Here is a 112786-nt window from a genome sequence, read left to right on the forward strand (position 1 = left end):
AGGTGCTGCGCGGCGGGCGCCCTGCCCAGGAGAGTGGGCCGCCCACCCAGGAGGGTGGGACCCCTCCCGGCCGGGTGGGCCTCACACTACGGGCAAGCACCGACAGTCGACGGCGCGCTCACACACCGGCACACTGGCACCTACACACCGGCTCACCTACACCGGCTCACCTACACCGGCTCACCTACACCGGCTCACCTACACCGGCTCACCTACACACAGGCACACAGGCGCACCGGCACTCTGAGGGAACCGACGGCATCTCGGCGAGGAGACGGACATGATCTCGACCGCACACCTGCTGGCGTTCGTCGTCAGCTCGTTCATCCTCATCGCCATTCCTGGGCCGAGCGTGCTGTTCACCGTCGGCCGGGCGCTGGTGCTGGGCCGTCGCGGCGGCCTCGCGTCGGCGGCCGGCAACTCCGTCGGCGCGTTCCTGCAGGCGCTGGCCGTGGCGTTCGGCCTCGGCGCGATCGTCGAGCGGTCCATCGTCGTCTTCACCGTCATCAAGTTCGTCGGCGCCGCGTACCTCGTGTACCTCGGCGTGCAGGCCATCCGGCACCGTCGTTCCTTCGCCGACACCGCGGCCGGGGCGGTCCGGCTCACCAGCGCGCGCCGTGCCGCGCGCGAGGCGTTCGTCGTCGGGCTGACGAACCCCAAGGTCATCGTGTTCTTCGCGGCCGTCCTCCCGCAGTTCGTCGACCCCGCCGGCGCGGCCGCGAGCGTGCAGATGCTGCTGTTCGGCGCGGTGTTCACGGTCATGGCGTTCCTCATGGACAGCTGCTGGGCCATCGGCGCCGGCTCGGCGCGCGACTGGTTCGCGCGGTCGCCGGGCCGGCTGGGCCACTTCAGCGCCGTCGGCGGCGTCGCGATGATCGGGCTGGGCGCACGGGTCGCCGTCACCGGCCGGCACGACTAGCGCCTGGCGCGACCCGCTCGACCCGCGTCCACCCCTTCCAGCCGCGCTCCTCCAGCAACGTGAGCAGTCGCCGGGCGTTCGGCGAGGTCTCGAGGAACGCCGTGTCCATCAGCTCGACGAAGCGGTCGTCGATGCCGTCGTCGTCGCCCGCCTCGCCGGCCTCCTCGGCACGGATCATCAGGCGCTCCAGGACGTCGATGACCTCGACGGCCCGGGGATCGTCGTCCGGCCAGTCGAGCGCCCCGCTGATGAGGCCGTAGAGCTTCACCATGTCGGGGTCGTCGAGGTCCTCGTGTTTCTTCGCGATGATGGCGTCGATCAGGTCCGGCATCTGGGCGGCGACCAGGATCCAGGCGTCGCGCTCCAGCTCGATGTACTGCTCGTCGACGCCGAGATCGCGCACGCGGTCGAGGTAGCCGACGACGCTCTGCGGGAGCGCCAGGTGGTCCCCGGCGGCGAGCCGGGCGAGCCGCTTGCGGGTGCCCTGCAGCCGCCGGATCTCCGCGCGCAGTTCCTTGTCGATCTCCTCGACGCCGTCGGCGAACTCGTCCGGGCCGGCGTCGAGGAGCTGCTGCACCCGGGCCAGCGGCACGCCGGCCGCGGCCAGGGTGTGGATGCGGATCAGCCGGACGACCGCCGCGGCGTCGTAGACCCGGTAGCCGGAGCGGTCGCGCCCGGGCTCGGGCAGCAGCCCGATGCGGTGGTAGTGACGTGACAGGCTGGTTCTCGGCGAACCACTCGACCGGGGTGGGCATCGTGTCGGTGGGCACGAATGCCGAGCTGAGGAACGGCAGGAAGATCAGCGGGTACGAGAACGCGCTCGCCCCCTCGATCGACGACGCCGTCAGGCCGGGGATGACGGCGATCCACGTCAGCGCCAGCGTGAACAGCAGCAGGATGCCGGCGACGCCGAGCCAGGCCGCCACCCCGGCGCTGGACCGGAAGCCCATGAGCAGCGCGACGCCCACGACGATGACCAGCGAGATGAGGTTCGCGACCAGCGAGGTCAGCACGTGTGCCCACAGCACGCCGGAGCGGGCGATCGGCATCGACTGGAAGCGCTCGAAGATGCCGCCCTTCATATCCGTGAACAGCCGGAAAGCCGTGTAGGAGATGCCGGAGGCGACGGTGATGAGCAGGATGCCGGGCAGCAGGTACGTCACGTAGGAGTCGGTGCCGGTCTCGATCGCGCCGCCGAACACGTAGACGAACAGCAGCATCATCGCGATCGGCATGATCGCGGTGGTGATGATGGTGTCGAGGCTGCGGGTGACGTGGCGCAGGGTCCGTCCGGTGAGGACGGCGGTGTCGGCGAAGAAGTACGTGCTCATGCTGGCTCCTCGTGCTTCGTGCCGATGATCGCGAGGAAGATCTCCTCCAGCGTTGGCTGCTTCTCGACGTACTCGGCCTTGGCGGGCGGCAGCAGCTTCTTGAGCTCGTCGAGCGTGCCGTCGGCGATGATGCGGCCCTGGTGGAGGATCGCGATGCGGTCGGCGAGGCGTTCGGCCTCGTCCAGGTACTGCGTGGTCAGCAGCACCGTCGTGCCGCGCCCGGCCAGCTCCTCGACCGTCTGCCACACCTCGAGTCGTGCCTCGGGGTCCAGCCCGGTGGTGGGCTCGTCCAGGAAGATCACCGGTGGGTTCCCGATGAGGCTCATCGCGATGTCCAGCCGGCGGCGCATGCCACCGGAGTAGGTGGCGGCCTTCCGCCCGCCCGCCTCGGTCAGCGAGAAGCGCTCGAGCAGGCCGTCGGCGATGCCGCCGGGGTCGTCGAGGTGCCGCAGCCGGGCGACGAGCACGAGGTTCTCGCGGCCGGTGAGGATCTCGTCGACGGCGGCGAACTGCCCGGTGAGGCTGAACGACTCGCGCACCTTGGCCGGTTCGGCGGCGACGTCGGCGCCGTTGACGGACGCCGTCCCCGCGTCGGCCTTCAGGAGCGTCGCGAGGATCCGCACGACCGTCGTCTTGCCCGCTCCGTTGGAGCCGAGCAGGGCGACGATGCTGCCCCGCGCGACGTCGAAGTCGACGCCGCGCAGCACGTCGAGCTCTCCGTACGACTTGCGCAGACCGCGCACGTGAATGATGGTCTCGGTCTCCATGGGCGCCAGGATGGAGGGTTGACCCTGCGTCAAGGTCAAGCCGGCGGGCCCGCCGGCGTCCGGGTACGGTCGGAGGATGCTGGTCCGCCGGCCCCACGCCGCGCTCGCGCCGTTCGTCGAGCACCTCTGGTACCTCGACGAGCCGCTGCCGCCCGGCCGCGACCGCACCCTGCCCACCGGCGCCGCGCAACTCGTCGTCAACCTCGCCGCCGACCGCCTGAACTGGTACGAGGGCCCCGGCCTCGCCGTCCGTCGCGGCGTCGGCGGCGCCGGCCTGTGCGCCCCGCTGGCCCGGCCCGTCGGCGTCGACACCGCCGACCAGGCCAGCACCGCGGGCGTCGTGTTCCGTCCCGGCGGCGTCGTGGCCTTCGGCGACGTTCCGGCGGCGGCGCTGACCGACCCCGTCACGCCGCTGGCCGACCTGTGGGGTGCTGACGGCGCCAGCGTGCGCGAGCGGGTGCTCGCCGCCCGCACCCCGGAGCGGCGGCTGGACGTGCTGGAGCGGGTGCTGCTGGCGCGGCTGCGGTCGGCCGGCGGCTCCGGCCCCGACGGCGCCCTCGCCTACGCCGTCGCGGCGCTCGACCGCGGCGCTCCCGTGCACGCCGTCGCCGCCCGGGTCGACGCGTCCGCGTCCACCCTGCAACGCCGCTTCCGCGCCGCCGTCGGGCTGTCGCCGAAGCAGTTCGGCCGGGTCAGGCGGCTGCAGCGGGTGCTGCGGGCCGCCACCGCCCCCGGCGTCGACTGGGCGGAGGTCGCGGCCCGGCACGGCTACTTCGACCAGGCGCACCTCATCAACGACTTCCGCGCCCTCACCGGCCTCACCCCCGCCCGCTACGTCCCGCGTTCCGCCGCCGAGCACAACCACGTCCCGCTGAGTTGATCTTGAACGCGTGGGGTGGTAGCTTGGTCGTATGTTCGAGAATACGCTACTAGCTGCTGCGTCGCCGGGTGATTCTCCGGCGAGGGGACCGCTGGTGGTGTGGTGTCCGGACTCGCTCGACTGGGTGCGGGTGGAGCCGGACGTGCTGCTCGGCGACGCCATCGAGCCGGGGTTCCTGGAGCGGTCGGCTCGTGTGCTGCCCGTCGATGCGGAGCGCACGCCGACGGGTCCTGAGCTGGCCGCAGTTCTCGCGGCTTTCGACGCCGGTTCGGCCGATGCCGGCAATCTCGTCGAGGCGGCCGCCGGGTGGGCGCGGCTGGCGGCTTGGGCGGCCGCCGAGGAGGCCCGCGTGCTCAGCGAGCTGGCCTCGCGTCCCGAGCTGCAGTCCGCAGGTCCCGCTTGCCGATCGGTCAATCCCGTCACCATCACGGCTGTCGAGGTGGCAGCGCGGTGCCAGCGCACGGTCAAGCAGGCCGAGAACCTCGTCGGCCACGCCGTCCAGTTGGTCGAGGACTTCCCCGACACCCACGCAGCGCTCTCCGCGGGGTCGATCGACCTGCGTCGGGCGCGCGTGATCACCGACGAACTGGGCGGTCAGGATCCCGCCGTGCGGACGCGGGTCGAGGCCGACGTTCTCCCCGAGGCGCGGGTCATCGACACGGTGGCGCTGCGCAAGCTGATCAAGCGGCGTCTCCACCAGCTGGCGCCGGTCGAGACCGCGGAGCGTCAGCGCATCGCTCGCGACTGCCGCTATGTCGCGGTCACCCCGGCGTCGGACGGGATGGCGTTCCTCGAGGCGCTGCTGCCGGCAGAGGACGCGATAGCGCTGAACACGGTGGTGAAGGCGGACGCTGCCGACGCCAAGCGTGCCGACGCCGCGGCGGGCCTGCCGGCCCGCTCGATCGATCAGCGGCGCGCGGATGCGCTGGCGGAGCTCGCCTGGGCCGCCCTGGCCGACGACGATCCCGCCAACGCGCGGGCTCATCCGGCGGCTGTGAGGTCGGCCGCGCACTGCGCTGGTGCGACGGGCGCGGCGGCTGGTCAGGTCCCCGCTCTGTCGCCCGGGCACACGACTGCTACTGCTCGCCCGGTTCCGGCCGTCCCGTCCGGCGCTGCATGCGGGCCCGGCGGCCCGGCCTCCGTCGTGGCGCGCGGGCACACCTCCGGCGGCCCCGGGCCGAGACGGCGGCGGTCCGTCACCGTGCACGTCACCGTTCCGTTCCCGACCGCGGTCGGGCTCAGTGACGAGCCGGCTGAGCTGGAGGGTTACGGGCCCATCCCTGCCCACGTCGCCCGCACCCTCGCCGCCGCGGGCGTGTGGACCTGGCTGCGTGCCGACCCCAAGACCGGGCAGCTTCTCGACCTCGGCCGCAGGAGGTACCGCCCGACCGCGGCGCTGGCGGCGTTCGTCACCGCCCGCGATCGGACGTGCCGCATGCCCGGCTGCCATCAGCCGGCCCGCGCCGCCGACATCGACCACATCATCCCGTTCGCCGCCGGCGGCCCCACCAGCCCCGCGAACCTGCATTCGCTGTGCGAGGCCCATCACCTGATCAAACATCGCGGCCGCTGGGGCGCCGAACGACAACCCAGCGGTACGACTCGGTGGACCAGTCCCACCGGGCATCGATATCTGAAGCGCCCGGACTGACCGATTTCTCCAAGCGCGCCGCCGCGGCACGCGCCACGATGGGGTCATGAGCGACTTCACCGTGACACCGAAGCTCGTCGTCGACGGGGCGGACGCCGCGATCGACTTCTACCGCCGCGCGCTCGGCGCCGAGCCCGGCGTGCGCTACGCCGGGCCCGGCGGCCGAGTGGTGTACGCCGAGTTCCGGCTGGGCGGCGGCACGCTGTCGATCAAGGACGCCGACGAGCACGACCCCGCCGCCGGCGCACTCTTCACGCTGGAGGTGGCCGACCCCGACGCCGTGGGGGCCGCCCTGGAGCAGGCCGGCGCGACCGTCGTCTTCCCGATCGGCGACCAGCCGTACGGCATGCGCCAGGGCCGGCTGCGCGACCCGTTCGGCATCCAGTGGATCGTCTCGCGGCAGACCGAGGACCTCGACGCGGACGAGGTGCAGCGGCGGCTCGACGGCGATCCGGACTGAGCCGGGTTCAGCCGCCCTTGGTGTACGCCGCCTGCCAGCGGTTCTCGCGACGGTCCAGCGAGAACGTCACGCGTTCTCCGAGGCCGACGAATTCCGCGGTGGTGGCGTTGGCGTCGTGGTGGCGCTGGTCGTAGGCGGACCGGACGTAGCTCGGGTACTCCGCCGGGATACGGCGGTCGAAGTCGGGCAGCTTCTCGATGACATCGGCCCAGATGTCCGGGCCGGTGTACGCGGCGAGCAGGCCGAGGATCGCCTCGGCCCGCTCGTGCGCGACGAGGTCCTCGATGACCGGCCTCAGCTGCGCCGTCAGCCGGGCGGCGTGCTCGCGGTCGGACAGCGCCTGGCCGCCGGCGGCGGGCCGCCAGGAGTCGAGCCGCTGCGAGCTGTAGAGACGCTCGCCCTCGACCACGCCGCCGCGCGGGCCGCGGACCATCAGCACGCCGTCACCGGCGTAGACGAGTGCGACGTGGGGATAGCCGTCCCGCAACTGCCGCACCAGCTCCTCGGTCACGACAGGGACGTCCATGTCCGGATCCTAGGCCAGATCGAGCGAGGCGCGGACCGCCCGTCTGTCGTGGACCGGTGCGAGCGCGCCGGTCACCAGCTCCGCCAGCAGGTCGATCCCGTCCGCCGACAGGATCGACTCCAGGTGGAACTGCACCGACGCGAACCCGGCGCCCCGCAGCGCGAACACCTCGCCGGTCTCCGGGTGCGCGGCGACCTCGACGCCGGGCGGCTCGGCGCCGTCGACCAGCCGGGCCGCGTAGGTGTTGTAGAAGCCGACCCGGGTCTCGCGGCCGAACAGCGGCACCAGCCGCTGCGTGCCCTGGTACGGCTGCGGCAGCGGCCCCAGCGGCAGGCCGAACAGCCCGGCCAGCACCTGGTGGCTCAGGCAGACGGCGAGCAGCGGGCGGTCCGCGTCCAGCCGGGCCCGGACGACGTCGTGCAGCCGGGCGATGCGCGGGTCGTCGACGTCGCGCGGGTCGCCCGGGCCGGGACCGGCCAGCAGCAGGTCATACGCGGCGCCGTCGGCCGGGTCGACGCCGGACCAGCGGCGCACCTCCGCCCGCATGCCCAGCCGGCGCAGCAGGTGCGCCAGCATCGCCGTCCACCGGTCCTCGGCGTCGACGATCAGCACCGACCGCCCGGCCAGCGCCGGCCGCTCGCCCTGGCCCTGCGGCCGCAGCCAGAACGGCGCCAGGGTGCGGTTGCGCGCGGTCAGCGCGGCGGCGACCTCCGGGTCGGCGGCGAACGACGACGGCGACGGTGACGGCGCGGCCGGGGGCGCCGGAAGGGGCAGCACGCCCAGCGCCGTCAGCACGCCGGCCGCCTTCGCGTGCGTCTCGGCCACCTCGTGACCGGCGACGGAGTGCCGCACCAGCGTCGCGCCGACCGGCACCCGCACGGAACCGTCCGGCGCCAGCTGAGCGGTCCGGATCAGGATCGGCGCATCGACGGACAACCCGTCGTCGCCGCTCTCGATCAGCGCCGCCACGCCCGCGTAGTACCCCCGCCCACCCACCTCATAGCGGGTGATGACCCGGGCCGCGTTCTCCAGCGGCGACCCCGTGACCGTCGGCGCGAACATCGTCTCGCGCAGCACGTCGCGCACGTCCAGCCGCGTCGTGCCCTCGAGCAGGTACTCGGTGTGCACGAGGTGGCTCATCTCCTTGAGGAACGGCCCGAGCACCCGTCCGCCGTCCTGGCAGACGGCGCTCATCATCTTCAGTTCCTCGTCGACGACCATGAACAGTTCCTCGGTCTCCTTCGGGTCGGCGAGGAACCGCAGCAGGTCGCCGGTGGTCGCGCCGCCGGCCGGGACCCGGTAGGTGCCGCTGATCGGGTTCATCACGACGGTGCCGGAGTCGACGCTGACGTGGCGCTCCGGCGTCGCGCCGACCATCGTCACGTCGCCGGCGTGCACGGCGAACGTCCAGTAGGCGCCCGGTTCACCGGTGAGCAGCCGGCCGAACAGCCGCAGCGCCGCGTGCGGTACGGACCCGGTCAGCCGGGCCAGGTAGTCGCGCCGGATGACGAAGTTCGCCCCGGCGCCGCGGCCGATCTCGTCGCGGATGACCCGGCCGACGATGTCGGCGTACTCGTCGTCGGCGACGTCGAAGCCGCCGGGTGTCACGTCGACGTCGCCGGCCAGCGCCGCGACCACGTCGGCCCGGTCCAGCGAGACCCGCGACCGCACCCGCAGGCAGCGCAGCGGCGCGCCGTCGTCGTGGCACTCGAACCCGCGCTCGGTCAGCTGGCGGTACGGGATCAGCGCCAGCGTTGCCGCGTGGCCGCCGGCCCCGGGCAGCGGGATGTCCGCCAGCCGGTCGACGTCGACGACATCACCGAGCAGTAGCTCGACGCCGGGCCGGCCGGCCCGGGCGAGCAGCGCGAACGGCGGGGGAGCGGGGTCGTCGAGGAGGTCCTGCAGCATGGGTGTTCCTTCCGGTCGAGCCTCGACCGGGGCGGAACGGGCCGCAAACGACGGCGACCGCCTCGGTGGAGGCGGTCGCTTGCGTGGGGTACGCGAAGGGGGAGGGCCGCCTAGGAGGCGGGCCACCACTGGCCGAGCACGGTCGCGTACATGCGCCAGACCCTAGCATCACGGCGGCGGGGGCGGCGGCTGTTCGGGCACCGGCCGGGCGCCGTTGGTGTCGGCGGTGGCCGGCGGGACGGCGGGGGTGCCCGGCGCCGCCTGGCCGCTCGCGTTCTCCAGGAAGCGCAGCAGCTCGACCGGGAACGGCAGGACGACCGTGGAGTTCTTCTCCGCGGCGACCTCGACGATGGTCTGCAGCAGCCGCAGCTGCAGCGCGGCCGGGGTCTCGGCCATCGTGGACGCGGCCGAGGCGAGCTTGTGCGACGCCTGGAGCTCGCCGTCGGCGGTGATGATCCGCGACCGCCGCTCCCGCTCCGCCTCGGCCTGTCGTGACATCGAGCGCTTCATCGTCTCCGGCAGCGCGACGTCCTTGATCTCGACCCGGTCGATCTCGATGCCCCAGCCGACGGCCGGGCTGTCGATCATCAGCGCGAGGCCCTGGTTCAGCGACTCGCGGTTGGACAGCAGGTCGTCGAGCTCGCTCTTGCCGATGATCGAGCGCAGCGACGTCTGTGCCACCTGCGACACGGCGAACTCGTAGTCCTGCACCTCGACGACGGCCTCGACCGGGTCGTGCACCCGGAAGTAGACGACGGCGTCGACGCGCACCGTGACGTTGTCGCGGGTGATGCCGTCCTGCGCGGGGATCGGCAGCGTGATGATCTGCACGTTGACCTTGCGCATCTGGTCGACGAACGGGGCGATCCACGCGAACCCGGGCTCGCGCGGCGGCCCGTGCACCTTGCCGAACCGGAACACGACGCCACGCTCGAACTGACGGACGATGCGGGCGCTCGCGGCGTACCCGATGAGGGCGATGATCACCATGATGGTGAGGAGAGCGAATAGCGCACCCATGCTGACCTCCTCGTCAGCGGCCCTTCACTCTCGAGCGTACGCCCGCCGGTCAGCGCTGAGCGAACCCGGGGAACCTCGGGTTCACGCTTGCTGGCGGGCGCGAACGGTGACACGGTCCGGGCTGGTCGCCATGGTCGCCGACGGTGCGGTGCGGGGCCAGGTCCAGGCGTACCGCACGATGAGGGCGAGAAGGATCAATTCCAGTGCGATGCCAAGGCCGTAGAAGTACAGCCAGGACTCGCCCACCGCGTTGAATGCCGTGACGGGGACGTAGAGCGAGGCCACGACGAGGTTCGTGATGCGGTTCGCCCGGGCGGGCAGCGTCATCGACAGCACGACCATGAGGATCGGGATGGCCATGAGGGTCAGCGCCGTGGTCGAAAAGGTCTGGGAGAGGTCGAACTCGAAGACCTTGCCGTCGAGGATGTCTTCGATGACGCCGGGCGTGAAGAAGTTGAGAATGTCCACGTAGGCGTACAGGAACATGAAGCTCGTCCACGTTGCGGCGAGCTTGGCTCTCACCGGGATCGGCTGGTCTTCCAGTGTGGCGGTGGTGGGCTGACGTGTTCTCATCATGGGCTCCGTTGTCGTGGTGAGGATCGGTAGGTCCACGATCGCTGCGCCCGGCGGCGGGCGCCTCGGCCCGGAGGCTGGGGTTCGCCTGGCCGATGGCATGGTCTGTCTCTCGTTCTTTCGGCGGGTACGCCGAGGCGCGCCGATCCCTAGTCTGGAGTCGTGGTCACCGTCCGGCGCTCCATCTGGCAGGAGCCGCGGCCTGCTGACGCTCCACCCGTCGGTCGGCTCGACCGGCTGCTGGTGGGCGTGTTCGCGGCCGCCGCCTTGGTCGAGGGCATCGCTCGGCCGGGCTTGGCCTGGCGACCCCTTGTGACGGTGCTCGCCGTGGCGCTGATGCCGGCCCTGCTCTGGCGGCGGGTTCGCCCCCTGATGGCCGCCCTGGTCGGGTGGGGCGTCGCCGGGCTGCTTTCGGTCCTCCAGCTGACTGCGCACGCCGGGGATCTCGGCCTCTACTCCATGATGGCCGTCCTGGTCCTGCTCTACTCCCTGGTGCGGTGGGGCTCGGGACGGGAGATGGTCTTGGGGACGGCGTTCGTGGCGGTCGTCGTCGCGCTGGGGATGTTCGTCTCCTCCGCGGGCTGGGCCGACGTCTTCGGCGGGAGCGTCCTCTTGCTGTTGTTCGTCGCCCTCGCGGCGGTGTTCCGCTACCGCGCGGACCTCTGGCATCGCCAACAGCGCGAGATCCGCAATCAGGAGCGGGTGGGGCTGGCTCGCGAGCTGCACGACACCGTGGCCCACCACGTCTCGGCCATCGCGGTGCAGGCGCAGGCCGGTCGCGTGGTTGCCGGCATCGAGCCTGAGAAGGCTGCCGAGGTCCTGGCCGCGATCGAGTCTGAAGCGTCGCGAACCCTGGCGGAGATGAGATCCATGGTGCGGATGCTGCGTGAGGAGGAAGCCGTCGCCTACTCACCGCAGCTGGGTGTCGCGGACCTGCCTGCGCTGGCGCGCGCCGACGCGACGCCCACCGTCGAGGTCTCGCTGGACGGTTCGCTGACCCGGCTGGCGCGACCCGTGGATGCCGCGCTCTATCGGCTCGCGCAGGAGTCGCTGACCAACGCCGTACGGCACGCCCGGAGCGCGACTCGCGTCGGGATCGACGTACGCCGGGAGGGCGACGCCGTCAGGCTGCGTGTCAGCGACGATGGACAGACCGAGCCGGGGCCGGCCCCGGAGCCTGGGTTCGGCCTCCTGGGCATGGCCGAACGCGCCCAGCTCCTCGGCGGATCGCTCTCCGCGGGGCCGAGGCCCGAGGGTGGCTGGGTGGTCGAGGCCGTGCTGCCGGTGGAGGCGCTGGCATGAGCATCCGTGTTGTCGTAGCCGACGACCAGGACTTGGTCCGGACCGGGCTGGTGATGATCCTCGGCGCGCAACCCGACCTCGAGGTCGTGGGGGAGGCAGCAGGCGGGCTCGCAGCGCTCGACCTGGCGACCCGGCTGCGTCCCGATGTCCTCCTCGTCGACATCCGGATGCCCGGGCTCGACGGCGTCGAGGTGACGCGACGCCTGGCCGGTCCAGACGTGACGGACCCGACGGCGGTCGTCGTGATCACCACCTTCGACCTCGATGAGTACGTCCTCGGCGCCCTACGCGCCGGCGCCCGCGGCTTCCTGCTCAAAGACGCCGGGCCGGAGCTCCTCGTGCAGGCCATCCACGCGGCGGCCAACGGGGACGCGCTGATCGCCCCCAACGTCACCCGCCGGCTGCTGGCGACCTTCGCCGACCAGGCGCCGGTGGTACCGGTCCAGCCCATCGACCCGCTCACCGAGCGCGAGGAGGAGGTGCTCGCGCTGGTGGCACGGGGCCGGACCAACGCCGAGATCGCCACCGAGCTCTTCGTCGGCCTCAGCACGGTCAAGACCCACGTCGCATCGTTGATGACCAAGCTCGGCGCCCGCAACCGCGTCGAGATCGCCATGTGGGCACACGACACCAGACGCGTGAGAGCCGATTAGCGGGTCCAGATCGCAGCGTCGGATCTTCGCCGAGGAGTCGATGGATCACAGCGCAGGGGCGCATCGACACAGCCGGGCAGTGATGGTGGATCTGGACTGGGCCCGGAAGCGATCTGGTCCGTCAGCGCTGAGCGAACCAGACGAAAATCGGTTGTGAGTGAGTCCTCACTCACTTAGCATCGTCCCGTGGCCACCGAGACGCGCCGGGCTCGCGCAACGCCCATGTCGCCCGATCAGCGACGTGAGGCGATCATCGAGGCCACCCTGCCGCTGGTCTACGAGCACGGCTTCGCCGTCAGCACGCGGCAGATCGCCGAGGCGGCCGGCATCGCCGAGGGCACCATCTTCCGGGTCTTCGACGACAAGGACACCCTGCTCAAACAGGTCCTCGAGGCGGCCCTCGACCCCAGCGACACCGAGCGGCGGCTGCGGGCCATCGGCACCGACCTGCCGCTGGAGCACCGGCTGCTGCTCGCGGCCGACATCCTGCACGAGCGGCTGACCAGCGTCTTCCAGCTCATGGCCGCCGTCGGCTTCAGCCGGCCGCCGGGCGACGACGGCCGGACGCAGCCACCGCGGCACGCCGGCATGATGGCCGTCATCGCCGCGCTGGTCGAGCCCGACCGGCACCGGCTGCGGGTCTCGCCGGTCGAGGTGGCCAGGCGGTTGCGCATCCTCGCCTTCGCCGGCTTCCACCCGCTCATCAACGACCACGAGCCGATGTCCCCGGCCGAGGTCGTCGACCTGCTGCTGCACGGCGTCTGCCTCGACGCGGGCGACCCGTCGCCCTGACCCTCCGACCCGGGCACACGACGCACACGTCACATCCGACCACTCCAGTTCGGAGCCGTTCCATGCTCATCACCCTGTTGCGGACGTACCTGCGCCCGTACCGCCGCTGGCTCGCCGCCGTCGTCGTGCTGCAGTTCATCGGCACGCTGGCCTCGCTGTACCTGCCCAGCCTCAACGCCGACATCATCGACAACGGCATCGCCCGCGGCGACACCGGCTACATCGTCCGCACCGGCGGGTGGATGCTGGCGGCGACGCTGCTGCAGATCACCTGCACGATCGGCGCGGTGTACTTCGGCGCGAAGACGGCCATGGCGTTCGGCCGCGACGTCCGGGCCGCGATCTTCCACCGGGTCGGCGAGTTCTCCGCCCGCGAGGTGGGCCGGTTCGGCGCGCCGTCGCTGATCACCCGCAACACCAACGACGTCCAGCAGGTCCAGATGCTGGTGCTGATGTCGTGCACGCTGCTGGTCACGGCGCCGATCATGGCCACCGGCGGTGTCATCATGGCGCTGCGCGAGGACGTCGGGCTGGCCTGGCTGCTGCTGGTCTGCGTCCCGGCGCTGATCCTCGGCATCGCGCTGATCGTGCGCCGCATGGTGCCCGGCTTCCGGCTCATGCAGGAGCGCATCGACGGCGTCAACCGGGTCATGCGCGAGCAGATCACCGGCATCCGCGTGGTCCGGGCGTTCGTCCGCGAGCGCTGGGAGCAGAGCCGGTTCGCCGTCGCCAACACCGCGCTCACCGACACCGCGCTCTACGTCGGCCGGCTGATGGCGCTGATGTTCCCGTGGGTCATGCTGATCTTCAACGTGTCCAGCGTGGCGGTGCTGTGGTTCGGCGCCGGCCGGGTCGACGACGGGCAGATGCAGATCGGCTCGCTGACGGCGTTCCTGACCTACCTCATCCAGATCCTGATGTCGGTCATGATGGCGACGTTCATGCTGGTCATGCTGCCGCGGGCGACGGTGTGCGCGGAGCGCATCGGCGAGGTGCTCGACACCGAGTCGTCGGTGGTGCCGCCGGCCGACCCGGTGACGACCCTGCCGCGGCGGGTGTCGTTGGAACTGCGCGACGCCGAGTTCGCGTACCCGGGCGCCGAGTCGCCGGTGCTGCGCGACGTCACGTTCATCGTCGAGCCGGGCACGACGACCGCCGTCGTCGGCAGCACCGGCTCCGGCAAGACCACGCTGGTCAGCCTGGTGCCGCGGCTGATCGACGTCACCGCCGGGCAGGTCCTGGCCGGCGGCGTCGACGTCCGCCGGCTCGACCCCGAGGCGCTGCGCGAGCGCATCGGGCTGGTGCCGCAGAAGGCGTACCTGTTCTCCGGGACGGTCGCCAGCAACCTGCGCTACGGCAACCCCGACGCCACCGACGACGAGCTGTGGGAGGCGCTGCGCATCGCACAGGCCGCCGACTTCGTCGAGGAGATGCCGGAGGGGCTGGACGCGCCGATCGCGCAGGGCGGCACCAACGTGTCCGGCGGGCAGCGGCAGCGGCTGGCGATCGCCCGCGCGCTGGTCCGCCGGCCCGACATCTACCTGTTCGACGACTCGTTCTCGGCGCTCGACCTCGCCACCGACGCCCGGCTGCGGGCGGCGCTGCGCCCGCACACCACGGACGCCGCGGTGGTCATCGTCGCGCAACGGATCTCCACCATCATCGACGCCGACCAGATCGTCGTGCTCGACGACGGCGCCGTCGTCGGGCTCGGCACGCACGCCGAGCTGATCGAGACCTGCCCGACCTACGCCGAGATCGTCGAGTCCCAGCTGAGCGCGGAGGAGGCCGCATGAGCGCGTCCAGGTCCACGACGACGGCCGCGCCCGCACGGCCGGCGGGTGGCCGTCCCGGCGGCGGCCCGCCCGGCATGGCCGCGATGGCCGGCCCGCCGCAGAAGGCGCTGAACTTCGGCCCGTCGGCGAAGCGGCTGATCGGCCGGCTGGCGCCGGAGCGGGCCGGCGTCGCGCTGGTGATCGTGCTGGCCGTGATCAGCGTCGCGCTCAACGCGATCGGCCCGCGGCTGCTCGGGCACGGCACCGACCTCATCTTCCAGGGCGTCATCGGCCGGCAGCTGCCCGCCGATGTCAGCAAGGAGCAGGCGGTCGAGGGCCTGCGCGCCGGCGGCCAGGACACCTTCGCCGACATGCTCGCGCACATGGACGTCGTGCCCGGCCAGGGTGTCGACTTCGACGCGCTGCGGACGGTGCTGCTCGGCGTGCTGGCGCTTTACGTGGGCGCGTCGCTGTTCATGTGGCTGCAGGCGTACCTGCTCAACACCATCGTGCAGCGGACGGTGTTCCGGCTGCGCTCCGACGTCGAGGACAAGATCCACCGGCTGCCGCTGAAGTACTTCGACGCCAACGCCCGCGGCGACGTGCTCAGCCGCGTCACCAACGACATCGACAACGTGTCGCAGAGCCTGCAGCAGACCATGAGCCAGCTGCTGAACTCGCTGCTCACCGTCATCGGCGTGCTGGTGATGATGTTCTGGATCTCGCCGCTGCTGGCGCTGATCGCGCTGGCGACGATCCCGCTGTCGCTGCTCGTGACGGCGCTGGTCGCGAAGCGGTCGCAGAAGCAGTTCGTCGCGCAGTGGGCGCACACCGGCGCGCTGAACGGGCAGATCGAGGAGGCCTACACCGGCCACGCGCTGGTCAAGGTGTTCGGCCGGCAGCGCGAGGTGGAGCAGTCGTTCGCCGGCAAGAACGAGGAGCTGTTCCAGGCCAGCTTCGGCGCCCAGTTCGTGTCCGGGCTGATCATGCCGGCGATGTTCTTCCTCGGGAACCTCAACTACGTCGCCATCGCCGTCGTCGGCGGCCTGCGGGTCGCGTCCGGGTCGATGAGCCTCGGCGAGGTGCAGGCGTTCGTCCAGTACACCCGCCAGTTCACCCAGCCGCTCACCCAGCTGGCGTCGATGGCGAACCTGCTGCAGTCCGGCGTCGCGTCGGCCGAGCGGGTGTTCGAGCTGCTGGACGAGCCCGAGCAGGTGCCCGACCCGGCCGCGCCGGCGACGCTGGGCGGCCCGGCCCGCGGGCGGGTCGAGTTCGAGCACGTCACGTTCAGCTACGACCCCGACCAGCCGCTGATCGAGGACCTCTCGCTGGTGGCCGAGCCGGGCCGCACGGTGGCGATCGTGGGACCGACCGGCGCGGGCAAGACCACGCTGGTCAACCTGATCATGCGGTTCTACGAGCTGCAGGGCGGGCGCATCACCATCGACGGCCGCGACATCGCCGACCTCAGCCGCGACGAGCTGCGCTCCAACATCGGCATGGTGCTGCAGGACACCTGGCTGTTCGGCGGCACCATCCGCGAGAACCTCGCCTACGGCGACCCGTCGGCGCCGGAGGAGCGCATCCGCGCCGCGGCCGAGGCCACCTACGTCGACCGGTTCGTGCACTCGCTGCCCGACGGCTACGACACCGTCATCGACGAGGAGGGCGACAACATCAGCGCCGGTGAGAAGCAGCTGCTCACCATCGCGCGGGCGTTCCTCGCCGACCCGTCCATCCTCATCCTCGACGAGGCGACGTCGTCGGTCGACACCCGCACCGAGGTGCTCGTCCAGCACGCCATGGCGGCGCTGCGCAGCGACCGCACCAGCTTCGTCATCGCCCACCGCCTCTCCACCATCCGCGACGCCGACCTCATCCTCGTCATGCGTGACGGCGCCATCGTCGAGCAGGGCTCGCACACCGAGCTGCTGGAGCGGCGCGGAGCATACTTCGACCTGTACAACAGCCAGTTCGCGCTGCCCGCCGTCGACGAGTAGGGGGACACCGTGGCGAAGAAGGACGAGCGGCTTCCGAAGAAGATCTACGAGAAGGAGCTGTTCCGGCTGCAGGCGCAGCTGGTGACGTTGCAGGAGTGGGTCCGCCAGGAGGGCGCCCGCGTCGTCGTGGTCTTCGAGGGGCGCGACGCGGCCGGTAAGGGCAGCACCATCAAGCGGGTCACGCAGTACCTCAACCCCCGCATCGCCCGCATCGCCGCCCTGCCGGCGCCGACGGAGCGGCAGCGCGGCCAGTGGTACTTCCAGCGCTACGTCGAGCACCTGCCGGCCGCCGGTGAGATCGTCCTGTTCGACCGCAGCTGGTACAACCGCGCCGGCGTCGAGCGGGTCATGGGCTTCTGCACGAAGGAGGAGTACCAGCGCTTCCTCAGCCAGGCCCCGACGTTCGAGCGGATGCTGGTCGAGGACGGCATCCTGCTGCGCAAGTACTGGTTCTCGGTGAGCGACGCGGAGCAGGAACGCCGGTTCCGGTCGCGGCTGGAGGACCCGATGCGCCGGTGGAAGCTGTCGCCGATGGACCTCGAGTCGATCAGCCGCTGGGAGGACTACTCGCGCGCCAAGGACGACATGTTCGTGCACACGGACATCCCCGAAGCGCCGTGGTACGTGGTCGAGAGCGAGGACAAGCGGTCGGCGCGCATCAACATGATCGCGCACCTGCTCTCGACCATCCCGTACCACGAGGTGCAGCGCCGGCCCCTGGAGCTGCCGCCGCGGCCGGCCGCCAAGGGGTACGAGCGGCCGCCGCGCGAGCTGCAGACCTACGTGCCCGACCACGCGGCCTCGCTCAGCTGAGCTCCGGCAGCTCGACGCCGTGGTCGAGCAGCGCCTGGGCGCAGCCGGCCCAGTCGCCGGCGATGCCCGGTTCCTCGTTGTTCCGCGACGCCCAGGCGAGGGTGCCGACGACGGTGTCGCCGAAGCCGTGCACGACGGCGGGGTCGGCGCCGTGTTCGAGCAGGAAGCGCGCCAGCGCCGCGTCGCCGCGGAAGACCGCGTGGTTCAGGGCGGTGGCGTTCCAGTCGCCGCCGGGGTGGTCGATCGGCCAGCCGGCCTCCACGAGGAGCCGGACGGCGTCGGCGGCGCCCTCGCCGGCGAGGTCGGGCAGCAGCCGCCGCCGGCCGTCGTCGAGGGTGTCGACGAGTCCGGGATGCGCGGCGAGCAGGTTCCGGGCAGCGGCGCCGTCCCCGCTGGCGCAGGCGGTGATCAGGTCGTCGAGGGGCGTGCCGTCGGCGTCGTCGGCCGGCAGCAGCGCCGCCGCCTCCGTCAGCCCGAACCGCAGCGCCAGCCGGTGCGCGCCGACCCCGTCCGGCGTGACGGCGCGCGGGTCGGCCCCGGCGTCGAGCAGCAGCCGCACGTAATGCGTCGAGCAGCGCCGCCGCAGCGCGAACAGCAGCGGCGTCCCCCACGACGGCGACGGCTCGTCAGCGTCGCCGCCGTGCTCGAGCAGCAGCCGCAGCACCCCGGCGTCGTCGTGGTCGGCGGCGGCGTACATGGCGTTCGTGCCGGTGACGGTCGCGCCGGCGGCCAGCAGCAGCCGGGCGCACTCGCGGTCGCCGAGTGAGTGGTACAGCGACTCGCCGTCGTCCGGGTCGGCGCCGGCGTCGAGCAGCAGCGTGGTCAGCTCGTGGTCGTGGGTGACGCCCGCCGCGCCGTACAGCGCCGTCACCGGGTGCTGCCCGCCCGCGGGGACGACCGCCTGGTTCGGGTCGGCGCCCGCGGCCAGCAGCGCGCGGGAACAGGCGCGGAGGCCGCCGGCGAATTCCGGCAGCCGCACCAGCGACGAGTGCGCGACGGCGAGCAGCGGCGGCAGGCGCAGCGTTCCGCCGGACCGGTGCACCCAGCCCGGATCCGCGGCGATCGCCGCCTCGACGGCCGCGATGTCGCCGGTCGCGGTGGCGATGCCGCCGGCAGCGGCCGCGGTGCCGGCACCCTCGCGGACGGCGCGTAGCAGGCGGGCTGCCTCGACCGGCCGGGCGGCGTGCGTGCCGCCGATGGTGTCGCCCGCGTACACCAGCCGCAGCCAGTGCTCGGCCGTCACCCCACGGACCTCCTCGACGTGGCGCCGCAGGGCGGCCCAGGACGCGAAGCCGTACTCGCGGGCGACGCAGGACTGCGCGTCGCGCAGCCGTGGCGCGGTGGTGTGCGGCCCCGTGGCGTGCGGCAGGGTGGCGCGGAACCGGGCGGCGGCCGCCGGATCACCGTCGTGGTAGCCGCGCAGCAGCTCTTTGGCCTGCTTCTTCAGGTGGCCGAGGTCGGGTCGGGCGGGTAGCTCGGGCATCGAGTCCTCCGTGCGCGAGAGCGCCGATGGTCCGCACACTCGGCTGCACAAAGGCTCGGACGTCGACCTGTGCTGACGGAGTGGGTTCGACCCTGCCCGCGGACCCGGACGCGGCTCCGGCCGCGCTGGCAAGCAGTCTACGCGCCCGGTGCGGCCTTGCCAGATCGGCAACGAATCTTGCCGTCCGGGCGCGGCAGGCGCATCCTGGCAGTATGACTAATGAGAACCGTTACGACGTAGTGGTGGTCGGCGGCGGGCCGGCCGGGCTGAGCGGCGCGTTGACGCTCGCGCGTGCGCGGCGGTCGGTGCTGGTCGTCGACGCCGGTGAGCCGCGCAACGCGCCGGCCGGCGGCGTCCACAACTACCTGGGCCGCGAGGGCGCCGCGCCGGGCGAGCTGTACCGCATCGGCCGGTCCGAGATCGCCGGCTACGGCGGCAAGTTCGTCGATGGCGCGGCGGCCGAGGTGACCGGCACGGCCGGCGACTTCACCGTCCGCCTCGACAGCGGCGCGACGGTGCGGGCGCGGCGGATCCTGCTGGCCACCGGCGGCGTCGACGAACTGCCGGACGTGCCCGGCGTGCGCGAGCGGTGGGGGCGCGACGTGCTGCACTGCCCGTACTGCCACGGCTGGGAGGTGCGCGACCGCGCGATCGGCGTCCTGGCGACGTCGGCGGCGTCGGTGCACCACGCGCAGCTGTTCCGGCAGTGGTCCGCCGACGTCACCCTGTTCACGCACACCGCGCCGGCCCTGGACGACGCGCAGCTGGCCGACCTCGCCGGGCGCGGCGTGCGGGTGGTCGAGGGGACGGTCGCGGCGCTGCGGATCGAGTCCGACGAGCTGACCGGCGTCGAGCTCGACAGCGGCCTGGTCGTCCCCGCCGACGCCGTCGTCGTCGCGCCGAAGCCGGTCGCGCGGGTCGGGATGGTCGCGGGCCTCGGCCTGACCGCCGTCGAGCAGGAGCGCGGCGGCATCATCGCGGGCACCTCCCTCACCGTCGACCCGATGGGCGGCACCTCGGTGCCCGGTGTCTGGGCGGCCGGCAATGTTGCCGATGTGTTCGCCACAGTGATCAAGTCCGCATCGGCCGGTGTCGACGCGGCCGCCATGATCAACATGGATCTCGTCAATGCTGGGATCTACTCGCCGGCCGCCGTGGCCGCCGCAGCGAGCTGAGGCAGGTAGTCGTCGAGCATCCACGGGATCGACAGCACCGTCGGCGCGGAGCTGGCGGTCACGTAGTCCTCGCCGGCGATCGGGGCGAACGCGCCCGCCGCGACGGCCGGGAGCTGCGCGTACGCCGGGTTCGCCGCGAACGCGTCGGCCGCCGACTGGTCGTTGAACCAGCCGATGAACACGTCGGCCTCGATGTCGCCCGCCAGCTCCGGCGACACGTAGTAGTACACGCCGTCACCCTCCGCGTGCTCGTCGACGTACGGGGTGAGGGTCATGCCGAGGTCGGTGAGCAGCCGCACCCGCACGTCGTCGGACGTGTAGAGGGCGAGCTGCGCGCCGTCCTCGGCGCCGTAGGCGAAGGTGGTGCCGGCCAGCTCCGGGAACTCGTCGGTGCGGGTGGCGAGGTACTCCTCGGTCTCGGCGACCAGTTCGTCGGCCTGCGCGGACCGTCCCAGCGCCGCGCCGATGATCGTCGTCTGGTCCTGCCAGGACGTGCTCCACGGCGCGTCCGGGTAGGCGACCGTGGGTGCGATGGCGCTGAGGGTGTCGTACTCCTCCTGCGTGAGCCCCGAGTACACGGCGACGATGACGTCGGGCTGCTGCTCGGCGATCGCCTCGTACGGGATCTCCTCGCCGGAGGCGTTCGGCAGCAGCTCCGGCAGCTCGGCATCGCCGAGGTTCTCGCGCACCCAGGGCAGCACGCCCTCGTCGTCGCCGCCGTAGTCGAAGAACGGCATCGCCACCGGGACCACCCCGAGTGCCAGCACCGCGTCCTGGTTCGACGGCCCCCACGTCACCACCCGCTCCGGCGCCTCCTCGAGCGTGGCGGAGCCGAGCGCGTGCTCGATGGTGACGGGGAACTCGCCCCTGCCGGCGGCGTTGGTCTCGTCGCCGCTCCGGCCGTCGTCGCCGCCCGAGCGGTCGTCGTCGGAGCCGCAGCCGACGAGGGCGGCGCCGAGCAGCAGAGCGAGCAGGAACGTCGGAAGGCGTCGAGAAGTCACCCGGCTAAGTTAGCTCAGGCAAACCTAACTTCGCATCTTCGGGCCCGCCGGCCGTCCCGTCCGAGGGCAGCGTTCACCGGCCCCGAACCGGCGAGGCCGGGGCCGGTGCTCGTCGGCTCAGGCAGTGACCGTGCCCGTGAGCCGGCAGGCGTCGGCCCAGCGGGCGGGGTCGGCGGTGCCGCGCGGCTCGACCAGCCGGGCGCAGTCGGTGATGGTCAGCTCGAGCAGGTGGTGCAGCATGGCGTCGGGGTCGGTGACGCAGGCGTTGGCGACGCCCTCGACGGCGCAGCGGACGGCCGTGGGCGCCGCGTAGCGCTGGAACCCCTTCATGGTGGTCTGCTCGCCCTCGGCGAAGTCGTACGCCCACCGGGCAGCGACCGGGACCTTGGCCAGCGCGTCGCGGCTGCGCTCGGTGAGCGTGCCGGCCGGCCGGTGGTCGAGGTCGTCGAGGATGCGCTCGGCCGACAGCAGCGCGACCGCCAGCACCCGCTGACGTTCCGCCGACGCCACCGGCAGGGCCGTCTGGGCGACCCGGAGCGTGATGTGGACGTCCATGCGCGGGTCGTCGGAGTCGACCCCGATGACCATGGGGACCAGCGGGGCCAGTTGCGGCCGGCGCTCGTCGGAGATGGCGTCGTTCACCAGCCGGGCGACCGCGGCCAGCAGCGGATGCGTGCAGGACGGGTGGTCGCTCCATCGCTCGCCGGCGAGGTAGGACGCGAATTCCATGAAGCACGCGCCCTTGCGTGCGTTGCGGTGTTTGCCCTTCGAGAGCACCGGCAGCATGCCTGGTGCGTCGTTGTGGAGACCGGACATGGATGCACCCCGAGAGTCTTCGGCGGGTTGTGTGCTCACCATCTTGCTCCTGTTCACGCCTGGATTCCACTGCTTTGCGCCGTGCTTTTCGGCCGGCGGGCGGGCGCGTCAGGAGGTGCGCCGGGCCTCCTCGGCGACGAGCGAGGCGGCCGTCGCGAGCCGCTCGCGTTCGGTCGTCGTCAGTTGCGGATCGGCGCCGCGGCGGGCCGTCGCCGCCGCGAGGTGATCGAGCGGCCCGCCGCCGGCGGCGGCCAGGAACGGTCCGATCAGTGCCGCCGCGACGGGCGCGAGGGCGGCGTCCGTACCCACGCTGACCTGGGCCAGGATCAGCGCCGAGTACACGACGTCGAGGTCGGCGGGGCCGTCGGTGGCGTTGCGCCAGTCGATCAGCACCGGCCCTTCCGGCGTCAGGACCACGTTGCCGGGGTGCAGGTCGAGGTGGACGACGGTGCCGGCGGCCGGGCCGGCGGGGCGTGCGTGACCGGACGGCGGGAGGGCGTGCAGGCGGTGGTGCAGCCCGGCCAGGATCGTGGCGGCGTCGGCGGCCGTGCGGTCGCCGTCGAGAAGGGCCTGGAGCAGCGTCGGGCCGGCGAGATGATCGAGGACGAGGTCCGGACCAGTGGCCTCGTGGACGGCCGGCGCGGGGAAGCCGTGGGCGCGGACGTGCGTCATGACGGCCGCCTCGGACGCCGCGGACGCGCCGTCGCGGTAACGGCGCAGCACCCGGCCGCCGTCGATCGCGTAGACGTCGGCGGTGCGGCCGGCGCCCACCAGCGCCAGGCCCGTCACGTCCGTCATGGCTCAGTAGCCGCGGACGTGGTCGATGCGGACGACGGCCGCGGCCGAGTACTGGTGCGAGAAGGCCTCGGCGCTGCCGCTGACGCGGGCCATGTCGGGCCCGTACTTGGCGGCGTACTCGGGCGACTCGTGCGCCGGCGGGACGTCGTCGCGGAACTCCGCCCGCCCGGTGAGCACGATGACGTCGTCGCCACTGGCGTCGCTGTTCAGGTGCAGCGCGACTTGCGGCCGCTCGTCCAGCCAGTCGAGCCGCCTGGCGTGCCGGTCGTTGTAGATGACGACGTCGTCGCCGACGCGGGCGAACCACACCGGGTTCGGCTGCGGGGTTCCGCTGGGCGCGACCACCGTGAGCCAGATGACGCGGTCGTCGCGCAGGCGGTCGTGCACGCGCCGGCCGAACGCGGTGTCGATCGCGGGGAACGGGCGGGCGTCGGTCATGGATCCGAGGGTAGGCGGGTGCGCTGACCGGTGCGGGCCGCCCGCCGCGGGGAGTGGCCGGCGGGGCGGGCGTGGCCGGTGTGGCGAGCCGGTGGCGGTGGCCGGCGTGGTGGGCGTGGTCGGTGTGGCGAGCCGGTGGCGGTGGCCGGCGTGGTGGGCGTGGTCGGTGTGGCGAGCCGGTGGCGATGGCCGGTGGGCTGGCGGGGCGGTGGGGCTGGCGTGGTCGGTGTGGCGTGCCGGTGGTGGTGGCCGGGTGGGCGGGCGTGGTTGGTGTGGCGTGCCGGTGGTGGTGGCCGGGTGGGCGGGCGTGGTTGGTGTGCCGGTGCCGGTGCCGGTGCCGGTGCCGGTGCCGGTGGTGGTGGCCGGGTGGGCGGGCGTGGTTGGTGTGGCGTGCCGGTGGCGGTGGCCGGGTGGGCGGGCGTGGTCGGTGTGGCGAGCCGGTGGCTGTGGCCGGAAGGCGGGCGTGGTGGTGGGGCTGGGCCGGTCGGCGCGGCTGGGCGCACAATGGCGGCATGGCGACGGCGGAGTTCGAGGCGCTCCTCATCGACGACGACGGCCCGGGCTGCGGCTTCGCGCTGCCGTTCGACCCGAAGGCGGCGTACGGCAAGGCGCGGGCGCCGGTCCTGGTGTCCGTCAACGGCACGCCGCCCTTCCGCACGACGGTCGCCGTGTACGGGGGCGCCGGCTGGATCGGCCTGCGCAAGGCCCAACGCGCCGACCTCGGCGTCGACGTGGGCGACACCGTGCACGTGGCGATCGAGCCGGACGACCAGCCGCGCGTCGTCGACGTGCCGCGGGAGCTGAGCGCGGCGCTCGCCGCCGACCCCGCGGCGCTGCGTGCCTACGAGTCGATGTCGTTCTCGCACCGCAAGCGCTACGCCGACTGGATCGCCGAGGGCCGCAAGCAGCAGACCCGCGACGAACGTGCGGCCAAGGCGGTCCGCATGATCACCGACGGCGACCGCACGCCTTGAGCCGGCGCGCCCAGGGCACGACACGGCGACCGGACGCCCGGGGCTCGGCCGGGTGACGGCGCACGGGCAGCCTCCGGCATCCGGCGGTGCGGCCGACGCGGTGGCGTGGTGGGGGTGCGTGGGTGGGTTGTGGCCTCCCGGGGGTGTGGTCGGGGTCCGGTGGGAGGTTGGCGTGTGGGCGTGCGGCCGCTGGGTGGTGTGACCGACGCGGTGGCGTGGTGGGGGTGCGTGGGTGGGTTGTGGCCTCCCGGGGGTGTGGTCGGGGTCCGGTGGGAGATTGGCGTGTGGGCGTGCGGCCGCTGGGTGGTGTGACCGACGCGGTGGCGTGGCGGCGACGCCCGTGGGTGGGCTGGGGCATCCGACTCGTGCGCGTGACCGGGCGCCGTGGCCGACGCGGCGGCGTGGTGGCGGTGTGTGGGTGGGCTGCGGCCTCCGGCGGGCGGTGGTGGCGCGCGTGGTGGGCTGCGGCATCCGACGCGTGCGCGAGGCCGGGCGCGTTGGGCGGCGCGCGGGCGGCCTCCGGCAGCGGCGTCGGGGCGGGGGTGGGGGTGCATCAGGGCGCCTCCTTCCCGGAATCGGCGGCGGCGCCGGCGATGAGGTAGGCCTGCGGCCGCTTCTCGTCCTGCCGCGGTGCCCGGACCAGGCGCGCGTCGACGGTGAAGGAGGCGGCGGTGAGGAGGGCGGCGATGTGGTCGGGCGGGAGCCGATAGGCATCGACGTCGACGGGGTGGCCGTAGGCGTGGTCGACCCGGACGCGTTCGTCGCCCACCTGGAAGGCGAGCAGCAGGTGCCCGCCGGGGCGGAGGACGCGGCGGAACTCGGCGAAGACGCCGGGAAGCAGCTCGGGCGGCGTGTGGATGATGGAGTACCACGCGACCAGGCCGGCGAGGCCGCCGTCGGGGAGGTCGAGGGCGATCATGGAGCCGACGGTGAACGCGATGCCGGGGTGGGCCGCCCGGGCGACGTCGATCATGGCGGGGGAGAGATCGATGCCGGCGATGTCGAGACCGCGGTCGCGCAGGTAGCCCGTGATGCGCCCCGGCCCACACCCCACCTCCACGACCGGCCCGGCCGCCACGACCGGCTCAGCGCCGGCCCCGGCACCCACCAGCGACGCGAACGCGTCGAGCATCGCGCGGTCGAACGGCTCGGTGGCGAGATGGCCGCGCAGCGTCTCGGCATACGACGCGGCGACGGTGTCGTAGGCGGCGCGCGTGGCGGTGACGAAGTCGGGTTCGATCATGGCCGGGACGGTACCGGCCGGGTCCGACAGCGTCGGACGGGGCGGCAGAAGGCAGGCGTCAACGAAGGTTGACAACCAAAGGCTGTCAGCTTATGTTGACAGCATGACCGGATCGGAAGCACGAGAGGCGGTCGACGCCGCGGCGGGGGCCGTCGACCCGGACCCGAGGGTCGGGTTGCGGGCGGTCGCGGCGCTGCGCCGGCTGGTGGAGCGGCTCGAGGCGCTGCAGGTCCAGAGCGCCCGCCGCCAGGGCTGGTCCTGGGAGGAGATCGGCGCCGCCCTCGGCGTCAGCAGGCAGGCCGTGCACAAGAAGCACACGAGGAGGTAGCGATGTTCGAGCGGTTCACCCTGGGGGCCCGGCACGCCGTGATCGGGGCGCAGGAGGAGGCCCGCGAGCTGCGGCACGGCTGGATCGGCACCGAGCACGTCCTGCTGGCGCTGCTGGCCACGCCCGACGCGCCGGGGGTGGCGACGTTGACGCGGCTGGGGGTGACGGCGGAGCGCGGCCGCGCCGCGGTGGTGGCGGTCGGCGGCGGGGGAGCGCCGCTGGGCGACGAGGACACCGAGGCGCTGAAGACGTTCGGCATCGACCTCGACGAGGTGCGCCGGCGGGCCGAGGAGGCGTTCGGCGAGGGCGCCCTGGACGAGCCGCTGGAGTCCGGCCGCGGCAAGCGGTTCGGCGTCTTCCGCCGCGGCAAGCAGGCCGACGGCCGCCTGGGCCACATCCCGTTCGCGCCGCGGGCGAAGAAGGCGCTGGAGCTGTCGCTGCGCGAGGCCATCGCCCGCAAGGACGGCTCCATCGGGACGCAGCACATCCTGCTCGGCCTGCTGCGCAGCGACGACCAGCAGACGCTGGCGGTGTTCGAGCGGCTCGGCCTCCGGCCGCGCGCCGTCCGCGAGCAGGTCCTCGCCGACCTGCGCGCGGCCGCCTAGGGAGTGTCTGACGGATCATGGGAGCCAGGTGAGTAGCGCGGCGAGGTGGAGTGCACCAAGGTAGTTGCGGGCGTGCTTGTCGTAGCGACTGGCCAGGCCGCGCCAGTGTTTGAGCTGGCAGAAGCCGCGTTCGACGACGTTGCGTCGCCGGTAGAGGGTCTTGTCGAACCCGACCGGGCGCCCGCCGGCTGAGCCGCGGCGGCGTCGGTTGGCCTGCTGATCGGCCGGTTCTGGAATGGTGTGGGCGATGTTGCGGCGACGGAGCAGTTCCCGGTTCGCGCGCGAGCTGTAGCCCTTGTCGGCCAGCACGTAGTCCGGCCGGGTGCGTGGCCGCCCGCCTGCGGGCCTGGCCACCCGTAATCCGGCCATGAGCTGCGGGAACTGGGTGGTGTCGTTGACGTTGCCCGCCGTCAGGTGCAGCACCAGCGGCCGGCCCCGCCCGTCGACGAGTGCATGGATCTTGGTGGTCAGCCCGCCCCGGGACCGGCCGATCGCATGATCGGCCGGCTCGGCCACCACCGCGGCGACGGGGTGATCGCCACGCGAACACCTGTCATTCGGTCCTGCCCCCCGCGTCCGGCGCCGGTGCGGGCCCGGACACGGTCGCGGCGTTGCCACCCACACGCCGAGCCGACGCCCCGTGCTGGTGCACCCGCACCAGCGAGGAGTCCACCGCGACCAGCCAATCCAACTCGCCCCGAGCATCAGCATCGGCCTGCGCCGCGGCCAGCAACCGCGCCCACGTGCCATCCGAACTCCACCGATTGAGCCGCTCATACGCGGTCTGCCACGGCCCGAACCGCCCCTGCGGGATCTCCCGCCACGCTGCCCCGGTCCGGAACTTCCACGCGATCGCCTCGATCACCTGCCGGTGATCACGCCACCGCCCACCCCGCCGAGGCGTCCGGTCCGGCAGCCGCGGCTCCAACCACGACCACGCCTCATCCGACAACACCCGCCGCTCAACCACACCCAGCATCTTGGACCGAACAAAGACCAAGATCCGTCAGACACTCCCTAGGCGGGAACGAGCCGGAAGACGGGGTGCCGGCCGGCCTCGGCGGCGAACGCTGCCGGCGGGTCGGCCGGGCGGGCGTCGAAGTACGGACGGGTGACCGGCTCTGCCCGCGCGTACGCCTTCAGCACCGCGCCGGCCTCGTCGGGCCCGCACTCGACCAGCGAGTACGCGCCGTGCCAGCGGCCGCGGCGCAGCGACACCTCGCCGGCCGCGCGGGCGTTGAGCACCCAGTCGACCGCACCGTACGGCGCGACGAGGTAGCGCCGTCCGTCGTGCTCCATGACGCGCACCGGCGTGCTGCGCGGCCGTCCCGACGTGCGCCCGCGCACGGTGAGCAGGGCGTACGGCGGCACCAGCCCGGCTTTCAGCGCCGGCCCGAACAGTGCGTTGCCGAGCCGGCGGGGCAGCGTCGTCCGATACGTCTTCGCCATCGGTCCATCATCGCGGCGGAACGGAGCCGAGCCAACGCTGCAGCAGCGCGGTCAGCGCGACCGGCGCGTCGAGCTGGACGAGGTGCCCGGCGCCCTCGATCAGCTCCAGCCGGGCGCCGGGGACGAGGCCGGCCAGCCGGTGCGCGCGGTCGACGGGGATCCAGGTGTCGGCGGTGCCCCACGCGACCAGCGTCGGCACGGCGATCGTCGGGTACAGCGGCTCGATCTCGTCGGTGTGCGCCTGGTCGGCGGCCGCGATCTGCCGGTAGAACGCCCGCTGCCCCTCGGCGCCCAGCCACGGCGTCGTGAGCATCGACGACTGGGACTCCGTCAGAGCTCCGGCCGCCGCGCCCGCGACGTACGCGCGCAGCAGCGCCTCGTGCATCGCCGCCGGCAGCGCCTCGAAGACGGACGGATGCGAACCGACCAGCCGGTAGAACGGCGACCCCCACGGCGCCAGCGCGACGACGTCGATCAGGGCGAGCGACGCGACGGGCGCGCCGTGCAGCAGGTGCGCCCGCAGGCCGGCCGCGCCGCCGATGTCGTGCGTCACCAGGTGCGGCGGCGGGCCGCCCCAGAGCCGCAGCAGGTCGGCCAGCAGCTCGCCCTGGACCGCCAGCGAGACGTCGTGACCGTCGTCCTTCGACGAGCGCCCGTACCCGGGCATGTCCCACAGATGAACCGTGTACTGGCTGCTCAGCGCGTCGGCGTACGGCTCCCAGAGCGCCGACGACCACGGCGTGCCGTGGCAGAGGACGAGCGGGGGACCCGAACCGCGCCGGCTCCAGTGGACCCGGCGGCCCCGCCAGGGGTACTCATGCGTCTCCATTCCGGACGAGTCTAGGATCGTGGTCGTACCGTTCGGCCGGGGTGCCCCGCGTGGGCTGAGATCACACCCGCCGAACCTGATCCGGGTCATGCCGGCGCAGGGAGACCGACGGAGGAGCTGACGCGACTCATGACACCCACGATCCTCACCGTGGCTGGATCCGACCCGTCCGGCGGTGCGGGCATCCAGGCCGACCTCAAGACGTTCTCGGCGCTCGGGGCGTACGGCGGGGCCGTCCTCACGGCGCTGACGGCGCAGAACACCCGCGGCGTCACCGGCGTGCTCCCGGTGCCGGCGAGCTTCGTCACCGAGCAACTGGACGCGCTCTTCGCCGACCTCGACGTCGCCGCGGTGAAGGTCGGCATGCTGGGCGGCGCCGACGTCGTCGAGGCGGTGGCCGACGCGGCCCGCCGCCACGGCATCCGGCACCTCGTCGTCGACCCGGTGATGGTCGCGACGTCGGGCGACCGGCTGGTCGACGACGCGACGGTCGAGGCCATCCGCGACCGCCTGCTGCCGCTGGCCTGCGTCGTCACGCCGAACCTGCCCGAGGCCGCGGCGCTGCTCGGGCTACCCGCCGTCGCGCCCGAGGAGGCGGCCGACGCGGCCGCCGAGCTGCACGCGAAGGGGCCGGCGGCGCTGGTCAAGGGCGGGCACGCGGCCGGACCGGACGCCGTCGACGTGCTGGCCGACGACGACGGCCTGCTGGAGCTGCGCGAGCGCCGGGTCGAGACGGCCAACACGCACGGCACCGGCTGCACGCTGTCGTCGGCGATCGCCGCCGGCCTGGGGCACGGGCGGCCGCTGCGTGACGCCGTCCGCGACGCGAAGACCTACCTCACCGAGGCGCTGCGCGCCGCCGACCAACTGCACGTCGGCACCGGTCACGGACCGGTGCACCACTTCCACGCCTGGTGGACTCCGGAAGGGACCCCCGCATGAGCTTCTCCGCCGACGCCTGGGCCGCCGCCGCGCCCTGGTACGACGCCATCCGCGCGCACCCGTTCGTCACCGGCCTGGCCGACGGGACGCTGGAGCGCAAGACGTTCCTGCGCTACATCGCCGACGACGCGCACTACCTGTCCCGCTACGCCCGGGCGCTGGCGACCACCGCGGCGCGCTGGCCGGAGCCCGAGCAGGCCGCCGTCATCGCCCGGTTCGCCGCCGGCGCCGTCGACGCGGAGCGGCAGCTGCACGAGGCCCTGTTCGCGGAGGCCGGGGCGTCGCTCGACGACGCCGTCGGCGCGGTGGAGCCGACGCCGACCTGCCTCGCCTACGTCCACACCCTGCAGGCCGACGCCACCATGGCGCCCGCCGGGGTGGCGCTGGCCGGGCTGCTGCCGTGCTTCCGCGTCTACACCGAGGTCGGCCGCGAGCTGGTGACGGTGCTGTCGGCGGAAGGGGGCGACGCGCACCCGTACGAGGCGTGGCTGCGCACCTACGGCGACCCCGCGTTCGAGGCCGACACCAGGCGGGCCGAGTCGTTCGCCGACGAGCAGGCCGAGCGGCATCCGGGCACCGTCGCGGCCATGCACGACGCGTACGCGCGGGCGACCCGGTTCGAGTGGATGTTCTGGGACGCCGCCTGGCGTGGGGAGACGTGGCCGGATCCCGCGTAATCTGGACGAAACGAACCGGCCACCTTACGACAGCCGGGTGCGCTCTGGGTTTACGTGGCGTTACACTCGGTCGCACCCGGGCCCAGTGTCGCGCTCGTCACACCACGCCCGACACACCCGGAGGTCTAGTCCACCGTGACCAAGCCCGTCGTACTCATCGCCGAAGAGCTCTCGCCCGCCACCGTCGACGCGCTCGGGCCTGACTTCGAGATCCGCAAGGTCGACGGCGCCGACCGCGCGGCCCTGCTGCCGGCCATCGTCGACGTCGACGCCATCCTGGTCCGCTCGGCCACCAAGGTCGACGCCGAGGCCATCGCCGCGGCGAAGAAGCTCAAGGTCATCGCCCGTGCGGGCGTCGGCCTCGACAACGTCGACGTGAAGGCCGCCACGCAGGCCGGCGTCATGGTCGTCAACGCGCCCACCTCCAACATCACCAGCGCCGCCGAGCTGGCCATCGGCCTGCTGCTGGCCACCGCCCGCAACATCGCCCCGGCCGACAAGGCGCTCAAGGGCGGCGAGTGGAAGCGCAGCAAGTACTCCGGCGTCGAGCTGTACGAGAAGACGGTCGGCATCGTGGGCCTCGGCCGCATCGGCGTCCTCGTCGCGCAGCGGCTGTCGTCGTTCGGCATGAACGTCATCGCGTACGACCCCTACGTGCCGGCCGCGCGGGCCGCGCAGATGGGCGTGCGCAGCGTGTCGCTCGACCAGCTGCTCGAGGAGAGCGACTTCATCACCGTCCACCTGCCGAAGACGCCCGAGACCGTCGGCCTCATCGGCGAGCAGGCGCTGCGCAAGGTGAAGCCCACGGTGCGGGTCATCAACGCCGCGCGCGGCGGCATCGTCGACGAGCACGCGCTCGCCCTGGCGCTCAAGGAGGGCAGGGTCGCCGGCGCCGGCATCGACGTGTTCGCGTCCGAGCCGACCACCGAGTCGCCGCTGTTCGACTTCGAGTCGGTCGTCGTCACGCCGCACCTCGGCGCGTCCACCGACGAGGCGCAGGAGAAGGCGGGCGTGTCGGTGGCGAAGTCCGTCCGGCTGGCCCTCGCCGGCGAGCTGGTGCCCGACGCCGTCAACGTCAAGGGCGGCGCCATCGCCGAGGACGTCCGGCCCGGCATCCCGCTGGCCGAGAAGCTCGGCCGCATCTTCACCGCGCTGGCCGCCGGCGTCGCGACGCAGCTCGACGTCGAGGTCCGCGGCGAGATCACCGCGCACGACGTGAAGATCCTCGAGCTGGCCGCGCTGAAGGGGGTCTTCGCCGACGTCGTCGAGGACCCTGTCTCCTACGTCAACGCGCCGCTCATCGCCGCCGACCGCGGGGTCGAGGTCCGGCTGGTCACCGACGAGGAGTCGGCCGACTACCGCAACCTCGTCACGCTGCGCGGCGTGCTCGCCGACGGCCGCACGGTGTCGGTGTCGGGCACGCTGTCCGGGCCGAAGCACGTCGAGAAGATCGTCGAGGTGCTGGGCTACGACATCGAGGTGGTGCCGGCCGAGCACATGGCGTTCCTGCGCTACACCGACCGCCCCGGCATCGTCGGCACCGTCGGCCGCGTGCTCGGCGAGGCCGACGTCAACATCGCCGGCATGCAGGTCAGCCGCACCGGAAAGGGCGGCCAGGCGCTCGTCGCCATGACCGTCGACCAGGCCGTTCCCGGCCAGGTGCTCGACGACATCGTCGCCGCCATCGGCGCCGAGTGGGGCCGCACCGTCGACCTCGACGGCTGACACCCGCCAGACCTACCGGACTCCCGTCGCGCCCGCGGTGGCGCGGCGGGAGTTCGCGCGTGTGGGTCTCGAATCCTGAGATAGGCCGCCATTCCGCGAGACGAACTGCGAGGCGCTCCATATGCTAGGACGACCGAGTACATCAGTGGAGAGCGCCATGACCGAAGAACAGCAGCAGGCTCTGGAGGCCCGGCACGCGTTGCAGGAGGCCATCGACCGTCGCGACAACGGCGGCGAGTACGGCCGGAGTGAGCTCTCCATCACCAGCCGCTGACCAGCACCGACGCGGCCCGCGTCCGAATCGCGGGACGCAGGTGCCATCATGTGGACGACGGTCGTACGGTGTGGCTCATGTCGCGCAGTCTCAACCTGGCAGTCATCCCGGGTGACGGGATCGGTACCGAGGTCGTCACCGAGGGCCTGAAGGTGCTCGACGCCGTGCTGGCGGGCACCGACGTCAAGGTCGGCGCCACCACCTACGATCTGGGCGCCAAGCGCTGGCACGCCACCGGCGAGACGCTGCCCGACACCGTGCTCGAGGAACTGCGCGGGCACGACGCCATCCTGCTCGGCGCCGTGGGCGACCCGGACGTGCCGAGCGGGGTGCTGGAGCGCGGGCTGCTGCTCCGGCTGCGCTTCGAGCTCGACCACTACGTGAACCTGCGACCGTCCCGGCTGTTCCCGGGCGTCGCCACCCCCCTGAGCGACCCCGGCGACGTCGACTTCGTCGTCGTCCGCGAGGGGACCGAGGGGCCGTACGTCGGCAACGGCGGCGCGCTGCGCGTCGGCACCCCGCAGGAGGTCGCCAACGAGGTCAGCGTCAACACCGCGTTCGGCGTCGAGCGGGTCGTGCGCGACGCGTTCGCCCGCGCCCAGGCCCGTCCGCGCCGGAAGCTCACCTACGTGCACAAGCACAACGTGCTGGTGCACGCCGGGCACCTGTGGCGGCGCACGGTCGAGCGGGTCGGCCAGGAGTACCCCGACGTCGCCGTCGACTACCTGCACGTCGACGCGGCCACGATCTTCTTCGTCACCGACCCCGGCCGGTTCGACGTCATCGTCACCGACAACCTGTTCGGCGACATCCTCACCGACCTCGCGGCCGCCATCACCGGCGGCATCGGCCTCGCGGCCAGCGGCAACGTCAACCCCGACCGCACCGCGCCGTCGATGTTCGAGCCGGTGCACGGCTCCGCGCCCGACATCGCCGGCCAGGGCGTCGCCGACCCCACGGCCACCGTGCTGTCGGTGAGCCTGCTGCTCGACCACCTCGGGCTGTCCGAGCAGGCCGCCCGCATCGTCGACGCCGTCGCGGCCGACCTGAGCGAGCGGGGGACGGCGGCGCGCCGCACGGCCGAGATCGGCGACGCGCTCGCCGCCCGCGTCACGGCCTGACGCCGCCCGTGGCGTAGAGCGCCTCGACACTGCCGGACGGGTAGGACTTCGCGCTGCGCAGCGTGAGGTCCTGGCGCCCGGCCAGGTCGGCGAACATCGAGCTGCCGCGGCCGAGGAGCACCGGGCTGATCTTGAGCCAGTACTCGTCGACGAGGCCGGCCGCGGCCAGCGCGCGCAGGGTCTTGACGCCGCCGAACGCCACGATCGCCGCGCCGGAGACGTCCTTGAGCCGGCGGACCCGGTCGGCGCCGTCGCCCGCGGCAAGCCGCGAGTTCGGCCAGACGCTGACGTCGAAGCCCTCGTCGGTCGACAGCACGACCTTCGGGGTCGCGTTCAGCCAGGCGGCCATGGGGCTGTCGACCTTGGTCCAGTACGCCTCCATGTCGAGGAAGGTCTGGCGGCCGACGACGATGGTGTCGGCGGCCGAGCGGAACCGCCCGGCCAGGTCGTTCTCGAGCTCGGGGTCGTCGGCGATGAAGTCGAGCGAGGCGAGGTCGTCGTACGGTCCCGCCATGTAGCCGTCGACGGTGACGTTGCACGACACGATCAGGGAACGCATGGGTGTCTCCTCGGGATGGTGACTCGGCTCCAGCGTGCTACAGCAGGAGCAGGAGCTGAACGGCCAATAGGACGTCGATCACGCCGCACCACTCGGCGAACGAGCGCGCGACCACCGCGTCGCGCGCGAGGTGGACGAAGTCCCACACGCCGTGCAGGAACCAGCCGGCCGCCACCACGACGACGCCGAGGCCCGGGTGCGTGGCGAGCAGCGCCAGCCCGGCGATCGTCAGCGCGCCGAAGCCGGCCAGGCCGAACGCCTGCACGCGGAAGCAGCCGTCCCGGCGCAGCCGGCCGTCGGCCACGCCCCAGGCCAGCACGGCGAGCGCCAGCGTCGACAACACGACGGCGGGCGAGACGAGGTCGAGGGTGCGCGCGACCACGACGACCGCGACGGCCGAGACGACCACCGGCCAGGTCGCCCGGCGCCGTCCCAGCTTGGCGACGGTCAGGTAGGCGAGCGGCAGCATCATCAGGGCGTCGCCGAGGCTGCCGGCGAGCACGCCGGCGGCCGGCGCGCCGCCGAGGAAGCCCGGGATCGAGATGGCGACGGCGAGCGCCGTGGGCCACCGCGCCGCGACGCGCCGCAGCGCGCCGGTCTCCGGTGTGATCAGGTCGGTGTCCATGCGGCCACCCTGCCGCGACGGCCGCGCAAGGCGGCCGTGCAGATGTCACCGGTTGACGGTGCGGATCGCTCGGCACCAGCGGCCCGCCGAGATCCCGCCATGACGACGCGTTCTCGATCTTGACACCCCCTTGTCACAGCCACTTATATGTGACATGGCACAAATCGGAACCTCCGGACATGGGAGACAGACGTGGTCAGAGCCCGCAGGTTGCTCGCCGTCCCCGCCGCGCTCGCGCTGACCGCGACCGCCGCGGTCGCCACCAGCGCGGGGGCCGGCGCCGACGAGCCAGGCATCGTGGTCGAGAACGGCGTGACCCAGCCGGTCTTCGGTTATGACGACGCGATCCGCGAGCGCGTCTTCATCACCTCGCCGTACGACTCGGACGCGAACGGCGAGCTCGACGTCATCGCGATCGACATCATGCGCCCGGCCGCCAGTGAGCAGGGGCTGGACGTCCCGGTGATCATGGACCCGAGCCCGTACTACTCGACGCTCGGCCGCGGCAACGAGTCGGAGCTGAAGGTCGACCTCGACGGCGACGGGCTGCTGGATCGCTGGCCGCTGTTCTACGACAACTACTTCGTGCCGCGCGGCTACGCCGTGGTGCTCATGGACATGATCGGCACGAACAACTCGACCGGCTGCCCCACCGTGCACGACGACTCGGACAACCTGTCGCCGAAGGTGGTCATCGACTGGCTGAACGGCCGCATCCCCGGCGTCGACAAGGACGGCAACGCCGTCGTCGCCGACTGGCACAACGGGAAGACGGGCCTCATCGGCAAGTCCTACGACGGCACGCTGGCGAACGGCACCGCGGTGTCGGGCGTCGAAGGGCTGACGACGATCGTGCCGATCAGCGCGATCTCCAGCTACTACGACTACACCCGCAGCAACGGCGTCGTGCAGCGCGGCAACAACTACCTCGCCAGTCTCGCCAACACGGTGACGAACCCGGACCGCCGCGACCACTGCCGCCCGGTCCGCGACTTCCTGTCGGCCAACGACGGCGACGAGACCGGCGACTACACGCCGTTCTGGCACGTCCGCGACTACAACCGCGACGTCGACAAGGTGAAGGCCAGCGTGTTCGTCGTGCACGGCCTGAACGACGAGAACGTCCGCCCCGACCACTTCAGCAAGTGGTGGTACGGCCTCGCCGAGAACGACGTGCCGCGCAAGCTCTGGCTGACCCAGACCGGCCACATCGACCCGTTCGACTTCCGCCGCGAGGCGTGGGTCGACGAGATCCACAAGTGGTTCGACTTCTGGCTGTACGACGTCGAGAACGGGATCATGGACGAGCCGATCGTCGACATCGAGCGCGCCCCCGACGTGTGGGAGACGGCGAACGACTGGCCGATCCCGGGCTCGCGTCCCACCCGCGTCTGGCTGGATCCGCACCCGGGCGCGGCCGGCGGCCTCTCCGTCATCCCGAACCGCCCGCTCGACCCGACGCTGAGCTTCACCGACGACCCGGCCCAGCGCGAGACGGCGATGGTGTCGAACGAGGAGACGGTGACGCCGAACCGGCTGGTCTACCTGTCCGACCCGCTGACGGCGCCGCTGCACATCTCCGGGACGCCGACGGTCCAGCTGCAGGCCACGGTGAACGCCGAGGACACCAACTTCGGCGCGATCCTGGTCGACTACGGGCCGGCCGAGCGGGTGCAGCGGGCCGGCGACGGCGTCGTCACGGGCACCGTCGAGGACTGCTGGGGTGCGACGGCCACGTGGGGCGGCTACGCGGAGGACGCCTGCTACAAGGAGGTGCACAAGCGGGTCGCGCTCACCCAGCGCGAGGTCGTCACGAAGGGGATCGTCGACGGCGTCAACCTGGACGACTACAGCACGCCGACGCCGCTGGTGCCGGGTGCGACGTACGACGTGGAGTTCCCGCTGCTGCCGGAGGACTACGTGTTCCCGGAGGGGCACCGCATCGGCGTGATCATCGTCGGCAGCTACCGCGACTACGGCAGCCAGGCCGACCCGAACCGGGCCACGATCTCGGTGCTGCCGCAGCGCAGCCTCATCGAGCTGCCGATCGTCGGCGGCCGGGCCGCCGCCGGGAGGGCCGGACTGGAGTGAAGGCGTCACGAGGGTGCCGGCGGGGCGTCCGCCGGCACCCGGCTCACCGGACATGGGAGGCACACGTGGTCAGAGCCCGCAGGTTGCTCGCCGTCCCCGCCGCCCTCGCGCTGACCGCCACGGCGGCGGTCGCCGGCGCGGGAGCGGGAGCGGCGGACGAACCCGGCGTCGTCGCCGAGGACGGGGTCACCCAGCCCGTCTTCGGCTACGACGACGCGATCAGGGAACGCGTCTTCATCACCTCGCCCTACGACTCCGACGGTGACGGTGTGGTGGACGTCATCGCCGTCGACATCATGCGCCCGGCGGCCAGTGACCAGGGCCTGAAGGTGCCGGTCATCATGGATCCGAGCCCGTACTACTCCACTCTCGGCCGCGGCAACGAGTCGGAACTGAAGCTGGACCAGGACGGCGACGGCCTGCTCGATCGCTGGCCGCTGTTCTACGACAACTACTTCGTGCCGCGCGGGTACGCGATCGTGCTGATGGACATGATCGGCACCAGCAACTCCACCGGCTGCCCGACCACCGGCGACGTCTCCGACAACCTGTCGCCGAAGGTGGTCGTCGACTGGCTCAACGGCCGCGCGACCGGTGTCGACGCGAACGGCGACGAGGTGGTGGCCGACTGGCACAACGGGAGGACCGGCCTCGTCGGCAAGTCCTACGACGGCACCCTGGCCAACGCGACCGCCGCGTCCGGCGTCGAGGGCCTGTCCACGATCGTGCCGATCAGCGCGATCTCCAGCTGGTACGACTACACCCGCAGCAACGGCGTCGTCACCCGCGGCAACAGCTACCCGTCGTCGCTGTCGAACACCGTCACCAACCCGGCCCGGCGCGAGCACTGCCGCCCGGTCCGCGACGTCCTGGCCGCGAACGACGGCGACGAGACCGGCGACTACACGCCGTTCTGGCATGTGCGTGACTACAACCCCGACGCCGGCAACGTGCAGGCCAGCGTGTTCGTGGTGCACGGCCTGAACGACGAGAACGTCCGGCCGGATCAGTTCAGCAAGTGGTGGTACGAGCTGGCCGAGAACGACGTGCCGCGCAAGCTCTGGCTGACCCAGACCGGCCACATCGACCCGTTCGACTTCCGCCGCGCCGCATGGGTCGACGAGCTGCACCGCTGGTTCGACTACTGGCTGCAGGACATCGACAACGGGATCATGGACGAGCCCATCGCCGACGTCGAGAGGGCGCCGGACGTCTGGGCCGAGTACCGCGACTGGCCGGTCCCCGGCGCACGCGAGACGAAGCTGTGGCTGCAGCCGTCCACCACGACGGCCGGACGGCTCTCCGTCACCCCGAACCGTCCGTCCGACCCCGTGCTGAGCTTCGTCGACGACCCGGTCCAGCGCGAGACCGCGATGATCTCCAACGAGCTCGCGGTGCAGCCGGGCCGGCTGGCCTACGTGTCCGAGCCGCTGACGGCGCCGCTGCACATCTCCGGCACGCCGACGGTGACCCTGAACGCGTCCGTCAGCACCACCGACACCAACTTCGGCGCGATCCTGGTCGACTACGGGCCGGCCGTCCGGGTGCAGCGGGCCGGCGACGGCGTCGTCACCGGCACCGTTGAGGACTGCTGGGGCGCGACCGCCACGTGGGGTGGCTTCGCCGAGGATGCCTGCTACCGGCAGGTCTCGAAGCGGGTCGCCGAGACCGAGCGCGAGGTCGTCACGAAGGGGATCGTCGACGCCGTCAACCTGAACGACTACAGCACGGTGACCCCGCTGGTGCCGGACCGGCCGACCAACGTGCGGTTCCCGCTGCTGCCCGAGGACTACGTGTTCCCGGAGGGGCACCGCATCGGCGTGATCATCGTCGGCAGCTACCGCGACTACGGCAGCCAGGCCGACCCCAACCGCGCCACCATCACGGTCGACCCGCTGCGGACGCTGATCGAGCTGCCGATCGTCGGCGGCCGGCCGGCGGCAGTGGCCGCTGGGCTTCGTTAGTCCCCGCCGACCAGGCGGCCACCCGTGGTCGCCTGGTCGGTGAACCTTCCGTGAATCCCTGCTCTGAGCAGGCGTTTTTCCAGTCCGGGCCTGTCACCGTAGGGGTGTGAGCCTGACTCGTTACGGAGTGGAGCCGCACGTGCTGGCCATCGCCCACCGGGGTGGGGCGGGGCTGGCTGCCGAGAACACCCTGGCGGCGTTCGAGCGGTCGTACGCGCTCGGGCTGCGCTACCTCGAGACCGACGTCCGCGTCACCTCCGACGGCGTCTGCCTGGCCTTCCACGACGCCCGGCTCGGCCGCGTCACCGACGGGCGCGGGCTGGTCCGGCGGCGCCGCTGGGACGAGGTCCGGCGCCTGACGGTGCTCGGCGCCGAGCCCGTGGCGCGGCTCGACGACGTCCTGGCCGCCTTCCCCGACGCGAGGTTCGTCATCGACGTCAAGGACGAGGCGTCGCTCGAGCCGCTCGCGCGCGTGCTGCGGGCGACGAACGCCGTCGAGCGGGTGTGTCTCGCCGGGGCGTGGGACGGGTGGCTGGCGGCGCTGCGGGCCGACCTCGGGCCCGGACTGTCGTGCGCCCTGGGCTGGCGGTCGCTGGTGTCGTGGCTGCTCTGCTCGCACGGACGGGTCGCGCCGCCGCGGCGGGTGGCCAACGGGGGCTTCGTGCACGTGCCGTTGCGCTGGGGTAGACTCCCGGTATTCATCGGCCGTCTGGTCGAAGGCGCCCATGACCTGGGGTTGCGCCTCATCGTTTGGACGGTCGACGACCCTGTCACGATGCATCGGCTGATCCACGCCGGCGTCGACGGCATCATCACCGACCGGCCTGACGTGCTGCGGGAGGTGCTGATCGCCGAGGGTCGTTGGCCACGCACCGTTTACGCCGAACGCGATGATCGGTAGCGTTGGTTGGACGTCCAACTAGTTCCCGAGGAGCACCGCCATGACACCGACCGCACCGGCACTGGAGTTCTCGACGACGCTCGCGTCGAACCCGGTAGCTCCCGAGCGCCGGTCGGAGATCCTGGCGAACCCCGGGTTCGGCACCAACTTCACCGACCACATGGTCACCGCCACCTGGACCCCCGACGGCTGGCGCGACGCCGGGCTGCGCCCGTACGCGCCGCTCGCGCTCGACCCCGCCACCGCGGTGTTCCACTACGCGCAGGCGATCTTCGAAGGGCTCAAGGCCTACCGGCACGCCGACGGCTCCATCTGGACGTTCCGTCCCGAGGCCAACGGCGAGCGGATGAACCGCAGCGCCCACCGCATGGCGCTGCCGCCGCTGCCCGCCGGCTCGTTCGTCGAGGCCGTCGATCTCCTGGTCCGCGCCGACGCCGACTGGGTGCCGTCCGGCGGCGAGACCAGCCTCTACCTGCGTCCGTTCATGTTCGCGTCCGAGGTGTTCCTCGGCGTGCGCCCGGCCAAGCAGGTCACGTTCTGCGTCATCGCGTCGCCGGCCGGCGCCTACTTCTCGTCCGGCGTGAAGCCGGTCGACATCTGGCTGTCGTCCGAGTACACCCGGGCGGCGCCCGGCGGCACCGGCGCGGCGAAGTGCGCGGGCAACTACGCGGCCAGCCTCATCGCCCAGCAGGAGGCCATCGAGAACGGCTGCGACCAGGTCTGCTTCCTCGACGCCGTCGAGGGCAAGTGGGTCGAGGAGCTCGGCGGCATGAACCTGTACTTCGTGCACGCCAACGGCACCATCGTCACGCCCGAGCTGACCGGCACCATCCTCGAGGGCATCACCCGCGACTCCATCCACGCGCTGGCCGCCGACCGCGGCTACAAGGTCGACGAACGCCGCTTCTCCATCGACGAGTGGCGCGAGGGCGTCGCGTCCGGCGACATCACCGAGGTGTTCGCCTGCGGCACGGCCGCCGTGGTCACGCCGCTGGGCCGGCTGGCCTGGCAGGGTGGCGAGCTGTCCATGGGCGCCGAGCCCGGCCCGGTGACGTCCGAGCTGCGCTCCGCCCTGCTCGACGTCCAGTACGGCCGCGCCGACGACCCCCACGGCTGGATGCACCGCGTCGTCTGACGGCTGCTCGGAGGCGGGTTCACCGAACCCGCCTCCACCGGCCGGGTGAACTGTGTCATACTGCTGCACGATGACCTTCTGTCTGATTATTCCGTAGGCGCGCCGGCACCCAGCTCCATGCCAGGCGCGCAGACCTCTCGCATCCGCGAGGGGTCTTTTCTTTTGCCAGCCAACCCAGCATGTGTCCGCCGACCCCCGTGAGGACAGCGCAGTGACCGACCCCGAGCAGTTCCACGTCTACGACACCACGCTCCGCGACGGCGCCCAGCAGGAGGGCCTGTCGCTCTCCGTGCAGGACAAGCTCGCCATTGCCGGCCACCTGGACGAGCTCGGGGTCGGCTTCATCGAGGGCGGCTGGCCGGGCGCCGTGCCGAAGGACACCGAGTTCTTCCGCCGCGCCCGCACCGAGCTGGACCTCACGCACGCGAAGCTGGCCGCGTTCGGCGCCACCCGCAAGGCGGGCACCACAGCGGCCGAGGACCCGCAGGTGCGTGCGCTGCTCGACGCCGAGACGCCGGTGGTCACGCTGGTCGCGAAGAGCCACGTCGGGCACGTCGAGCGGGCCCTGCGCACCACGCTCGACGAGAACCTGGCGATGATCGCCGACACCGTCGGCTTCCTCGTCCGGAACGGCCGCCGCGTCTTCCTCGACGCCGAGCATTTCTTCGACGGGTACCGGACGAACCCCGAGTACTCCCTGCGGGTGCTGCGCGCCGCCACCGACGCCGGCGCCGACGTCGTCGTGCTGTGCGACACCAACGGCGGCATGCTGCCCGACGACGTCGGCGCCACGGTGCGCGACGTGCTCGCGCGCACGGGCGCCAGGGTCGGCATGCACGCCCACAACGACACCGGCTGCGCCGTCGCCAACTCCGTCGCGGCCGTCGACGCGGGTGCCACCCACGTGCAGGGCACCGTCAACGGCACGGGGGAGCGCACCGGCAACGCCGACATCATGACGGTCGTCGCGAACCTCGAGCTCAAGCGCGGCCTGACGGTGCTGCCCGAGGGCGCGCTGCAGGAGGTCACCCGCATCGCGCACGCCGTCTCCGAGCTGACCAACATCGTGCCCTACTCGCGCCAGCCCTACGTCGGCGCCAGCGCGTTCGCGCACAAGGCCGGCCTGCACGCCAGCGCGATCAAGGTCGACCCCGACCTCTACCAGCACACCGACCCCGCGCGGGTCGGCAACGACATGCGGCTGCTGGTGTCCGACATGGCCGGCCGGGCCAGCATCGAGCTGAAGAGCCGCGAGCTGGGCTACGACGTGTCAGGCGACCCCGAGCTGGTCACCCGCGTCACCCGCAAGGTGAAGGACCTCGAGGCGGCCGGCTACACCTTCGAGGCGGCCGACGCGTCGTTCGAGTTGCTGCTGCGCGAGGAGGCCGAGGGCCGGCCCAGCTACTTCGACGTGGAGTCGTGGCGGGTCATCACCGAGTCGCGCCCTGGCGGCGACGCCGTCAGCGAGGCGACGGTGAAGCTGCGGGCGGGGGGCGAGCGCGTCGTCGTGACCGGTGAGGGGAACGGTCCGGTCAACGCGCTCGACCACGCCCTGCGCACCGCGATCGGCGCGCTCTACCCGGAGATCGCCAAACTGGAGCTGATCGACTTCCGGGTGCGGATCCTGGACGCGGCCCACGGCACGGACGCGGTGACGCGCGTGCTCGTGGAGATGACGGACGGCAAGACGTCCTGGGAGACCGTGGGTGTCGGGGCCAACATCATCGAGGCCTCGTGGGAGGCGCTCGTCGACGCCGTCACCTACGGACTGCTGCGCCAGGGGGAGTCGGCGATCAGCTGACGAGCTTGAACGCGCTGCTCATGACGGCCGACGCGTCGGCCCACGTGGGCAGCGCGTCGATCTCGATGATGGTACGGCGGAGAGGTTCGGTGTCGTACAGTTCGACCCGCCAGCCGTTGCTGCCGTGGTCGAGGATCCCCCGGATCACGTGCGGTCCCTTCTCGTGTGTTGTGTACTGCGGTATGACCGAAGTGAATTCTGTCACTTTCGGACCGGCGTGTCGCATCGAATTCCGGCGGGTCGACCAAGATCAGCCGTTCGGCCCATGGGCCGACGTCGCCCGCAGCGCCTCGACCATGGACGCCGCGACGGCGTCGGGCGCCGTCCAGAAGGCGGAGTGGTCGAGGCCGGGCAGGCTCTCGTACCGGCCGTGCGGCAACTGAGTGACCAGCGCCTTCGCACCGGTGTGGAAGAACGGTTCGGAGTTCTCGCCCACGGCGACGACCGCCGGCTGGCTCACCGTCCACCGGTCGGTGGGCAGCGGGGTGCCGTCCTGCGTGCCCGCGAGGATCTGCCCGTCGTGACCCAGCGTGTGCGCGTACCCCGCCATCGTCTCCCACGACGGGTCGGCCTTCATCGGCCCGATGTACTCGGCGGGCACGCCGACGACCTGCGTCATGAACAGCTCGACGGCGTCGCCGCGCCGGTCGGCGGCGACCAGTGCGTCGACCTGCTCCACCCAGTCGGCGGGCACCGGCGGCCGGGAGTCGTCGACGATGAACGGCGGCTCGAAGAGGTAGATGCCCGTCACGGCGGCGCCGAGCGCGGTCGCGGCCGCGAGGACCAGCCCGCAGCCGCCGGAGCCGGCGGCCAGGGCGGCGGACCCGCCGACCGCCTGGATCACCGCGGCGAGGTCCTCGATCTCGCGTTCGGGGGCGTACGGGCCGCCCGCGCCGCTCTGACCGACGCCGCGGCGGTCGTAGCCGACGACGGTGAAGTCGCCGGCCAGCGCCGCGGCGGTGGCGTCGAGGCCGTGGTGGTCGTCCATGGTCGTGTTGACGAGGACGAGCGCGGGCCCCGCCCCCTGGGTCGTGTAGGCGATGGTGGTGCCGTCGGCGGAGGTGATCTGGTCCATGGTGTGCTCCTGGTGGCGTCGGTGTGGGGGTTCGGTCAGCCGGCGAGGGGAGCGCCGGTCTCGAGCAGGCTCTTGAGGTCGCTGAGCACCCAGGCGTGACCGCCGCCGGCGCCCTCGGCCTCGTTGTCGCCGTGCACCATGGCCGCGAGCAGCGGCGCGCCGGCCAGCTCGTGCGTCACCGTCAGGGCGCAGGAGTTGCCGTCGGGTGCGGGCGAGATCTCGTGCGTGATGCGGGTGAAGCCCTCCTCGGCCATGGCCGGGTCCATCAGCATCCGGAACGTCGTGACGAGGCGCTTCGGCGGCTCGGCCTCGATGACCTCGCCGTCGATGATGACGTCGGGGCACGGGAAGCCCTGCGCCTCGGCCGCGGCCCTGAACTCCGGCGTCGGCGCGACGGTGTACGCGCCGCCGGGACGCAGGTCGTAGCTGGCGAGGCCGGTGTAGCCGTAGCGCGCCGTCCACTCCGGCTTCGTGATGGCGTCCCAGATCGCCTCCGGGGTGGCCTTGATGTAGATGCGGTACACCTGCGTCGTCGTCATGATTCGTCCTCCAGTTCAGCCTTGAGCTGCAAGAGCGCCGTCGTGTGGTGCTCGGTGTACTTGTCGATCCAGCGGTCGTGGATCTCGCGGATCGGGACCGGGTTGAGGAAGTGCAGCTTCTCCCGCCCCGACCGGCGCGTGACCACGAGGTTCGCTTCCTCCAGCACGCGCAGGTGCTTCATGACCCCGAAGCGGCTCATCTCCAGCTCGGACTCCAGCTCGGTCAGCGTGCGCCCGTCGCGGGCGAACAGCAGGTCGAGCAGGAAGCGCCGCGTCGGATCGGCGAGTGCCTTGAAGACCCGGTCGTCGGTCATGGCTGGAACGATAGGTGACCAAATGGTCACATGTCAATCCCTTCACACCGGTCACCGGCGGTGCCATGCTGCGAAGTGGGGAACGTCAGGCGGCCCGGTGCCGCACGCCCGGGCCAGGCAGCACAGGGGGCGATGGCCATGCCGGACGACGAGAACGGGACGGGTACCCAGCTCATCGAGCGGCCGTTCGAGAATCCGCACGCGGGCGATCCGGTCCTCGGGCCGAGGTACGCCGACGGCTACAAGGAGGGCGCGTTCGGCGACCACACGCTGGACAACAATCCCGCGGGCGAGCCGGGTCCGGCCGAGGACGCGTTCAAGGAGGGCTTCGAGGACGGCATGGCCCGGTTCGAGGCCTACAAGAAGGGGTTCAAGCGCGGCATCACCGTCGGGCTGCGCGGCGTCACGGTCGACGACTTCGTCCCGCCGCCGCTGGGCACCGAGCACGTCGAGGACCTGAAGGCGGCCTGGTTGGAGGGCCGCGACGACGGCCTGGGGGTGGCCCGGATCGTGCGCGACGGCATCGAGGCGAAGGCGCTGGAGGCGCCGGGCTTCGACGCGCCCGCCGGGCCGATCCACTCGACGCCGGTGAGTGGCGGGCGCCTCTACTCGCAGGAGTTCAACGGCGAGCGGGCGATCTACTTCCTCCACCCGTCCGGCGACGCGTTCGCGATCGATGCGCCGATCTTCGCGGAGTACGAGGAACTCGGCGGACTGGGCAGCTTCCTGGGCCGGCCGACCACCGACACGAAGCGGATTCCCGACGGCCGCGGCAAGATCACCGAGTTCGAGTCGGGCACCATGTACTCGACCGCGACCACCGGCGCGCACGAGGTGCACGGGCTGATCGGCGCGAAGTGGAAGGAGCTGGGCGGGCCCACGGGCGATCTCGGCTACCCGACCAGCAACGAGCAGTTCGAACGGGCCGACCGCGGCAAGGTCAGCACGTTCGAGCACGGCGACATCTACCTGTGGGACGACCTCGGCCTGCAGGTGGTCCGCAGCATCCAGGTCCGCTATCGCGGGACGAACTGCTTCGCGGAGTCCGACGAGCTCTCCGGCCAGGACGAGACCTACGTCGTCGCCACCTCCGTGGGGCCGAACCGGGACGCCACCGTCTCCGTCCGATCGCCGATCATCGACGTCGACGCCGGCGGGACGTTCCCGGACGCCATGGTCGTCTACCAGGGGCCGCCGGCCGGGATCGGCGCCCTGACGGTCACGATGGCCGAGCACGACACCGGGAATCCGGACGAGTACCGCGGCCAGATCGAGGCCGGGGTGCGGCTGGCGATGAACGGCCTGGCCGCCGCCGTCGCCGCGACCGGGGTCGGGCTCACCGTCAGTGGCATCGCGCTCGCGCTGGCCAACGCCGGAGCCGGGCCGATCGCCGACGCCATCAACGACGCCATCGACAGCGGCGACGACACCATCGGCACGGCCGTCTTCCCACTGGCGCCGAAGTCGCTGATCGGCCTCGCCCGCTCGCCGTTGCAGCGCGAGCGCGACGTCGAGTTCCACCTGGCCACGCCGCTGCTCACCGGGGAGGGGGCGTACAAGGCCTACTTCGACGTGACCTTCGGCTGACGACGCTCGATCCTTTCGCGGGTCCGGCACGTACAAGAGACGGACCCGTACCGACCCGCGAAAGGGATGTCAGATGAAGCGCATACCCGCAGCCGTGCTCGCGTCGCTCGCCACCGCCGCGCTCGTGGCGCTGCCCGCGTCGGGCGGGAACGGGCACTCGAAGGGCCGCACGGTGGTCGAGGCCGACACCATGGTCCCGGTCGACGGTCCGTACGTCGGCACCGCCAACCCGATCCGCGGCGTCAACGGCGGCGGCCTGCCGTGGCAGCTCGACGACGCGGACGTGGAGCTGAACAGCGATGGCCGCATCGAGGTGGAGGTCGAGGGGCTCGTCCTGCTCGAGGCCGCGCCGGTGCCGCCGGACCGTCAGGGCATCAACCCGGCGCCCGCCTTCGTGGCCGTCGTCAGCTGCCTCACCACGGTCGACGGCGCCGCGACGACGGTGAACGTGGCCACCGACCCGTTCCCGGCGTCCACCAGCGGCGACTCGGAGATCGAGGACCGCGTCGACCTGCCGGATCCGTGCATCGCCCCGGTCGTCTTCGTCGGGCCGAACGCCACCACCTGGTTCGCCGCGACCGGCGTCTGACTAGAGGCGTCCGGCGTCGCTGACGGCCACGACGGGGGCGCCGGCGGCGTTGGACTCGGCGAGGTCGACGGTGACGGTGAAGCCCCAGTCGTGGTCGCCGGCGGGGTCGTCGAGGATCTGCCGGACCTCCCAGCGGTCCGGGTGCTCGGTGACGATCAGCAGCTTCGCGCTGCGCGCGTCGGGGCCGATGCCGATGTCGGCGTGCTCGTCGTAGTACGGCTCCAGCGCGTCCTGCCAGTCGTCGGCCGTCCAGTCGTCGGCGGAGTCGAGCGCGGCCAGCCCGGCCCAGTCGCGCCGGGCGGCCAGCTCGACCCGCCGGAACAGCGCGTTGCGGACGCCGACCAGGAACGCCCGCCGGTTCTCGGTGATCGGCCGCGGCGCGTTCTCGACCGGGACCGCGCCGCCGTCGTCGTCGAGCGCCGCGGGGTTGCGCAGCGCCTCCCACTCGTCCAGCAGCGAGGAGTCGACCTGGCGGACCAGCTCGCCCAGCCACTCGACGAGGTCGGCGACCTCCTCGGTGCGGGCCTCCTCGGGCACCGTCTGACGCATCGCGCGGTAGGCGTCGGCGAGGTAGCGCAGCACCAGCCCTTCCGAGCGCGCCAGGCTGTAGAACGCCACGTACTCGCCGAAGCTCATGGCGCGTTCGTAGAGGTCACGGGCGACGGACTTGGGCGACAGCTCGTAGTCGCCGACCCACGGGTGGCTCTGCCGGTAGATCGTGAACGCGGCGTCGAGCAGTTCCTCCAGCGGCTTCGGGTGGGTGACGTCCTCGAGCAGCTCCATGCGCTCGTCGTACTCGATGCCCTCGGCCTTCATCGCCGCGACGGCCTCGCCGCGGGCCTTGAACTGCTGCGCCGACAGCACCTGACGGGGGTCGTCCAGCGTCGCCTCGACGACGGAGAGCAGGTCCAACGCGTGCGTCGGCGACTCCTGGTCGAGCAGGTCGAACGCGGCCAGCGCGAACGGCGACAGCGGCTGGTTGAGCGCGAAGTCCGGCTGCAGGTCGACCGTCAGCCGGACCGTCCGTCCCTCGGCGTCGGGCGGATCGATCCGCTCGACGACCTGGGCGGCGACCAGCGCCCGGTAGATCGCGACGGCGTCGTGCACGTGCTTGCGGGTGCGCGACGGCGGCTCGTGGTTGTCGGTGAGCAGCGTGCGCGCGTGCGCGAACGCGTCGCCCGGCCGGGCGATCAGGCCCAGCACCATGGCGTTGCTGATCTCGAAGCTGGACGTCAGCGGCTCCGGCTCGGCCGCGATGAGCCGCTGCATGCTGGCCTCGCCCCACGAGACGAACCCCTCCGGCGCCTTCTTCCGGACGACGCGCTTCAGCTTCTTGGGGTCGTCGCCCGCCTTCGCGATCAGCCGCTGGTTCTCGATCTCGTGCTCCGGCGCCTGGACGATGACCTCACCGAGGGTGTCGTACCCGGCCCGGCCGGCCCGTCCGGCGATCTGGTGGAACTCGCGAGCCGAGAGCTGGCGCATGCGGACGCCGTCGTACTTGGTGAGGCCGGAGAAGACGACGGTGCGGATGGGGACGTTGATGCCGACGCCGAGGGTGTCCGTCCCGCACACCACCTTGAGCAGGCCGGCCTGCGTCAGCCGCTCGACCAGGCGGCGGTACTTCGGCAGCATGCCGGCGTGGTGGACGCCGATGCCGGCGCGGACCAGCCGGTTCAGCACCTTCCCGAACCCGGAGCTGAACCGGAACCCGCCGATCTCCGTGGCGATGCGGTCGCGCTGCTCGCGGCTGGCGACGTTGACGCTGACCAGCGCCTGCGCCCGCTCGACCGCCGCCGCCTGGGTGAAGTGGACGACGTACACCGGCGCGCGGTGCGTCGACAGCAGCTCGGCCAGCAGGTCGTGCGTCGCCTCGCGCGAGTACTGGTAGGTCAGCGGCACCGGGCGCTGCGCCGACGTGACCACGGCGACCTCGCGGCCGGTGCGGCGGCGCAGGTCCTTCTCGAAGAACGCGACGTCGCCGAGGGTGGCGGACATCAGCAGGAACTGCGCCTTCGTCAGCTCCAGCAGCGGCACCTGCCAGGCCCAGCCGCGCTGCGGGTCGGAGTAGAAGTGGAACTCGTCCATGACGACCTGGCCGACGTCGGCGTCGTCGCCGCTGCGCAGCGCGATGTTGGCGAGGATCTCGGCCGTGCAGCAGATGATCGGCGCCGTCGGGTTGACGCTGGAGTCGCCGGTCATCATGCCGACGTTCGCGGCGCCGAAGATCTCGATCAACGCGAAGAACTTCTCCGACACCAGCGCCTTCAGCGGCGCCGTGTAGAACGTCCGCCGTCCGTCGGCCAGCGCCGCGAAGTGCGCCGCGACCGCCACCAGGCTCTTGCCCGACCCCGTCGGCGTGCTGAGGATGACGTGCGAGCCGGAGACCAGCTCGATCAGCGCCTCCTGCTGCGCCGGGTACAGGTCGAAGCCGCGTTCGGCCGCCCACTCGGTGAAGGCGTCGTAGAGGGAATCCGGATCGTGGTCAGCGTGTTCGAGCGACGTCGTCAGATCCGGCACGGTCACCGAGCCTACGGTCGCCGGCGAGGAACAGCCAGCCCACGCCGAGCAGCAGGACCGTGATGCCCGCCGCGTTCAGCAGCGTGCGCCCGTAGCCGATCTCGATGACGTCGATGAACGGGTACGGGTACCAGTCGACGGCCTCGCCGCGGATCAGCGTGTACACGAGCCAGAGCACCGGCCAGATCAGGGTCAGCAGGATCGTCGAGGTGTCGATGCGCGGCCACGGCCCGAACAGCAGCCAGCCGGCGACCGCCAGGACCGGCGTCAGGTAGTGCAGGCCGATGTTGGCGGCCTGTGCCGCACCTTCCAGGTCGACCAGCGGCGCCAGCAGCGTCGCGTAGACGACACCGGTGACGCTGATGCCGATCAGCCCGGTGAGCCGCAGCACCCGCAAGCCCCGGCCGTCGCGGTGCGGGTCGATGACGAGCAACAGCGCGCCGGCCATGACCAGGATGTTGCTCTGCACGGTGAAGTAGCTGAAGAAGTTCGCCACTCGCAGCGCCGTCGACGGCGGCTCGTCGCCGTCCTCGACCAGCACGTTGCCGCCGTCGAGCACGAGGGCGAACTGCATGGCGAGGGCGGCCAGCGGGATGAGCGCGGTGACGAGGTGCCAGACGCGGGCGGTCGTCGGGTCGGTGCGCCACGGTCGCATGGTCGGAGCGTAGCGGGAACAGCTCTGTGGCCGGTGCGGTTGTCACGATCATGCATGGTGAGTTCAAGGTGCCGGGCGGCAAGCTGGTCGTCGTCGACCTCGACGTCCTCGACGGCGTCATCCGGCACGCGCGCGTCAGCGGCGACTTCTTCCTCGAACCCGACGACGCGCTCGAACGCATCGACGCCGCGCTCGTGGGCGCACCGGTCTCGCTGTCCGCGGCCGAGCTGGCCGCCCGCGTCGACGGCGTGCTCGACGGCGTCGTCATGCTCGGGTTCTCCGCCGAGGCCGTCGCGGTCGCCGTCCGCCGGGCCCTCACCGGCGCCACGTCCTGGACCGACCACGACTGGCACTTCCTGCACGAGGGGCCGCAGCCGCCGGCGCTGCAGATGGCGCTCGACCAGGTGCTGGCCGAGCAGGTCGGCGCGGGGGAGCGGCCGCCGACGCTGCGGGTCTGGGAGTGGGCGTCGAACGCGGTGATCATCGGCAGCTTCCAGTCGCTGCGCAACGAGGTCGACCTGTCCGGCGCTGCGCGCCATGACGTGACCGTGGTGCGGCGGATCTCCGGCGGCGGCGCCATGTTCGTCGAGCCGGGCAACACCATCACGTACTCGCTCTACGTGCCCGAGTCGCTGGTCTCCGGCCTCTCCTTCGTCGACTCCTACGCCTTCCTCGACGAGTGGGTCGTGGCGGCGCTGCGCGACCTCGGCATCGAGGCCAGTTACCAGCCGATCAACGACATCACCTCACCGGCCGGCAAGATCGCCGGCGCCGCCCAGAAGCGCCTCGCCGGCGGCGTCGTCCTGCACCACGTCACCATGGCCTACGACATCGACGCCGCGAAGATGCTCGAGGTGCTGCGCATCGGCCGCGAGAAGCTCTCCGACAAGGGCACGAAGAGCGCCAACAAGCGGGTCGACCCCCTGCGGTCACAGACCGGGCTGCCGCGGGCCGACGTCATCGACCGCATGGTGGGGACGTTCCGGGCCCGCTACGGGCTGACCGACGACACGCTGGACGAGAAGACGCTGCGGCTGGCCTCCGACCTCGTCGACACGAAGTTCGGCACCGACGACTGGCTCACCCGCGTCCCGTGACCGCGTTCCGCGGCAGCGGGCTGTTCACGCGCGACGGCTGGCCCGCGCGCGCCGACGTGGAGGCCTGCTGGGCGGCGGTCGCCGACGGGCGGCTGACCCGTGCGGCCGCCCACGACTGGGCCGTCCCCTGGATCGAGGGTGACGCCGCCGGCCACGCCGATGGTGCGCCGACGGTGACGGGGCTGACCCACCTGCACGGCGTCGACCGCCGATCGCTCGACGAGATCCGAGCGGACCTCGAGCACTGGCGGGTGGGCTGCGTCGAGTACGACGCCGATCCGGAGACCGACCGGCTGCGGAAGATCGCGGTCGCGATGGCGCGGTCGACCTGCCGATCACGGACGTGCAGCGCGCCATACTGCGGCGGGCGCTGCTCCAGTGGGGCGGCCCGGCGACGTGCTCGGAGGAGCTCGCGCGGGCGATGGGCTTCCGGAGCGTGGCGGCCTTCGGCGCGGAGACACGCCGGTTGCTGGCCGCGTTGCGCGATGGGCGGCCGCTGCCGCCGGCGGACTGGGTGCGGCTGCTGCTGTCTGCGGAGATCGTGGTCATGAGCGATGTCGTCGGCGCGGGCCGCGACTGGGCCATCGTCACCGGACACTCGGACGCCGAGACCCTGGTGGCGCTGCGCGGCCTGCAGCGCCAGATCAGCCGCCGCTGGTCGCAGCCGCCGCGCGGCCCTTAGGGATCCGTGGCGAGTGAGGTGCTCGCGGCAGGGGTGACGGCGACCCGGTCGCACTCGGCGAGCAGGCGCGCCCGGACGTCGGCGCCGCGGGCGGCGAAGGCGCGCTGCCGTTCGACGTACTCGCGCTTGCCATCCGTCGTTTCGATGCGGATCGGTTCGTAACCGAGCCCGCTGAGGTCGTACGGCGACGCGCGCATGTCGAGCTCGCGGATCTCGCCGGCCAGTTCGAACGCGTCGACGACCAGTTCGGACGGCAGCAGCGGGGTGAGCTTGTAGGCCCACTTGTAGAGGTCCATACCGGCGTGCAGGCAGCCCGGCTGCTCCATGGCGGGCTGCGTGGCCCGCGACGGCGTCAGGGCGTTGAGCGGCCGCGCGGACGGCGTGAAGAAGCGGAACGCGTCCAAGTGCGAGCACCTGATCTGGTGCGCCTCGACCACCTCGTCGGTGCCGGAGTGGCCGAGCCGCAGCGGGTACGCCTCGTGCCGCACGTCGCCGGGCTTCGTCCGGTAGACCATGGCCCATTCGTGCAGGCCGAAGCAGCCGGTGTGGGCGGACCGCGAGGCCGTGGCGGCCAGCAGTGCGCGCACCCAGTCGACGGTGGCCGCCCGCCGCGAGGTCACCGCGGCGCCGACGGCCACACCGGACGGCCCGGCGACGTACCCCGACCACGACGCGTGCGGCGGCGACCCCGCCAGCACGACGCCCAGCCCCGGGTGCCAGCGGCGCAGCTGGGCCGGCTTGAAGCTGTAGTAGGTGAAGAGGAAGTCGTGGACGGGGTGGGCCACCCCGTCACGCCGGCGTGAGAGGTGCGGCCCCACCAGCGCGTCGACGCGCGCCTCGTGGGCGAGCTGGCGCGCCCGCCACTCCGACTCGGCCAGGATCACCCATCCAGCGTAGGCAATGCGGCGACGACGTCGACCTCGACGAGGATGTCCATGAGGTCCGAGCCCACGGTGGTGCGGACGGGGAACGGCGGCCGGAAGAACTCCTCGTACGGCTCGTTGTAGGCGGCGAAGTCGCGCTTCAGGTGCTGCAGGTGGACGGTCACCTTGACGACGTCGGCGAAGCCCAGGCCGTGCGCGGCCAGGACCGTCCCGACGTTGCGCAGCACCTGGCGGGTCTGCTCGGCGACGCCGTCGGGGACGCGGCCGGTGGCGGGGTCCTGCGGGCCGAATCCGGCCGTGTACAGGAACCCGTGGGCGACGGCGGCGTGGCTGTAGGGTCCGGCCGGCGACGGCGCGCCCGGCACGGTGGCGAAGGCCGGCATCAGTGGGTCAGGTCCCCTTCCTTCTCGTTGAGCGCCGCGTAGTGCGCGAGCTTGTCCTCGTCGACGACGACCCCGAGGCCGGGCCCGGACGGGACGGCGAGCGCGCCGCCGGCGAGGTCGAGCGGCTCGATGATGTCGTCGGCGTGCAGGTAGTACATGCTGTCGATGGCGCGGTCCAGGATCGGCGTGCTTCCTACGACTGCGAGGTGCGCCGCCGTCGCGATGCCCAGCTCGCCGCCGCTGTGCAGGTTCATCCCGAGCCCGAACGTCTGGCAGTGCGCAGCCAGGTGCTTGGTCGCCGACACGCTGCCCCACTTGTAGACGTCGCCGTGTACGACGTCGACGGCGCCGAGGCGGACGGCGGGCGCGAAGTCCTCGAACCGGACGACGCACATGTTGGTGCACAGCGGGATGCGGACCCGGCGGCGCACCTCGGCCATGCCCTCGATGCCGGCGCACGGGTCCTCGAGGTACTCCAGGTCCAGCTCCTCCAGCCGCAGCCCGGCCCGGACGGAGTCGGGCACCGACCACGCGGCGTTCGGGTCCACCCGCAGCTCGACGTCGGGCAGCCGGGACCGGATCGCCCGCAGGATCTCCACGTCGCCGAACGGGTCGCGGGTGCCCTTGAGCTTGACCGCGGTGAACCCGCCGGACGCCACGACGGCGGCGGCGTGCTCGGCCAGCGCGGCTGGCAGGTCGCGCGGCGCGACGTCACCGGCATCGGCCCGGGTGACCAGAGCGGTGATCGGGACGCGGTCGCGCACCCGGCCGCCGAGCAGGTTCACCAGCGGCTGCCCGGTGAGCTTGCCCATCGCGTCCCAGCAGGCGACGTCGAGCGCGGCGAGGGCGGCGTAGCCGAGGTAGCCGTGGAAGAACGGCACCATCGTGTGCGTGGCGTGGAACGCCTCCAGGTCGAACGGGCTCCGCCCGACCAGGGACTCGCCCAGCCGGCGCACCAACGCGGCGACCGGCTGCCCCCACATCGTCTCGCCCCAGCCCTCGACGCCGTCGTCGAGGCGGATCCGCACGACGGTGCGGGTCTCGCCGGTCTTCGTCTCGAACGAGCTGGTGAACGGGTTGGTGAGCGGGAGGTTGACCACCCACGCGTCGACGGACCTGATCTGCATCTAGTTCCTCTCCCGGTGATGTGAGGCGGCGGTCGCCTCGTCGAACGCCCGGATCGCGGCGGCCAGCCGGGCGCCGAGCCCGGCCAGCAGGTCGTGGTCGGCTGCCGCGCCGCTCGCGTCGTCGGTGACGCCGCCGGCGCGGGCCCACTCGCCGTGCCGCTCGGCGACCAGGCCCGGGTACGGCGGGTGCTCGAACAGCGGCGGCGGCGACGGCGCCGGCGAGGAAGCGCCCGCGGGCCGGACCAGCGCCGGCTCCGCCGCCAGCAGCAGCGACGTCTCGAACCGGCCGGCGTGGCCGGGGGAGCGGCCGGGATCGCCGAGGCTCCAGTAGTTCGCCGCCGCGACGGCGACATCGTGGCGCAGCGCCGCGGACTTCACGGCCAGCCGCATGGGCTCGTCGTTGCCGCCGTGACCGTTGACGATCAGCATCCGGCGGAAGCCGCAGTCCACCAGGCTGTCCAGCACCTCGCCCAGCACCGCCTGCAGGGTGGACGCCGTCAGCGTCACCGCCGCGGCGAACCGGTGGTGCGGGCTCAGGCCGTACGGCAGCGCCGGCGCCAGCACGACGTCGGGCAGCTCCTCCGCGAGCGCGCGGGCGACGATCGTCCGGACCAGCAGGGTGTCCGTGCCCAGCGGCAACCGGGCGCCGTGCTGCTCCTGCGACCCGATCGGCAGCAGCGCGATCGAGGCCGGCGCGACGGCGCGCAACTCGGCCCAGGTCAGCTCGTCCAGCTGGCGTACAGTCATCTCCTTCTCCCCATGCCCGGAAGGAGGGCGCGACGATGCTGGGCGCGGTCGAGCTGCTCCCCGGGCTGGTGCGCGCGGCCGCGGTGGACGACGACGGGCAGCTGCGCCAGCTGGTCGAACGCTCCTTCGCCGCGGGCGCCGGACGCGCCGACGTCGAGGCGGTCATCGCCGACGTCGCCGCGCAGTGCTTCACCTTCCAGCGGGTCCGCGGCATCGGCATCGCCTGCCCCGGCCTGGTCGACGTCCACACCGGCGCCATCGTCGAGCTGCTGGACCTCCCGCAGCTCAAGGGCTTCCCACTGTCCGACGTCGTCGCGAAGCACGGCCGCGCCCCCGCCGTCGCCGAGCACCGGGCCCGGCTGCAGGCCATGGGCGACCGCTGGTTCGGGCAGGGCCGCGGCCGCCGCTCGTTCGCGTCGGTGACCACCGGCGAGACGCTGGGCGTCGGCATCCTCTACGACGGCCAGGTCATCGCGCCGCCGGGCGGGCGCAGCGGCGCGCACATGATCGTCGCCGCCGAGGGCGAGATGTGCACGTGCGGCAGCCTGGGCTGCTGGAAGACGGTCGCGACGACGGCCTGGCTGCGGCGCGCGGCCGCGGCGGCCGGACTCGACGGCGTCACCGGCCTGCCCGACCTCGTGCGACGGACGGAGCCCGCGGCGGAGGCCGTGCTCGACCGGTACGCCGACCACCTCGCGCTCGGCCTGATCAACATCCAGCACCTGTTCGCGCCCGGCCGGTTCATCGTGCACGGCGAGGCGCGCGCCGCCGGCCAGGCGTTCCGCGACCGCATCGAGGACCGCCTGCTCGCGGTGACGTCGTGGAGCGCCGAGGCCGAGCGGCCGCACCTGGTCGTCGCCGACGTCGACGAGGACGTGTCGGCGCTGCTCGGCGGCGCCGGGCTGGTGCTCACGCGGCTGGGCTGACCTCATGAGGCCGCCCGCGACGCGCGCAGCCGCGACCGGGCCGGGTCGGGCTCCGGGACGGCGTCGATGAGCGCCCGCGTGTACGGGTGCGACGGCGCCGTGAACAGCGTCCCGGTCTCGCCCAGCTCGACGACGGCGCCGTCCTTCATGACGGCGACGCGGTCGGCGATGCGGCTCACCACCGCCAGGTTGTGCGAGACGAACACGTAGGTCAGGCCGAACTCGCGCTTCAGCGCGGCCAGCAGGTCGAGCACCTGCGCCTGTACGCTGACGTCCAGCGCGCTGGTCGGCTCGTCCAGCACGACGATCTCGGGGTTCAGCGCCAGTGCCCGCGCGATGGAGATGCGCTGGCGCTGCCCGCCGGAGAACTCGTGCGGGTAGCGGCGCGCGGCGCCGGCGTCGAGCCCGACGGCTTCCAGCAGCTCGGAGACGCGGGCCGCGCGCCGCTCCCGTCCGGCCCGGCCGCGCGCCGTCGGCTCGTGCGTGACCAGCGGCTCGGCGACGATGTCGGCGACGCGCAGCCGCGGGTTCATGCTCGAGTACGGGTCCTGGAAGACCACCTGCAGCCGGCGGCGCAGGCGCCTCAGCTCGGCCGCGCCGCAGGTCGCGGGGTCGGTGCCGGCCACGCGCACCGTCCCCGACGTCGGGCGCAGCAGCCCGAGCAGCAGCCGGGTCAGCGTCGTCTTGCCCGAGCCGGACTCGCCGACGACGGCGAGCGTCTCGGCCGGCTCGACGGTCAGGCTCACGTCGTCGACGGCGACCGTGGGCGGCCGCCCGCCGCGGCCGGGGAACTCCATGCGCAGCCGGTCCAGCTCGATCATCGCGACGCCCCCTCGATCAGCCGCGGCGTGGCCGCCAGCAGGTTGCGGGTGTACTCGTGCGACGGCGCCGCGAACAGCTCTTCGCAGCGTCCGGTCTCGACGATCTCGCCGGCCCGCATGACCGCGACCCGGTCGGCGACGTCGGCCACGACGCCGAGGTCGTGGGTGATGAGCAGGATCGCCATGCCGTGCCGGTCCTGCAGCCGCGCCAGCAGCTCCAGGATCTGCGCCTGCACGGTGACGTCCAGCGCCGTCGTCGGCTCGTCGGCGATCAGCACCCGCGGCCGCGTCACCAGCGCCATCGCGATCATGGCGCGCTGGCGCAGCCCGCCGGACAGCTCGTGCGGGTACTGGTCGGCGCGCTCCTCCGGCCGCGGGACGCCGGCCTCGGCCAGCGCCTCGACGACGGCCGGGCGGACCTCGCGGCGGCCCACCCCGCGGTGCAGCCGAAGCGCCTCGCCGATCTGCCGGCCCACCTTCTTCAGCGGGTTCAGGCTGGTCATCGGGTCCTGGAAGATCATCGCGACGTCGTTGCCGCGGACCGGCCGCAGTTGCGGTTCCGGCCGCGCGAGCAGGTCGGCGCCGTCGAGCTCGATCGTCCCGGCCGGGTAGACGCACGGCGGCTGCGGGTTGAGCCGCAGGATCGACAGCGCGGTCGCGGTCTTGCCGCTGCCGGACTCGCCGACCAGCGCGAGGGTCTCGCCGGCGGCCACCTCCAGCGACACGCCGCGGACGGCGTGCACGGTCTCGCCGTCCAGCTCGAAGTCGACGGTCAGGTCGCGGATGCGCAGCAATGGGGTCATCGGCGGTAGGCCTTCGGGTCGGTGGCGTCCCGGATGGCGTCTCCGGTGATGTTGATCGCCAGGGAGGTCAGCATCAGCGCCAGGCCGGGGAAGACCGCGATCCACCACGACGTGCCCAGGTACAGCTGCCCGTCGGCGAGCATGCTGCCCCAGGTGGGCACGTCGCTGGGCACGCCCAGCCCGAGGAAGCTCAGCGCGCTCTCGGCGACGATCGCCGCGGCGACGTTGAGCGTGGCGATGGTGGCCAGCGGCGCGCTGACGTTGGGCAGCAGGTGCCGCCGGATGATCGTCGCGTCGCCCACCCCGATGGCCCGCGCCTCCGTCACGAAGTCGCGGGTCTTCAGGCTGACCACTTCGGAGCGGACGACCCGCGCGTACGACACCCAGCCGGTGACGCCGAGGACGACGATGACGATCCAGAGGCCGGTGCCGAGGAAGGCGACGACGGCCAGCGCCAGCAGGATCGACGGGAACGCCAGTTGGACGTCGGCCAGCCGCATCAGCACTCGGTCGGCCCAGCCGCCGTAGTAGCCGGCCACGAGCCCGACGACCGCGCCGATGACGCCGGCCATCAGCGCCGCCGCGACGCCGACCAGCAGCGACACCCGGCTGCCGTAGATCAGCCGGCTCAGCACGTCGCGGCCGAGGTGGTCGGTGCCCAGCAGGTGGCTCGCGTCGCCGCCGGCCCACGCGGGCGGGGCGAGCCGTCCGAGCAGGTCCTGCGTCTGCGGGTCGTGTGGCGCGATCACCGGCGCGAGGACGGCGGCCAGCACCACGACGGCGAGGAACGCCATCGCCGTCAGGCCCCAGCGGTTGACCAGCAGCGCGCGCCACGCGTTGTGCGACCGGGCGGTGCGGGCGGCGGTCCCGGCGGACGCCGCGATCGAGACGTCGGCCATCACTTCTCCATCCGGACGCGCGGGTCGAGGAGGCGGTACGAGAGGTCCACGAGCAGGTTGATCACCACGAAGATCGCCGCGAACAGCAGCACCGTGCCCTGCACGAGCGGCAGGTCCCGGTTCGAGATCGCCTCGACGGTGAGCCGCCCGAGGCCGGGCCAGCTGAACACCTGCTCGGTGAGGATCGCGCCCCCCAGCAGCGACCCGACCTCCAGCCCGACGACGGTGACCACCGGCAGCGACGCGTTGCGCAGCCCGTGCGACAGGACGGCGCGGGTCGGGCCGTACCCCTTCGCCGTCGCGGTGCGCAGGTAGTCCGACGACAGCACGTCGATCAGCGACGAGCGCAGCAGCCGGGCGACGACGGCGACCGAGTACACCGCGAGCGTGACGGCCGGCAGCACGAGGTGCGCGAACGTGCCGTACCCCGAGGCCGGCAGCACCTGCAGCTGCACCGCGAACACCAGGATCAGCACGATGCCGACCCAGAACGCCGGCGTCGACTGGCCGACCAGGACCAGCGCCATGATGCCCTTGTCGGCGGCCCGGCCGCGGCGCATGGCGGCGGCGATGCCGGCCGGCACGGCGATGACCAGCGCCACCGCCAGCGCCGACACCGCGAGCAGCGCCGTCGCGGGCAGCCGGTCGGCGATCACCTCGGAGACCGGCTGGTTGTAGAAGATCGAGTCGCCGAGGTCGAGCCGGACCAGTCCGGCCAGGTAGTCGCCGTACTGCACGAGCAGCGGCTGGTCCAGGCCGAGTGTCGCCGCCAGCTGGTCGGCCTGCTCAGCGGTGGCGTCCGGCGGCAGCAGCAGCGCCAGCGGGTCGCCGGAGATGCGCACCAGCAGGAACGTGCCGGTGGCGGCGAGGAACATGACGATCAGCGCCGACAGCAGCTTCGAGCCGACGCCGAGCAGGACGGCGCGGGTGCGGCCCGGCCGCGGCGGGGCGGACGCCGGCGGTGCGGGCGTGGCCTCGCCGGCGAGGACGGTGCGCTCAGTCATCGTTCACCTCCGCGCGGTCCATCGCCAGCGCGCCGGTGACGTTGGGCCGCCAGGCGACCCGGTCGTTGTGCACCAGGATGGTGTCGATCTGGTACAGGAACACGAACGGCGCCTCCTCCTCGAGCAGCCGCTGCAGCTCGGCGAAGGCCGCCCGCCGCTGGTCCGGGTCGACCGACAGCTCCTCGGCGTCGATCAGCGCGTCGGCCTCGTCGGAGGTCCACCGGCTCTGCCGGCGGTCGCGGCGCACGTTCGACTGCACGTTGCTGGCGCCGTCGAGCGTCCAGCCGGTGCTGGCGGCCAGGTAGACCGGTCCGAGCGCGCGCCGGTTGTCCGACGTCAGCCGCTCGGAGTAGATGGCCGGGTCGAGCAGCTCGACCCGCGCGTCCACGCCGACCCGGGCCAGCAGCCCGGAGATGGCCTGGGCGACGAACGCGTCGTTGTTCGACGCGGTGAGCGTGGTGCGGAAGCCGTCCGGGTGGCCGGCCTCGGCCAGCAGTTCGCGGGCCCGGTCCAGGTCGCGGGTGTACGGCTGGACGGAGTCGTCGAACCCGAACGACTCGCGCGGGATCATCGTCGGCACCTCGCGGGCCTTGCCGTCGAGCACCGCCTCGATCAGCTGCGGGACGTCGACGGCGTGGTTGAGCGCCTGGCGCACCCGCTTGTCGGAGAGCACCGGGTCCTCGGTGTCCAGCGACAGGTACGACGTGCGGATGCCGGGGTGGTTGCTGATCCGGACGCCCTGGTAGCCCTGCAGCTGCAGCGCGGCGTCGGGGACCAGGCCGGTGACGAGGTCGACCTCGTCGCTCTGCAGCGCGGCCAGCGCCGACGCCGGGTTGGGGATCGGCTTGAAGATCAGCCGGTCGACCGGCGGCGGCCCGGCCCAGTGGTCGTCGTACGCCGCCAGCTCGACCTGCACGGCGCGCTGGTACTCGACGAACCGGAACGGCCCGCACCCGACCGGGTGCTCGGCGAACCCGGCGTCGCCGGTCTCCTGGAGGTAGGCCGGCGGCACCATGACGCCGCCGAACAGCGACAGCTTCTCCGGGATGATCGGGTCCGGCTGGCTGGTGTTCAGGTGCACGGTGTACGGGTCGACGACGGTGACGCCGGTGACGTAGCGCAGCTCGACGATGGGCGAGGCGGTGTCCGGGTTCAGCAGCCGCTCGATGCTGAACCGGACGGTCTCGGCGTCGAACGGCTCACCGTTGTGGAAGGTGACGCCCTCGCGCAGCCGGAACCGCCAGGTGAGGTCGTCGACCGCGGTCCACTGCAGCGCCAGCCGCGGCACCAGCTCGTTGTGCTCGTCCCGGCCGGTCAGCGTGTCGAAGAGGTTGATCAGCACGTTCATCGAGGGCATGTCGCCCTGCTTCTGCGGGTCCAGCGTGCGCGGCTCGCCGGCCTGCGACACCCGCAGCGTGCGCCGTCCGGATTCCGTCGCCGGGCCGGAGCCGCACCCGGTCAGCAGGCCGGACAGCGCGACGGCGGGCACGGTGAGGCCGGCCAGCCGGAGCACGGACCGCCGGCTGAGGCGCCGGTCCGGTCCCGATGCGGTTGCGTCCATGGCGGACAAGAGTGGCGCAACGTTCAGCTACATGTAAGTCCCGTTCCGTATGTCGGAACGCTGCTAGGATGTGCGACGTGACCGAGGCCTTACCACTGCCGCCGTCGGGCGGGTCCGTCGAGAAGGCGTTCGCGCTGGTCGCCGAGTTGGCGGCCGGTGCGGGCCCGCAGCGGCTCGGCGACCTCGCCGCGCGCGTCGGCATCACCAAACCGACCGCGCACCGGCTGCTGCGGTCGCTGACCGCGCTCGGCTACGTCCGCCCGCTCGGCGCCGGTGCCTACACGGTCGGCCCCGCGCTGGTCGGCGTGGCAGCCGCGACGCTGGGCGCGCTGAAGGACCGGCCGCTGGTCCGCCGCAGCCTCGACGACCTGCACGTGCGCACCGGCCTGACCACGTCGTACGCCATCCGGTCCGGCGCCGCGGCCGTCGTCGTCGACAACGTCGAGCCCGATCAGGCCTACCGCGTCTCGCCCCGGCTGGGCGTGCCGGTGCCGCTGGACGACTGCGCGGCCGGGGTGGCCATGCTGGCCGCCGCCGAGGGCACGGCCCTGCCCGGTGGCTACGCCTACGACGACGGCGAGCCGGTGCGCTCGCTGGCCGCGGCCGTCACCCACCACCGCGGCGCGGTGGCCGGCGCGCTGGTCGTCAGCGGGCTGAGCTTCACGCTGAACGCCGAGTCCGCCGGCGTGCTCGGTCCGCTGGTCGCCGAGCAGGCCCGGCTGCTGTCGGCGACGCTGCAGGCCATGCTGCCGCCCGAGGCCGCCGAGGGCATCGCGTGAGCGCCGCGCGCATCGAGGCGCTGCTGGCCCGCGCCCGCGACGAGCGGGTGTTCTCCGCCGCGGCGTGGTCGGTCGGGACGGCGGACGGCGAACTGGCCGGCGGGGTGCTCGGCACCCGGTCGTGGGACGGTCCGGCGCTGGAGCGCGGCGACCTGTTCGACCTCGCCTCGGTGACGAAGCCGATCGCCGGGCTGGCCGTCATGGCGCTGCTCGAGGAGGGCGCGCTGACGCTCGGCACCACCGTCGGCGACCTGCTGCCGTTCTTCCGCGGCTCGACCAAGGAGGCGCTGACCGCCCGCGACCTCATGCTGCACACGTCCGGGCTGCCCGGCCAGGTCCCGATGTACCGCGACCACCCGACCCGCGAGGCCATGCTCGACGGCTTGTGGACGCTGCCGCCGCGGCGGCCGCCGGGGGAGGCCGTCGAGTACTCGTCGCAGGGCCTCATGCTGCTCGGGATGATGGCCGAGGCGGCGGCGTCCGCCACCCTGGACGTCCTCGTCGAGCGGTACGTCGCGGCGCCGGCCGGTGTGTCGTCGCTGCGGTTCGCGCCCGGTCCGGGGGAGCGCGAGCGGTGCGTCGCCACCGAGGACTGCCCGTGGCGCGGCCGCGTCGTCACCGGCGAGGTGCACGACGAGAACGCCGTCGTGCTCGGCGGGGTAGCCGCGCACGCCGGGCTGTTCGGCGGCGTCGACGACCTCGCCCGGCTGGGCCGCGCGCTGCTGGCCAATCGCACCGAGCGCGTGCTGCTGCACCCGGCGACGTTCGCGGCGATGACCCGCCCGCGCACAGTGCACCTCGGCGAGGTCCGCGCGCTCACCTGGCAGGGCTACGACGACACCGGCTCACCGGCCGGCGACCTCGTGGGGCCGGCGACGTTCGGCCACACCGGGTTCACCGGCACCAGCCTGTTCGCCGACCCCGAGCTCGGCCGCTACTTCGTGCTGCTCACCAACCGCGTGCACCCCAGCCGCGCGGGCGCCGGCATCGTCGCCGTCCGCCGCGCGTTCCACAACCTCGCCGTGCTCAGCTGAGCTCGCCGAGGGCCTGCTCCGCGCCCGGGTGAAGCGGGATCGGGTCGATCTCCGTCGCCACCGACGCGTCGATGTCGGCGGCCGCCGCGTCCGTCCCGTACGTCTCGGCCGGGATCTCGCCCTCGGTGTAGACGGGGTTGATCTCCTGCAGCGCGGGCAGCAGCGGCGTGATGTCGACGAACGCGATGTCGTCGCCCATGGACGTGAACAGGTCGGTCATCGCGGCGGTGGGCAGGCCGCCGGACCACACCAGCCCGTCGATGGAGCCGTCCTTCATGCCGTCGACGGTCTTGGTGAGGTCCAGCCGCTGCGCCTGCACGTTGCTCGCGGGGTCCAGGCCGGCCGCCTCCAGCAGCCGGTGCGCGATGACCTCGGTGCCGGAGTTCGGCGACCCGGTCGAGATGGTCCTGCCGGCCATGTCCTCGATCGACGTGATCCCGGAGTCGGCGCGCACCACCACCTGCGTGTAGTTGGGGTAGATGCGCCCGAGCGCCGACACCGGCTGCGGCTCGTCGAACGCGGCGGTCCCCTCGGTGGCGTCGGCGGCGGTGTCGGCCAGCGAGAAGGCGAGGTCGTAGTCGCCGGCCACCAGCTGCTGGATGTTCTGCACCGACGCGCCGGTCTCGGCCGCCGTCGCGGTGATGTCGGTCTCGTCGCCGATCAGCTGCGCCAGGCCGCCGCCGAGCGCGTAGTAGACGCCGGTGGAGTTGCCGGTCGCGAGCAGTCCTGCCACCAGCCGGGTGACGACGCGAGTTCTCATGTCGAAAGCTCCTCTCGGGTCGACGACGTGACTCGATGTACGACGACGGCGGCGGCGAGCACGCCGGCGCCGAGCGCGCGGCGGACGATCCAGCCGCCGGCGGCCGCGGCCAGGGCGGCGACGGCGACCGCCGAGACGGCGACGGTCCAGGCGACGTCGCCGGCCGGGCGTTCCAGCAACAGCGCCGAGCCGTTGTCCGTCAGCACGAACGCCAGCGGCACCAGGAACGCCGGCAGCGCGTACTTGCACGCCTGCCACATCGTCGCGATGACCCGGCCGCCGGTGATCGCCGCCGACGCGACCGCCGCGAGCGCCGTCGGCGGCGACACCTCGGACAGCACGGAGAAGTAGAAGATGAACATCGCGACGGCCGGCGCGGGCACGTCGAGGTCCAGCAGCGCCGGGCCGATGACCACCCAGCTGATGATGAACGACGCCGTCACCGGCACCGCCAGCCCGAGCACCAGGATCGCGACCGCGGCCAGCACCGCGCTGAGCACCAGCACGACGGTCGCGTTGTCGGAGACCGCGGACGCGGTGTCGACGAGCAGGTCGGACAGCACCTGGCCGAGACCCGTCTTGGTGATCGTCGAGACGATGATCCCGGCGGCGGCGCACACCGCGGCCACCGGCAGCACCGAGCGCACGCCGTCGGACAGCGACAGGTAGAGCACGCGCGCCGTCTCGGCGGCGACGCCGGCCCAGTCGCGGCCGCGCCGCCGCACGACCGCGTCGACGATGCCGAACCCGACGGCGACGGCGGTCGCGTAGACGACGGCGCGGAACGGCGTCAGGCCCGCCGCCAGGAACGCGACGATGACGCCCAGCGACAGGACGTGGTAGCCGGAGCGCGCCAGCAGCCGCCACGGGTTCTTCCGCTCCACCTCGACGGCCTCGACGCCGGCCTTGCGCGCGTCGATCTCGATCGCCAGCACGATGCCCAGGTAGTAGAGCAGCGTCGGCACCAGCGCCCACACCAGCACGTCCAGGTACGAGACGCCGAGGTACTCGGCGATGATGAACGCCGCCGCGCCCAGCGTCGGCGGCGACAGGATCGCGCCGATGCCCGAAGCCGCCAGCATGCCGCCGGCGTTCTCGCGCGGGTAGCCGGCCTTGCGCAGCACCGGCCACGTCACCGCGCCGAGGCCGACCGCCGTCGCGATCCGGCGATCTCGACGTTCCTCCTCGACTACATGGACCACGAGGCGACGCCGACGCTGCGGCCGGTTCCAGGCGTCGACCTCGCGGCGTACAAGCGCACGCTCATCGAGCGCTACCGGAACCCGGACGTGCGCGACACCCTCGCCCGGCTGTGCGCCGACTCGTCCAATCGGATCCCGAAGTGGCTCGTCCCGGTGATCCGTGAGCAGGCGTCACGTGGCGGCCGGCTCCGGAACTGCGCCGCGATCGTCGCGAACTGGGCCCGGTATGCCGAGGGGGTCGACGAACACGGCGAACCGATCGACGTCGTCGACACGCACAAGGACACGCTGGTGCCGCTGGCCCGGACGCAGCGCGACAATCCGACGGCGTTCATCGAGCAACGGCAGTTCTTCGCCGACCTCGTCGATCATCCGCCGTTCGTCGAGGCGTACACGAGCACCCTGGCCGCACTGCACCATGTCGGTTCACGCACGACGCTGGAGCGACTGGTCAACGGCACGTAGGCGGTGCCTCGGCGCCGCCGCAGCGCAGACCTGGCGCCGTTGCGGAACTTGGCGATCATCGCACCGCTCACGGCAGCCGCCGCGCCAAATCGACCATCTCCATAAACTCTTAATATAAAAGCGCTATGCTTCAGGCATGGGTCGTCAAGCCACCGCTCCTGGCGCGTCCGCCGCCATCGGGGCAGCCCTCTACGGGCTGGCCACCAGGGCTGTGAGACGCCTTCCGCGCGATATGAGCCTGACGTCCGCCGCCACCCTGGCGACCCTGCACAGGACCGGCCCGCGGCGCATCACCGATCTGGCCGCGATCGAGGGCGTTACCCAGCCCGCGATGACCGTGCTGGTCCGGGTGATGGAGGAGTCCGGCCTGGTCGAGCGGCGAGGCGACGCGTCCGACAAGCGGGTCACGCTGGTTTGTCTGACCGAGGCCGGCGCGTCGTACGTTCAGACGCGACGCCAGGCGGGCGCCGATGCGTTCGCGCGGCTGATCGACGATCTTGCCGACGACGAGGTCGATGCCCTGGTGGCGGCACTTCCGGCGCTGGCGCACCTGGCAGAGCTCGAAAGCCAGGACCGTGAGGGGCCGAAACGGTGACGGGGCGCACCCTGGAGCGGTCCGAGACGCGGATGCTGGTCCCCGCCCTGCTGTTCATCGCACTGGTTGTGGCGGCGGTCGCCAGCCTCGGGACGCCGCTGATCACCAGTGTGGCGACCAGCTTCCACGTCTCGCTCGACAGCGCGCAGTGGACGCTGACCGTCGCACTGCTCAGCGGCGCCGTCGCCACGCCCGTCCTCGGCCGGCTCGGCGCCGGCCCGCACCGACGGGCCACGATCCTCGCCACGCTGGCGATCGTCGTCGTCGGCAGCGCGCTGACCGTGCTGCCGCTGCCGTTCGCGTGGCTGCTGGCCGGCAGGGCGGCCCAAGGTGTCGGGCTCGGGCTGACGGCGCTGATGATGGGCGTGGCCCGGGACCACCTCCCCGAGGAGCGCAGCACGGCGACGATCGCCCTGATCTCGGTGGTCTCGATCATCGGGGCCGGCGTCGGCTACCCGCTGGCCGCACTGCTCGCTGAGCTCGGCGGGGTACGGGCCGCCTACGGGCTCGGCCTGGTCGTCACCGCCGCCGCCCTCCTGACCGCGTGGCGCTCCATGCCCGAAGCCCCCGCAGGCCGCTCCGCCCGCGTGGACGTGGCAGGCGCGGTCGTCCTGGCCGCTGCGCTGCTCCTGGTGCTTGTCCTCGCCGGCGAACGGGATCTGTGGAGCCGGCACCTCGCCGCAGCGGCGGGCCTCGCCGTCGCCGCGGTGGTGCTGCTGTGCGTCTGGGCCGTCATCGAGCTGCGCAGCACGACACCCCTGGTCGACGTACGGGCGTTGCGGCACCCGGCGGTCGCCGGGGCGAACCTCGCCATGTTCGTCGGCGGGATCGGCATGTACCTCCTGCTCACGCTCATCACCCGGTACGCGCAGACGCCGCACGGCGCCGGCTACGGCTTCGGGCTGACGACCTTCGTCGCCGGGCTGGTCCTCATCCCGTTCTCGGTGCTGGGGTTCGTCGCCGGCAAACTCACGCCCCGGGCCCGGACGCGGATCGCCGACCCCCTGCTCCTGGCCGGCAGCGCCGTCATCGTCGGCGGCGGGTTCACCGTGTTCGCGGCGGCCCGGTCGGACCTGGCCGACCTGTTCGTGGCGATGGGCGTGCTCGGCTTCGGCGTCGGCGGCTTCTCAGCCGCCATGCCCGGCGTCATCCTGGCCGTCACCCCCAAGCGAGAAACGTCGAGCGCCATGAGCTTCAACTACGTCGTCCGCAGCGTCGGGTACTCCCTGGGCAGCGCCATCGGCGGCCTGATCCTCGCCGCGGGCACCGGCCCCGGCCATCTCTTCCCCGACGCCAGCGCCTACACCACCGCGGCGCTGGTCGGCATCGGCGCGATGGCGATCACGACGCTGACAAGCCTCGCTCTCGCCCGACGACGCTCGTCCGAGACCAACCCGTAAGTCAGATGCACTCATCTCAACACTGGAGGTTCCATGCCCAAGGGCTACTGGGTCAGCGTCTAGCCCGCCATTTCCGACCCCGAGGGGCTGACCGACTACAACGAGCTGGCGGGTCTGGCCGTCCGGGCCGGGGGCGGGCGCGTCCTGTCCAATTTCGGTCGAGTCGTCGCCCACGAGGCCGGAATCACCGAACGCGTCGTTCTGATCGAGTTCGACAGCTTTGAACAGGCGGTCGCGGCATACGAGAGCGAGGCATACCAGAAGGCGCTGGTGGCTCTCCCCGACGGCTTCGAGCGCGACTTCCGCATCGTCGAAGGCATCGACTGACCGAGGTCCAGCGTCCCGAAGAAGCCGCCGAGCTGCGCCGCGCCAACCGCGACCTTCCAGGCAAGGGATGGGGCTGGATCTCCCTGGAAGCGGCCACGCCCCACGCCGGCGGCGAGTGGACCATCACCGGAAAGGCCCGAGACGACCGGCCGCTGAAGCAACGCGAGATCGGCGACGTCCGTAAGATCCCGTCGCCGCCAGAACTCGGGGACGGCCGGAGAGACGAAAGCGCCCCTCACCCGGCGTTTCCGCAGGTGAGGGGCGCTTCTCTGTAGCCCCGACGGGATTCGAACCCGCGCTACCGCCTTGAGAGGGCGGCGTGCTAGGCCGCTACACAACGGGGCCGTTGCGACCGAGGTCGCGAGGTGAAACTGTACCCGAGCCTTGCTCCGACTCCAAACCGGCTGGAGATCGTCGCGAGGCCGTGCCGGGCGCTGGGGTACCAGGACTCGAACCTAGACTAACTGAACCAGAATCAGTCGTGCTGCCAATTACACCATACCCCACTGGATCGGGCGGGTATCCCGCTCGACCGCCCGGTAAGGATAGCGGTCGGAGGGGGTCCGATCCAAACCGGCTGGACGGCCGCGCCGCAGCTCAGCGAGACGTGGGGAACATCACCACGAAACGGGCGGCGACGCGGCCGAAGGCTGGTCAGCCGATGCGGGCGAGGGCGGCGTCGAGGCGGGTGAGGGTGCGGTCGCGGCCGAGCAGCTCCAGCGACTCGAACAGCGGCGGCGACACCCGGCGCCCGGTGACGGCGACGCGGACGGGGCCGAAGGCGTGCTTGGGCTTCAGGCCCAGCTCGTCGACGAGCGCCGAGCGCAGCCCCGCCTCGATCGTCTCCGTCGACCACTTCTCCAGCGACGCCAGCCGGTCGCGGGCGGCGAGCAGCACCGGCCGCGCGGCGTCCGTCAGCACCTTGCCGACGGCGTCCTCGTCGAACGCGACGGCGCCGGGGGCGAACAGGAAGCCGAGCATGCCGACCGCTTCGTCGAGCACCGTCATGCGCTCCTGGACGAGCGGGGTGGCGGCGCGCAGCAGCTCCAGCGAGGCGTCCGGCACGGGAGCCGGCAGCACCCCGGCCGCCTGCAGGTACGGCACCATCCGGTCGGCGAGGTCGTCAGAGGACAGCCGGCGCAGCCAGACGCCGTTGATGGCCTCGGCCTTCTTGAGGTCGAACCGGGCCGACGCGGAGTTGACGCGGGTGACGTCGAAGGCGGCGGCCATCTCGTCCATGGAGAAGACCTCGACGTCGTCGCCGATGGACCAGCCGAGCAGGGCGAGGTAGTTGAGCAGGCCCTCGGGCAGGAACCCGCGGTCGCGGTAGAGCTGCAGCGACGACTCCGGGTCGCGCTTGGACAGCTTGCGGTTGCCCTCGCCCGTGACCAGCGGCAGGTGCCCGAACCGCGGCAGCGGCCCGGACGCGAACCCGATGTCGCGCAGCGCCTGGTGCAGGACGAGCTGGCGCGGCGTCGACGACAGCAGGTCCTCGCCGCGCAGCACGTGCGTGATGCCCATCAGCGCGTCGTCGACCGGGTTGACCAGCGGGTAGAGCGGCCGGCCGTTGGCGCGGACGATGACGTAGTCGAACAGGTTGAACCGGTCGACGGTGATCTCGCCGCGGATGAGGTCGACGAACGTGACGTCCTGGTCGGGCATGCGCAGCCGCAGGACAGGCATGCGGCCCTCGTCGACGAACGCGGCGATCTCGGCGTCGGACAGCGACCGGCACTTGCCGTCGTACCCGCTCGGCTTCCCGGCCGCCCGGGCCGCCTCGCGCCGCTCGTCCAGCTCCTCGGGCGTGCAGTAGCAGTGGTACGCGTGCCCGGTCTCGCGCAGCCGCTCCGCCGCGGACGCGTAGATCTCGTGCCGCAGCGACTGCCGGTACGGCGCATACGGGCCGTCGACGTCGGGCCCCTCGTCCCAGTGCAGCCCGAGCCAGCGCAGCGCCTCGAGCATCGCCTCGTACGACTCCTCGCTGTCGCGCGCGGCGTCGGTGTCCTCGATGCGGAACACGAACGTGCCGCCGAAGTGACGCGAGAAGGCCGAGTTGTAGAGGGCGGTGCGGATCACGCCCACGTGCGGGTTGCCCGTGGGGGACGGGGAGAAGCGCACGCGGACGTCGGCCGGCGCGACGTCGCCGAGCACCAGAGCGTCCGACGAGCCGGAGCCGTCAGTCACAGCAGATCACCTTTGGTTTCGGGGAGGAACGGATGGACGGCAGGCTACCGTCAGTCGGCGGCGACGACGGGGTTGGCCAGCACGCCGATCCCCTCGACGGTGACGGCGACGTGGTCGCCCGCCGTGATTGGCCCGACGCCCGCCGGCGTGCCGGTGAGGATGACGTCGCCGGGCAGCAGCGTGAACGCCGCGCTGATGTATTCGATGAGCGTCGCGACGTCGAAGATCAGCTGCGACGTGCGGCCGTGCTGGCGCTCCTCGCCGCCGACGCGGCAGCGCACCGCGAGGTCGGCCGGGTCGAGGTCGGTCTCGATCCACGGCCCGAGCGGGCAGAACGTGTCGAAGCCCTTGGCCCGGGCCCACTGGTTGTCCGTCTTCTGCAGGTCGCGCGCGGTGACGTCGTTGCCGCAGGTGTAGCCGAAGATCACCTCGGACACGCGGTCGCGCGGCACAGACTTCGCGATGCGCCCGATGACGACGGCCAGCTCGGCCTCGTGGTGCACATTGCTCGACTGCGGCGGCAGCACGATCGGCTCGTCCGGCCCGATGACGGACGTGTTCGGCTTGAGGAACAGCAGCGGCTGCTCGGGCAGCGGATTGGACATCTCGGCGGCGTGGTCGGCGTAGTTGCGCCCGACGCCGATGACCTTGCTGCGCGGGATGACCGGCGCCAGCAGCCGCACGTCCTCGAGCGCCAGCTTCTCGCCGGTCAGCTGCGGCGTCCGGTAGAGCGGGTCGCCTTCGAGGACCGCGATGACGGTCGCTCCGCTGTCGTCCTGTCCCACCGCTCCGAAGCGTGGGTCGTCCCCGGTCGTGAACCTCGCGATACGCACGTGGGTGAGGGTATCTCGACCGGGCACACACCCCTGGGGATCCTGGTGGTGGTGGCGTCGAGGAGCCGGTCGATCGGGCCGGCCGTTGTGGCCGGTATGTGGCCACAAGTGGAGCTAGCCTGCTGGCATGTCCGCCGGCACCGGCACCCGAGCGCTCGAACTCACGGATGAAGGACACGCGGATGCCGAAGTCTGACCCGCCGGCCGTTCGGCTGGTGACCGATCAGGAGCGTCGCACCCGAATCGGCGTCAGGCAGGCTCTCGCCGGATCGTCGAGGGTTCGCACCCCCGAAGACGCGGCCCGATCGGTCGTCTGCCTGCACGCGACCGACCCGCCGAGCGTGCACCTGTCGTGCTGGGCGCGCAGCGACACACTGAGCATCGATGACGTGGAGCGGGCGCTCTACGAGACCCGGTCGCTGGTGCGGCAGCAGTCCATGCGCGAGACGATCTTCGTGTTCCCCCGCGATCTCGTCCCGGCCGTGTGGGGCAGCGCCGCCGCGCGCGTCGCCGCCGTGTCCCGCAAGCGGCTCATCAGGGACCTCGAACGCTGGGGCACCGTGCCGGAAGGGGACGGCGCCGCCTGGCTCCAAGGCGCTGCGAACGCCGTCCTGGCTCACCTCGCCGACGGGGTGCCGCGCTCCTCGAAGCAACTGCGCGAGGAGGTGCCGGAGGCCGGCGGGTTCATCGTGCCGTTCCCCGACAAGACCTGGGGCGGCAAGGTGGCGATCGCGCCGAGACTGCTGGCCCAGCTCAGCATGGACGGTGTGGTCGCTCGGGCCGGCAACGCGGGAGCGTGGTACACGAGCCGGCCATTGTGGACGACGACCGAGGCCTGGTGGGGCGGTGACGTTCCCCACGCACTCGAATCGCGACAGGGCTATGCCGAGCTGGTGAACCGGTGGCTGTGGTCCTACGGTCCAGGCACGGTCGAGGACATCACCTGGTGGCTCGGCAGCACCAAGGCGACGGTGGGCACGGCCCTTCAGGATCTCGGCGCGCGGAAGGTGACCCTGGAGAACGGCTCGATCGGCTGGCTGCGGCACGACGACCTCGACCCAGTCGATGATCCCGAGCCCTGGGTCGCTCTGCTGCCCCTTCTCGACCCCACCATCATGGGCTGGAAGGAACGCGACTTCTTCCTCGGACCGCACGGACCCCAGCTGTTCGACAGCGCCGGCAACGCCGGCACCACGGCCTGGGTCGATGGGCGCGTCGTCGGAGTCTGGGTCCAGGACGCCGAAGGAGTCGTGCAGCTCAGACTCCTGGAAGAGATCACCGCGCCGGCTCGCGACGCGCTGCACGCCGAGGCCCGGCGGCTCACCGAATCGTTGGACGGTCAGCGAGTCTTCACGGTCTACCCCTCGCCCGCCATGCAACCCGGGCCGCAGCGCGATCAGCGAGCAGGTCAGGTCTGATCCAGCCGGACGGCCTGGGTGATGTAGTCGCTCAGTGCTGCTTCGTCGACGTCTTCGAGCTTCTTGAGCTTGACGTGGCGGGTCTTCTTGCCGACGCCGTCGAGGAGCCCGTGGGTGTCGGTGAACTCCGCGCCGCGTTCGAAGGCGAACGTGAGGTGGGTCTTGCTGGCGCTGATGATCGCGAGCGCCTTGCGGGCCTTCCACGCCAGTGACCCGTACATGATGACTTCGGCGGCCTCGGGTGCGTGGGTGCGCATCAGCTCGCGCAGGCTGGCGACGATGGGCTGGTGCGCCGGCGCGATGCGGGTCTGGACGTAGGTTTCGATGGCCTCGGTGGTCATGGCGCTCCTGGATCGGGTCGAATGGTCGTCGAACGATCTCCTGAGCGTCCGGGACTGTCAACAGATCGAGCTCGGCCGCAGCGAATCTCCGATCTGTGGCTGGCATGCACACGCGTGTAAATGTATTGACATTCAGGTCTTATGAACATAAGGTCGAGCGGCGAGGGCCGCTTCCGTGACGTCGTTGCGTGCGTCGTCGGGTGCCGGCATGTGCCTTGTCGCGTTCGACTAGACCTTGAGGATGAACGGTGACCAACGATCAGTACGAGTTCGTTCGTGAAGCCGACGAGTGGACGCTGAGGCGCGACGGTGCCCCGGTCCTGCGAGTGCTGGGGCGCGCGGGGGCCAGCGACAGTTTCACGCCGATCGAGAACGGGTTCTGGCTGTGGGAGCGCGTGTGCGACGAGCCGACCGACTCGATGCGGATGGAGCTCGAGACGGCGTTCACGCCGGAATTCACGATGGTGCCGGGCATCAGCTACAACGGCAACGGCTGGGGAGACACACCCGAGTACGTGGGTGACCGGGCCTCCGACGGCACACCCTGGACGTGGGCGTGGCACCGCTGCACGATCCCCGCGTGCACCTACTCGGCCGCGGGTGGGCAGGCGGTCGTGCTGTCGGGAGCGCTCGACGACGCCGTCAGCTGCTCGCTCACGCGCGAGGGCGACGTCGAGCGGCACACGCTGCTGTGGCCCGAGGTCGAGGGCCCGCAGGTGCTCCATCGGCACTTCTGGAAGGACCCCTACCAGGGCACGATGGAGCCGAGGCGCACCTTCCAGGCGGTGATCGGCGGATTCGCGGCACCACGGGCGCACCTGGACTACCAGCCGCTGCTCGACTTCGCCTTGCGGTACTACGGCCACCCGGTCCAGGAACCGCTCGGACCGCAGCGGCTCTACGACCTGAGCATCGCGTACACCAAGTTCCTCTGGACCCAGGAGCCGGACGGTTTCATCAGCATCAACCGAGGCTGCGGCTGGCACGAGGACGTCACCGCCTTCGGCAAGACGAGGATCTCCAAGTACGAGATCGGCTGGGTCGGTCAGAGCGCGTCGCTGTCGGTGGCGCTCCTGGAGGAGTATCTGCGCAGTGGCGACGAGGACGCCCGCGACAAGGGGCTGAGCGTGCTGGACCACTGGTGCCGATTCGTGCTGCCCAACGGCATGATCCGCATCAAGTTCAACATCTCTCCCGAGGTGGACGGCGTGATGGAGACGCCCGTCGAGAAGCTGGTGCAGAGCAAGGAGCCCGGGAAGGAACTCCCGTACGAGGAGTACCACCCGGAGTTCGTCACCGGCGCCGACGGCAAGCGCATCTTCCCGATCGACGCCTGCAACCTCGGTGGTGCGGCGGAGTACCTGCTGGACGCCTATCTGCTGGCGGAGCGGGCCGGAACGCCGCGTGAGCCCTACAAGAGCGCCGCGCTGGGGATCTGTGACTTCGCACTGCGCGAGCAGAAGGCGAACGGGCAGTTCGCCAAGGCCTGGAATCCGGACGGCAGCGTGTTCCGCGAGGGCGGCACCGTCGGCTGCTTCCTCGTTCCCGCATTGCTGAGGGCGTACGAGGTCACGCACGAGGAGCGTTACCTGGAGAGCGCGAAGCGCGCGTTCGACTTCTATTACGACGAGCTGCTGCGCGACGGCTACACCACCGCCGGTGCGCTCGACACCTACTGCATCGACAAGGAGTCCTCCAGCCCGCTGTTGATCTCGGCGCTCCGCCTGCATCGGCTCACTGGTGAGCATCGCTACCTCGAGGCGGCCGAGACCACGGCGTGGTACCTGAGCACGTGGATGATGCACTTCACCGTGCGGTACCCGGAGGGCAGCCTTCTCCGCCAGGTCGGCATCGACACCTTCGGCATGACGTCGGTGTCGACGGCCCACACCGCGGTCGACCAGTACTCGCTGCACGACGTGCTGTCGTTCCTGGAGCTCGCCGAGGTCACCGGCAACGCGCAATGGCGCGAGCGGGCGCTGGCGTTGTGGGTCGGGGCCAACCAACTGGTCTCCGACGGCACCCTGACGGTCCGCGGCCGGGTCCGGCCGGCGGGCTCCCAGGACGAGGCCATCTTCCACACCCGCTGGGGCCGGCCGGTCGTGACCGAGTTCAAGCCGTGCGAATGGCTGCCGGCCTGGCCGACGGCGTTCCGCCTGGAGGTGCTCCGCACGCTCGAGAGCTGGGACGCCCTCGAGAAGGGCCTCCCATCGATCGCCGGGGAGATCGACGTCCCGCGGCTGCCGGAGCCGGCAGCGCCGCTGGGCGTGAGTTAGACCCGATCCGACCGCCCCGCCGACGGGGGCACAGCACTGAGGGCCGTGGCTGACCAGCCGCGGCCCTCAGTCGCGCTTCCCGGGATCGCCCGACGCGAACCTTTGACCTCCTCCACGAGGACCGCTACGGTGACGTTAGAACAACTCAATTGTTCTTACATTTGCACCGCAGGCGACATCCACTCTCGTGGAGACCCGAGCACCCACTCACCCCCGTGGAGCCCCGATGACGCGTGTGTCCACCACTCTGGCCGCGATGGTCGCTGCCGTTGCCTTGCTCTTCTCCGGTCTCGTCGCATCGTCGGCCTCGGCCGCCGATGAGACGGTCGTCTACCTCGACCAGGCCGGCGGCGACGACACGTCTCCTGGAACCGACCCTGACCAACCCCTGCGGACGCTCACCCAGGCGCTGCGGAAGGTCACTCCTGACGGCGGCCGCATCGTCATCATGAGCGACTACCGGCTCGAACTCTCGATCACCGAGCCCGCGCATACCGGCGACATCCTCGTGACCAGCTCCGACGGCGAGATGGACTATCCGGGGCGGCTGATCTTCGGGGACACGCCGTTCATCGAGTACAACCTCGCGGGACCCACGACCTTCGCGGACCTGGGGGTCGTCACCTCGCAGTGGGCGGTCTTCGCCGCGAACTGGAACCCGATCACCTTCGGTGAGGGCGTCGCGATGGAGAGCACCCCGACGGCGGGCCGGCGCCAGGTGTTCGTGGTGGGTGGCTATCACGGGCCGTCCGCGGAGGACACCGTGCTCGACGCCGACTCGCACATCACGATCAACTCGGGGACCTTCTACAAGGTGACCGGCTTCAGCCGCGGCAAGGGCGCCGGGACGCAGACCTACACCGGTACCTCTCACATCACGCTCAACGGCGGCATCGTCCAGGAGATCTTCGGGGCATCGCTCGAGAACCACTACTCGGGCAGCACCGAGATCACGATGACGGGCGGCCGCGTGGGCGCCTTGCACACGGCCGGCGACGTGACCCGCTACCTCGTCGGCGGTGCCGATGTCGAGCTCACCGGCGGTCACGTCAACACGATCGACATCAACAACGTGGTCGAGGATGTCGACCTCACGCTCGACGGCGTGGACTGGGACGCCATCGAGGCCGAGAACGCCTGGGGCGGGGAAGGCCGTCACCAGCAGATCCTCGAGTTCGCAGCGGTCCGGACGGTGCGCTTCGCGGGACAGCACCACACGGCCGACCAGGTCGCGGCGCTCAGGGAGATCTTCGACGTCCTGATCAACACCGCGGACGTCCACGTCAGTGCCGACGGCGGCGGCAGCGCATGCACCGCGGAGAGCCCGTGCGGCAGCCTGGAGACCGCGCTCGGCCTGCTCGCCGCTGACGGCGGGGCGATCACGATTCACGGCGACGTCGCCTGGGACGTCGATGCGGCCACGCTGGCCGCCGGCGCAGGACGGGTCACGTTCGTCGGTGACGGTGCGGCATCGATCGCCTTCCCCGCCGGCGCCGAGCTCGCGATCGCACGTGACGTCACCTTCAGCTCGGTCGAGCTGGCGAACGCGGGCGCGTTGGAGCTGTTGGCCGACGGCGTGGACCTGACGATCGGCGAGGGCGTCAGCGTGGCCGACGGCAGCCAGGTCGGTGTGGCCGGCAGCAGCGACGGCGCCTCGATCTCGATCGAGTCCGGCGAGTTCGCCCGCGTCGCCGGCAGCACCGATCTGACCGGCGACTTCGACGGCACGACGGACGTGACGATCGCTGGTGGTGAGGTCGAGCAGGTCTGGGCGGGCACGGACTCGGCGCACGACGTCGCTGGTGCGACGGTGACCGTCGCCGGCGGTGAGGTCGGGACGCTCCACGCCTCCGCGGGCCGGATCACCGAGACGCTGATGGCTCGCTTCCTCGGGGGCAGCGTCCGGAACGCGCAGCTCGAGCGTGCTGACGGCGAGGTCAGGATGCGGCTCGGCGAGACCGAGATCGCGGAGATCTCGATCGCCGACTGGGCGGCTGCCGACGGCGCGGAGCGCGCGCTGACGCGGCTCCCGGGTGCCGACCAGGAGGTGATCGACCAGATCGCGGCGGCCTTCGACGGCATCACCGAGGACGAGGTCGTGTACCTGTCCGCCGGCGGCGATGGTGACGGCAGCAGCCCGACCCACGCCAGCGGTGACCTGAGTGCGGCGATCGCCGCACTGTCCGGTGACGGGCGCGTGGTGGTGACGGACCAGTACACGGTCGAGGAGGGGTACGACGTCGACGACCACAGCGCGCACGCCGTGCTGACGACCGACGACGGCGACATCGACTTCGCCGCCGACGGTGCGGCGCTGCAGATCGAGGGCGCGCTGCGGCTGGGCGGTCCGACCACGTTCGAGAACGTGCTGCTGCAGTCCCCGGCCGTCGACGGCACCATCTACGCGATGGGTGAGCCCTTGACGATCGGCGCCGGCGTCGACACCGCGTTCACCCGGCGCGGCGAGACCTACCTGAGCATCGTCGGCGGGAGCAACGACACCGAGCCCGCACCGGTCACGTCGGTGACGGTCGAGGGCGGGCAGTGGGCCGGACTGCGTGGCGGGTCCGCCAGCACCGCGGCGGTGACGACCGGCGCCGAGGTGTCCGTCCAGATCGACGGCGGCACGTTCTACGGGCCGGTCGTCCTCTCCCACCGTGGCGAGAGCTCGGGATCGGCGTCCGCCACGATCGACGGCGGGACCTTCATGCGGGGTGTCTACGCCGTCCACGAGGAGGACGGCAGCGACTACGCGGCCGACTACGACGCGGACATCACGGTGAACGGCGGTCAGTTCTGGTCGACGATCGCGCCGGCGAAGTCCCGTTCGACGGTGCTGGCCGGCACCTTCGACCTCACGGTCACCGGTGGCGACTTCGGCCACCTCACCGACCTGCTCGGGACGGAGGGCTACGCCGGCGACATGGCCAGCGCCCTGCACATCGATCCCGCGATCGAGGCGGCCGTGCCGGAGGGTGAGCTGACGTTCACCAACCCGCTCGTCCGAGCGGCCGACCCGTACATGTTCACCCACGAGGGGCAGTACTACTTCCTGGCGACGTCCAGCACCACGATGGCGCTGCACAAGGTCGCCAACCCCTCGGACCTGTCCGAGTCCGTGGGTTCGGTGATCTTCGCTCCGGAGGACATGCAGAACCTGTGGTCGCCGGAGATCCATCATCTGACAGCCGAGGAGGTCGGCGAGGAGAACGCCGGGTGGTACCTGTACCTGTCGGCGACCGACCCGAACGATCCGGCTGCCGAGGGCCAGCGCCAGTACGTGCTCAAGGCGCTCGACGGCGATGATCTGCTGGGCCGCTGGGGCAACCCGGTCACCGGCGAGGTGAACGTCCCGCAGCGCATCACGAACGCGGATGATCCCGACTTCAACACCGACGAGTTCGTGGCGGGCATCTCGCTCATGCGAGTCGCCGGCGAGACCTACATCACCTACGTCGCCGAAGAAGGACGCGGAACGGCCGACTTCCACCAGACGATCAACATGAGCCACATGGTCAACCCGTGGACCCTCGCCGGTGAGCCGAGCATCATCACCAAGTCCGAGTACGACTGGGAGATGCACGGGTACGCCCAGTCGACCAGCGACCCGAACATGTGGTGGCCGAAGGTCGTGGAGGGCGGTACCGCCGTCTACGGTGACGACGGCGAGGTGTTCATGGCGTACTCCGCCAGCGGCTACTGGACCATCTACTACGCCATCGGCTATCTGAGGTACACCGGCGGCGACCCGATGGACGCCTCGAACTGGGTCAAGAACCCGACCCCGATCATGAGCAAGAACACCGAGGTCACGGGCCCGGGTACCGGTCCGAACTTCGTCGACCACGAGGGCACCGACTGGTTCCTGTTCCAGGCTCGCCCGGGCCCGGACACCCAGACGGCCCGGTACGCCTTCATCGAGCCGTACACCGCAGACGCCGACGGGTTGACGATCGGCGACGGCTCGGGCCATCCGGCGCCGCTGGGGACCGAGTACACGTTGAGCGTGAACCCGATCCCACTGAGCGAGAAGATCAGTGGGTTCACCCCCGCCGATGACGTACGCCCGGACGTGTCCCTGGTATCGCCGTCGGCGGCGGGGCCGATGCCCGAGGTGGCGATCCAGGTCGATGCGACCGACGACGTCGGGCTGGCGAGGATCGTGGCGAACGTCTACGACGGCGACACGCTCGTGAAGAGCACGTCGTCCACGGCCGGCGGCGCCGCCTCGGCCACGCACACCGCGACCGTGACGCTGCCCGACGGCCGGTACACGATCCGGTACAACGCGCACGACCTGGCGGGCAACGTGTCGCGGACCTCGACCTTCGACGTCACCGCGGACACCACGGCGCCGACGGTCACCGTGAAGGAGGGCCCGCGGTTCACCGTCGAGGCGGACGGCGGGGGCTACGCACAGGTCAGCTACAAGCTCCACGACGCCGGGAAGATCGACAAGGCCGTGCTGAACGGCACCGTGATCGACCTGGTCGACGACGTCTGGTCGGACCTGAACGCCGTCCGGCCCGGCGCCTTCGGTGCCGCCGTCAGGGGCGAGAACACGCTGGTCGTGTACGACGTCGCGGGTAACGGCGAGGCGGTCACGTTCACCCTGGAGTGAGTGCAGTTCGTCCCGCCGGCCTGCGACCGTTCCCGAACGGACGCAGGCCGGCGGCGTTTTCCGGCACGTGGGATAATGTAAGTACCTCTAGACATTGACACAATAAAAACGGCTTCATATGCTGCCTCAATCAGCAGCAGCGTCAGGTGTGCGTCCCGCACGTCGGTGCTGTCCGGACAAGGAGGTCTGACGGTGGTCAGCAGCAATCGACAGCTCAGCCGGCGCGGTCTGCTGGGTGGAGCCCTCGGGCTCATGGCGGGATCGAGCCTGCTCTCGGCCTGCGGCGGCTCCGGCGACGGTGGCGGCGGGAGCGCGAACCCGCCCGACGATCAGGGGTCCGCGGACGAGGGCGAGCTGGTCGTCTGGGGTGGTGTGGCGCCCGAGAGCGGTCCGCAGGAACTGGTCGCCGCGTTCATGGAGAAGTACCCCGGCATCAAGGTCGAGTACGTCCGGTACGTCAACGACGAACAGGGCATCCTCAAGCTCGACACCGCGTTGCAGGGTGGCGTCCCGATCGACGTGTTCTTCTCGTACGGGACCGTCGACGTGGTCCGTCGCTCGCAGGCAGGCCTTGCGCTGGACCTCACCGACCTCGCGCGCCAGGACGACATGGCGAAGGCGTTCGTCCAGGACGAGCCGATCAGCACCCTGGTCGACGGCAAGCTCTACTCGATCCCGACGACTCACTTCCCGAACTTCGTCGTCATCAACCAGGACGCGATGGACGCCGCCGGTATCGAGATCCCGTACGACTGGACGGTGGACGACTATCACCGGGTCGCGCAGGAGTTCAAGGCTGCCGGATTCGACGTCGGCGCCTACAACGTGCCTCGGCATGCGGCCGCCGGCCTCGGCGGTGACTACCTCTACAAGGAGGGCGGCACCGAGTCCAACTTCGACCACCCGCTCTTCCGGCAGCGGCTCGAGCAGACCCTCGCGATGGAGGACGACGGCTCGATCTTCACCCAGGAACGGATCTCGGCCGAGGGCATCGGCGGTTACGCGCAGAACTACTTCCTCGACGGAACGTTCGCCATGATGCTCGACGGAACGATCGCGATCCGGTACGTCAAGAACCTCGAGGAATACCCGCACGACTTCCGCACCACCTTCCGGCCGTACCCGGGTCTCGTGACCGGCGAGCCGTACTTCAATCCCGGCGTGCGCGGCGACGACGTCCAGATCTCCTCGAAGAGCCAGTACCAGTCCGCGGCGTGGACCTTCGTCAAGTTCTGGATGGGCGAAGGAGCGCACTTCATGTCGCCCTCCGGCAAGGTCTCGCCGGCGCAGTACGACAACCCGACGGACGAGCTGTACGAAAGCCTGTTCGGCCCGGACGCCGACGCCCTCTTCGACGTCGAGGCGTTCGAGAAGACGTTCTTCGCCCCGGAGCCGCCGCTCTCCGTGCGCAGCATCACGACCGCCTACACCGAGATCTCCCAGATCAAGGAACAGATCGAGGGCGAGATCCGGTTGCGCACCAAGTCGATCGACGACGGTCTCGCGGAGATGAAGCAGAAGGCCGACGAGGCCATCGCCGCCGCGCTGTCCTGACGGATGACACCTGTGACTGTAACCGAAGAGCTGACCAAGCCGAGCGGAGGGGCGGCGAAGCCGTCCCGCGCCCGGAAACCGGGCCGACTCGTCAACGGCTACCGCTGGTGGGTGCCGTGGATGTTCCTGGTCCCGATCGTCGTCCTGGTGCTGGCGTTCCTGGTGGTCCCGCTGTTCTCGGGCCTGTTCATCGCCTTCACCGACTGGAACGTCGTCTCCGGGATCGAGGGCATTCGGTGGATCGGCCTGGCCAACTTCCAGGAGCTCTTCCAGGACGACATGTTCTGGTCGTCCATCGGCAGGACGTTGTTCTACGCCGGCATCGGGACGCCGCTCACGGTCGCCGTCGGGATGGTGCTCGGCCTGGCGCTGAACCAGCCGATGCCCGCGCGCGGCCTGATCCGGGCGATCTTCTTCCTTCCCGCCCTCGTCAACACGATCGCGGCGGGGACCGTGTGGCTCTCGTTGCTCCACCCGACGTCGGGACCCGTGAACCAGGCGCTGACCGCACTCGGGATCGAGAACCCGCCCACGTGGTTCGTCTCGCAGGACTGGGCGCTGCCGGCGATCGTGATCATGTCGGTGTGGATCAGCGCCGGATACGTGGCGATCCTGGTCATCGCGGCGTTGCAGGACATGCCGCCCGAGCTGTACGAGGCCGCCAAGATCGACGGAGCTGGGGCGTTCCGGCAGTTCACCACCGTCACCCTCCCGGGGCTGGTCCCGATCCTCACCTTCCTGCTCATCACCTCGTTCATCGGGCGATCGCAGACGTTCGGACTGATCCAGTTCATGACCGGAGGTGGCCCGGGCGATTCGACCACCGTGCTCTCGTACTACATGTACGAGGCCGGCTTCCACTCGTACCGCTTCGGTTACGCGGCGGCGATCGGTGTGATGAGCATGCTGGGCGTGCTGGTGCTGTCGGTGGGGCTGTTCCGTCTGCAGCGGGGCCGGGGACTGTACACATGAGGAGCCACGAATGAGCACGGCGTCCGTCGAGACGGCGCAGCGCGCGCCCCACCCGGGCCGGATCCGGCGCCGGCGCAGGGCACGCATCGCGTACTGGACCCGCGGGCTGATCATGTCGCTGCTCGCGCTGCTGTTCCTGACACCCTTCCTGTGGATGCTGTCCTCGGCACTGAAGCGGAACGGGGACATCTTCTCGGTGCCGACGCAGTGGATCCCGGATCCGCTGGTGTGGGACAACTTCATCGACGTCTGGACCGGCGAACGGTCCATGCTGCGCTACTTCAGCAACTCCACCATCGTCGTGGTGGCGACCATTCTCGGCCAGCTCTTCGTGGTCACGCTCGCCGGCTACGCCTTCGGGCAGCTGAAGTTCAAGGGCCAGAACGTGCTGTTCATCGCCTTCCTGGCCACGTCGATGGTGCCGACCCAGTTGCTGCTGGTGCCGCGCTTCATGTTCTTCAGCCAGATCGGCCTCTACGACACCCTCATGGCCCTGATCGTTCCGGGCCTGGCCTCGGTCTTCGCGACGTTCCTCCTGCGGCAGCATTTCGCCGCGGCGCCACGCGAGCTCGGTGAGGCCGCACGTATCGACGGTGCGAGCGAGTGGCGGATCTTCTTCCACATCTACCTGCCCCTGGCGCGGCCGATGCTCGCCGCCCTGGCGATCCTGATCTTCGACTCGACGTGGAACGACTACGAGAGCGCACTGATCATGATCACGGACGAGGCGAAGTACACGGTGCCGCTCGGGCTGACCCGCTTCATGTCGGACGACGGCACGGTGTCGCTGGGGCCGGCGCTGGCCGGCTCGGTCTCCTCGATCATCCCGGTGCTGATCATCTTCCTGATCTTCCAGCGGCATTTCATGAAGTCGATGGCGCGAGCCGGCCTACGTTGACGAATCGTACGGAGGAACCATGACGGCTGCGGCCGCCGAGCACCAGGTCACGTCGGTCTCCGGGTGGGAGGCGCTGCGGCTGTCGACGAGCGATCTCGAGGTCACCGTCCTTCCGGGCAAGGGCGCGGACATCACCTCGATCCGCGATCGCGCCGGCGACGTGGAGCTGCTGTGGACCCCGCGCTGGGGTCTGCGGCCGCCGTGGGCGCTGCCAATGCCCGGGGCGCCCGATGCGCTGGCCCTCGACCGCTCCGGTGGTGGCTGGAACACGATGTTCCCCAACGCCGGCCGCGCCTGCGTCGAGCACGGCGTCGACTGGGGCTTCCACGGCGAGACCTGGCTCGCTCCCTTCGACTGGGAACCGGAGCCGGGCGGGGTTCGCCTGACGACGGCGCTGGCCCGCAGCCCGTTCACCGTCAGCAAGCTCGTGCGCGTCACCGGCAACCAGGTCGTGGTCACCGAGTCCGTGACGCACGTGGGGGCGCGGCCCGTCGACGTGCTCTGGTGTCAGCACCCGGCGTTCGGCGCACCGCTGATCGGGCCGGCGACCACGGTCGCGATCACCGGATGCGTGGTGCACCCGGACCTGCCCGACGACATCCCGGCCACCACCGCGCCGCCACGCTGGCCCGAGCACACCGAGGTCGACGGCGCCCACCTCGATCTCTCCCGGCTCGACGCCGCGGGGAGCGGTGGGGCGCGGCTGGCGTTCCTCGGCTCGTTCGAGGACGAGCAGGTGCGCGCGCGGATCCACAACCCCGAGCTCGGGCTCGGGGTGGAGCTGGCCTGGAGCAGGCAGGACTTCCCCTTCGCCTGGTACTGGTACGAGTCCGGCGGGCGACAGGACTACCCCTGGTACGGGACCGCGCACTCGCTGGCGCTGGAGCCGGCCTCGGGCTATCCCAGTGGGGTGCACCGGGCGCGCCGGCTCACCGGCACCGAGCTGACGATCCACCCGGGGGAGACCGTGACCAAGTCTGTGGCGATGACGGTCGTACGCGGCGACTGAGCCGCCGGGGCGCCTCAGAAGGGGTCGTCCAGCATGGAGTCGATCGCGCCGTCGATGGACTGGCCGCCGTCGACGGTGATCGTCTGGCCGACGATGAAGCGACTCTTGGACTCGTCGGCCAGGAACACGGCGAGCTCCGCGATGTCGGCGGGCGTCCCGCCGCCCCCGAAGGGGATCTTGCGGTTGAAGCCGTTGAGGTCGCGCTCGGAGTAGCGGTCGAGGGCCTTGGTGTGGATCAGGCCCGGGGCGATGCAGTTGACGTTGATCCCGTACTCGATCAGTTCCACCCCGAGCGACTTGGTCATCATGTTCAGCCCCGCCTTGGCGGCCGAGTACGGCAGCGCCTTGCGGCGGACCCAGGTGACGTCGCCGTGGATCGACGAGATGTTGATGATGGCGCCGTGCACCTCCTGAGCGACCATCGACTTCGCCGCGGCACGCGCGCAGTAGGACGCCGCGCTCAGGTTGAGGGCGATCTGGCTGTCCCAGTACTCGGTCGGCATGTCGATGAAGCCGCCGGGCGGCATGCGCAGCGCTCCGCCGGCGTTGTTGACGAGCACGTCGATGCGCCCGAAGCGTTCGACGAAGCGCTCGACCATGGCGTGGGCCTCGCCCGCATCGGCGACGTCGGCGGCGAAGATCTCCGCCTCGACACCGAACTCCCGGCACTGCTGCGCGACCTGCTCCGCGTCCGCTGCCGAGGATCTGTGGTTGACGCCGACGTGGTACCCCTCGCGGGCGAACGCCAGCGCGCAGCCGGCGCCGATCCCGCGCGAGGCCCCGGTGATCAGGGCGGCCTTCATGTGTGCTCTCCCTCGGCGGCCTCCTGGTAGGCGGCGACCGTGTGCATTGGTAGGAACAGTTTCTCCGGCTCGACCCCGCCGACGCTGCCGACCAGCGCCCGCGCGGCCGCATGCGGGTCGGTGACACCGGCCGCCGCCATCCCGGCCACGAACCCGCGATCGTGCTCGTAACAGCCGATGCAGGTGGCGAGGAAGCGGCGGGCCGCCTCCTCGCCGATGGCGGTCTCGCCCAGTGGCAGGTAGGGGTGCCCGCAGACGATGTTCCGCACCGGCAGCGCCAGCAGGCGGTGCAACGAGTCCAGGTACCGGGCCGGGTCGAACAACAGCGCGCAGCCCTGCGAGATCGTCCCGTTGAGCTGCAGCGAATCGCCCGTGACCAGGGTGCCGGAGCGGACGTCGAAGAAGCAGCACGCATCGGTGTCGTGGCCCGGCGTGTGGATCACGCGCAGCGGGCCGACCAGGTCACCGTCGTCGAACAGGAGGTCGGGCTCGACGCCGTCGAGCACGGGCGGCGGCGCCGGGCTGTGCTCGGGAAACCTCGCGCGGATCTCACGGCTGTACGCGAGCGGGTCGCGCATGCGTGCCGCCGACTCGGAGAACACGCCCAGTTTGATCGACGGTGCGATCTCGCGCATGCGTGCGATGCCGCCGACGTGGTCACCGTGGATGTGGGTGGCGAGTACCCAGCCGACGTCGGAGAGCTCGAGCCCCAGCTCGGCCAGTGCCGGCACGATCGTGGAGTCCACGGTCTCGCCGGAACCCCCGCTGTCGACGAGGATCGGTGGACCGTCGCCGAGCACCAACGTGACGCCGGTCCACACGCCGGTGAACGGAACCCTGAGCAGGAAGACGCCGTCGGCGATGGGGGTGAAACGCTCCACGGGCTACGCCCCGAGGCCGATGGCGTCGTCGATGCCGGCCTGGTAGTCGCCGACGGAGCCGTCGAGGACGTCGTCGACGGTGACGATGCGGCCCCCGGCGGCGCCGGATTCCATCATGGCGTAGCAGACCGCGATGGCCCGGATGCCCTCCTCGAGGCCGACCTCCGGCGGGGTGCGGGTCGCGATGGCGTTCCCGAACTCGGCGTACTCCACGGCGAGCAGGAGCCGGTCGACGGTCTCGAAGTCGAGGCCGTACGCGGTCGCCTGCGGGCCGCCGAACAGCGCGGCGGTCACGTCGTCGAGCCGGAACCGCGGGACCAGCGGGAGGATCTCCGCACCCGTGTAGGTCTTGCTGCGGTCCAGGGTCAGCACGAGCGGCCGGCCGCTGCGGTCCTTGGGAATCTCCACCGCCCCCGCCGAGCCGTGGACGCTGCGGGCCCAGCTCTCACGGCCGTGCTCGGCGCGGTTCTCGGCGTACTGCCCGACGGCGCCCGAGGCGAAGTTGACCATGGCGAACAGCGCGTCGTCGGCCGTCGCCTCGAACTCGGCCGGCATCGCCGCCTGGGACTGGCCGTACACGCCTCCGGGGTTCGAGGCCGGGGCGCCGCCGGTCGCCGCCGGGTTGTAGCGGATCTTCTCGAACAGCCGCATCTGCGCGTAGACGCTGACGACGGGGCCTAGGTAGTACTCCATCATGTCCGTGTAGTGCGTGCCCGCGTCGAAGAGGATGCCGCTCTCGTCCTTCAGGTGACGCCACATCGAGATCGCCATCAGGTTGCCGCCGCCACCGGAGCTCTGGTGGAAGTAGCGCGGCTCGCCGAGGACGCCGTCGTCGATGAGGGCCTTGACGAGGCGGTTCGTCGGGTCGCGGCGGAAGTTCTCGGCCACGCTGAGGATCCGGTCCGACCCGGCGACGGCGTCCTTCAGCTGCCGGGCGGCCGCGAGCGTGAGCCCGACCGGCTTCTCCACCATCACGTCGAGCCCGAGCGACATCGCGTCGGCGGCGAGGCTGTGATGGAACCGCGGCACGGTGGTGATGTCGACCGCCACCGCGCCGAGGCGCCGCGCCGAGTCGAGGTCGGCGCACGGGGCCGGGCGGCGCCCGAGCCGCGCCTGCGCCTCATCGGCCAGGCGCTCGGCGCGAGCGGGGTCGACGTCGCAGACGGCAACGAGGTCGAACGGATTCAGATCGGCCCGCTCGAGTTCGGCCAGGCCGAACAGGTGGCGTGTCCCCATGCCGCCGCAGCCGACGATCGCGACGGGAATCCGTTCCATGCTGCCGCACCTTCCCTAGGTTCTCGTTCAACGCCGCGCGGCACCCACGCCGAACTGGTTCCCGCGGCCGGGGGCCGGGTGGCCGCCCGGGGGAACGACGACGCCGCGCGTACCCTGACGCTAATTGGCCAGAGCTTAATATGTCAATACATATTAACGAGCGACGGTGCCGGTGCTGCCGGGTGGTGCGTCAGTTCTCCTCGAGCACGAGATCGATCGCGTAGCCGTCGGACCGGTAGACGTGCTCGGCATGCTCGACCGGCGCGCCGCCCGGCTCGAATGCCGTGCGGCTCAAGGCGATGACGGGGAGCCGGCCGGAGATCTCGAGCAACTCGCTCTCCTCCGCCGTCGGCAGCCGTGCCGAGATGGACTGGTGCGCGACCACGGAGCCGACGCCGTGATCGCGCAGCATCGAGTAGAGGCCCCGTTGCTCGAGCTGTTCCTGCGTGATCGAGATGAACCGCGGCGGAAGCCAGTTCTGCATGATGGCCAGCGGCTCGCCGTCGGCGAACCGCAGCCGTCGCAGGGCGAGCAGCTCCGATTCCGGATCGAGGTCGAGAGCCCCCGCCGCCTTCGGGTAGCGCTCGTTCGCCCGGCTGAGCACCTTGGTGCTGGGGTTGCGGCCCTGAATCGACAGGTCCTCGTACAGGCTGCCCTTGCTCACGCGCCGGTGCACTCGACGACTGGTGACGAAGGTGCCGCGCCCCTGCCTGCGCACGAGCAGACCTTGGTCGACGAGGTGGTGGATCGCACGCCGAACCGTCGGACGAGACAAGCCCAGCCGTTCGCTCATGGCGACCTCGTTCTCGAACGGGTCGCCGGGCTGCGCCTGTCCACCTGAGATCGCCGCCGCCAGCTGCTCGGCGAGCTGGAAGTACAGCGGAATGGGCGAGGCGCGGTCGAGAGCCACTGGGACTACCGCTTCTCCTGCTGGCATCTTCACCCTGTTCTGACGTTCAACATGTCAACTCAATGTGACAATAGCGGCGAGCCACATGCTGAGACAAGGAGGCGGGGCGGTAGCGGGCCCGGCGGTTCACCGACGCTGCGCGTGTGACTCGAGCAGCTCGGCCACCTCGGCCATCGTGGGCATGGCGGCCGAGCATGCGCGCCGCGACGTCACGATCGCCCCCGCGGCCGCGGCATGGCGCATCGTCTCGTCGAGTGGCCAACCGGCCACGGCGCCCTTGACGAGCAGTCCGCCGAACGCGTCGCCGGCGCCCAGCCCGTTGACCGGCCGCACCGGGAACGCGGGCTGCTCGACGAGGAGCTCGCGGGTGGCGGCGAGCGCCCCGGCCGCTCCCTGTTTGACGACGGCCAGTCGCGGCCCCCTGCTCAGCAGCCGGCGTGCGAGATCTTCCGGTGTCCCGGTCTCGCCGAGCGCGATCGCCACCTCGTGCAGGTTTCCGATCACGGCATCGACCTGGGGTAGCACTGGCAGCAGGCGATCGTGCAGGGCGTGCTCGCTCGGCCAGAAGTCCGGCCGGTAGTCGAGGTCCAGGAAGACCTGGCGTGCGGTGGCGATCGCAGCGGTCTGCGCGGCGGCCGACCGGGCTGTGGCGAACCCGGAGGCCGTGATCCACAGGACGCGCGACGCGGCCCCGGCGGCCACGAGCTCGTCGACGTCGAGGGCGTCCTCCGGCGGTGGGGTGTCGCGGAAGAAGGTCAGCCCGGGGCTGTGGGGGTTCTCGAGATCGCACACCGCGAGCGTGGTCCGGCGGCCGGGAACGGCGTGGACCCACCGGGTGTCGACGCCGAAGGTCTCGAGCTGATCGATCACGAAGTCGTGGAAGAGGTCGTCGCCCGTGCGGGTCACCACCGCGCTGCGCAGGCCGGCCCGAGCCGCCGCGACCGCGACGTTCGTCGGCGATCCGCCGAGGTACTGGCGGTAGGCCTCCACGTTCTTCGGCGGGCGACCGTCCTCCGCCGGATAGAGATCGACGACCGCCCGCCCGGCCGTCACGACGTCGAACTCTGCCCGCACCTGTTCACACATAGAAACATATTAACAATCTGTTAGCATCACCTCATGAACATGCCGGATGGGAGCACGGCGGTCGCCGACGGAGGACCGCCCATGGCAGTGCTGGCGTTCGATCACCGCGAACGTGCGTTCGCCTCAGTGCGCTCCACGGGGATGACGCGCGAGGAGATCGGCCGGTCGAAGGAGCTGATCTTCGAGGCGTTCGAAGCCGCCGTGGAGAGCGGGCTCGCCGGGACGCGCCCCGGCATCCTCATCGACGAGGAGTTCGGCGCACCCATCGCGCGGCGCGCCGTCGCGCTCGGGGTTCCGGTGTCGATGCCGGTGGAACGGGCCTTCGAGCCGGTGTTCACCTTCGAGTACGGCGGCGACTTCCGGCGGCATCTGCTGGAGTTCCGGCCCGCCTACGCCAAGGCGCTCGTGCACCACCGCACGACAGACGCTCCCGAGGCCAAGCAGACACAGCTCGCGAGGCTGCGCGAACTCTCCGAGTTCCTGGCCGAGCAGTCGATCGGCTTCATGCTCGAGCTGATCGTCGGTCAGAGCGACGGCGGCACCGGGGAGATCCCCACCGTCGACGTCGAGGAGTTGCGCGGGTCGATGACCGAGATGCAGAACGCGGGTGTGCGCGTGGACCTGTGGAAGGTCGAGGGCATCTCCTCACACGACGAGGCGGCACAGGTCGCCGCGCAGGCCGTCGCCGCGAATCCGCAGGCCACGTGCGTGGTCCTGGGAGCCGGCGCGCCCAACGACGTCGTCGGCCATTGGCTCGACGTCGCAGCCGCCACCCCCGGCTTCGGCGGGTTCGCGATCGGGAGGAGCATCTGGGGCGGTCCCGTCGCGTCCTGGCTGGATGGCAGGCTTGCGCGGGAACAGGCCATCGAGCAGATCGCGTCGACGTACAGGTCGTGCGCGCTGCGCTACATGGGAGCACGAGTCGGCTGATGCAGGCATTGCGCAAGACGGGGCCCGAGCCCGGCGCCATCGAACTGCAGGACGTCCCGCGACCCACGGCAGCGCCCGGTCAGGTCGTGGTCGACGTGGCCGCGGCGGGTCTGTGCGGCACCGACCTGCACATCCTCGACGGCAGCTACGGTTCGCGGCCCCCGGTCACGCTGGGGCACGAGGTCAGCGGCACGATCGCCACCGTCGGCGCCGGCGTCGACCCGGCTCGTGTCGGTGAGCGAGTCGCTCTCGAGACCTTCTTCTCGACCTGCGGCGAGTGCCGCGACTGCCGCGGTGGTTCGCCGAATCGCTGCCGGTCGCGAGTGTCGATCGGTTCCGGGGCGGACGGCGGGTTCGCGGAGCAGGTCGTCGCACCCGCCCGCAACGCCCGCCGGCTGCCGGCGCACGTGTCGTCGGAGGCGGGTGCGCTCAGCGAACCGCTGGCCTGCGTGTGCCGTTCGCTGTTCCAGCCGACGCCGGCAGTGCGGGCGGGCGATCGCGTCCTCGTCATCGGGCCGGGAGCGATCGGGCTGCTCGCGGCGCAGGTCGCTCGGGTCTCGGGTGGCGAGCCGGCTGTGCTCGGCACGCCGGCCGACGCCGAACGACTGGAGGTCGCCAGGGCGCTGGGGTTCACGGTCGCCGCCGACCCGGCGGACGCGCCCGCCGACGTCGACGTCGTCCTGGAGTGCTCCGGCTCGGGCGCCGGCATGGCGTTGGGGATCGAGCGGGTCCGCAGGGGCGGCCGGTACGTCCAGATCGGCCAGCGGGGCGACGCGGTTCCCGTCGACCTCGCACTGGTCTCCTTCCACGAGCTCGTCATCACCGGCGGATTCGCCAGCACGGCCGACTCCTGGGATCGCGCGATGCGGCTACTCGACCACAGGCTCGTCGACCTCGAGCCACTCGTCAGCCGCAGGTATCCCTTGCGCGACTGGCAGGCGGCGTTCGACGCGGTGCGTACGAGCGCGGGCGTCAAGCAGCTCCTCTGCCCGGAGAGGACGCCATGAAGCTGGGGTACAACACCTGGTCGACGCCGAACCTGCCGTTCGACCAGGCCGTGCGAACTCTGTCGCGCATCGGCTACGACAGCGTGGAGGTCACGGTCTGCGAAGGGTGGCCCACCGACGCGCTCACCGCCACCGACGACGACGCCGGGCGCTGGCGAGCAGCCGCTGACGCCGCCGGCCTCGAGATCTCCAGCGTGACCGCGAACGCACCGTTGGTGTGCGACGAGGACACGTGGGCCGGCAGCCGCCGCCGGCTCATCCGCTCGTTCGAGGTGGCCGCGGTCCTCGGCGGGGGACGGGCGCTGCCGGTCAGCCTGGGCGCGCACAAGCCCAAGGCGCCGTTGCTGGGGGGCAACCCGCCGCCGATCATCGCCCAGGACAGCTGGGAGTCGGACCGGTCGCTCATCGCCGACCGTTTCGGGGACCTCGTCGAACGTGCTGTCGCCGCCGGCTGCACCGTCGCCCTCGAACCGCACGCCGGCGCCGTCGTCTCGACGCCGGAACAGGCGATCGCGGTTCTGTCCGATGTCGGCTCACCGGCGCTCGGGCTCAACCTCGACATCTCCCACTTCGCGGTGCGCCACTTCGCCCTGGCCGACGTCGTGGCGTCGTTGTTGCCGCACGCCGTCGTGGTCGAGGTCAAGGACCACCGGCACACCGACGACGGGTTCGACTTCCTCATCCCGGGGGAGGGCGAGTTCGACTACCCCGCCTTCCTGGGGCTGCTCCACCGCGGCGGGTATCGCGGAACCGTCTCGGTCGAGATCAGCGTTCGCCGTCAGGCGCTGCCGGACTTCGACGAGGTGAAGGCGGCCGAGTCGTCGTATCAGACCTTGGCGGCCGCCGCACAGCAGGCCGGGATCGTCCGGGAATCACGCGGAGGGCGCTCATGACCGGCGACGTGCGTGTCGGTGTCATCGGCCTGGGCAGGTTCGGCACGGTTCACGCCGAGGCCGCCGCCGCCCTGCCCGGCGTCGAGGTGGCCGGACTGTGCTCCCGATCCTTGGCGCGAGCGCAGGAGCTGGCCCAGCGGTTTCCCGGCGCGACGGCGTACGACTCACTCGAGCGCATGCTCGCGGAGGCGGACCTCGACGCCGTCCTCGTCGCCACCCCGCACAAGGCTCACTTCGAGCCCGCGATGCGGGTCATCGGCGCCGGCGTCGCCGTACTGGTCGAGAAGCCGCTGACGACATCGCTCACCGAGGCCCACGAACTCGTCGTGGCGGCTGACGACGCCGGGGTGGCGCTCGGGACCGTCTTCCAGCGCCGGTTCGTCCCGGCCGTCGAGCGCATGCATCGTGCGATCGCCGCAGGACGCCTCGGTCGTGTGGTCGCCGCCGAGTGCCTTGCGCACCTCGGCCGCGACCGCGGTTACTACGAGCAGGACGACTGGCGCGGCTCGTGGGCCGGTGAGGGCGGCGGTGTGCTGCTCACCATGGCCATCCACTACATCGACATGATGAATTGGATGCTCGGCACCCCGGCCTCGGTCTATGGACGCTGGGCGACGCTGAAGCACGCCGACTACATCGACGTCGAGGACGTCGCGGGCGCGGTCGTCACCTATGAGAGCGGTGCGATCGCGACGGTTCAGGCGACGACGACGTTCGAGAACGGCTTCGCCTCGACGCCCAGCCCCGCGGTCCGTCACCGCGCGCCGGGCTTCCGGCTGGCGGTCCACGGCACGGCAGGCCACAGCGTGGGCGTCGCGGAAGATCCCGAACTCGCGCAGGCCGTCAACGACCTGTGGACGTTCGACGGAGAGGAACAGCACGTGAAGAGCTGGCGTGAGGAGGAGGCCGGACGTCCCAGCGTGCCCGAGTTCCATGGTCGCCAGATCGCGGAGTTCCTCGACGCCGTGCGTGAGCGTCGTTCCCCGGCCGTCACCGGTCGTGACGGCCTCGCGGCGCTCGAGGTCGTCAAGGGCGTCTACCTCGCGCAGGAACGTCGGGCTCCCGTGGCGTTGCCGATGTCCGATGGCGACCGCCGCGCCGCCGACGCGCTCACCGAGGGTGTCGCGTGAGCGCCGCCGGCCGGGTCGCTCTCGTCACGGGCGGCGCCACCGGAATCGGCCGCGCGACCTGCCTGGAGCTCGCGCGGCGCGGCATCGCGGAGATCCACATCGGGTACTCACGATCGGGCCAGGCAGCCGAGGAGCTCGCCGTCGAGCTACGCGCCCTGGGCGCCACCGCGTACCCGCTTCGCGTCGACGTCGCCGACCGTGACGCCGTCGTCCGCGCCGCCGCGCACCTGGTGGAGACCAGCGGCGGCCTCGACGTGCTGGTGAACAGCGCGGCGACGACCGTGAAGATCGACTTCGCCGACCTCGACGCGGTGACGCCGGAACTCTGGGACGAGCTGCTCGGCGTCAACGTGCTGGGCACGTTCTGGGTTTGTCAGGCGTTCGCGGAGTCGCTCAAGGAACGTCACGGCTCGATCGTCAACGTCACGTCGATCTCCGCGACCCGCGTCGTCGGCAGCTCGTTGCCGTACAGCGTGAGCAAGGCGGCGCTGGCGCAACTGACCCGAGCACTGGCTGTCGCCCTCGCTCCCACGGTGCGTGTCAACGCCGTCGCGCCCGGCACCGTGATCTCGGGCTGGCACGAGCGGCTCGTCGGCGCCGCGAACGCTCGGAGAAACTTCGAGGCCGAGGTGGACCACGTCCCGCTGGGGCGGCTCGCCGACGCCGGGGACATCGGCAAGGCCGTCGCGACCGTTGCGCTCGACCTGGCGTTCGTGACGGGGCAGGAGATCATCGCCGACGGTGGCAAGGCGCTGCGCTACTGAACCTGCCGTCGCCACCAGCCACCGTGTGCTCGACCATCACGCTGACTTCGTCTCGTGACCGGGGCGCCCCTCATCTGCGGAACGTCAGGTGAGGGGCGCTTTCGTCTACCCGGCGTGATTCACAAGAGATAGACGTTGGTCACTATTGACACATGCCGTACTGCTCCGCCATGCTGCTCGCACTGCGGCGAACGGGCCGCTGGACGTAGGGAGCGACATGGGCCAGACAGGTCAGACGTACGTGCACAGCCTCGCGAATCCGGACCTGCGTGAGTTCTACGAGGCGGCAGGATTCGCGGGCCGGGTCGGCTGGGGCGAGCGCCCCGCGTTGCTGGTCATCGACATGGCCGGCGCGTGGACCGACCCCGGTGAGCAGATCGGCACCGACCTGTCGGCCGTCGAGGCCGCGACGGTGCGGTTGCTCGGCGTCGCCCGGTGCAAGGGCCTGCCGGTCATCTTCACCACCATGGCGTGGGATCCCAGTCTGGCCGAGATCGGTGAGGTCGTCCGGCGCAAGACCCCGCACAGCGAGAAGATGCTCATCGGTTCGGAGCGGGTCACGCTGCGCCCCGCGCTCGAACGGCGGCCGGACGAGCCGCTCGTCGTCAAGCCGCGTGCGTCGGCGTTCTTCGGGACCAACGTCGAGGCGATGCTCACGTCGGCCAAGGCGGACACCGCCATCGTCGTCGGCTGCAGCACGAGCGGCTGCATCCGCGCGACCGCCGAGAGCGCATTCAACCGCGGCTACCACGTCATCGTCCCGGCCGAGGCCGTGGGCGACCGGTCCGAGTCGGCGCACGCGGCGAACCTGTTCGACATCGACGCCCGGTACGGCGACGTCGAGCCGCTCGAGGCCGTCCTCGCCAGGCTGGAGACGCTCCCCGAGGGCCAGGACTGAGCCATGACGGCGACGGCACCCGTCCTTGTCGCGAGCGAGCTGCGCAAGTCCTACGGTCACGTGAAGGCGCTCCGCGGCGCGAGCCTGTCGGTGCGTCCCGGCGAGGTCGTCGCGATCGTCGGCGACAACGGCGCGGGCAAGAGCACGTTCATCTCGTGCATCTGTGGCGCCCTGACCCCCGACGCGGGGAACGTCACGATCGACGGCACGCCCCTCGAGCCGGGCTCGATCGCGTCGGCCATGAGCGCGGGACTCGCGGCGGTCTACCAGGACCTCGCGGTCGCGCCGCACCTCTCGGTCGTCGAAAACATCTTCCTCTCCACTGAGATCCGCAGCGGGGGACCGCTGGGCCGGCTCGGCGTCCTGGACCGGCGCACCATGCGGCGCGAGGCCGAGCAGCTCATGCACAGCCTCGGCATCGACCTGCCCAACCTGGACCGGCCGGTCGAGCAGCTCTCGGGCGGCCAGCGGCAGGTCGTCGCGGTGGCGCGGGCCGTGTCCCGCGCGAGCCGCGTGATCGTGCTGGACGAACCCACCGCCGCCCTCGGGGCGAAGCAGTCGCAGATCGTCCTCGACACGATCACGGCCACGCGCAGACGCGGCATCGCGGTGCTGCTGATCTCGCACGACCTCCCGCGGGTGCTCGAGGTGGCCGACCGGATCGTCGTCATGCGACTCGGCTCGGTGGCGTCGGAGATCGACCCCAGCGGCACGACCGTGAGCGACGTCGTCGCGGCGATGCTCGGCGAGAACCGCGAGAACGGCGAGGACAGGAGGACACCATGACCACCAACGCGGGAATCGTCGACGAGAACGGCGTGGCCGTGCGCGACCGGTGGTCCTTCGCCGCCGTCTCGACCACCTGGTACGTCCTCGCGGCCGTCGTGCTCCTCGTCGTCGTCTTCACCGTCATCGGTCCGGAGGCCCGGTTCGTCTCCGTGACGAACCTGCAGGCCATCGGGCGCAACAGCGCCGGACTGCTGCTCCTGGCCATCGGACTGGCGTTCGTGCTGGGTGCCGGCCACATCGACCTGTCGGTCGGTGCGAACCTGGTGCTGTCCTCGGTGGTCGCGGCGAAGACGGTCGTCCTGGTCTCCGGCGGCAGCGCGGCCGCGGCAGCCGGCGAGTACACCGACACCGGACTGGCGATCGTGGCCGGTCTCGTCGCCGGAATGGTCGCCGGCATGCTGGTGGGCCTGTTCAACGGGTTGCTCGTCACCCGGCTGCGGATCAACTCGTTCGTCGTCACGCTCGGGACGATGGGTGTGGCCACCGGCCTCGCACAGGTGATCACGGACGGCGCCAACGTGCCGTACCTGCCGCCGAGCCTGCAGAGCACGGTGGGCATGCGGACGCTGCTGGCCGTGCCCGTCCCGCTCGTCGTGGGCCTCGTCGTGGGCGCCGTGGCCGCGGGCGTCCTGGCGTGGACCCGCTTCGGCCGGCACACGCTCGCGATCGGCTCCAGCGCGAGCGGCTCGCGACGGGCGGGGGTGCGCGTCGAGGCGACCGCGACGAAGGTGTTCGTCCTGTGCGGGCTCATGGCCGGCGTGGCCGGATTCCTCGACATCACCCGGTTCGGCACGACGGCCATCTCCGGACACGAGACCAGCATGCTGCAGGCGCTGTCGGCGGTGATCATCGGCGGCACGAGCCTCTTCGGCGGACGTGCGTCGGTCGTCGGCGCCATGTCCGCGACCTTCATTCCCACGGTGCTGCTCGCGGGATTCGTCATGGTCGGCGTCGGGTCCTTCTACCAGAACATCGCGATCGGACTCGTCCTCATCGCCGCCGTCTGGATCGACGGCGTGCGCCGCGGGCAACTCGTCCCCCGATGAGTCCCGCATCGAACCTCTCGAACCTCTCGAACCTCCACGACAGGAGACACCATGACCACGAACCGGCTGCTGGGCCCGGCGTTACTCGCCGTCTCCGTCCTCGCCGCGACCGCGTGCGGAACGAGCGCTCAGACGGAGTCCGGCGGCGATGACGGCGGCGCGCTCGACATCTCGCTGCTCACCACCTACAACGGGCTGCCGTTCTACACCGCGATGCTGTGCGGAGCGAAGGACGCCGCCGCGGACCTGGGTGGCGGGATCGAGATCTCGACCGACGGCCCGTCGCGGGGGATGAACGCCGCCGACCAGGTCCCGGTTCTCGAATCCGTCGTCAACGCCGGTCCCGACGGGCTGATCTTCGTGCCGGCGGACCCGCAGGCCATGCTCGCGCCCGTGCGCACAGCGGTCGACTCCGGCATCGCGGTGGTGACCACCGACGCCGTGCTCGCGGACGAGGTGGCCCTGGCCCAGTTCCACGGCGACAGCATCGCCGGAGGCGCGCTCGCCGCGGAGGAACTGCTCACCCGCGTCGGTGACGCGGAGGGCAAGGTCCTCGTGCTCGACAACCGTCCCGGCCTGCCGCTCACCAACGAGCGCGCCGAGGGGTTCATCACCGGCCTCGAGGGCGCGGGCAACCTGGAGGTGCTCGAGACACAGTACTTCGAGGACGACCCCAACCAGGCGTCGTCGATCGTGCAGTCGAGCCTGCAGGCGCACCCGGACATCGTGGGCATCTTCGCGACGGCCGAGGCCGGCGCCACCGGGGCGGCGAACGCGCTCCAGGCGATGAACGCCGAGGACGTCGCCGTCATCGCCTACGACGCCGGGCCCGTTCTCGTGCGCGGGCTTCAGGACGGGACCCTGGACGCGCTCGTGGCACAGGGCTCGTACCAGCAGGGCTACGACGCGCTCACCCGGCTCGTCTCGCACCTGCGCGACGAGGACACGGCGGATCTTCCGTTCGACAATGTCGTCGACAACGTCCTGGTGACGGCGGACAACATGGACGATCCCGAGGTCGCCAAGTTCCTGTATCCGGAATCGTGCTCCTGAGGCAGGCGGTCGTGATCGAGGAGGTGGACGGGTGAGGCAGGAGACCGACGGCGCGGTCGTCGTCACCGGGGCCGCGTCCGGCATCGGCCGGGCCGTCGTCGAGACGCTGGTCCAGGCCGGTCGGCCGGTGGTGGCGCTCGACCTCGCGGACTCGGTCGGCGAGCTCGCCTCCGCGACCGTGCGCGCGGTCGTCGGCGACGCCGCCGATCCCGCGGTCCTCGCCGGCGCCGTCGACGACGGCGCGGACCTCGCCGGCGCGGTCACGGGCGCCGTGGCCGCCGCGGGGATCACCCGGGCCGGCACCGTCGACACGATGGATCTCGGGACCTGGGACGCCATCGTGCGCACCAACCTCACCGCGGTGTTCCTCCTGGCGAAGGCCTGCGTGCCGCGGTTCCGGCGAGCCGGCGGCGGGTCGTTCGTCGCGATCGCATCGCAGGTGGGCATGGTCGGGTATCCCGAGAACGTCGCGTATTGCGCCGCCAAGGGTGGTGTGATCAACTTCGTGCGCGCACTGGCGGTCGACGGCGGGCCCGACGGCATCAGGGCCAACGCCGTGTGCCCAGGGCCCGTCGACACCCCGATGCTGCGCGAAGGCTTCGACCAGACCGGCGAGGACCTGGACGTCGTGACCCGACGGGTACCGCTGGGCCGGGTCGGCCGGCCTGACGAGATCGCGGCCGCGGTCGGGCTGCTGCTCGGTCCCGCGGGCGGATTCGTCACGGGCGCGGTCTGGCCCGTCGACGGCGGCTACACGGCGCAGTAGACGAGTGAGGGGATGGCATGGTGACCGACGACCCGCGAGAGCGCGCGCTGCTGGAGCTCATCGCCGAGTTGCAGCCGGTGGGGGCGCGTGAGATCGGCAAGCGACTCGACGGGCCGCTGGCCGGACTGAGCGAGTCGACGCTGTCGCGGCTGCTCCGCCGGCTCGACTCCGCCGGCCTCACGGGGTCGCCGAACGGCAAGGGCCGCGTGCTCACGCCGGCGGGCAGGGAGGTGGCCGACCGGGTCGCCAACGAGCGCAGGTGGTCGGCCGAGCTCGGACCGCTGGAACTGCGCACCGCCCAGGACGTGGCCGACCTGTTGCACGCCCGGCGAGGCGTGGAGAGCGAGATCGCCCGTGCTGCCGCGCTGGCGGCCGGTCCGGCGGAGGTCGAGCACCTGTCCCGGCTGCTGGCCGGACACGAGACGTCGATGGACACCGAGGACGAACGCCCCCGGCGTGCCGTCGACTTCCACCGGGCCCTCGCCGATCTCGTCCCCAACCGCGTCCTGCGAGGACTGGCCGCGGTGGTGTTCGATCCCCGGTTCGACCACCTCGAGCAGGTGCTCGACGTCATCACCGAGAGCCGCGGAACCACCCGCCGGTCGACGAACGAGCACCACGAGCTCATGGACGCCATCGCGGGCCGCGACCCCGACCGTGCGGAGGCGGCCATGGCGCGGCACCTCGACCGCCTCATCGAGGACGCCACGACCGACGTCACGACCACCCGGGAGGCGATCGCCCTCTTCCTCGCCGCCCACCGAGGCACGACGCCCGCCTGACCCGACAGCGAGGCCGAACAGTTCCCCGCCCCGACGGCGGGTGCCCGATCACGCACACCGGAAGGTTCTTCGCATGCCCCTGCTCGAACAGATCAGCACGACCGAGGCTCCCGCGCCGAGCGCGTCGTACTCCCAGGCCATCGCCTGGGACCGGTTGGTCGCGACCGGCGGCCAGGTGGGCGCCGACCCGCGCACCGGCGCCCTGCCGGAGGCCTTCGAGGACGAGGTGCGCCAGGCGCTGGAGAACCTGCGCGCCGTCCTGCGCGCGGCGGGCACGTCGCCCGAGCGGGTCCTGAAGACCACGTGCTTCCTCACCGACATCTCCACGTTCCCCACGTTCGATCGGATCTATCGCGACTTCTTCCCCGACCCGCTGCCGGCGCGGAGCACGATCGGCATCGCGCTCGCCGGCGGCCTGCGGTTCGAGATCGAGGCGTGGGCCGTCCGTGACCCGGAAGGCCCCGCGTGACCTGGTTCGACACCGTCGTCCGCGGCGCCACGGTGGTGGCCGGGGGAGCGGCGCGACGCCTCGACCTCGGCATCCGGGACGGCCGGTACGCCGCCGTCCTCGAGCCGGACGCGCCGGCCGACGCGGAGCACGTGGTGGACGCCGGCGGCCTCGTCGCCACGCCCGGCGCCATCGACACCCACACCCACATCGACTGGCCCTATGACGGCACCCGCACGGTCGACGGCCCGCTCGGCGCCAGCCGTGCCGCGCTGCTCGGCGGCACCACGACGGTCGTCGACTTCGTCCCGCCGGCCGAGCCGGGCCGGAGTCTCGTCGACGCGTGCCACGAGCGGGTGGACGCACTGGGCGAGGCCATCGCGGTCGACTTCGCCCTGCACCCGATCCTGCTCGACGCGTCGACGGCCGTTCTCGGCGAGCTGCCGCACGTGGTCGCGGACGGCTTCACGTCGTTCAAGATGTACACGACCTACGAGGACCGCCGCGTCGACGACGGCGCGGCGTGGCAGCTCATGCGGGCCATCGCCCGACTGGGCGCGCTGCCGGGCTTCCACGCCGAGAACCACGAACTGCTCACCGCCACCCTCGGAGAGCAGGAACGGCTCGGCCGGCTCGCCGCCGGTGACTATCCGGCCAGCCGCCCCGCGCTCGCCGAGGCCGAGGCGATCGGCATGGTGTCGCTCTACGCGCGGCGCATCGGCACCCCGGTGTACATCTTCCACGTCAGCGGCGCGGAGGCGCTCGGGGCCGTCGAGGCGGCCAGACGCGCCGGGAGCGTCGTCCACGCCGAGACCTGCACGCACTACCTCGTCCACGACGATTCGGTGTTCTCCGGAGCGGACCCCTGGCGTTTCGTCATCTCGCCGCCCATCCGGTCGGCCGCCGACCGGGAACGGTTGTGGGAGGGCCTGCGGACCGGCTCCGTGACGACCGTCGGTTCCGATCACTGCGCGTACGAGTCGGGCCGCAAGGCCGCACACAGCGACGATCACCGCCATGTGCCGGCCGGGGCTCCGGGGATCGAGGCGCGGACGCTCCTGTTGTGGAGTGAGGGCCTGCACCGGCACGGCGTGAGCCTGCCCGAGTTCGTGGCGGCGAACAGCGAGCGCGCCGCCGCGGTGCTCGGCCTGACGGCGAAAGGCCGCATCGCCGTCGGCGCCGACGCCGATCTCGTGCTGTGGGACCCGGCCCTGCGCTGGCGCGGCGCCGACCTCCCGCCGTCGTCTCCCGAGACGTTCAGCCTCTACGACCGATGTGACGGGACGGGCCGGCCGCGGCACGTGTTCCTCCGCGGAACCGCGGTGGTCCGCGACGGTGCTCTCACCGACGAAGCGCCGCGCGGGCGCTTCGTGCACCGGCAGCCCCGATCGCCGAGGTGATGTCCCGGCGCGGCTGCCATCCGTCCTCGGTGGCGACCGTTCATGCACGATTGTGCACGATTACCCCTTGATTTGCCGCACCGCGTTCTCTAGTGTCTGTTTTAACAGGACGGCGTCCTGATATCACTGACGCAGGGAGTCGTGATGAGTCAGACCTACTCGACCTCGCTGACCACGCTCGCGGTGCTGGAGCGGGCCGGCCGGGAAGGGCGCGCCTTCCGGGCCGCCGACATCCGGGAGAGCCTCGGGCTCACCCGTGGACAGCTCTTCGCGCACCTGGTGACGCTGCGCGAGGCCGGCTGGCTGGAGCACCTGCCGGACAGCACGTTCCGGCTGTCGCTCAAGGCGCATCACCTGGGTCAGCGGGCACTCGCGCAGGCGGGCATCGGCGAGCGGGTCCGGCCGGTCATGGAGGAGCTCACCATGGCGGTGATGGAGGCGGTGTCGCTGGCCGTCATCGAGGGCGAGACCGCGCGGATCGTGCAGCGGGTCGAGCCCGATCGCGCCGTCGTCGCCGACTCCACCTATGAGAGCCGGATGGACCTGCGCCATTCCGCGTCCGGGCGCGTGCTGCTGGCCTGGGGCAACGCGACCAGCGTGGAGGCACTGCGGGCGTCCGGCGTGGACGTGCCCGGCGACGACGAGCTCGCCGCCATCCGCAGCCTCGGGCACGCCCTGTCCGACACCGACCTCGGTCTCGAGACGGTCGCCGTCGCGGTGCCGGTCTTCGACGCGCGTGGCGTGGCGACGGCGGCGCTGTCGATCATCGGCCCGGTCAGCCGGTTCGACCCGCACCGGGCACTGGACGACCTGCGCGCGGCCGCCGCCCGCATCAACGAGCTGCAGACCGGCGGCGATGCCCGATGACGGTCCGCGATCCGGCCCGGCTCATGCGCCCGGAGCGGCTGGCCGTGCTGCAGCCGAGCAGGTTGTCGGCCAGCCGCGCGCTGATGAACATGCTCGTCGGCGCCGACTGGTCCATCTCGCGGGTGACGTGGGACATCGACGACCGCGGCCGCGGCGAGGCGCTGTACCGGGTCGATGCCGGCGGGTACACGTTCGACCTCGTCGCCCTCTCGTTCGAACCACGGGTCGAGGGCCGCACCGCGCGCATCATCGGCCGGCACTGGGACATGATGGGCGCGCTCATCGAAGGACCGGTGAGCCCCGAGGTGCTCGAGCAGACCCGCTCCGAGCTGCCCAAGCTGTACGAGGGCCGCGCTCCGGAGGGCACGCTCGCGTGGGCCCGGTCCAACCGCAGCCTGCGGGCGTTCGAGCACGTGGTCGACAGCCTCGCCGCGGGCCGCCAGCCGGAGCTGGACCGGCTCGCCGAGGCCGGCTACATCCTGCGCAACACCGGGCTGGACGGCAACGGGACGTTCGGCACCCGCTCGTTCCTCGGCTACGACGAGGGCCACCCGCTGGCCGTGCCGTACTTCGCGCAGATGCTGGCCGCCTACCTGATGCGCGAGTTCGGCTTCGACCTGGCCGAGTCGCTGGCGCGCTCGCGCAGCGCCGGCGCGGTCGCGCTCGACCCGCGGGTGAAGACCTACCTGGGGCTGGGCAACGGGTCCGGGCTCGGACTCATCCTCTGGGTGCACAACCATCCACGGGTCGTGTCGAAGTGGATCGAGCTGCGGGAGCGGGCGATCGCCCGGGCCGCGGCGCTGGGCCCGGACGAGATCGGCGACGGCTTCGAGCTGCTGCGGGACCTGCTGGTCAAGGCGGCACGGCATCGGCGCCAGGACCGCACCCGCTACGACGCGTTCGACGCCAGCGACGAGGTCGCCCGCGACCTGGACCGCATCGTCGAGGCCGCCGACGACATCGCCGCCCGGACCCGGGCCGGCTCACTCGTCGAGGCCCCGCTGGCCGAGTTGCGCCGGCGGGTCGAACCGCTGGTGTCGCCGACGGCGGCCGAGACGCTCGACTCGCTGCTCATCGAGCTGGTGCCGGAGTATGCCGACGCGCTGCTGCGCGAGCTGACGGTCAGCGAGATCCTGGTGCGGACGCCGCAGTCCAGCGTCGGCGAGCTGAAGGCGCTCGTCGACCGCCAGTACGGCTGGGCGCTCGAGCTGGCCCGGACCGGCGTCCCGGACGATCCGCGGGTGCTCTACAAGTCGCGCAACGCCGAGGAGCCGCGCCGCGGGCCGCGTTCGGAGGCCGGCGAGGCGATCGACCTCGCGCTGCACCTGCCCACGCTGCTCGCCGGCCTGCGGCGCGAGCTCGACGAGCATCCCGACGAAAGCTCGGTCGCCCGCTTCCTCGTGGAGCATCCGCGCCGGCGGCAACTGGTCGAACGGGTGCAGGCACTCGCGGACGAGCCGTATCACACCCCGCTCATGGAGCTGCTCGGCGAGACGGTCAACCCGGCGCACATCATCGGCCTGGTCAACATCGCGTTCTACGGCCTGGACCGGACCAAGGACCACCTGCGACGCACGCTGCGCGGACTGCTCTTCCACGGCGCACCGACGTGGAGCGACCTGCGCGAGCGGGGGAGCACGCACTGGTTCTGGCCGGCCGAGCCGCAGATGGGAGCGACGGCATGAACCATCCATCCCTGGTCAGCGCCGAGGCACAGCCGCACGGGCGGTGGTCCGGCGACGAGAACGGCGTCATGCGGCTGAGTCCGCGCGAGACCCGGCTCGTCGTCGAGCGCAACCTGCTGCTGCTCGGCTTCGCGCAGAGCGAGAGCGGCCCGGTCCGCGACCTGTTCCTGGAGGCGCAGGCCCTGGGCCTCGGGGCGCTGGACCTGCTGGCCGGCGACTTCGACCGCATCCGCGAGCGCAACGGGCAGCGGGTCACGATCGTCAGCGACGACGCCGAGTTCCTGCGGGTCAGCGCGCACGGATCGTTCTCACTGTTCGTCGCGCCGAGCATCGTCGACCTCGTCGTCGACACGACGTTCCGGCACGGCCGCGCCGTGGTGACGATCGACGACGTGCTGCATCCGCGGCTGCTCGCGGCGCTGACGGCCTCGGCCTACCGCTACGGCGTCAGCGTCGTGGTGGTCGACGGCGGCGGCGTGGCCAGCGCCTCGACGGCCGACGGCGACGCTCACGACGTCACCGGTGACGTCGTGGTGATCGGCGCCCGTGCGCCCGACACCGGCCGCCCCGCCGGCGTCGCCGCCGTGGCGGGCGGAACGGCACTGCTGCGTGCGGCGCGTCAGGGGATGCCGACGGCCGCGAGCGTCTACTGGTCCGCCTACGACCGCGCCCTGCTCGCACTGGCCCCGGACAACGAGGTGTCCAGCCGGCATGCCGGCCCGATGATGATCGACGCCGACGGCGTCGTCCATGGCGAGTCCTTCGAGGAGCTGTAGATGATCTACGTCGACGGGCTGGAGAACAGCATCTACGACCGGCAGGTCTTCCAGGAGCTGCGCACCGGCCGCATCACCTGTGCCGTCGTCACCATGGCGTTCTGGGAGGACACGCTCGAGACGATGGACCGCATCGGCCAGTGGCACGACTTCGCCGAGCAGAACGCCGACCTCATCGTGCTCGCCCGCACCACGAGCGACATCGAGCACGCGGCGGCCACCGACCGTACCGCGATCATGCTGGGCACGCAGAACAGCAGCCCCATCGCCGACCGCGTCCGGTTCGTCGAGCTCTTCCACGACATGGGCCTGCGGGTCATGCAGCTGACGTACAACAATCAGAACGCCCTCGGCGGCAGCTGCTACGAGCCGCGCGACTCCGGCCTCACCCGGTTCGGCGCGCAGGTGGTCAAGGAGATGAACCGCGTCGGCATGCTCGTCGACATCTCGCACGTCGGCGAGCGGACCGGGCTCGAGGCCGCCGAGCTTTCCGAAAAGCCGATCGCCATCACGCACGCCAACGCGAGCTCGCTGGTACCGCACAAGCGGAACAAGGGCGACGACCTCATCAGAGCCGTCGCCGAGCGCGGCGGGATCATCGGCATCCCGACCTACCCGAAGATCTGCGGCGAGTACTACTCCGCGAGCCTCGAACGCTGGTGCGAGCTGATCCTGCGCACGGTCGAGCTCGCCGGCATCGACCACGTCGGCATCGGCACCGACATCGGCCGCAACGAGGACCAGGCCTACCTCGACTGGATGCGGGTCGGCCGGTGGACCAAGGGCGAGTTCTACGGCGCCGGCTCCGCCGCCTCGCCGGGCGTGACACCGCCGCCCGACTTCATGAAGACGACGGAGGGCTTCCCCGCCGTCGAGGCGGAGTTGCGCCGTCACCTGCCCGAGGCCGACGTCGCGAAGGTCATGGGCGGCAACTGGATACGCGTGTACCGCGACGTGATCGACCCGTCCTGAGCAGCACGAACCAGACGAGATCCAGAAGGAGACCTCCCGTGACGGAGAAGAAGCTCAACATCGGCGTGCTCGGGGTGGGCGAGATCGCACTCGGCCCGCACGGCGTGCTGCCCAACCTGCGCCACATCGCGCACAAGGTGAACCTCGTGGCGCTGGCCGACCCGGTCGAGGACCGGCTGGCCGCCGCGGCCAAGACCTACGCCGTCCCACACACGTTCGCGTCGCTGGACGAGCTGCTCCAGCTGGACGAGCTCGACGCCGTCGTCAACCTGACGCCGATCCCCGCGCACGGCGACACGTCGCGGCGCATCCTCGAGGCCGGCAAGCACCTGGCGCTGGAGAAGCCGGTCGCCACCACGATGGACGACGCGAACGCCATCGTCCAGCTCGCCGAGGAGCAGGGGCTGACGGTGGTCGTGTCGCCGCCGAACATGCTCTACCCGTCGCGCAGCGAGGCCCGGAAGCTGATCCGCGACGGCGTCATCGGCCGGGTGGCGTTCGCCCGGGCCCGCCCGTCCGGCGCGGGACCGGCCGCCGGCGCGCCGTGGCGGGACCCGTCGTGGTTCTACCAGGAGGGCTCGGGTCCGACGTTCGACGTCGGCGTCTACGGCATCCACGAGCTGCTCGGCCTGCTGGGCCCGGTGCGGCGGGTGACGGCGTTCTCCGGCATCACCGACCCGGTCCGGACGGTGCGGCGCGGCCCGTACAAGGGCCTGGAGATCCCGGTCACCGCCGACGACAACACGCTGATGCTGCTCGACTTCGGCGACTCCGTGTTCGCCACCGTCGACTCGACGTTCAACGTCTATGCGTCGAAGGGGCCGCGCATCGAGATCTACGGGCGCGAGGGTGCCCTGAACGTCAACTACAACATCAACCAGTCCGGGCCGGCGCCGCAGCTGGAGGTGTACCGCACCGACATCAACGGCAGCGAGTTCGACGGCTGGGTCGCGCCGAACCTCGGCCACCTCTCCGGCGCGGAGACGTGGGCGCTGAACCTCAAGCGCGCGCTGCTGGTCGACCACCTCGCCGACTGCGTCCTCGGCGGCACGTCGTCGGCGCTCGGCGCCGACCTCGCCCGGCACGCGCTGGAGATCATGCTCGGTGCGTACGAGTCCGCGCGTACCGGCGCGGCGGTGCCGATCGACTCCACGTTCACCGACGTGCAGCCGCCGGCGCCGTCGCTCGGCTCGCAGTGGTGAGGCCGCGATGACGGAACTCTCCGCGATCGTGATCGGGCTGGCCAGCGACCATGCGTGGTCCATGGCCGACGGTCTGCTCTCGACCGGCAAGGTCGCCATCGACGCCGTCGTCGACGGGGGCGAGCACCGGCGTGCCCACGCCCAGAAGCTGCTGGGACCGGTGACCGAGTACCGGTCCCTGGCCGACGTCCCCGACGACGCCCGGTTCGACATCGCGCTGGTCTGCTCGGACAACCGGGCGAAGGCCGACGTCGTCCCGTGGTGCCTGGCCCGCGGCAGCCACGTCTACATGGACAAGCCGCTGGCCGCCACCGGAGAGGGCGCGGCGGCCATCGCCGCGGCCGGTGGCACCGGCCGGGTGATGGTGGCGTTCCACACCGTGTTCGACGGCGTGCACGACGAGGCGAAGCAGCTGATCGCCGACGGCGCACTCGGCCGGGTCTACCTCGCTCGCGGGGTCGCGGGCCACGGCGGGCTGCGCGAGGGCGGGGTGTCCGACGACTTCGTCGACTGGCTGGTCGACCCGGACCGGGGCGGTGGCGGGACGTTCATCGACCAGGCCTGCTACCTGCTCGACACCTTCATGGACCAGCTCGGCGACACGATCGTCGAGGTCGACGGCGTCGCGGTGAACCTGGGGGAGCGCGACTACCTGCCGGCCGCGGTCGAGGACGTCTCGCTGGCCACCCTGCGTTTCGCGGGCGGCGCCCTCGGCGTCATCGACACCAAGTGGCACCAGATCGGTCCGTCGCCGCTGCGGCTGTCGTACCACGGCACGCGGGGCACGCTGATCGACTACGGCGGGCGCTGGGAGCTGCACACCGCGGCCGGCGTTGTCCCGCCACCGGCCTGGCAGCGGACCGGAGAGCACGGCGGCGTGGTCTCCTACGCCCGCACGACGCCGCCGAAGGACGGCTACTCGGGCGAGGCCGGCTACTTCGTGGCGCGCGTGCTGTCCGGCGAGCCGTTCCATCCCGCCCTCACGGTGACGGCGGCCCTTCGGGTGCAGCGGGTCATCGACGCGTTCTACGCCTCGGCACGGTCGGGAGCACGGGTCGCGGTGACCGGCTGATGGGCGTGCTGCTGGGCATCGACATCGGAACGACCGCCACCAAGGCGGTCGCGCTCGATCCGGCGCGCGGCGTCGTCGGGTCCTGGTCGCGCCCGGCGGCGATCGACAGTCCTGTCCCCGGCCATGCGCAGGCCGACCCGGAGCACTGGTGGGCGAACGTCTGCGCGCTCACCAAGGAGGCCGGTGAGCTGCCGGTGGACGCCGTCGCCGTCACCGGCATGGTCCCCGCGGTGATCCTCCTCGACGATGACGGCGAGCCGCTCACCCCGTCGATCCAGCAGAACGACGTGCGGGCCGAACGCGAGATCGCGGAGCTGACCGCGCGGCTGGCCGGTGCGGACGTCCTGGGGACGACCGGGTCGGCGATCAGCGCGCAGTCGGTGGGCCCGAAGCTGATGTGGCTGGCCAGGCATGCGGGCGGCGCGCTGGACGCCGCGCGTGCGGTGGTGGGGTCGTACGACTTCGTCGCCGCCCGGCTGACCGGACGGGTCACCGTCGAGGCGAACTGGGCGCTGGAGAGCGGACTGTGGGACCTGTCCGCCGCCGAGTGGTCCGAGCCACTGCTCCGAGCTGCCGGGGTGTCGCACGACCTGCTGCCGCCGGTGCTGGGCGGCGGCGAGCGGATCGGCGTGGTGACGGAGCCGGCCGCGGCGGCGACCGGCCTGCGTGCCGGCACGCCGGTGTACACCGGCGGCGCCGACCACGTGCTGTCGACGCTCGCCTCCGGGATCACCGAGCCCGGCCAGGTGCTGGTGAAGGTCGGCGGGGCCGGGGACATCCTCGCCGTCTCGCGCGAGCCGATCGTCGACGAGCGCCTGTACCTCGACCTCCATGCGGTGCCCGGGCGCTATCTGCCCAACGGCTGCATGGCGGCCAGCGGAAGCGCGATCCGCTGGTTCGCCGAGCGGCTCGCCGGTGCGGCGCCGTTGCCGGTCCTGGACGCTGAGGCCGCCGCGGTGCCGGCCGGTGCGAACGGCGTCGTCTTCCTGCCCTACCTGCTGGGCGAGAAGACCCCCGTCAACGACCCGCTCGCCCGGGGCGCGTTCGCCGGCCTGTATCTGGGCGCCGGCCGCGAGGTTCTGTACCGGGCCGTGCTCGAAGGCATCGCGTACGGATTCCGCCAGCACGTCGACGTCCTCGCGGACCTCGGCCTGCCCGTCGGCTCGGTCCGCCTCTCCGACGGCGGCGCCCGCTCACGGCTGTTCGCCGGCATCATCAGCGACGTGCTCGGCCGGCCGGTCGAACGGCTCGGCCCGCACCAGAGCTCGGCGCTGGGCGCCGCGTACGTCGCCGGCATGGGGGCCGGCGCGTTCACCGACTGGTCCGCCGTCGAACGGCTGGTCGACGTGGTCGACACCATCGAGCCGGCTCCGGAGCACGCCGCCGCCCACCTGGCCGGCTACGGCGTCTACTCGGCGCTCTACCCGGCGCTGCGGGGCATCCGCCCGCCCGGCGGGCGGCTGTAGCCGCATGGGCGCGCGGCAGCGGTCAGGCGCCGTCCGAGACCGATGGGTCGACGGCGACGCACGTGAGCCGCTCGCCGTAGGCCTCGCGGTCGGCCGCCGGCAGATCGTCATCGGTGATCAGATGGTCGATGTCGTCGACGCTCGCGACCGGGCACAGCGACCGGCGCCCGAGCTTGCTGCTGTCGGCCAGCACCACCGCGGCGCGCGCCGCGGCGATCATGGCCCGCTTGGCCTTGCTCTCCTCCAACCCGGAGTTGGTGATGCCCGCGACCGGGTCGACCGCGTCGGCGCCCAGGAACGCCCAGTCGGCGCGGACCTCGCCGAGCAGCCGGACGGCGTGGTCGCCGATGAGCGTGTAGACCCCCTCGACCAGTTGCCCGCCGGTGACCAGCAGCGTCCAGCCGGACTGCTCGGCGCTGAACTTGGCGACACGCAGGTCGTTCGTGACCACCGTCAGAGAGTTCAGCGCCCGCAGCCGCTCGACGAAGGCGTACGTGGTGGACCCGCTGTCGATCACGAGGATCTGGCCCTCGGAGACGAGTCCCGCGGCGTGCGCGGCGATGGCCCGTTTCTGGGTCAGCCGTTTGGTGCGCTTGAGCCGATAGGGGATGTCCTGCTCGCCCGGGGCGGCGACGGCGGTCGCGCCGCCATGGCTGCGCTTGAGCACACCGTCGCGCTCGAGCATCGCCAGGTCCCTGCGGATGGTGGAGACATCGACGCCGAACCGATCGCTCAGCGCGCTGGTCGTGACGAAACCGGTCGAGACGAGCTCTCGGCGTATGAGCTCGTGACGTGTGGTCATCAGCACAGATCCGCCCTCTTTTCCGTGTCCGATGATGCTACCGCGCTCGATCATGGACTGTTTCGCCTGGTAGGCGCTATCCACTGCCCTGTCGTGCACGAATTTACACGAATTTGCCTTGACGAGTGCGCGAAATCGGGCGTAGCGTCCTCCCACCGGCGCGTACACCCACTCGAACGAAGGACGACCGTGACCGTCATCACCGAACTGTTCGGCAAGCAGAAGGCCCTCATCGCGATGGCCCACCTGCCCGCCCTGCCCGGCTACCCGCTGTACGACGAGCGCGGCGGCATCGCCGCGATCAAGGCGGCCGTGGCCCGAGACGTCGCGATCCTGGCGTCGAGCGGGTTCGACGCGGTGTTGTTCTGCAACGAGAACGACCGTCCCTACAGCACCATGGCCGGGCCCGAGGCGACGGCGGCCATGACGGCGGTGGTCACCGAGGTGGCCCGCGACCTCACGATCCCGTTCGGCGTCGACGTCCTCTGGGATCCGAAGGCCGCGATCGCCATCGCCCACGCGACCGGCGCGGCGTTCGTGCGCGAGGTCTTCACCGGCGTCTACGCCAGTGAGCTGGGGCTCTGGGACACCGACGCGAACGCCGCGCTGAAGTTCCGCCGCGCCATCGGCGCCTCGAACGTGAAGCTGTTCTTCAACATCACCGCCGAGTTCGCCGCGCCGCTCGACTCCCGGCGCATCGGGCAGATCGCGCACAGCGCGGTCTTCAGCTCGCTGGCCGACGGCATCCTCGTCTCCGGTTCCGCGACCGGGGTCGCCGCGGAGTTGGAGAAGGTCAGGGAGGCCAAGGACGCGGTCCGCGACGTCGCCGTCCTCGCCAACACGGGGATCACCGCGGCGAGCGTCGGCGCCGTGCTGTCCGCCGCCGACGGCGTGATCGTCGGGTCCTCGCTCAAGAAGGACGGCAACACCTGGAACGAGGTCGACGCGGAGCGCGTGACGGAGTTCGTCGCGGCCGCGACGGCCAGCGGCCACTGGCGGCCCGGGGCCTGAGCCACCGGCACCCGGCCCGTCGGCCACGAGTACGTGACAAGGCACGCACCACCGACAACGAGGGAGCAAGGCAGTGTCCGGAACACATCGCAAGACCGCTGCTCTGGTGGCGGCAGGATGCTCCGCCGTGATCCTCACCGCGTGCGGCTCCGGCGACGGCACGGGTGACGGCACCACCGAGTCGGGGACGGTGGAGATCTGGCTGAGCGACTGGGGCCCCGAGTACGAGCCCTACTGGGAGGAGATCGCCCAGGAGTTCAGCACCGACGGCGTCGACGTCGAACTGCGCTTCGTCGGCGGCAGCGACGCCCACCAGCAGTACGTCACCGCCATCAGCAGCCAGACCGCCCCGTGCATCGGGCTGGTCGGGAACACCTGGGTGCCCGAGTTCGCCTCGCTGGGTGCTCTCATGCCGACCGGCCAGTCGGCCGAGGAGGTCCAGGAGCAGTACGTCTCCGCCGCCGCTGACAGCGTCACCTACGAGGACGAGGTCTACGGCTACCCGTGGAACGCGGCGGTCCGCGCCCTGGTGTACCGGGCCGACCTGTTCGAACAGGCCGGACTGGAGCCTCCGGCCACCTGGGACGACGTGGTCGAGGTGGGCGAGGCGTTCCAGGCCGCCTATCCGGACATGCACGGCTTCGGCGTCGCCGGCGGCGGGCAGTGGTACTACCTGCCCAACGTCTGGGCATGGGGCGGCGAGATCGCCACCCAGGAGGACGACGGCACCTGGGTCTCGCGCATGGACGAGCCGGAGGCGGTCGACGCCTACTCCTTCTACGCCGAGCTGCTCACCGAGCACGGGCTGTCGCCCGAGGGCGCCATGAACTGGAACGGCGGCGACCTCGTCAACGCCTTCAACCAGAACCAGATCGGCATGTTCGTCGCCGGCAACTGGGACCTCAAGAGCCTGCTGTTGCAGAACCCCGAGATGGAGGCCAAGGTCGGCACCGCGCCGATGCCGGAGGGCCCGGGAGGCAGCAACGCGACCTTCATCGGCGGCAGCGACTTCGTCATCTTCGACAGCTGCGAGCTGCCCGACAAGGCCAAGGAGATCGTCGACTACATCCTGGACCCGCAGCGGCTGGTCGAGATCACCAGCCAGCTCGGGTTCATGCCGGCGAAGCTCGACGCGCTGGAGCTGGAGTCGACGAGCGGCTCGTACTCGTCGGAGCTCTGGAAGGTGTTCCCCGACCAGCTGGAAACGGCGCGCTTCGTGCCGGCCACACCAGCCTGGGGCGGGGTCGAGGCCACCGGTGAGCTGGTCAACGCGCTGCACGCGATCATCGGCGGATCCGAGCCGCAGGGTGTCATGGACGGCCTGGCGCAGACCATGGACGACATCCTGGGAGACGGCTAGTGGCCGTCCGGTCCGACGTGCCGCGACAGGCGCCGCTGCGCCGGGCACCCGCCCGGCGCAGCGGGTCGTGGCTGGTGCGCGACCATCGCCGCTACTCCCTGGTGTTCCTGCTGCCGGCGTGCATCGCCATCGCCGCTGTCATCGGGGTCCCGCTGCTGAACGTGCTCTGGTTGTCGCTGCACGACGGCCGCGGCGTCGAGACCGGCGAGTTCGTGGGCCTCGAGCACTACACGGATCTGGTGACGGACACGCAGTACCTGAGCTCGCTGGTCCGGACGATCATCTGGGTGGCCGCGACCGTCACGATCAGCATGGTCGTCGCCCTGGCGGTGGCGCTGCTGCTGAACCGGCTGCCGCGCTGGGCCGGGCTGCTCGGCGTCGTCGTGCTGCTGCCGTGGGCGATGCCGCGCGTGGCCTCCGGCATCATCTGGAAGTGGATGTTCAACGACCAGTACGGCGTGGTCAACTGGGCGCTGACGTCGCTGGGGTTCGAGCGGTTCGACGGCTTCTCCTGGTTCTCCCAGGGTGAGACGGCGTTCGTCGCGATCGGCGCGGCGAGCGTGTGGCAGCGGGTGCCGTTCCTGGCCATCGCGCTCTACGGCGCGCTCAGCACCGTCGACCGCGGCGTGCTGGAAGCGGCGCGGGTCGACGGCGCCGGCGCGCTGCGCACCCTGCTGCGGATCACGCTGCCGATGATCATGCCGGTGCTGCTCATCCTCATCGTGCTGTCGAGCATCTCGTCGTTCAACTCGTTCGACTACGTGTTCGTCATGACGACGCCGGCCGGCGGACCCAACCACGAGACCGAGCTGGTGTCGATCCTCACGTGGGTCACCGGATTCGGGCTGCTGGAGCAGGGCCGGGCCGCTGCGATCGCCGTCACGTCGCTGCTGGTGCTCAGCGCGTTGACCGCCGTGTACTACCGCCTCAGCAGGGAGGAGCGCTCGTGAGCCGCCGGGTGACACCGCGCCGCGCGCTGACCGGCGCCGGGCTGTTCGCGGCGACCGCGCTGCTGATCGTCGTCTGCCTGTTCCCCTTCTACTGGATGTTCGTCACGTCGATCAAACCCGAGACGGAGATCTTCACCGAGACGCCGCGGCTGTGGACCACGAACCCGACGTTCGAGCGCTACGGCGCGCTGTTCGAGGGCGACTTCCTGCAGCAGTTGGTCAACTCGGCGATCATCTCGGTGGCGACGGTCGCGCTGACGCTGCTGCTGGCGGTCGTCGCCGCCTACGCACTGGCCCGGCTGCACGTGCGCGGCAAGACGGTCCTGCTGGTCGTGCTGCTGGCACTGCAGATGCTGCCGGAGATCGTCCTGATCATCCCGCTCTACCGGTTCGCCATCGACGCCGGCCTCATCAACACGCTGATCGGCGTCGTCGTCGCCAACCTGACGATGACCGTGGCGTTCACGATCTGGCTGGTCCGCGGCTACCTCGTCGGCATCCCGATCGAGATCGAGGAGGCCGCTTGGGTCGACGGGGCCAGCCGGTTCACCGCGCTGTGG

At 71.6% G+C, this 112786-nt stretch carries 106 protein-coding genes, 2 tRNA genes, 3 pseudogenes and 1 riboswitch (1 of these 112 only partly in view); of the genes and pseudogenes, 65 read left to right on the forward strand and 46 right to left on the reverse strand.

The genetic code is table 11. The features are described 5' to 3' along the window. The first annotated feature begins 280 nt into the window (after window positions 1–280). On the forward strand, window positions 281–919 hold the full coding sequence (locus BLU82_RS05065) for a LysE family translocator (RefSeq protein WP_092616462.1): 639 nt from the start codon (window positions 281–283) through the stop codon (window positions 917–919). On the opposite strand, the gene BLU82_RS35495 is transcribed toward BLU82_RS05065, so the two are convergent. The 3 genes and pseudogenes from BLU82_RS35495 to BLU82_RS05080 form a co-directional block, all read right to left on the reverse strand. After that, the gene (locus tag BLU82_RS35495) at window positions 900–1637 is read right to left on the reverse strand and encodes a MerR family transcriptional regulator (RefSeq protein WP_092616465.1); all 738 of its coding nucleotides are present in this window, start codon (window positions 1635–1637) and stop codon (window positions 900–902) included. The two genes, BLU82_RS05065 and BLU82_RS35495, sit on opposite strands and share 20 nt — an antisense overlap. Continuing rightward, a pseudogene (locus BLU82_RS35500) lies at window positions 1624–2250 on the reverse strand (ABC transporter permease); the annotation flags it as partial. The pseudogene BLU82_RS35500 and the gene BLU82_RS35495, both read right to left, overlap by 14 nt. Beyond that, entirely contained in the window at window positions 2247–3017 is a 771-nt protein-coding gene (locus BLU82_RS05080) for an ABC transporter ATP-binding protein (protein ID WP_092616468.1), read from the reverse strand. The gene BLU82_RS05080 and the pseudogene BLU82_RS35500, both read right to left, overlap by 4 nt. A gap of 76 nt (window positions 3018–3093) precedes the next feature. Here BLU82_RS05080 and BLU82_RS05085 point away from each other — a divergent pair, with 76 nt between their 5' ends. The 3 genes from BLU82_RS05085 to BLU82_RS05095 all read left to right on the forward strand — a co-directional run bounded on the left by BLU82_RS05085 (window position 3094) and on the right by BLU82_RS05095 (window position 6008). Next, complete coding sequence (locus tag BLU82_RS05085) at window positions 3094–3897, forward strand: AraC family transcriptional regulator (protein WP_092616471.1); 804 nt, start codon at window positions 3094–3096, stop codon at window positions 3895–3897. 94 nt (window positions 3898–3991) lie between these two features. Continuing rightward, complete coding sequence (locus BLU82_RS05090) at window positions 3992–5548, forward strand: HNH endonuclease signature motif containing protein (RefSeq protein ID WP_172885534.1); 1557 nt, start codon at window positions 3992–3994, stop codon at window positions 5546–5548. A gap of 46 nt (window positions 5549–5594) precedes the next feature. Beyond that, window positions 5595–6008, forward strand: coding sequence for a glyoxalase/bleomycin resistance/extradiol dioxygenase family protein (locus BLU82_RS05095; protein ID WP_092616477.1), 414 nt, complete (start codon window positions 5595–5597; stop codon window positions 6006–6008). Between the two features lie 7 nt (window positions 6009–6015). Here the strand turns inward: BLU82_RS05095 and BLU82_RS05100 are convergent, their stop codons facing one another. The 4 genes from BLU82_RS05100 to BLU82_RS05115 all read right to left on the reverse strand — a co-directional run bounded on the left by BLU82_RS05100 (window position 6016) and on the right by BLU82_RS05115 (window position 10035). After that, window positions 6016–6534, reverse strand: coding sequence for a hypothetical protein (locus BLU82_RS05100; protein WP_092616480.1), 519 nt, complete (start codon window positions 6532–6534; stop codon window positions 6016–6018). 9 nt (window positions 6535–6543) lie between these two features. After that, window positions 6544–8442 carry an anthranilate synthase family protein gene (locus BLU82_RS05105; protein WP_092616484.1) on the reverse strand — a complete coding sequence of 633 codons (1899 nt, stop codon included), beginning with the start codon at window positions 8440–8442 and terminating at the stop codon, window positions 6544–6546. A 168-nt stretch (window positions 8443–8610) separates the two neighbouring features. Then, window positions 8611–9462, reverse strand: coding sequence for a slipin family protein (locus BLU82_RS05110; RefSeq protein ID WP_092616487.1), 852 nt, complete (start codon window positions 9460–9462; stop codon window positions 8611–8613). An 81-nt stretch (window positions 9463–9543) separates the two neighbouring features. Beyond that, window positions 9544–10035 carry a DUF6326 family protein gene (locus BLU82_RS05115; protein ID WP_092625463.1) on the reverse strand — a complete coding sequence of 164 codons (492 nt, stop codon included), beginning with the start codon at window positions 10033–10035 and terminating at the stop codon, window positions 9544–9546. A gap of 162 nt (window positions 10036–10197) precedes the next feature. Here BLU82_RS05115 and BLU82_RS05120 point away from each other — a divergent pair, with 162 nt between their 5' ends. The 6 genes from BLU82_RS05120 to ppk2 all read left to right on the forward strand — a co-directional run bounded on the left by BLU82_RS05120 (window position 10198) and on the right by ppk2 (window position 17370). Next, window positions 10198–11337, forward strand: a complete 1140-nt coding sequence (locus BLU82_RS05120; RefSeq protein WP_092616490.1) for a sensor histidine kinase — start codon at window positions 10198–10200, stop codon at window positions 11335–11337. Next, window positions 11334–11990, forward strand: a complete 657-nt coding sequence (locus BLU82_RS05125; protein WP_092616493.1) for a response regulator transcription factor — start codon at window positions 11334–11336, stop codon at window positions 11988–11990. Before BLU82_RS05120 ends, BLU82_RS05125 begins: the two co-directional genes overlap by 4 nt. Window positions 11991–12176: 186 nt before the next feature. Next, entirely contained in the window at window positions 12177–12782 is a 606-nt protein-coding gene (locus tag BLU82_RS05130; RefSeq protein WP_157740589.1) for a TetR/AcrR family transcriptional regulator, read from the forward strand. Between the two features lie 62 nt (window positions 12783–12844). Next, entirely contained in the window at window positions 12845–14578 is a 1734-nt protein-coding gene (locus BLU82_RS05135; protein ID WP_092616499.1) for an ABC transporter ATP-binding protein, read from the forward strand. Then, the gene (locus BLU82_RS05140) at window positions 14575–16557 is read left to right on the forward strand and encodes an ABC transporter ATP-binding protein (RefSeq protein ID WP_092616503.1); all 1983 of its coding nucleotides are present in this window, start codon (window positions 14575–14577) and stop codon (window positions 16555–16557) included. Before BLU82_RS05135 ends, BLU82_RS05140 begins: the two co-directional genes overlap by 4 nt. A gap of 9 nt (window positions 16558–16566) precedes the next feature. Then, complete coding sequence (gene ppk2, locus BLU82_RS05145; RefSeq protein WP_092616506.1) at window positions 16567–17370, forward strand: polyphosphate kinase 2; 804 nt, start codon at window positions 16567–16569, stop codon at window positions 17368–17370. Here the strand turns inward: ppk2 and BLU82_RS05150 are convergent. Further along, on the reverse strand, window positions 17363–18853 hold the full coding sequence (locus BLU82_RS05150) for an ankyrin repeat domain-containing protein (protein ID WP_092616509.1): 1491 nt from the start codon (window positions 18851–18853) through the stop codon (window positions 17363–17365). The two genes, ppk2 and BLU82_RS05150, sit on opposite strands and share 8 nt — an antisense overlap. Before the next feature lie 212 nt (window positions 18854–19065). Between BLU82_RS05150 and BLU82_RS05155 the strand changes: the two genes are divergently transcribed. Next, entirely contained in the window at window positions 19066–20028 is a 963-nt protein-coding gene (locus BLU82_RS05155; protein ID WP_092616513.1) for an NAD(P)/FAD-dependent oxidoreductase, read from the forward strand. Here BLU82_RS05155 and BLU82_RS05160 read toward each other — a convergent pair. From BLU82_RS05160 to BLU82_RS05175, 4 genes are all read right to left on the reverse strand, one after another. Beyond that, a complete protein-coding gene (locus tag BLU82_RS05160) occupies window positions 19992–21029 on the reverse strand; it encodes an iron-siderophore ABC transporter substrate-binding protein (RefSeq protein WP_092616516.1) in 1038 nt (345 codons plus the stop codon). The genes BLU82_RS05155 and BLU82_RS05160 overlap by 37 nt on opposite strands. A gap of 117 nt (window positions 21030–21146) precedes the next feature. Then, entirely contained in the window at window positions 21147–21845 is a 699-nt protein-coding gene (locus tag BLU82_RS05165) for a hypothetical protein (protein WP_197682744.1), read from the reverse strand. Window positions 21846–21953: 108 nt separating this feature from the next. Next, a complete protein-coding gene (locus BLU82_RS05170; RefSeq protein WP_092616523.1) occupies window positions 21954–22643 on the reverse strand; it encodes a phosphotransferase in 690 nt (229 codons plus the stop codon). Window positions 22644–22646: 3 nt separating this feature from the next. Continuing rightward, complete coding sequence (locus BLU82_RS05175; RefSeq protein WP_092616526.1) at window positions 22647–23081, reverse strand: TIGR03667 family PPOX class F420-dependent oxidoreductase; 435 nt, start codon at window positions 23079–23081, stop codon at window positions 22647–22649. Window positions 23082–23593: 512 nt separating this feature from the next. Between BLU82_RS05175 and BLU82_RS34005 the strand changes: the two genes are divergently transcribed. Further along, window positions 23594–24055 carry a YdeI/OmpD-associated family protein gene (locus BLU82_RS34005; protein WP_157740591.1) on the forward strand — a complete coding sequence of 154 codons (462 nt, stop codon included), beginning with the start codon at window positions 23594–23596 and terminating at the stop codon, window positions 24053–24055. Window positions 24056–24608: 553 nt separating this feature from the next. On the opposite strand, the gene BLU82_RS05185 is transcribed toward BLU82_RS34005, so the two are convergent. Continuing rightward, window positions 24609–25298: a class I SAM-dependent methyltransferase gene (locus BLU82_RS05185; RefSeq protein ID WP_092616535.1), complete on the reverse strand. Its 690-nt coding sequence runs from the start codon at window positions 25296–25298 to the stop codon at window positions 24609–24611. Window positions 25299–25401: 103 nt separating this feature from the next. Here BLU82_RS05185 and BLU82_RS05190 point away from each other — a divergent pair, with 103 nt between their 5' ends. Next, window positions 25402–25626, forward strand: coding sequence for a hypothetical protein (locus BLU82_RS05190; protein WP_092616538.1), 225 nt, complete (start codon window positions 25402–25404; stop codon window positions 25624–25626). Window positions 25627–25628: 2 nt separating this feature from the next. Beyond that, window positions 25629–26231, forward strand: coding sequence for a Clp protease N-terminal domain-containing protein (locus tag BLU82_RS05195; protein ID WP_092616541.1), 603 nt, complete (start codon window positions 25629–25631; stop codon window positions 26229–26231). A gap of 15 nt (window positions 26232–26246) precedes the next feature. Here the strand turns inward: BLU82_RS05195 and BLU82_RS36250 are convergent. The 3 genes from BLU82_RS36250 to BLU82_RS05210 form a co-directional block, all read right to left on the reverse strand. Then, a protein-coding gene (locus BLU82_RS36250) for an IS5 family transposase (RefSeq protein WP_370246194.1) occupies window positions 26247–27210 on the reverse strand; the annotation gives its coding sequence in 2 pieces (ribosomal slippage) (window positions 26247–26835 and window positions 26834–27210; 966 coding nt in all). 38 nt (window positions 27211–27248) lie between these two features. Continuing rightward, a complete protein-coding gene (locus BLU82_RS05205; RefSeq protein ID WP_092616544.1) occupies window positions 27249–27680 on the reverse strand; it encodes a nitroreductase family deazaflavin-dependent oxidoreductase in 432 nt (143 codons plus the stop codon). A gap of 7 nt (window positions 27681–27687) precedes the next feature. Continuing rightward, complete coding sequence (locus BLU82_RS05210; RefSeq protein WP_092616547.1) at window positions 27688–28509, reverse strand: alpha/beta fold hydrolase; 822 nt, start codon at window positions 28507–28509, stop codon at window positions 27688–27690. A 27-nt stretch (window positions 28510–28536) separates the two neighbouring features. Next, window positions 28537–28630: riboswitch (TPP riboswitch) on the forward strand. Between the two features lie 8 nt (window positions 28631–28638). Here BLU82_RS05210 and thiD point away from each other — a divergent pair. From thiD to BLU82_RS05230, 4 genes are all read left to right on the forward strand, one after another. Continuing rightward, complete coding sequence (gene thiD, locus BLU82_RS05215; RefSeq protein WP_092616550.1) at window positions 28639–29451, forward strand: bifunctional hydroxymethylpyrimidine kinase/phosphomethylpyrimidine kinase; 813 nt, start codon at window positions 28639–28641, stop codon at window positions 29449–29451. After that, window positions 29448–30128, forward strand: a complete 681-nt coding sequence (locus BLU82_RS05220) for a TenA family protein (RefSeq protein ID WP_092616552.1) — start codon at window positions 29448–29450, stop codon at window positions 30126–30128. The genes thiD and BLU82_RS05220 overlap by 4 nt, the downstream gene beginning before the upstream one ends. Window positions 30129–30263: 135 nt before the next feature. Beyond that, window positions 30264–31853 carry a phosphoglycerate dehydrogenase gene (gene serA, locus BLU82_RS05225; RefSeq protein ID WP_092616555.1) on the forward strand — a complete coding sequence of 530 codons (1590 nt, stop codon included), beginning with the start codon at window positions 30264–30266 and terminating at the stop codon, window positions 31851–31853. A gap of 351 nt (window positions 31854–32204) precedes the next feature. Beyond that, window positions 32205–33248: a 3-isopropylmalate dehydrogenase gene (locus tag BLU82_RS05230; protein WP_092625465.1), complete on the forward strand. Its 1044-nt coding sequence runs from the start codon at window positions 32205–32207 to the stop codon at window positions 33246–33248. Here BLU82_RS05230 and BLU82_RS05235 read toward each other — a convergent pair. Then, complete coding sequence (locus BLU82_RS05235; RefSeq protein ID WP_092616559.1) at window positions 33238–33807, reverse strand: dihydrofolate reductase family protein; 570 nt, start codon at window positions 33805–33807, stop codon at window positions 33238–33240. The two genes, BLU82_RS05230 and BLU82_RS05235, sit on opposite strands and share 11 nt — an antisense overlap. A gap of 37 nt (window positions 33808–33844) precedes the next feature. Continuing rightward, window positions 33845–34432 carry a hypothetical protein gene (locus BLU82_RS05240; protein WP_092616562.1) on the reverse strand — a complete coding sequence of 196 codons (588 nt, stop codon included), beginning with the start codon at window positions 34430–34432 and terminating at the stop codon, window positions 33845–33847. A gap of 192 nt (window positions 34433–34624) precedes the next feature. Here BLU82_RS05240 and BLU82_RS05245 point away from each other — a divergent pair, with 192 nt between their 5' ends. The 5 genes from BLU82_RS05245 to cimA all read left to right on the forward strand — a co-directional run bounded on the left by BLU82_RS05245 (window position 34625) and on the right by cimA (window position 42324). Further along, complete coding sequence (locus BLU82_RS05245; RefSeq protein WP_092616565.1) at window positions 34625–36523, forward strand: Xaa-Pro dipeptidyl-peptidase; 1899 nt, start codon at window positions 34625–34627, stop codon at window positions 36521–36523. Window positions 36524–36588: 65 nt separating this feature from the next. Next, window positions 36589–38487 (forward strand): Xaa-Pro dipeptidyl-peptidase, encoded by a 1899-nt coding sequence (locus tag BLU82_RS05250; RefSeq protein WP_092616568.1) that lies wholly within the window; start codon window positions 36589–36591, stop codon window positions 38485–38487. A 106-nt stretch (window positions 38488–38593) separates the two neighbouring features. Continuing rightward, on the forward strand, window positions 38594–39388 hold the full coding sequence (locus tag BLU82_RS05255) for a glycerophosphodiester phosphodiesterase family protein (RefSeq protein ID WP_092616571.1): 795 nt from the start codon (window positions 38594–38596) through the stop codon (window positions 39386–39388). Between the two features lie 40 nt (window positions 39389–39428). Continuing rightward, the gene (locus tag BLU82_RS05260; protein ID WP_092616574.1) at window positions 39429–40523 is read left to right on the forward strand and encodes a branched-chain amino acid aminotransferase; all 1095 of its coding nucleotides are present in this window, start codon (window positions 39429–39431) and stop codon (window positions 40521–40523) included. A gap of 211 nt (window positions 40524–40734) precedes the next feature. Beyond that, the gene (gene cimA, locus BLU82_RS05265) at window positions 40735–42324 is read left to right on the forward strand and encodes a citramalate synthase (RefSeq protein WP_092616577.1); all 1590 of its coding nucleotides are present in this window, start codon (window positions 40735–40737) and stop codon (window positions 42322–42324) included. Here the strand turns inward: cimA and BLU82_RS34010 are convergent. From BLU82_RS34010 to BLU82_RS05280, 4 genes are all read right to left on the reverse strand, one after another. Continuing rightward, window positions 42317–42472: a hypothetical protein gene (locus tag BLU82_RS34010; protein ID WP_157524349.1), complete on the reverse strand. Its 156-nt coding sequence runs from the start codon at window positions 42470–42472 to the stop codon at window positions 42317–42319. The genes cimA and BLU82_RS34010 overlap by 8 nt on opposite strands. 102 nt (window positions 42473–42574) lie before the next feature. Further along, window positions 42575–43399: an alpha/beta fold hydrolase gene (locus tag BLU82_RS05270; RefSeq protein ID WP_092616580.1), complete on the reverse strand. Its 825-nt coding sequence runs from the start codon at window positions 43397–43399 to the stop codon at window positions 42575–42577. 35 nt (window positions 43400–43434) lie between these two features. Continuing rightward, window positions 43435–43938 (reverse strand): SRPBCC domain-containing protein, encoded by a 504-nt coding sequence (locus BLU82_RS05275; RefSeq protein WP_092616584.1) that lies wholly within the window; start codon window positions 43936–43938, stop codon window positions 43435–43437. Next, window positions 43935–44252: a helix-turn-helix transcriptional regulator gene (locus tag BLU82_RS05280; protein ID WP_092616587.1), complete on the reverse strand. Its 318-nt coding sequence runs from the start codon at window positions 44250–44252 to the stop codon at window positions 43935–43937. Before BLU82_RS05280 ends, BLU82_RS05275 begins: the two co-directional genes overlap by 4 nt. Window positions 44253–44390: 138 nt before the next feature. Between BLU82_RS05280 and BLU82_RS05285 the strand changes: the two genes are divergently transcribed. Together BLU82_RS05285 and BLU82_RS05290 are read left to right on the forward strand one after the other, a co-directional pair. Continuing rightward, on the forward strand, window positions 44391–45839 hold the full coding sequence (locus BLU82_RS05285) for an LGFP repeat-containing protein (protein WP_172885535.1): 1449 nt from the start codon (window positions 44391–44393) through the stop codon (window positions 45837–45839). A gap of 73 nt (window positions 45840–45912) precedes the next feature. Continuing rightward, complete coding sequence (locus BLU82_RS05290; protein WP_157740592.1) at window positions 45913–46428, forward strand: hypothetical protein; 516 nt, start codon at window positions 45913–45915, stop codon at window positions 46426–46428. Here BLU82_RS05290 and BLU82_RS05295 read toward each other — a convergent pair whose 3' ends face one another. Both BLU82_RS05295 and BLU82_RS05300 read right to left on the reverse strand, forming a co-directional pair. Continuing rightward, on the reverse strand, window positions 46429–48945 hold the full coding sequence (locus tag BLU82_RS05295) for an RNA helicase (protein ID WP_197683028.1): 2517 nt from the start codon (window positions 48943–48945) through the stop codon (window positions 46429–46431). Next, entirely contained in the window at window positions 48911–49600 is a 690-nt protein-coding gene (locus BLU82_RS05300; RefSeq protein WP_092616596.1) for a Pr6Pr family membrane protein, read from the reverse strand. Before BLU82_RS05300 ends, BLU82_RS05295 begins: the two co-directional genes overlap by 35 nt. A gap of 50 nt (window positions 49601–49650) precedes the next feature. Here BLU82_RS05300 and BLU82_RS05305 point away from each other — a divergent pair, with 50 nt between their 5' ends. Both BLU82_RS05305 and BLU82_RS05310 read left to right on the forward strand, forming a co-directional pair. Then, on the forward strand, window positions 49651–50697 hold the full coding sequence (locus BLU82_RS05305) for a biotin/lipoate A/B protein ligase family protein (RefSeq protein WP_092616599.1): 1047 nt from the start codon (window positions 49651–49653) through the stop codon (window positions 50695–50697). Between the two features lie 343 nt (window positions 50698–51040). Next, entirely contained in the window at window positions 51041–51379 is a 339-nt protein-coding gene (locus BLU82_RS05310; RefSeq protein ID WP_197682745.1) for a hypothetical protein, read from the forward strand. Here BLU82_RS05310 and BLU82_RS05315 read toward each other — a convergent pair. Genes BLU82_RS05315 through BLU82_RS05330 form a run of 4 tightly spaced genes read right to left on the reverse strand, consistent with a single transcriptional unit; the run spans window position 51376 to window position 54520 of the window. Continuing rightward, a complete protein-coding gene (locus BLU82_RS05315) occupies window positions 51376–52263 on the reverse strand; it encodes a 3-methyladenine DNA glycosylase (RefSeq protein WP_172885536.1) in 888 nt (295 codons plus the stop codon). The genes BLU82_RS05310 and BLU82_RS05315 overlap by 4 nt on opposite strands. Beyond that, on the reverse strand, window positions 52260–52646 hold the full coding sequence (locus BLU82_RS05320; protein ID WP_092616608.1) for a RidA family protein: 387 nt from the start codon (window positions 52644–52646) through the stop codon (window positions 52260–52262). The genes BLU82_RS05315 and BLU82_RS05320 overlap by 4 nt, the downstream gene beginning before the upstream one ends. Further along, window positions 52646–53773, reverse strand: coding sequence for a mandelate racemase/muconate lactonizing enzyme family protein (locus BLU82_RS05325; protein WP_092616611.1), 1128 nt, complete (start codon window positions 53771–53773; stop codon window positions 52646–52648). Before BLU82_RS05325 ends, BLU82_RS05320 begins: the two co-directional genes overlap by 1 nt. Beyond that, window positions 53774–54520, reverse strand: coding sequence for a creatininase family protein (locus tag BLU82_RS05330; RefSeq protein ID WP_092616614.1), 747 nt, complete (start codon window positions 54518–54520; stop codon window positions 53774–53776). It abuts the gene before it with no gap. A 35-nt stretch (window positions 54521–54555) separates the two neighbouring features. Here BLU82_RS05330 and BLU82_RS05335 point away from each other — a divergent pair, with 35 nt between their 5' ends. Next, entirely contained in the window at window positions 54556–55446 is an 891-nt protein-coding gene (locus tag BLU82_RS05335; protein ID WP_092616617.1) for an ROK family protein, read from the forward strand. A 2-nt stretch (window positions 55447–55448) separates the two neighbouring features. On the opposite strand, the gene BLU82_RS35505 is transcribed toward BLU82_RS05335, so the two are convergent. The 5 genes from BLU82_RS35505 to BLU82_RS05360 all read right to left on the reverse strand — a co-directional run bounded on the left by BLU82_RS35505 (window position 55449) and on the right by BLU82_RS05360 (window position 60534). Beyond that, window positions 55449–56267 carry an ATP-binding cassette domain-containing protein gene (locus BLU82_RS35505; protein ID WP_092616620.1) on the reverse strand — a complete coding sequence of 273 codons (819 nt, stop codon included), beginning with the start codon at window positions 56265–56267 and terminating at the stop codon, window positions 55449–55451. Further along, window positions 56264–57070: an ABC transporter ATP-binding protein gene (locus BLU82_RS35510; protein WP_092616623.1), complete on the reverse strand. Its 807-nt coding sequence runs from the start codon at window positions 57068–57070 to the stop codon at window positions 56264–56266. The genes BLU82_RS35505 and BLU82_RS35510 overlap by 4 nt, the downstream gene beginning before the upstream one ends. After that, window positions 57067–57864 carry an ABC transporter permease gene (locus tag BLU82_RS05350; protein ID WP_370246307.1) on the reverse strand — a complete coding sequence of 266 codons (798 nt, stop codon included), beginning with the start codon at window positions 57862–57864 and terminating at the stop codon, window positions 57067–57069. The genes BLU82_RS35510 and BLU82_RS05350 overlap by 4 nt, the downstream gene beginning before the upstream one ends. A 104-nt stretch (window positions 57865–57968) precedes the next feature. Next, entirely contained in the window at window positions 57969–58973 is a 1005-nt protein-coding gene (locus BLU82_RS05355; RefSeq protein ID WP_092616629.1) for an ABC transporter permease, read from the reverse strand. Continuing rightward, entirely contained in the window at window positions 58966–60534 is a 1569-nt protein-coding gene (locus tag BLU82_RS05360) for an ABC transporter substrate-binding protein (protein WP_092616632.1), read from the reverse strand. Before BLU82_RS05360 ends, BLU82_RS05355 begins: the two co-directional genes overlap by 8 nt. A gap of 77 nt (window positions 60535–60611) precedes the next feature. On the opposite strand from BLU82_RS05360, the gene BLU82_RS05365 reads away from it, so the two are divergent. Continuing rightward, complete coding sequence (locus BLU82_RS05365) at window positions 60612–61313, forward strand: IclR family transcriptional regulator (protein ID WP_197682746.1); 702 nt, start codon at window positions 60612–60614, stop codon at window positions 61311–61313. Further along, on the forward strand, window positions 61310–62347 hold the full coding sequence (locus BLU82_RS05370) for a serine hydrolase (RefSeq protein ID WP_197682747.1): 1038 nt from the start codon (window positions 61310–61312) through the stop codon (window positions 62345–62347). The genes BLU82_RS05365 and BLU82_RS05370 overlap by 4 nt, the downstream gene beginning before the upstream one ends. On the opposite strand, the gene BLU82_RS05375 is transcribed toward BLU82_RS05370, so the two are convergent. Both BLU82_RS05375 and BLU82_RS34990 read right to left on the reverse strand, forming a co-directional pair. Beyond that, complete coding sequence (locus BLU82_RS05375) at window positions 62340–63107, reverse strand: TAXI family TRAP transporter solute-binding subunit (protein WP_092616638.1); 768 nt, start codon at window positions 63105–63107, stop codon at window positions 62340–62342. The two genes, BLU82_RS05370 and BLU82_RS05375, sit on opposite strands and share 8 nt — an antisense overlap. Then, window positions 63104–64267, reverse strand: a pseudogene (locus BLU82_RS34990) (TRAP transporter large permease subunit); the annotation flags it as partial. The gene BLU82_RS05375 and the pseudogene BLU82_RS34990, both read right to left, overlap by 4 nt. Here BLU82_RS34990 and BLU82_RS34995 point away from each other — a divergent pair. From BLU82_RS34995 to BLU82_RS36255, 4 genes and pseudogenes are all read left to right on the forward strand, one after another. Next, window positions 64241–64774 (forward strand): annotated as a pseudogene (locus BLU82_RS34995) (mannitol dehydrogenase family protein); the annotation flags it as partial. The pseudogenes BLU82_RS34990 and BLU82_RS34995 overlap by 27 nt on opposite strands. A gap of 232 nt (window positions 64775–65006) precedes the next feature. Further along, complete coding sequence (locus BLU82_RS05385; protein WP_092616641.1) at window positions 65007–65369, forward strand: MarR family transcriptional regulator; 363 nt, start codon at window positions 65007–65009, stop codon at window positions 65367–65369. 32 nt (window positions 65370–65401) lie between these two features. Continuing rightward, entirely contained in the window at window positions 65402–66769 is a 1368-nt protein-coding gene (locus BLU82_RS05390; RefSeq protein WP_370246308.1) for an MFS transporter, read from the forward strand. A 69-nt stretch (window positions 66770–66838) separates the two neighbouring features. Continuing rightward, window positions 66839–67096: a DUF1330 domain-containing protein gene (locus BLU82_RS36255; protein ID WP_197683029.1), complete on the forward strand. Its 258-nt coding sequence runs from the start codon at window positions 66839–66841 to the stop codon at window positions 67094–67096. 272 nt (window positions 67097–67368) lie between these two features. Here the strand turns inward: BLU82_RS36255 and BLU82_RS05400 are convergent. The 4 genes from BLU82_RS05400 to BLU82_RS05415 form a co-directional block, all read right to left on the reverse strand. Next, window positions 67369–67441 (reverse strand) — tRNA-Glu (locus BLU82_RS05400). 89 nt (window positions 67442–67530) lie between these two features. Continuing rightward, window positions 67531–67602 (reverse strand) — tRNA-Gln (locus BLU82_RS05405). Window positions 67603–67750: 148 nt separating this feature from the next. After that, window positions 67751–69280, reverse strand: a complete 1530-nt coding sequence (gene gltX / locus BLU82_RS05410; protein ID WP_092616647.1) for a glutamate--tRNA ligase — start codon at window positions 69278–69280, stop codon at window positions 67751–67753. Between the two features lie 50 nt (window positions 69281–69330). After that, window positions 69331–70113, reverse strand: a complete 783-nt coding sequence (locus BLU82_RS05415; RefSeq protein ID WP_092616651.1) for a fumarylacetoacetate hydrolase family protein — start codon at window positions 70111–70113, stop codon at window positions 69331–69333. A gap of 167 nt (window positions 70114–70280) precedes the next feature. On the opposite strand from BLU82_RS05415, the gene BLU82_RS05420 reads away from it, so the two are divergent. After that, window positions 70281–71531: a winged helix DNA-binding domain-containing protein gene (locus BLU82_RS05420; RefSeq protein ID WP_197682750.1), complete on the forward strand. Its 1251-nt coding sequence runs from the start codon at window positions 70281–70283 to the stop codon at window positions 71529–71531. Here the strand turns inward: BLU82_RS05420 and BLU82_RS05425 are convergent. Then, entirely contained in the window at window positions 71522–71872 is a 351-nt protein-coding gene (locus BLU82_RS05425; RefSeq protein ID WP_092616657.1) for a DUF1801 domain-containing protein, read from the reverse strand. The two genes, BLU82_RS05420 and BLU82_RS05425, sit on opposite strands and share 10 nt — an antisense overlap. A gap of 248 nt (window positions 71873–72120) precedes the next feature. On the opposite strand from BLU82_RS05425, the gene BLU82_RS05430 reads away from it, so the two are divergent. From BLU82_RS05430 to BLU82_RS05455, 6 genes are all read left to right on the forward strand, one after another. Next, window positions 72121–74148 carry a hypothetical protein gene (locus BLU82_RS05430; RefSeq protein WP_092616659.1) on the forward strand — a complete coding sequence of 676 codons (2028 nt, stop codon included), beginning with the start codon at window positions 72121–72123 and terminating at the stop codon, window positions 74146–74148. Between the two features lie 226 nt (window positions 74149–74374). Beyond that, the gene (locus tag BLU82_RS35000; RefSeq protein ID WP_197682751.1) at window positions 74375–78769 is read left to right on the forward strand and encodes a hypothetical protein; all 4395 of its coding nucleotides are present in this window, start codon (window positions 74375–74377) and stop codon (window positions 78767–78769) included. Between the two features lie 252 nt (window positions 78770–79021). Then, window positions 79022–80323 (forward strand): ABC transporter substrate-binding protein, encoded by a 1302-nt coding sequence (locus BLU82_RS05440; protein WP_092616663.1) that lies wholly within the window; start codon window positions 79022–79024, stop codon window positions 80321–80323. Window positions 80324–80335: 12 nt separating this feature from the next. Next, on the forward strand, window positions 80336–81295 hold the full coding sequence (locus BLU82_RS05445; protein WP_197682752.1) for a carbohydrate ABC transporter permease: 960 nt from the start codon (window positions 80336–80338) through the stop codon (window positions 81293–81295). Between the two features lie 10 nt (window positions 81296–81305). Next, entirely contained in the window at window positions 81306–82193 is an 888-nt protein-coding gene (locus BLU82_RS05450) for a carbohydrate ABC transporter permease (protein WP_092616669.1), read from the forward strand. A 19-nt stretch (window positions 82194–82212) separates the two neighbouring features. Then, complete coding sequence (locus BLU82_RS05455; RefSeq protein ID WP_092616672.1) at window positions 82213–83202, forward strand: aldose 1-epimerase; 990 nt, start codon at window positions 82213–82215, stop codon at window positions 83200–83202. 14 nt (window positions 83203–83216) lie between these two features. Here the strand turns inward: BLU82_RS05455 and BLU82_RS05460 are convergent, their stop codons facing one another. The 5 genes from BLU82_RS05460 to BLU82_RS05480 form a co-directional block, all read right to left on the reverse strand. After that, window positions 83217–84005, reverse strand: a complete 789-nt coding sequence (locus BLU82_RS05460) for an SDR family NAD(P)-dependent oxidoreductase (RefSeq protein WP_092616675.1) — start codon at window positions 84003–84005, stop codon at window positions 83217–83219. Further along, a complete protein-coding gene (locus BLU82_RS05465) occupies window positions 84002–84886 on the reverse strand; it encodes an MBL fold metallo-hydrolase (protein ID WP_092616678.1) in 885 nt (294 codons plus the stop codon). The genes BLU82_RS05460 and BLU82_RS05465 overlap by 4 nt, the downstream gene beginning before the upstream one ends. 3 nt (window positions 84887–84889) lie before the next feature. Further along, window positions 84890–86161 carry a Gfo/Idh/MocA family protein gene (locus BLU82_RS05470; protein WP_092616681.1) on the reverse strand — a complete coding sequence of 424 codons (1272 nt, stop codon included), beginning with the start codon at window positions 86159–86161 and terminating at the stop codon, window positions 84890–84892. A 190-nt stretch (window positions 86162–86351) separates the two neighbouring features. Next, the gene (locus BLU82_RS05475) at window positions 86352–87071 is read right to left on the reverse strand and encodes a GntR family transcriptional regulator (RefSeq protein ID WP_197682753.1); all 720 of its coding nucleotides are present in this window, start codon (window positions 87069–87071) and stop codon (window positions 86352–86354) included. Between the two features lie 126 nt (window positions 87072–87197). Continuing rightward, window positions 87198–88157, reverse strand: coding sequence for a PfkB family carbohydrate kinase (locus BLU82_RS05480; RefSeq protein WP_092616684.1), 960 nt, complete (start codon window positions 88155–88157; stop codon window positions 87198–87200). A 33-nt stretch (window positions 88158–88190) separates the two neighbouring features. Here BLU82_RS05480 and BLU82_RS05485 point away from each other — a divergent pair, with 33 nt between their 5' ends. From BLU82_RS05485 to BLU82_RS05580, 20 genes are all read left to right on the forward strand, one after another. Further along, a complete protein-coding gene (locus BLU82_RS05485) occupies window positions 88191–89087 on the forward strand; it encodes a 2-deoxy-5-keto-D-gluconate 6-phosphate aldolase domain-containing protein (RefSeq protein ID WP_092616687.1) in 897 nt (298 codons plus the stop codon). Continuing rightward, window positions 89087–90094: a zinc-binding dehydrogenase gene (locus BLU82_RS05490; protein WP_092616690.1), complete on the forward strand. Its 1008-nt coding sequence runs from the start codon at window positions 89087–89089 to the stop codon at window positions 90092–90094. Before BLU82_RS05485 ends, BLU82_RS05490 begins: the two co-directional genes overlap by 1 nt. Continuing rightward, the gene (locus BLU82_RS05495; RefSeq protein ID WP_092616693.1) at window positions 90091–90987 is read left to right on the forward strand and encodes a sugar phosphate isomerase/epimerase; all 897 of its coding nucleotides are present in this window, start codon (window positions 90091–90093) and stop codon (window positions 90985–90987) included. Before BLU82_RS05490 ends, BLU82_RS05495 begins: the two co-directional genes overlap by 4 nt. Next, window positions 90984–92117, forward strand: coding sequence for a Gfo/Idh/MocA family protein (locus BLU82_RS05500; RefSeq protein ID WP_092616697.1), 1134 nt, complete (start codon window positions 90984–90986; stop codon window positions 92115–92117). The genes BLU82_RS05495 and BLU82_RS05500 overlap by 4 nt, the downstream gene beginning before the upstream one ends. Then, complete coding sequence (locus BLU82_RS05505) at window positions 92114–92881, forward strand: SDR family NAD(P)-dependent oxidoreductase (protein ID WP_092616700.1); 768 nt, start codon at window positions 92114–92116, stop codon at window positions 92879–92881. The genes BLU82_RS05500 and BLU82_RS05505 overlap by 4 nt, the downstream gene beginning before the upstream one ends. A gap of 217 nt (window positions 92882–93098) precedes the next feature. Next, window positions 93099–93779 (forward strand): isochorismatase family protein, encoded by a 681-nt coding sequence (locus BLU82_RS05510; protein WP_092616703.1) that lies wholly within the window; start codon window positions 93099–93101, stop codon window positions 93777–93779. A 3-nt stretch (window positions 93780–93782) separates the two neighbouring features. Beyond that, a complete protein-coding gene (locus BLU82_RS05515) occupies window positions 93783–94565 on the forward strand; it encodes an ATP-binding cassette domain-containing protein (protein WP_092616706.1) in 783 nt (260 codons plus the stop codon). Then, window positions 94562–95614 (forward strand): ABC transporter permease, encoded by a 1053-nt coding sequence (locus BLU82_RS05520; protein WP_092616709.1) that lies wholly within the window; start codon window positions 94562–94564, stop codon window positions 95612–95614. The genes BLU82_RS05515 and BLU82_RS05520 overlap by 4 nt, the downstream gene beginning before the upstream one ends. Before the next feature lie 51 nt (window positions 95615–95665). After that, entirely contained in the window at window positions 95666–96667 is a 1002-nt protein-coding gene (locus BLU82_RS05525) for an ABC transporter substrate-binding protein (RefSeq protein ID WP_092616712.1), read from the forward strand. Window positions 96668–96698: 31 nt separating this feature from the next. Next, complete coding sequence (locus BLU82_RS05530; protein WP_157740594.1) at window positions 96699–97433, forward strand: SDR family NAD(P)-dependent oxidoreductase; 735 nt, start codon at window positions 96699–96701, stop codon at window positions 97431–97433. Between the two features lie 17 nt (window positions 97434–97450). Next, window positions 97451–98215, forward strand: a complete 765-nt coding sequence (locus BLU82_RS05535; RefSeq protein WP_092616718.1) for an FCD domain-containing protein — start codon at window positions 97451–97453, stop codon at window positions 98213–98215. 73 nt (window positions 98216–98288) lie between these two features. After that, window positions 98289–98684, forward strand: a complete 396-nt coding sequence (locus tag BLU82_RS05540; protein ID WP_092616721.1) for a RidA family protein — start codon at window positions 98289–98291, stop codon at window positions 98682–98684. Then, complete coding sequence (locus BLU82_RS05545) at window positions 98681–100063, forward strand: amidohydrolase family protein (protein WP_092616724.1); 1383 nt, start codon at window positions 98681–98683, stop codon at window positions 100061–100063. The genes BLU82_RS05540 and BLU82_RS05545 overlap by 4 nt, the downstream gene beginning before the upstream one ends. A gap of 144 nt (window positions 100064–100207) precedes the next feature. After that, complete coding sequence (locus tag BLU82_RS05550) at window positions 100208–100930, forward strand: IclR family transcriptional regulator (protein WP_092616727.1); 723 nt, start codon at window positions 100208–100210, stop codon at window positions 100928–100930. Continuing rightward, window positions 100927–102615, forward strand: a complete 1689-nt coding sequence (locus BLU82_RS05555; protein ID WP_092616730.1) for a hypothetical protein — start codon at window positions 100927–100929, stop codon at window positions 102613–102615. Before BLU82_RS05550 ends, BLU82_RS05555 begins: the two co-directional genes overlap by 4 nt. Further along, window positions 102612–103391, forward strand: a complete 780-nt coding sequence (locus BLU82_RS05560) for a hypothetical protein (protein ID WP_092616733.1) — start codon at window positions 102612–102614, stop codon at window positions 103389–103391. Before BLU82_RS05555 ends, BLU82_RS05560 begins: the two co-directional genes overlap by 4 nt. After that, a complete protein-coding gene (locus BLU82_RS05565) occupies window positions 103392–104363 on the forward strand; it encodes a dipeptidase (protein WP_197682754.1) in 972 nt (323 codons plus the stop codon). A gap of 38 nt (window positions 104364–104401) precedes the next feature. Next, window positions 104402–105565 (forward strand): Gfo/Idh/MocA family protein, encoded by a 1164-nt coding sequence (locus BLU82_RS05570; RefSeq protein ID WP_092616736.1) that lies wholly within the window; start codon window positions 104402–104404, stop codon window positions 105563–105565. Between the two features lie 7 nt (window positions 105566–105572). Next, the gene (locus tag BLU82_RS05575; RefSeq protein WP_092616739.1) at window positions 105573–106637 is read left to right on the forward strand and encodes a Gfo/Idh/MocA family protein; all 1065 of its coding nucleotides are present in this window, start codon (window positions 105573–105575) and stop codon (window positions 106635–106637) included. Beyond that, complete coding sequence (locus BLU82_RS05580; protein WP_092616742.1) at window positions 106637–108103, forward strand: FGGY-family carbohydrate kinase; 1467 nt, start codon at window positions 106637–106639, stop codon at window positions 108101–108103. Before BLU82_RS05575 ends, BLU82_RS05580 begins: the two co-directional genes overlap by 1 nt. A 22-nt stretch (window positions 108104–108125) precedes the next feature. On the opposite strand, the gene BLU82_RS05585 is transcribed toward BLU82_RS05580, so the two are convergent. After that, window positions 108126–109073: a DeoR/GlpR family DNA-binding transcription regulator gene (locus BLU82_RS05585; protein ID WP_197682755.1), complete on the reverse strand. Its 948-nt coding sequence runs from the start codon at window positions 109071–109073 to the stop codon at window positions 108126–108128. 21 nt (window positions 109074–109094) lie between these two features. Here BLU82_RS05585 and BLU82_RS05590 point away from each other — a divergent pair, with 21 nt between their 5' ends. From BLU82_RS05590 to BLU82_RS05605, 4 genes are all read left to right on the forward strand, one after another. Then, window positions 109095–109916 (forward strand): BtpA/SgcQ family protein, encoded by an 822-nt coding sequence (locus tag BLU82_RS05590; RefSeq protein WP_197682756.1) that lies wholly within the window; start codon window positions 109095–109097, stop codon window positions 109914–109916. Between the two features lie 127 nt (window positions 109917–110043). Then, the gene (locus BLU82_RS05595) at window positions 110044–111276 is read left to right on the forward strand and encodes an extracellular solute-binding protein (protein WP_157740596.1); all 1233 of its coding nucleotides are present in this window, start codon (window positions 110044–110046) and stop codon (window positions 111274–111276) included. After that, entirely contained in the window at window positions 111276–112226 is a 951-nt protein-coding gene (locus BLU82_RS05600) for a carbohydrate ABC transporter permease (RefSeq protein WP_092616748.1), read from the forward strand. The genes BLU82_RS05595 and BLU82_RS05600 overlap by 1 nt, the downstream gene beginning before the upstream one ends. Further along, window positions 112223–112786: the 5' portion of a carbohydrate ABC transporter permease gene (locus tag BLU82_RS05605; RefSeq protein ID WP_092616751.1), read on the forward strand. The gene runs 276 nt beyond the window's last position; the window shows 564 of its 840 coding nt (coding positions 1–564); the start codon lies at window positions 112223–112225; the stop codon falls past the right edge of the window. The genes BLU82_RS05600 and BLU82_RS05605 overlap by 4 nt, the downstream gene beginning before the upstream one ends.

The sequence above is a fragment of the Jiangella sp. DSM 45060 genome, from assembly GCF_900105175.1.
GTDB lineage: Bacteria > Actinomycetota > Actinomycetes > Jiangellales > Jiangellaceae > Jiangella.

What these genes read in the sequence shown, in the direction of transcription:
- BLU82_RS05460 (WP_092616675.1), bottom strand. Translation starts at nt 84,005, where the DNA reads ATGAAGGCCGCCCTGATCACCGGGGCCTCGCGCGGGATCGGCGCCGGC.
- BLU82_RS35510 (WP_092616623.1), bottom strand. Translation starts at nt 57,070, where the DNA reads ATGACCCCATTGCTGCGCATCCGCGACCTGACCGTCGACTTCGAGCTG.
- BLU82_RS05140 (WP_092616503.1), top strand. Translation starts at nt 14,575, where the DNA reads ATGAGCGCGTCCAGGTCCACGACGACGGCCGCGCCCGCACGGCCGGCG.
- BLU82_RS05565 (WP_197682754.1), top strand. Translation starts at nt 103,392, where the DNA reads ATGATCTACGTCGACGGGCTGGAGAACAGCATCTACGACCGGCAGGTC.
- BLU82_RS05205 (WP_092616544.1), bottom strand. Translation starts at nt 27,680, where the DNA reads ATGGCGAAGACGTATCGGACGACGCTGCCCCGCCGGCTCGGCAACGCA.
- BLU82_RS05260 (WP_092616574.1), top strand. Translation starts at nt 39,429, where the DNA reads ATGACACCGACCGCACCGGCACTGGAGTTCTCGACGACGCTCGCGTCG.
- BLU82_RS05520 (WP_092616709.1), top strand. Translation starts at nt 94,562, where the DNA reads ATGACCACCAACGCGGGAATCGTCGACGAGAACGGCGTGGCCGTGCGC.
- BLU82_RS05240 (WP_092616562.1), bottom strand. Translation starts at nt 34,432, where the DNA reads ATGGACACCGACCTGATCACACCGGAGACCGGCGCGCTGCGGCGCGTC.
- BLU82_RS05335 (WP_092616617.1), top strand. Translation starts at nt 54,556, where the DNA reads ATGCTGGGCGCGGTCGAGCTGCTCCCCGGGCTGGTGCGCGCGGCCGCG.
- BLU82_RS05555 (WP_092616730.1), top strand. Translation starts at nt 100,927, where the DNA reads ATGACGGTCCGCGATCCGGCCCGGCTCATGCGCCCGGAGCGGCTGGCC.
- BLU82_RS35000 (WP_197682751.1), top strand. Translation starts at nt 74,375, where the DNA reads ATGACGCGTGTGTCCACCACTCTGGCCGCGATGGTCGCTGCCGTTGCC.
- BLU82_RS05080 (WP_092616468.1), bottom strand. Translation starts at nt 3,017, where the DNA reads ATGGAGACCGAGACCATCATTCACGTGCGCGGTCTGCGCAAGTCGTAC.
- BLU82_RS05480 (WP_092616684.1), bottom strand. Translation starts at nt 88,157, where the DNA reads ATGTGTGAACAGGTGCGGGCAGAGTTCGACGTCGTGACGGCCGGGCGG.
- BLU82_RS05280 (WP_092616587.1), bottom strand. Translation starts at nt 44,252, where the DNA reads ATGACCGACGACCGGGTCTTCAAGGCACTCGCCGATCCGACGCGGCGC.
- BLU82_RS05580 (WP_092616742.1), top strand. Translation starts at nt 106,637, where the DNA reads ATGGGCGTGCTGCTGGGCATCGACATCGGAACGACCGCCACCAAGGCG.
- BLU82_RS05535 (WP_092616718.1), top strand. Translation starts at nt 97,451, where the DNA reads ATGGTGACCGACGACCCGCGAGAGCGCGCGCTGCTGGAGCTCATCGCC.
- BLU82_RS05510 (WP_092616703.1), top strand. Translation starts at nt 93,099, where the DNA reads ATGGGCCAGACAGGTCAGACGTACGTGCACAGCCTCGCGAATCCGGAC.
- BLU82_RS05155 (WP_092616513.1), top strand. Translation starts at nt 19,066, where the DNA reads ATGACTAATGAGAACCGTTACGACGTAGTGGTGGTCGGCGGCGGGCCG.
- BLU82_RS05500 (WP_092616697.1), top strand. Translation starts at nt 90,984, where the DNA reads ATGACCGGCGACGTGCGTGTCGGTGTCATCGGCCTGGGCAGGTTCGGC.
- BLU82_RS05165 (WP_197682744.1), bottom strand. Translation starts at nt 21,845, where the DNA reads ATGTCCGGTCTCCACAACGACGCACCAGGCATGCTGCCGGTGCTCTCG.
- BLU82_RS05560 (WP_092616733.1), top strand. Translation starts at nt 102,612, where the DNA reads ATGAACCATCCATCCCTGGTCAGCGCCGAGGCACAGCCGCACGGGCGG.
- BLU82_RS05385 (WP_092616641.1), top strand. Translation starts at nt 65,007, where the DNA reads ATGAGCCTGACGTCCGCCGCCACCCTGGCGACCCTGCACAGGACCGGC.
- BLU82_RS05185 (WP_092616535.1), bottom strand. Translation starts at nt 25,298, where the DNA reads ATGATCGAACCCGACTTCGTCACCGCCACGCGCGCCGCCTACGACACC.
- BLU82_RS05110 (WP_092616487.1), bottom strand. Translation starts at nt 9,462, where the DNA reads ATGGGTGCGCTATTCGCTCTCCTCACCATCATGGTGATCATCGCCCTC.
- BLU82_RS05135 (WP_092616499.1), top strand. Translation starts at nt 12,845, where the DNA reads ATGCTCATCACCCTGTTGCGGACGTACCTGCGCCCGTACCGCCGCTGG.
- BLU82_RS05115 (WP_092625463.1), bottom strand. Translation starts at nt 10,035, where the DNA reads ATGAGAACACGTCAGCCCACCACCGCCACACTGGAAGACCAGCCGATC.
- BLU82_RS05125 (WP_092616493.1), top strand. Translation starts at nt 11,334, where the DNA reads ATGAGCATCCGTGTTGTCGTAGCCGACGACCAGGACTTGGTCCGGACC.
- BLU82_RS05230 (WP_092625465.1), top strand. Translation starts at nt 32,205, where the DNA reads ATGTCGCGCAGTCTCAACCTGGCAGTCATCCCGGGTGACGGGATCGGT.
- BLU82_RS05275 (WP_092616584.1), bottom strand. Translation starts at nt 43,938, where the DNA reads ATGACGACGACGCAGGTGTACCGCATCTACATCAAGGCCACCCCGGAG.
- BLU82_RS05350 (WP_370246307.1), bottom strand. Translation starts at nt 57,864, where the DNA reads ATGGCGTTCCTCGCCGTCGTGGTGCTGGCCGCCGTCCTCGCGCCGGTG.
- BLU82_RS05420 (WP_197682750.1), top strand. Translation starts at nt 70,281, where the DNA reads ATGAAGGACACGCGGATGCCGAAGTCTGACCCGCCGGCCGTTCGGCTG.
- BLU82_RS05440 (WP_092616663.1), top strand. Translation starts at nt 79,022, where the DNA reads ATGGCGGGATCGAGCCTGCTCTCGGCCTGCGGCGGCTCCGGCGACGGT.
- BLU82_RS05305 (WP_092616599.1), top strand. Translation starts at nt 49,651, where the DNA reads ATGCATGGTGAGTTCAAGGTGCCGGGCGGCAAGCTGGTCGTCGTCGAC.
- BLU82_RS05190 (WP_092616538.1), top strand. Translation starts at nt 25,402, where the DNA reads ATGACCGGATCGGAAGCACGAGAGGCGGTCGACGCCGCGGCGGGGGCC.
- BLU82_RS05175 (WP_092616526.1), bottom strand. Translation starts at nt 23,081, where the DNA reads ATGACCGACGCCCGCCCGTTCCCCGCGATCGACACCGCGTTCGGCCGG.
- BLU82_RS05330 (WP_092616614.1), bottom strand. Translation starts at nt 54,520, where the DNA reads ATGACTGTACGCCAGCTGGACGAGCTGACCTGGGCCGAGTTGCGCGCC.
- BLU82_RS34005 (WP_157740591.1), top strand. Translation starts at nt 23,594, where the DNA reads ATGGCGACGGCGGAGTTCGAGGCGCTCCTCATCGACGACGACGGCCCG.
- BLU82_RS05495 (WP_092616693.1), top strand. Translation starts at nt 90,091, where the DNA reads ATGAAGCTGGGGTACAACACCTGGTCGACGCCGAACCTGCCGTTCGAC.
- BLU82_RS05065 (WP_092616462.1), top strand. Translation starts at nt 281, where the DNA reads ATGATCTCGACCGCACACCTGCTGGCGTTCGTCGTCAGCTCGTTCATC.
- BLU82_RS05425 (WP_092616657.1), bottom strand. Translation starts at nt 71,872, where the DNA reads ATGACCACCGAGGCCATCGAAACCTACGTCCAGACCCGCATCGCGCCG.
- BLU82_RS05220 (WP_092616552.1), top strand. Translation starts at nt 29,448, where the DNA reads ATGAGCTTCTCCGCCGACGCCTGGGCCGCCGCCGCGCCCTGGTACGAC.
- BLU82_RS05195 (WP_092616541.1), top strand. Translation starts at nt 25,629, where the DNA reads ATGTTCGAGCGGTTCACCCTGGGGGCCCGGCACGCCGTGATCGGGGCG.
- BLU82_RS05150 (WP_092616509.1), bottom strand. Translation starts at nt 18,853, where the DNA reads ATGCCCGAGCTACCCGCCCGACCCGACCTCGGCCACCTGAAGAAGCAG.
- BLU82_RS05550 (WP_092616727.1), top strand. Translation starts at nt 100,208, where the DNA reads ATGAGTCAGACCTACTCGACCTCGCTGACCACGCTCGCGGTGCTGGAG.
- BLU82_RS05325 (WP_092616611.1), bottom strand. Translation starts at nt 53,773, where the DNA reads ATGCAGATCAGGTCCGTCGACGCGTGGGTGGTCAACCTCCCGCTCACC.
- BLU82_RS05095 (WP_092616477.1), top strand. Translation starts at nt 5,595, where the DNA reads ATGAGCGACTTCACCGTGACACCGAAGCTCGTCGTCGACGGGGCGGAC.
- BLU82_RS05210 (WP_092616547.1), bottom strand. Translation starts at nt 28,509, where the DNA reads ATGGAGACGCATGAGTACCCCTGGCGGGGCCGCCGGGTCCACTGGAGC.
- BLU82_RS05360 (WP_092616632.1), bottom strand. Translation starts at nt 60,534, where the DNA reads ATGGACGCAACCGCATCGGGACCGGACCGGCGCCTCAGCCGGCGGTCC.
- BLU82_RS05525 (WP_092616712.1), top strand. Translation starts at nt 95,666, where the DNA reads ATGACCACGAACCGGCTGCTGGGCCCGGCGTTACTCGCCGTCTCCGTC.
- BLU82_RS05320 (WP_092616608.1), bottom strand. Translation starts at nt 52,646, where the DNA reads ATGCCGGCCTTCGCCACCGTGCCGGGCGCGCCGTCGCCGGCCGGACCC.
- BLU82_RS05100 (WP_092616480.1), bottom strand. Translation starts at nt 6,534, where the DNA reads ATGGACGTCCCTGTCGTGACCGAGGAGCTGGTGCGGCAGTTGCGGGAC.
- BLU82_RS05375 (WP_092616638.1), bottom strand. Translation starts at nt 63,107, where the DNA reads ATGAGAACTCGCGTCGTCACCCGGCTGGTGGCAGGACTGCTCGCGACC.
- BLU82_RS05490 (WP_092616690.1), top strand. Translation starts at nt 89,087, where the DNA reads ATGCAGGCATTGCGCAAGACGGGGCCCGAGCCCGGCGCCATCGAACTG.
- BLU82_RS05285 (WP_172885535.1), top strand. Translation starts at nt 44,391, where the DNA reads ATGCCGGACGACGAGAACGGGACGGGTACCCAGCTCATCGAGCGGCCG.
- BLU82_RS05540 (WP_092616721.1), top strand. Translation starts at nt 98,289, where the DNA reads ATGCCCCTGCTCGAACAGATCAGCACGACCGAGGCTCCCGCGCCGAGC.
- BLU82_RS05270 (WP_092616580.1), bottom strand. Translation starts at nt 43,399, where the DNA reads ATGGACCAGATCACCTCCGCCGACGGCACCACCATCGCCTACACGACC.
- BLU82_RS05575 (WP_092616739.1), top strand. Translation starts at nt 105,573, where the DNA reads ATGACGGAACTCTCCGCGATCGTGATCGGGCTGGCCAGCGACCATGCG.
- thiD (WP_092616550.1), top strand. Translation starts at nt 28,639, where the DNA reads ATGACACCCACGATCCTCACCGTGGCTGGATCCGACCCGTCCGGCGGT.
- BLU82_RS05390 (WP_370246308.1), top strand. Translation starts at nt 65,402, where the DNA reads ATGCTGGTCCCCGCCCTGCTGTTCATCGCACTGGTTGTGGCGGCGGTC.
- BLU82_RS05105 (WP_092616484.1), bottom strand. Translation starts at nt 8,442, where the DNA reads ATGCTGCAGGACCTCCTCGACGACCCCGCTCCCCCGCCGTTCGCGCTG.
- BLU82_RS05085 (WP_092616471.1), top strand. Translation starts at nt 3,094, where the DNA reads ATGCTGGTCCGCCGGCCCCACGCCGCGCTCGCGCCGTTCGTCGAGCAC.
- BLU82_RS05450 (WP_092616669.1), top strand. Translation starts at nt 81,306, where the DNA reads ATGAGCACGGCGTCCGTCGAGACGGCGCAGCGCGCGCCCCACCCGGGC.
- BLU82_RS05515 (WP_092616706.1), top strand. Translation starts at nt 93,783, where the DNA reads ATGACGGCGACGGCACCCGTCCTTGTCGCGAGCGAGCTGCGCAAGTCC.
- BLU82_RS35505 (WP_092616620.1), bottom strand. Translation starts at nt 56,267, where the DNA reads ATGATCGAGCTGGACCGGCTGCGCATGGAGTTCCCCGGCCGCGGCGGG.
- BLU82_RS05300 (WP_092616596.1), bottom strand. Translation starts at nt 49,600, where the DNA reads ATGCGACCGTGGCGCACCGACCCGACGACCGCCCGCGTCTGGCACCTC.
- BLU82_RS05355 (WP_092616629.1), bottom strand. Translation starts at nt 58,973, where the DNA reads ATGACTGAGCGCACCGTCCTCGCCGGCGAGGCCACGCCCGCACCGCCG.
- BLU82_RS05455 (WP_092616672.1), top strand. Translation starts at nt 82,213, where the DNA reads ATGACGGCTGCGGCCGCCGAGCACCAGGTCACGTCGGTCTCCGGGTGG.
- BLU82_RS05235 (WP_092616559.1), bottom strand. Translation starts at nt 33,807, where the DNA reads ATGCGTTCCCTGATCGTGTCGTGCAACGTCACCGTCGACGGCTACATG.
- BLU82_RS05485 (WP_092616687.1), top strand. Translation starts at nt 88,191, where the DNA reads ATGAACATGCCGGATGGGAGCACGGCGGTCGCCGACGGAGGACCGCCC.
- BLU82_RS05170 (WP_092616523.1), bottom strand. Translation starts at nt 22,643, where the DNA reads ATGACGGACGTGACGGGCCTGGCGCTGGTGGGCGCCGGCCGCACCGCC.
- BLU82_RS05470 (WP_092616681.1), bottom strand. Translation starts at nt 86,161, where the DNA reads ATGGAACGGATTCCCGTCGCGATCGTCGGCTGCGGCGGCATGGGGACA.
- BLU82_RS05290 (WP_157740592.1), top strand. Translation starts at nt 45,913, where the DNA reads ATGAAGCGCATACCCGCAGCCGTGCTCGCGTCGCTCGCCACCGCCGCG.